We start from the raw sequence: 115,343 nt of genomic DNA, 5'->3' as shown, positions 1-115,343 counted from the left end.
GGGAGCACCTGGAAGATTTGTTTGCGGACACCTGGGAGCAGGAAAGCCTGTATCTTCAGGACGATTTGCGGAAAAGAAAGCTTTTCGAACGAATCAATCGGGCACTAAATAGTCCCGTTCCCGAGCCGAAAAAAACGCAAAAAATCAGAGTGCCCGCATTCCTTCGGGCAGCAGCTACCTGGATGCTACTGATCGGACTGCTCTACCTGGCCTTGCGGGTCATTTGGGAAAACCAACAGCGCACTACACCTCAAACCAGCTCCATTCAATGGATAGAAAAGAACGTCCTTCCCGGACAGAAGTTGTTTTTGGAACTCCCAGACCACACGAAAGTGTGGGTAAACGCGAATTCAGCGATTCGTTTTCCGTCCGCCTTCTCTTCGGATTTTAGAGACGTCTACCTGGACGGAGAAGCCTTTTTCGAGGTTCAGAAAGAGTCCGCTCGTCCTTTTCGCGTCTTTGCCGGGGGGATTACTACCGAAGTATTGGGGACGCGCTTTAACATTAACGTGCAGGAGGAAAAAACAGAATTGGCATTGCTAGAGGGGCGAGTTCGGGTCAATATCAGTCAGGACCAGGAAAACAAGCGTGTGTTGGTACCCGGTCAGCAGGCCATCTTTTACCCGCACACGGCCGATTCCCTTCGCGTCAGCGGCATTACGCGGGAAAACGCTTTCTTATGGAAGGAACGGGTCATTTATTTCGATAACCAACGGTTTGCGTCCATTCTACCCATGTTGGAAGATTGGTACGGAGTATCCTTTCGCTATGCTCCCCCCTTGAAAATCGGAGAACGACGGGTATCGGGTACCTTCAGCAACGATAACCTGGAAAATCTGTTGATCGGACTTGGGTTTACCTTGGATTTTACCTTTGAATTTCAGAACGATTTGGTCACACTTTATCCCGAATAGCCTATGAAACAACCAATGCAGGGCGAACCATTTCATCGCCAAATTTCCTGGTTCACCCTGCCTGCTTTTATCAAAAAACAATAAAAACATTCGAAAATTATGAAAAGAAAAATACTTTACCTAATCGCAATGGTATCACGTCAACTGCTGTATGGATTGGTGCTTCAGGTGCTGTTTCTGACCACTCTTCTGGCCAACGAAACGGAAGCACAAATCAAGCCCATCGACGAAACTTACATTCGTCTGAACCAATCTGAATGGCCGGTAGCGGCCCTACTTGGGGAGTTGGAGGCAAAAACCGACTACCATGTCATCTTTGCAGATGATTTGTTTGATGCCTCGCAGTCCGTTAACATCGCCGGTGGCGATCAGTCCGTTTATGCGGTACTCACCGAGATAGCGAAAATTACCCGGTTGAAGTTCAAACAAGTGAATAAAACCATTTTTGTCGGAGCCCTTTCGGATATCGAAAATGCTAGCGAATTACCGGAAAATGCGTTTGATCCGGTGAGGGGTACCGTGGTCGATGAAAACGGCCAACCCATACCCGGGGCAACCGTAGTGATTGAAGGAATGTCCACCGGTACGGTCACCGATATTGACGGAACATTTCAATTGGACGTGCCGGAGGGAGCGACCCTTTTGATTTCTTTTATCGGGTACCAATCCCAACGGATTGTTCCAGGTAACCGGACACAGCTGAATATCACGCTGCGGGAAGACCAGCAGTCCCTGGAGGAAGTCGTGGTAGTAGGGTATGGGGTACAGGAAAAATTATCCATTACCAATTCACTAGCCGAAGTCTCTGGGGAAGTATTGGAGAAACGACCCGTTGCCGATTTCCAGCAGTCGTTGCAAGGCTTTGCCCCCGGGGTGACCGTCGTCGACCAGGGTGGGCGCCCCGGAAACAACAACATCAACATTCGCATCCGAGGTATTACCACCTTGGGTAATAACAACCCCCTGATCATCGTAGATGGAATCGAACAGCGGATCAACGATATAAATCCCAACGATATAGAATCGGTGACGGTGCTTAAGGATGCCTCTTCGGCTGCCATTTACGGTTCCAGGGCTGCCAACGGAGTAATCCTCGTTACGACACGCCGGGGGAAAGAAGGAAAAATCACGGTGGGTTACGACGGGTACTATGCCTTGCAAGACGTAACCAATCGTCCCGAGCACATGGACGTGGAAAGCTATCTTCGCCTGGAAAATGTAGCCCATGCCAATGCGGGTCGTTCCTTGCCCTATACCGAAGAAGCCATTCAAGAGTACGTGGCGAACAGCCCCAGTCCTGAATTCCCGCTTCCCTACCCTTATTGGAGAAGGGACGAACTGGGTATGCTGAAAGTAGCCCCTCAACAAAATCATACATTTTCGGTGAGTGGAGGAGGAGAATCCTTCAGCGGTCGTTTTAGTGTGCGTCACCAGAGCATAGACGGGGTAGCTCCCAATTTTAGCGATCAGCTCAACGAGTTCCGCATGAATCTGGATCTGAAAGCTTCAGAGAAAATCCGGTTTTCGGGTGATTTGAACTACCGGACCAAAGAGTCCTTGCAACCGGCCGGTTTATCTGCTTCGGGTGATGGAGAAAGCCGCGTGTTCCAATACATGTTGCATGCCAGTAAGTTTTCCTGGCCAAGGTACGAAACAGGAGAATACGGGTTAGGGCCTCAAGTCAATAATCCGCTTATTTTTGCCGAACTGATGGGGGATAGCCGTACCATCAACGACTACATTACCGGCAGCGTTAAGTTTGATTACGATATTCTGCCAGGGCTCACTTTTTCAACCCAATATGCCATGCGCAACGACCACACCCAGATAAAAACGTTCTCTAATAGGTATTTTAACAGGGACCCCATCAATGGAAGGGTGGCGCAGCGGCAGGTCAATCGGCTCACCGAATTCAGAAGGTACCTGACAGAATATACCCTGAATAGTCTCCTTACCTACACCAAAGAAATCGGATCCCATGGGTTTACCGGATTGTTGGGATATTCTACCATTGATAACAGAAGCAACCAGGTCAGTGGATTCAGGCAGGAGTTTTACAACAACGACGTGCAATCGCTTAGTGAGGGATCGAATGAAAACCGGGATGCCAATGGTTTTGATGCGGAGTGGGGTCTTCGTTCCTACTTTGCCCGGTTTAACTACAATTACGCCAATAAGTACTTTCTGGAATTGAACGGACGGTACGACGGTTCATCCCGATTTAGTGAGGATAACCGGTATAGTTTTTTTCCTTCGTTTTCCGCCGGTTGGAGGTTGTCCGAGGAAGGTTTTTGGCTAGGGATGAAAGAAACGATCAATGAGTTTAAACTACGTGGTTCCCGGGGTGCTACGGGAAATCAGGCAGTGGGCCTGTATACGTATTTTGAAACCTTAAGCGCGATCAATTACTCCTTTAACGAATCGCCCGTTCAGGGTTTTGCCCAGTCCAATCTGGCCAATCAAAACCTGACCTGGGAGACGACTTATCAAACCAACCTTGGTTTTGATATGGGACTATTGGAAGACCGGATAACGCTTACATTTGATTACTATAACAAACTCACCGACGGTATTTTGTTGCAACTTCCCATACCGGCTTTGATCGGATTAGGTGCTCCGGTGCAAAATGCGGGCAAGGTTAAAAACGAAGGCTACGAAATCGGTGTAAATTATCGCGGGGGACAGAAATTGACCTACGATTTGGGAGTCAATTTTAGCGACAATACCAACGAGGTGATCGATTTGGTCAATTCGGGTCCCTACATTTCCGGAAGCACAACGGGTCCCCGGTTTATTATTGAAGAGGGATTACCTATCAATTCCCACTGGGGCTACCTCACGGATGGGGTCTTCCAAACGCAGGAAGAAGCGGATAATTATCCCAATTTACGGCCCAATACGGCACCAGGTGATGTCAAATACCTGGACATGAACGAGGACGGTATCATCAACGAAAGTGACCATCAATACCTGGGCTTGTCTTTTCCAAGATTTGATTTTGGAATGAACGGCACGTTTACGTATGGCAATTTTGATCTCTTTCTCCAGTTTCAGGGCGCAGCGGGGCACAAAACGAGATTGGATGGAGCCTTTCAGCAAATTGCGACCTACGAGACGTTTACTCACGCCATCTATACGGACAATTACTGGACACCGGAAAATCCGAATGCGGAATTTCCACGCCCGATCAAAGGAGATCCGAGAAATTTTCAAACCTCGGATACGCAACTCATCGATGCCTCCTATTTGCGGCTGAAAAATATTGTCCTCGGATACAATTTACCCGCCAAAATCATCGAAAAGCTTTCGGTGGAGCGGGTACGGCTGTTTTTGGGTGCTACCAACGTGTTGACCTTCTCGGAATTGAACCGATGGGATCTTGATCCGGAAATACCTTCCGGCCGAGGGCAGTATTACCCTCAGGTTAGTATGTATTCTTTAGGTGCAAATGTACGATTCTAAAAAACGGACAGACATGAAAAATTTACGCTATACATTACTCGGTATTTGCATTTCGGCAATGGGCTGGATGGGATGCCAACCCGATCTCCTGGAAACGATTCCAAACGACCGGATATCCAAGGAAATATTCTGGCAAACCATTGAAGACGCAACGTTTGCAGCCAATGCGGTGTATCCCTCCCTGGACGGAACCAGCCTGTTTTCCTACGACGGCCTTAGCGACCACGTGCTGACCAATCATCCCTTCAATGCCAATGTGGAGTTGCAGCGCGGTTTTGGAACCATTGCGTCCGGAAGGTACTTCAGCGAGTGGCAGAATGCCTATCGTGCCATACGAAGAGCCAACGATTTTATGGACAATATCGACCAGGTGGAGGAATCGGACCAGGCAGCCATTAACCGGCTAAAAGGTGAGGTGATGACCCTGCGTGCGTATCAGTATATTAAATTGGCCATGCTTTTCGGAGATGTACCCCTGATCACTAGCGGTATTGACATTGATACCGGAAGATCAATTACGCGGGATCCGGTGAGTCAGATATGGGATTTTGTAGCCGACGATTTGAGCCAGGCCGCGGAATGGCTGCCCTACCAAAACGGCGGCCGCGTGGGTAAAGGAGCCGCACTCGGATTGAAGGCCAGAGCCATGCTCTACGCGGGAAGATACGAAGAGGCCGCCAGCGCCGCCAAGACCATTATCGATAGCCAGGAATTTGCGCTATACCCGGATTATTTTGAGCTATTTCAGTACGAGGGGGAAAACAGTCAGGAAGCGCTCCTGACAAGGGAATTTGCTGCGGATGTGAACGCCCACAATATTTACGCAACTGCCGCTCCCTGGAGTCAGATTCCCGGAAGTACAGGTAGCTTGTATGTTCCAACGCAGGCGTTGATCGACCTGTTTCCGATGGCCAATGGATTGCCGATTTCAGATCCTGGAAGCGGTTATGACCCGCGAAATCCGTTTGATAACCGTGATCCAAGGTTATACCAGTCTGTGTTTCTTTCCGAACGTACACCGCTTCCGGATGGGGGAATTTATGGATCTACTCCCGGGACGGACGGATCGGACGCAGTACAGATCACCGTTTATTCTACCGCTACCGGCTACAACATCCGCAAATACGTGGACGCCGAGGATTATACCAACCCGTCAAATTCAGGATTAAATATCATGTTGATGCGGTATGCGGAAGTTTTGCTGACCTATGCGGAGGCGAAAGTAGAGTTGGGTCAGATCGACCCGTCCGTATTCGATGCGCTCAATGAGGTTCGACAGCGCGAAAGTGTTGGCTTGCCACCGGTTACACCCGAACAAGCCGGAACGGTAGACGAATTGCGGGAGATCGTCCGCACAGAGCGTTCCATAGAACTGGCATTTGAAGGTTTTCGTCTCTTTGATATCCGTCGCTGGCAAATAGCCGAACAGGTGATGCCGGGTGTTCCGATGGGAAGGTATTACGAAGACAACGGCGAGTGGTTGCAAATCCGACTCGATGGCTTTGACCGTTCCTTCGATCCGAATCGGGACTACTTATGGCCCATTCCACTGCGGGAGCAGGAGTTGAATACGAATCTGACACAAAATCCAGGATATTAGTAAACCCTTCCCTCCGGTGAAAGCCGGAGGGAATTTCTTTTTTACCGTTTATCCGTATCTTTAAAACAAAAACAAATGATGATCAAGCAGGCCTCTCTGGGATTATTTCTTCTATTCCTTTCATGCGCGGTTTCGGGCTATGCGCAATCCGGCAAAAAACCAAACGTTCTCTTCATTATTGCCGATGACCTGACTACCACTGCTGTATCTTCCTATGAAAACAGTGCCGGCTATACCCCCAATATCGACCGCCTGGCCAGGGAAGGAACCCGGTTTACCCGCGCGTACTGCCAGTACCCGGTTTGTGGCCCCTCCCGCGCTTCTCTGATGTCCGGCTACTACCCGCACGCTACCGGTACATTTGGTTACGTCAGTGGCCGCGACAATATCGGGCCGGATAAAAAAATGTGGCCCCAGCTTTTCAAGGAAAACGGTTGGCACACCGCCCGGGTCAGCAAAATTTTTCATATGGGCGTACCCATCGATATTGAAAAAGGGTCCAACGGTACCGATGACGAAGCTTCCTGGAACGAGCGCTACAACAGCCAAGGACCTGAGTGGACTGCCGAAGGGGAGGCCGAATTGGTACAAAACAACCCCTATGGATTGTTGCCCAGAAAGGGGGGCAATGTCATGACCATCGTCAAAGCCGAAGGCGACGATTTGGTTCATTCGGACGGCAAGACCGCGCAGAAAGCCTCCGAGTTAATCCGGAAGCTGAAGGACAACCCCTTCTTTTTGGCCGTGGGCCTGGTGCGCCCACACGTTCCTTTCGTCGCGCCAAAACGGTATTTTGACCGGTACCCGCACGAACAAACCGTGCTGCCACCAAAAGTTCTGGGTGATTGGGACGATATCCCGGAGCGGGGCATCAATTACGTGACCACCTTGAACGCGAAAATGACGGAAGAGCAACAGAAAAAGGCCATCGCAGCGTACTATGCCTCCGTTACTTTCATGGACGCACAAGTGGGCAAAATACTCCAAACCTTAAAAGAGGAAGGGCTGGAAGAAAACACCATCGTGATCTTCACCTCCGATCACGGCTTTCATCTGGGAGAACACGATTTTTGGATGAAAGTCAGTTTGAAAGAAGAATCTTCCCGCGTACCCCTAATCGTAAAAGTTCCGGGGAAAGCGCCTCAGGTTTGCCATTCCTTTGTCGAGTTGATCGATTTGTATCCCACGCTAACGGAGCTTGCAGGATTACAGGCAGTAGATCAGATTCAGGGAAAAAGTTTTGCTTCGGCATTGGACGATCCCGATTACCAGGCCCGTGAGTTTGCCTTCTCGGTCAATACCTGGAGGGGTACGCATACGTTTCTGATCCGAAACAAAAAGTGGGCTTTTATCCAATATGGAGAGGCAGGGGAAGAAGGGATGGAGCTGTTTGATATGGAGCAGGATCCCAAGCAATACACCAACCTGGCTCAGCTGCCCGCCTACCAAAAGACAGTGGAGCATATGCAGAACATCCTCCGGGAGAAATTGCAAGAAATCCGGGACAATGACCTGCCTGAAAAAGGATAAAAAAGGCACGAAGTAATAGGAATTAACCACCAGAAATCCAATAGATTATGTTGCATCGATTCAATGGTTTTTTGCTGCTTTCGTCGCTCCTCGTTGCGAGCATCCTTTGGGCAGACGAGCGCTTTTGGCCCCAGGGGACCAATGCATCGATGTATTTGAACCTCCAAACCCAAATCGGATGAACACCCCTGTGCAAATAACCTTATCGCTAGCCTTGCTACTATCCACCACCTGCATCGCCTCCAACCGATCGGTGGCCGCTGGGAATCCACAAGATCCACCGCCAAACATCCTGATCATCACGGTAGACAATGTGGGCTACGGGGACCTTCGCCCGTTTAATCAGGCTTCTCCCATCCACACACCCAACCTGAACTTACTTGCGAGGCAGGGAGCCGTGCTGACGGATTTTTATACAGCATCTCCCACCTGTACTGCCTCTCGCGCGGCCTTGCTTACCGGTCGGATCCCTCAGCGCAACAAGTTGTCCGAACAGTTGGTAGGGCTGGCGGGGAATTACGGGGTCGGCCTTCCCCAGTCAGAGATAATCCTGCCGCAGGTGGTAAAGAACAGTCCACACGGATACGCCACTGCGGCATTCGGAAAGTGGAACATTGGCTTCGCTCCGGGATCGCGCCCCACCGAGCGGGGCTTTGATGAATTTTTGGGCATCGCTTCTGGAAATGCGGATCATTTTACCCATGTGTATGCGGGTCGAAAAGACTTGTATCAAAACACCACCGCCATCAACCGGCATGGAGAATACAGTACGGATTTGTTTGCCAATGCAGCCATTTCTTTTATCGAGGAGAAAACCGGTACCGGGCAACCCTGGATGGTGTACCTGCCTTTTGATGCACCCCACCATCCGGGCGACCGAAACGTCGCCCCCGGGGAACCGAATATCTGGAAAGCGCCGGATTATGCCTTTGAGCCTTACGGTGTATCGCCGGAGGTAACCGACCCCAAGCGACGGTTCAATGCCGTGGTGACGGCCATTGACCTCGCCATAGGTAGGGTGATGAAGCGCCTTGACGCATTGGGAATTGCTGACAATACCTTCGTTTTCTTTTATTCGGACAACGGGGCTTTTTATCCGTACCTGGACATTCAGTCGAATGCACCGTTTTCGGGTGCAGGCGTCACGCTTTGGGAAGGGGGCATCCGTGTTCCGGCCATCGTACGCTGGCCGGGAAGGGTAGCTGCCAATTCCAGGATCGGAACCCGGTTGTGGTCGCCCGATCTTTTTGTAGCAGCGGCCTCCCTGGCAGCGGCTCCTCTGCCGCAGGACCGCTTTATCGATGGACGGGATCCCCTGCCGGTACTTACCGGGGAAACAATTCATTCCCCGCACGCGTCGCTGTATTTTCGCTACCAAAATTTCGCGGCGCTCATTTGGGGAGACTACAAGATATTGCGGGAGAAGCCCTCAGAGCCCTGGAAACTATTTCACTTACGCGAGGATCCCTCGGAGTCCAGGGATTTGGCAGAAATGCGTCCCGATTTGGTTAAAAAGCTCGAAGAACCCTACCGGCTGACCGAGGCGGAAATAGAAAGCTATTTGGAAAGGGAAAAAAATGCCTTACCTTAAATGTACCAAACCAATTCAGCACTTCATGAAAAATGTTACCTACTCCAAATACCTGGCGACGACCGCCCTGCTGCTCCTTTTGACCGTATCCTGCAAACAAAAAACGGATCAGACCGTAGCGGCGGCACCTGAGTTGCCCAACGTGGTCTTATTATTGGGAGACGATCACGGGTGGGACGAGACCGGGTACAATGGACATCCCTACCTACATACGCCGGTGTTGGACGAAATCGCCGCAACCGGTCTGCGAATGGATCGTTTTTATTCGGCCTCCCCGGTTTGCTCGCCTACCCGTGGGAGCATCATTACCGGAAGGCATCCCAATCGTTACGGTACATTTACCCCCGGCTACTCCATACGCCCGGAAGAGATCAGCGTTGCCGACCTGATGAAGGAAGCCGGCTACGCCACGGCCCATTACGGGAAATGGCACCTGGGCCCGGTGAAGGCATCTTCTCCAACCAATCCGGCGGCCATGGGCTTTGATGAATACCTTTCCCACGATAATTTTTTTGAAATGGATCCCCCGCTTTCGGACAACGGAGCGGAGCCGGTGATTTTTCCCGGAGAAAGTTCCGAAATTCTGGTCCGTGAAGCCCAACAATTCATGGATCAGGCATTGGAAGAGGGCAAGCCTTTTTTTGTGGTCATTTGGTACGGATCTCCTCACGAACCCTACAGCGGCCTGGCCGAGGACCTGGCCTTGTACGAGAATTTACCGGAGGATTTCGGAGACCGAATGGTGCGCTTGACCTCCAACGAAACCGGTGCGCCGGTGGAGCGCTTGCAGCGGGAGGTGTTGCAAGAGCGTTTTGCGGAAATTACTGCCATGGATCGGTCCATTGGACAATTGCGCAACTACCTCTCGGAAAAAGGGCAGCGTGAGAATACACTACTTTGGTATTTTGGTGACAATGGCACTCCTCAGGAGGCCAATGCTACCGTACCATTCCGGGAACAAAAAGGAAGTGTATACGAGGGAGGTATCCGCGTCCCGGCCGTGTTGGAGTGGCCAGCAAAGCTGTCTCAGCCCCTGGTATCCGACGCTTCCCTGGTGTCAAGCGATGTACTGCCTACCTTGTGTAGCCTGCTGGGCATTCCCCTTCCGGAACGGCCGATGGATGGACTGGATATCAGTCCCGTATTTGAAGGAAAAATGGACCAACGGCCAACACCCATTGGTTTCTGGAACGGGCGTCCTCGTAACGGAGGCGAGGGGCTGGAACCGTACATCGCTGCTGAGTTGCAAAAGGGCACCACACCCCTGGTGAAGCTAATGAACGGAATCGCAACGCGTAATTTCAGAAACTATCGTCACCCGGACATACAGGAAGCAGACTTTTCAGGGGACAGGGCCTGGCTCGATTACCCCTACAAACTGGTCATCCATGGAAAGACCGGGGAGGACACCACACGGGAACTCTTTGATTTGTCGACCGACCCGTCAGAGGAGCGTAACCTGTATGCCGCTCAGCCAGAGCGCGTCGGAACAATGGAGCAGGAATTGCGAAATTGGCAGCAATCCGTTTTGGAAAGTCTGACCGGGGCGGATTATTGAGTCAAATCGATCCGTAGTACGCCGACCTCCTTGCGCAGGTCCACTTCCTGACTTTTTCCATCGACCGTAATTCGGTACCGGCCGAAGAAAGCAGGTAGTTCCCAGGTTTCCCGGGCATCAAAGCGACGATTTGCTTGTGTCCACCATTGGCCAAATACCAGGTCTTGGTACGCATTGGCAGCCGGTCGGGCTTGCCAGTCCCGGGTGTACAGGGAAGAGGCGGGAATCCAATTAACGCCTTCCCAGAATCCCCACATCAGGATGCCTTCTACGGCCGGGTGGGCAAAGCATATGCGGTAATAGGCTACAAGTTCCTGTGCATTGCGGGCTTCCTCTTCGGCGGTCATGGGTAATTGGGTGTTTTTATGAAATTTGGAGCGCTGTCCGGGCATGTTGAATTCCGTGATTCGGATGGGTAGTCCAAACTGCGCGAGGGAGTCCAGGCTGGCTTGTAGCGCCATCCGGTCAAAGGTGCTGCCGTGCAGGTGTCCCTGTACCCCGATGCCAGCTATGGGCAATCCCTGTGCCAGCAGTTCCCGGATTTGCTTCAGGTAATCGTCCAGTCGATTGCCGGTCAGGATATCGTAATCATTGAGGTAGAGTTTTGCATCCGGGTCGCCTTCCAGAACCCATCCTACCATCTTGGCGGTGATACCGGGCCCCAGGCGCTCCTCGTAGTAATTTCCATGGATCATTTCATTGTTTAGGTCGTATTCCGCAAATCTACCTTTGTAGCGGCGGGCAATGGAAATGGCCCGTTCCCGGATGGTGCGTTCCAGTTCGGCATCGCTGAGTTCTTTTACCCAGGGCTGTACAAATTTCTCGATGCCCCAAAAGAGGTTGTGTCCGCGCAGGGGCAGGCCCTGGGACTCGGTCCAGTCCAGAATACCCTCCACGGTTTGGTGGTTGACTTTTCCTTTTTCGGGCTCCATATTGGCCCATTTGAGCGCATTTTCCGTGACGGCACTGTTGAAATTTTCTAGAAAACGAGCAGTGTACCGACGCCGGTCTTCCGGGTTCATGCTGCCCGACCCAAGCCCATTGGCGATGGCGGCACCGAACCAAAACTCGTGAGCCAGCTGAGTAACCTGCACGTTTGCGCCCGCAGGGGCGGTAATCTGGAGTTGACCTTTGCGGTGCCGGGCGATGGCCTGGTCCAGGTAGTCGTCCGTTTGGGCCTGGGCCTGTTGTCCCAAAACACACACAAGAAAGAAATATAAGCCGAAGCGTAGCATCGTAAACGGGGTTTAGGAGTGGTTATTTGGGCTGAAATGTACGGATTTTTACAAGGAAAGGAAAGCAGGGAAGTCGTGCCGGTACCTTTCCCCGGGAATTTACCGAGTAACTACCGCTCGGGTTAGTAGTCGGGGTGAGCCAATCAGGAAGAGGGCTACCGGATTGATCGGTATCAGGTTGTATCGCGCGCCGCAGTAGCTGGAAATACCGCTATCGATCAAAAACCAGTAGCCCGCACGGACGAGACCTGTCAGGTTTCAAAAACCTGACAGGTCTGGCTTTTCCGACGATCCCTGCTGGAAATGGAGGCGATGGAAGGCCCGCGAACAACCGGACGGGCCATTGAAATGGAGCCCAGACTATTTCTAAACTTTTTGGAAACTGGAGGCATGTCGGAAACATCGAAGGAAAAAGGAACGGCCGATGCATCGGGACTTGGGATGAGATTTGTCAGGCCTTTTTGTTTACCGGGAGAGGTGTTTTAAAAACACCTGAATTTTTGAAACCTAACAAAAAAAGGTATTTTTAAAAAGCTTTTGCCAATAGGTAATGTTCCGAAATTTTGAGAATTTCCTGGAAGCTACAATTCGATTAATTTAGAATCATTTAAATTGGAACCCGGTCAGTCCTACCATATTTTCAACCACGCCAACGGTGCGGAAAACCTTTTCAGAGAAGTCGAGAATTATCGATTTTTTCTAAAACAATACGCAAAATACCTGGAAAAGGTCATAGATACCTACGCCTATTGCTTGATGCCCTTTCATCTTTTGATTGGGGTACGTGAAGACCTGTCAGGTTTCAAAAACCTGACAGGTCTGACCGGGCATCCATCCAAGAACCCGGCAGTAAAGGGTTTTTCGGATTTTTTCAATTCCTATACCAAGGCGATGAATAATCGATTCCATCGGAAGGGAAACCTGTTTAATCGGGCATTTAAAAAGACGCCCATACTCTCCGAACAACAATGGCAGGAGACTTTTCTTTACATTCATTTGAACCCCGTCAAACACGGTTTTGTTGAAAACCATTCCAATTGGAAATGGACGAGTTGGGGGGCCTACGAATATCTGGACCGGCCATCCAAAATAAACAGAGAATATTACCTAAACTTTTTTGATGACTGGGTGCACGTCGAAAACATGATCGAAGGGAAAAAGGAATGGCTGATGCGTCGGGACTTGGAATGAGACCTGTCAGGTTTCACAAACCTGACACGTCTGGCCTTTCCGACGATCCCTGCTGGAAATGGAGGCGATGGAAGGCCCTTGAACAAGCGGACCGGCCATTGAAATGGAGCCCAGACTATTTTCTAAACCTTTTTGATGACTTGGGGCATGTAGGAAACATCGAAGGGAAAAAGGAATGGCCGATGCATCGGGACTTGGAATGAGACCTGTCAGGTTTCACAAACCTGACAGGTCTGGCCTTTCCCACCGCCCGAATTTTCCGTTTTCGGGACAATCGGTTGATTTGACAAAAGGAATCCCGTATATTTCCTCTAAATCGACGGAACCGTCCGTCTCAACCCAACCGAATCGCCCATGATGCCGAAGCTCTCTTTTCTTCTTTTTTTCGTAGGGATCGCTACGATGCTGCCTGTTTCCGGACAGCAATCCGTTCCACCCAATATCGTTTACATTCTTGCCGACGACATGGGGATCGGAGATGCCTCCTGTTACAACGCCCAGGCGGCCTTTTCTACCCCTAACATCGACCGATTGGCCAGCAAGGGGATGCGATTTACCGACGCGCATACCAGTGCTGCCGTGTGTACCCCTACGCGGTACGGCATTCTCACCGGAAGGTACAACTGGCGTTCGGAATTAAAAAGCGGGGTATTGGGTGGCTACTCGGCTCCGTTGATTTCTCCGGATCGGCTTACCGTAGGGGCATTTCTGCAGCAGGCCGGGTACCACACGGCGTTTGTGGGAAAATGGCACCTGGGATGGGACTGGGCCTTTGAAGAGAAGTACGAGCAGATTGATAATCTGAACCGGGTTCTGGAGGTAGACTACAGCCAACCCATCCGTAATGGTCCCAGGGAAAGAGGATTTAATTATTCCTATGGATTTAGCAGTTCCCTCGATATACCTCCCTATGTTTATGTGGAAAACGACCGGGTGACTGCACTTCCCGATCGCCTGACCCGTAATGCTGACGAAAAGGGTTATTGGAGGGAAGGACCTACCGGGTCGGATTTTGACCACGCGCAGACCTTGCCACATGTTACCGATAAGGCCATTGCCTATATCGATAGGCAGGCCAATAGCAGCAATCCCTTTTTCTTGTATTTTGCCTTGCCGGCTCCGCATACGCCCATACTACCCTTATCCGGATTTATGGGAAAAAGCAATGCCAATATGTATGGAGATTTCATGTTGCAGGTAGACGACCTGGTGGGACGGGTGATGCAGGCCTTGGAAAAAAACGGACAGCTGGACAATACCCTGATCATTTTCACCTCGGATAACGGATGTTCCCCCCGGGCCGACTATCCGGAACTTGCGCAGGTGGGTCACGATCCCAGCAACGGCTGGCGGGGGCACAAAGCGGATATTTACGAGGGAGGACACCGCGTACCTTTCCTGGTGCACTGGCCTGCGAAGGTTGCTGCAGGAACCGTTTCCGACCAGTTGGTATGCACCACGGACCTAATGGCCACGGTTGCGGAAATACTGGACAAATCCCTACCCGAAGATGCCGCGGAGGACAGCTTCAGTTTTCTACCGACCCTGATGCGGCGGCCATCGGAATCCAAACGGGCTTCCATCGTTCATCATTCCATCGAAGGGCGCTTCGCCATTCGTAGGGGAGATTGGAAATTGATATGTTGGCCGGGGTCGGGAGGCTGGACCGCACCACTTAGCAGTGGGGGATTGGAGGGATTACCCGATTTTCAGTTGTACAACCTTGCAGCGGACCCTGCAGAGCAAAACAATCTGGTAGCACGGTACCCCGAGCGGGTGGCGACATTGAAGGACGAATTGATCGGATTGATCAAAGCGGGAAGAAGCACGCCCGGACCGGTTCAAAAAAACGACGGAGCCCCCATTTGGGAGCAGGTGCGTTGGGCATATGGGGAGTAGAACCACTGAATAAATAGTTCTGTAAACTCGAAATCTTCGCAAAGCTCGAGGTATATTAAATATTCCGAAGCTATTTGTGGATAAGAAGGGTGGTTGGTTATATTTGGACTGGTATTTTATTTGAAAATGTTTTTTTTATAAATTTAATGCATTAATTTAACCTCTGTAATATCATGAGAGTTGATTCTCCGTAGAATTAAAAGCGGGACTTCTTTGGCTAGTTTTATTTGAACATTGTTGCCTTGTCTGATAATTCAGATCAGTTTATAGTCTCAAAATTAGTAAAACCAGATGAGTTTTGAAACATCTAACTGCTTGCACCGATGCTGAGTTATTGTTGATTTTACAGGAAAAATCTCATTCACGGGCATTTGAAGTTATTTACAAACGCTATTTTCCTGCCGTTTTTCGATATGTTTTTAAGATAGCCCAAGACAAACAAACAGCTGAGGATTTGGTTCAAAATATTTTCGTTGGCCTATGGAGAAATCCGAGAAAATCGTCGATTGAAAACCTTCAGGCATATTTATTCGGGGCTGCCAGAAACCAGTTGGCCAAGCATTTCCGAGCACTGAAATTTAGCCCTTTGCAATTGAAGTTTATTGAAAAATGGGAGGCGACAAATGCTACCGAAGAATATTTGGAGGAACTTGATACCCGACGGATGCTAGAAGAAGCGATAAATCAGTTGCCCAATAAGTGTAAGTCTGTTTTTATGTTAAGTCGCTATGGATTTTTGTCCAACAAGGAAATTGCGGCTAAACTAGGTATTTCGGTTTTTACTGTTGAAAATCATATTAAAAAGGCATTGTGCTTTTTGAGGCAATCTCTCCAAATGGCCGTGATGATTGGAATGTTGCAGTAAAAAAGTTTTTTTTTCCACGACTAGCTGACTGGTAGCTTAAGGAGTACTTTACTAGTATAGACCTATAAGTATTCATGAAAAACCAGACTGTTTTTGAATTGGCAAAACGCTTTCTATCGTCAAATTCTGCTGAGAAAGGGCGGAAAAGGTTCGAATTGTTGCTAGGCGAACTTGAAAAGAGGGGAGGAGAGCCCGATTCTGACTACATGAAGGAAGCAGAATCGAAAATTTTAAGGGAGATTTTTTCACGTAATCGAAGGAGAGCAAAAATCCGGAGGTTTGTCATCTCTTCTTTAGGCTATGCGGCATCCCTTTTTTTAATCGGGTTAATTTTTTCAGTTCTTTACGTTGGATTAAAGGATTCTCCACCTCAACCTGATTGGATAGTCAAAACAACCGAAACGGGAAATAGGGCAAAAATTATTCTCAGTGACGGTAGTATGATTCGTTTAAATGAGAATAGCCGCTTAGAATTTCCTGAGTTTTTTGGGCCGGATGAGCGAGTGGTCAAACTACATGGAGAAGCTTATTTTGAGGTGAAAACAAATCCGAATATGCCGTTTAAGGTAGTTTCTAGTGAAGCCGAGGTGAGGGTTCTTGGTACAATTTTTAATGTGAACACGTTTAAAACACCAGAAGTAACTGTAGCTGAGGGTAGAGTAAGCGTTAGGGGCTCAGATACCACTAATAATGTTCTACTGTCTAAAGGGCAGCAGGTTGTAATCGAGGAAAACCTAATGATAGTAAAAGAGGTTAACCCCGATTTTTTTATCGGTTGGCATACACGCAGTCTTCAGTTTAACTCGCTGCCTGCCGAGGAAGTTTTTAAAGTTTTGGAAAGAGCTTACGGTGTCACGATCAAATTTACTGATGATTCGAATAAGGTAAACTGTTTGATTACTGGAAGGTACGAGGGTGAAAGAATTGAAACTATTATAAAGGGTTTGAAAAACATATTAGATTTTTCCTACGAAACAGATATCTCAACGAGAACCATTACACTAACGATTAAAAAATGCATAAACGGTTAGGCCTATGATAAAACAAAGATCAAGATAAAAAGATCCAGAAACTGCGGCAACAGCTCTGGATCAATGCTCAAACCTTATTAATTGAATCAGTTCACAAACAAGATTAAAGCACTTAAAATTATGAAAATTAATTTACTAAAACTATTGATCATGGCATCAAAAAGGCTTCTTTTTGCCTTCTTTGTACAAATAGTGGCTATGCAATTCATTTTGGCTACTCCTTCAAATAGCCAAAGTTTAGAACATGTTAAGATCTCAATCCACGTGGAATCGAAATCTCTTACAGAAGTTCTAGATGAAATTCAGGATAAGACATCGTTTAGATTTGCTTATAATCAAACCCTCGTTGACAGCAATAGAACGTTTAGTTTTATGTTTCCTAATAGCAATTTAAGAGCAGTATTGGAATACTTGGCACAAACCTCAGACTTCGAGTTTAAACGTGTGAATAGCACGATTTATGTTATTCCCAATCCTCCTGCTTTAGAAGAAAGATCGATTTCACTTTCCGTCAAGGATAGAATCACGGAACGTTCACTACCTCAAATAAAGGGACAAATAATTGATTCATCGGGTGAGCCAATCCCGGGGGCTTCGATCTTGGTCAAAGGTACGACGAACGGTACGGTTACAGACCTATTCGGTGGCTTTGTGTTGGATGTTACGGAAGGAGCGGTTTTAGTAGTTTCTTTTATTGGGTATGCCACCAAGGAAGTAGCAGTAGGTGGCCAAACTTCCCTTACAATCATTCTTGAGGATGAATCTCAGGCTTTAGGCGAAGTGGTAGTAACCGCTTTTGGATTGGAGAGAAAAAAGGAATCGCTGGTTTATTCAGTAACGGAAGTCAAAGGCGAGGAGTTTACTCAGGCAAGAGAGACCAATATTGCTAATTCCCTTACGGGCAAAATTGCCGGAGTAAATGCAACAAGTATGGCAAGTGGTCCGGGAAGTTCAAGTAGAGTGGTCATTCGCGGCAATGGCTCCCTGAACGGGAATAACCAGCCTTTATATGTAGTTAATGGTATGCCAATATCGAATAACCCAACTACGATATTAGACCAGGCAAATGGTGCGACTACGGATATGGGCGACGGGATACAAAGTATAAATCCCGATGACATTGAGTCAATTTCAGTGTTAAAAGGGGGGGCTGCGGCTGCTTTATACGGAAGCCAGGCAGCCAACGGGGTTATTTTGATAACTACCAAGCAAGGTTCCAGGGGAAAAAAGGGAATGGGAGTTGAAATTAATTCCAATGTCACAGTTGGTACAATAAATATCTTTCCTGATTATCAATATGAATACGGTCAGGGTAGCTTAGGAATTCGTCCTAGAAACCAGGGGGAGGCAAAAAGTACCGGAAGGCTATCATTTGGTGAAAAAATGGATGGGGAGCCATACATCCAGTTTGATGGTGTGATGAGACCCTATTCGCCTGTTTACGTAAAAGACAATATTAAAAACTTTTACCGCTCGAGTACGAATATTGTGAATACCATTGCCGTTTCCGGTGGAAATGACGCAGTGATATATCGATTTTCCATGTCTGATTTGCGTTCTCAAGCAATTGTACATGGTTCAAATTTTAGCAGGCAAACTGCAAATCTAAATTTAAAAACCTTTCTTAGTGATAAGCTAAGCTTTGATACGCAGATCCAGTACAACTACGAGTCAGGTACCAATAGACCTGGAGTGGGATATGTGGGTACAAATTCAGCCTGGGGAGTCTACTTGTTGGCAAATACTGTAGATATACGGAGTCTGGCTCCTGGCTACGATCCCGAAACGGGCCAGGAAATTGAATGGCAACACGTAAACCAAGCAACGAACCCGTATTTCGCCCGAGATAGAATGCGGAATTCGGATTATCGCAATCGGGTAATTTCCCAAGCTAGCCTTACTTACGACATTTTACCAAACCTATTTGTTAAAGCAGACTTCATGCGAGATTTTAGTAGTTGGAATGGTGAGGATTACTATCCGAAAGGTACTGCCTTCCGTCCCCTTGGAACGTACCGTGCTGTCAGCGACGAACAGTCCCGTACAAACGCCCGGGTAATAGCAAACTATAGTACTAACTTTTTGGAGCATTTTAATTTTGCTGCTATGGGGGGAGCAAACCTGGAAAGGGACAATAATTTTTCAACCTCTTTGATAGGGTCTGAATTCATCATTCCAGATTGGATAAGCCACACGAATCTAGCCATTTTAGTCCCAAATAAAGCGTTGGTACGATCAGGAACAAATTCCGTTTTTGCTTCGACGGATTTTAATTATCAGGAGACTATCTATTTAAGTTTAACTGCCCGGCAAGACTGGTTTTCAACGTTACGCACCGGGAATAACAAGATTTTTTATCCATCGATTGGTGGAAACGTTATTTTATCCAGGTTATTAAATCTCCCAAAGAGTATCGAGTTTGCGAAATTTAGGAGCTCATGGGCGGAGGTAGGAAGTGCTACTGTCTCTCCTTATGCCATCAATCAACTTTTCGGGTTTAGACCAGGAGGACATATGGGAGTACCCGTACAAACTTCGTCTACAGCGATTTCAAATCCTGACCTGAGACCGTTGACGTCTACTACTTTTGAGGTTGGGCTAGACGCAAGTTTTCTTCAGGGTAGGTTTGGGATTGATTTAACCTATTACAGGAGAATGAACACAGACGATATCGTACCAACGGGAATTGCGCCATCCTCTGGAGCTACGTCGATTCTTCTGAACGTGGGAAAAATAAGAAATCGAGGTATTGAACTCCTATTGACGGGTGTTCCGTTAAAGAAAGGCGATTTAACTTGGAATACCAGCTATAATTTGGGCTACAACGAAAACCGAGTCATTACCCTGGCTGAAGGACAGGCCACCGGGGCAAATAGTTTGTTGGGTAGGGATCTTAGTACCCGTTTTGGGAGGAGTTACCTGTACAATGAAGAAGGTGTTAGAGTTTACGATAGTCGAAGCCGCTATGCGATGCAAGGTCCGGTGCAACCCCTCGGTATTGGTGTTCCTCCTTTTACAATGGGGTTTGAAAACACCTTTTCGTACAAAAGATTTTCGTTGAATGTCCTTTTGGATGGTAAATTTGGCAACCACTTTTTTTCCCAAAATAAGCAGTATATGTGGCGATTTGGACTACTGAAAGAGACATTGCCCGGGAGAGAAGATGGATTAACCTACTCTGGAGTCGATGAAAATGGAGATGAATTCACCCAGACTTGGCCAGGCAGTTTTATGTCAACGTATTATAATAATGATGGGCGATATGCTGAAAATTTCATGATTGACGGAAGTTTCGTCAAACTCAGAAACCTTATAATAAACTATAGTTTTCCTGTCAACGCTATCGAAGATTTGGGAATAAATTCAGCACAATTGTCATTGGTGGCCAGAAACTTGGCGATTCTCTATAGAAATTCTGACCATTTTGACCCGGAACAAGGATTTGATCCTAATAGCAACAATCAAAACTTTGCCGGAGTAATGCTGCCGCGAACAAGGGAAGTAGGTCTAAACCTTAAAATCACTTTTTAACTGGGTGCCTACATAAAAAATAAATTATCTACGAAAAATCGAATTGAATCATGAGAGTTATATATATAAATGTACCAGTCATTCTGTTTTTAACAACCTTTTGCTTCTTTGCATGTAGTGATTTGACAGATCTAGCTGAACTAAATAAAAACCCAGACGCCTTCGAGGAAGTGGTACCGGAATATTTATTTACCAATTCTCAATTGGTTGGCGCAGCATATAATTTCACCAACGGTGCTGATGGACAACATTTCATATTAGCACAAGCGATGCAGCATTTTGCGACGCACAGTGAGGTTCGGGGAACCGGGGACAAATACTTTAATGAAAGTATGGCGAGAAGTCATTGGGCAATTTATAATACCGCGCTAATGGACAATGAACGAGTGATAGAGGCAGTAATAGACGACCCGCAGAAAGTAAACTTACTTTCGGCTGCAAGAATATGGAAAACCTATATGTTTCATATTGTAACAGATGTTCACGGGGATGTACCATATTTTCAAGCATTGAAGGTTGTTAATGGCCAAATTCGTCCACAATATGATCGTCAGGAAGCTATTTACTTACATATGCTTGAGGAATTGGAACGTAATGCAAATGCATTTGATAATACATTACCGACTTTTGGGAACTCAGATCTGTTTTATGCAGGAGATATTGAGAAATGGAAAAAGTTTGCATATTCACTTATGCTGCGATTAGCAATGCGACTTACTGAGGTAAAACCAGATATTGCAGAATTATGGGTTAAGAAAGCAATAGCGGGAGGGGTTATTATCGCTGATGAAGATATAGCCATGGTTTCGTTTGAAGATGGACCAATCCCCCATAGTCGAAACCCCAAAGCGGCTGTTTTGCTTCAACAAGATTATCAGGACCCACAAGTTGGAATTAGTAATACCCAAGGAGGCAAATATTCGGAAACTCTTATCGATCACCTAAAATCAACTGGGGACCCCAGATTGAATGTTATTTCAGTTGTTTGGGTAGATGCTCCTGATGGAAATGGTTACATATATGATACGACGACTGTATTACAGCGTGGGATGAAAAATGGAGCATTTTTCGGTGAACCCGATGACTTTCAAACTTATTCCGAACCACATCCCAATACTATTTTGAATTTTGCTAGTCCCGTTCTCACGATGACCAATGCGGAAACACTGTTGCTGCTCGCGGAGGCTTCACTAAGGGGTTGGTACCCCGAGGATGCGAAAATCGCCTATGAGGATGCTGTCCGGGCTGCTATGCGTCATTGGTCATTGTTTGGCGATGAGGGATTCATTTCTGATGAGAAAATTGAATCTTATATAGAAAGAAATCCATATTTATTTAATGGTACATTTGATGAAAGACTCGAACAAATTAGTACGCAAAAGTGGGTTTCGCTAATTTTAGATAACTACGAAATTTTCGCAAATTGGCGCCGAACCAACTATCCAACACTGATTCCGACCAATTATCCTGGAAATATAACCGGCGGTACAATACCCCGTCGGTTGATAATACCAGATTCCGAAATTACACTAAACCCGGAGTCGTTTATGGATGCGTATAATCGTCAGAATGTTGGGAACTCATTTACTAGCACTGTCTGGTGGGACCCTTACTATCAACGCTAATTCCATTTACTAAACATATAATTTGCCAGTTAACCAATAACCACATGCAAGCATTCCATACATTCCGCTTTTTCGGCAAAGGGTTTTATCCGAAACATCTTTTGCTCCTTGCCGCTTTCTTCTATTCTTCCCTGTACCTTTCCGCATTTGCTCCGATGGCGGCGAATGATCCCGACCCGGTAAAAAACGAAATTCGGATCGTCCGGCAGGTTCCCGTACCCATGCGGGACGGAACCATTCTGTATGCCGATATCTACCGCCCGGTCAAACCGGGAAAATATCCGGTGATAGTCACCCGTACCCCTTATGGATTGCAACGGGAAGGTGTGCACCACGAGCGCATGATAAAATTTGCACAGCGGGGCTACATCGGCATTGTTCAGGATGTACGAGGTCGCTACGAAAGCGAAGGGCAGTGGGATCCCTTCCGGGACGAGGCAAACGATGGCCACGATACCATTGAATGGATTGCCGAGCAGGATTTTTCGAACGGAAAGATTGCCATGCAAGGCGGCTCGTACCTGGGGCACAACCAATGGGCAGCTGCCAGCCAAAGTCCTCCCAGCCTGGATGCCATTTTTCCATCGGTAGCTTCGACCAACTTGTATGCAAACTGGATCACCATGGGGGGTGCGTTTCGGCTCAGTTTCAATTACGGTTGGGGCGTGGTACGCATGCCCAATCGCATCATGTTGCCCCAACACTGGCACACGGCATCCTACACCCCAGAGGAATTGAAATACGAAAATATTTTGATGCACCTTCCGCTGAAGGACGGGGACCTTCAGAGTGCCGGATATGCAGTGCCCCACTACCGGGATTGGCTGACACACGAAAGCTATGACGACTATTGGAAATCCATCAGTGATGAAGAACGTTTTGACCAGGTGATGGTTCCGGCCTATAATACCGGCGGCTGGTTTGATATCTTCCTGATGGGGACCTTGAACGGGTATACCGGTATGAAAAAAAATGGTGGAACAGCTGCCGCTCGGGCCGGTACCAAATTGCTTGTCGGGCCCTGGGGACACGGTCCGGGTACCGGATTCGGTGATCTGGAATTTGGGGAACACGCGTATGTGGACCTTTTTGAGGAGGAATTGCGCTACTACGACTTTCACCTAAAGGGGATCGACAACGGTCTGGATAAGGAAAAGCCGGTAAAGTTATTTTACATGGGAGAAAATACCTGGAGGGAGGAAGCGGATTGGCCCATTCCGGGTACGCAATACAAGGAACTTTACCTCACAGGGGAGGGGCCGGCCAATTCCCTTCGTGGATCCGGAAGGCTTACCTTCGATAAGCCCGCTTCGGCAGGAACCGATACCTATCGCTACGATCCCAACCTTCCCGTCATGACCTATGGGGGAAATAATTGCTGTGGCAGCCCAACCATTGCCGGGCCCAAGGATCAGCGCATCATTGAGCGCAGAAACGATGTATTGGTCTATACTTCGGATTACCTTACGGAGCCGGTAACGGTGGCTGGTCCCGTCACCATGAAACTACATGCCGCTACCGACGGTCCCGATACCGACTGGATGATCAAGCTTGTGGACGTGTACCCCGATGGCAGTGCCTATCCGGTATCGGAAGGCATCCTTCGTGCCCGCTTCAAAGATGGTCTGGATCGGATCAATCTGCTCACCCCGAATCAAGTGTACGAGTTCGAAATTGAGATGATGGGGACGGCAAATGTGTTTCAGCCAGGTCATCGCATACGGGTCGATATCACCTCCAGTAATTTTCCGCAGTTTGACCGAAACCCCAATACGGGCAAGCCGCTGGGAGCGGATGCAGAGGTGCGCGTCGCAGCGCAAACGATCCACCACGGGGGAAACCGCCCCAGTCACATCGTACTGCCCATTGTTAATGGATTTTAAACCAGAGCTTATGATTACACGAAGAAAATTACTCAAGCGAATCACCGCCCTTCCTTTTTTTGGAGGGCTACTGGGAACGGGTATCGCTTTGCCAGCGGCCGCAACCACTGCTGCGGCACCAGTGAAACGGAATTTAATTCAGGAATTGGGCCTGCGGACCTTCATCAATGCCGCTGGTAATTATACCTCCATGACGGCCTCCCTGATGCCCGAAGAGGTCATGGAAACGATCAATGAATCGTCCAGGCACTACGTGATGCTTGACGACGTGCAGGATGCCGTCGGGAAGAAAATCGCCGAGTTGTGTCACTCCGAAGCAGCCATGGTAACAGCCGGCTGCTGGTCGGCCCTGGTATTGGGGACGGCGGGTGTACTCACGGGCAAAGACCCGAAGATAGTGGCCATGTTGCCCTTCCTGGAAGGAAGCGGTATGAAAACCGAAATCATCCTCCAAAAGACCCATGCAAATGGCTACCACCATGCGTTGACAAATACCGGTGCCCGATTGGTGCTCGTGGAGACGCTGGAAGAATTGGAAGCCGCAATTTCCGAAAAAACTGCCATGATGTGGTTTTTAAACCGGGAGGAACCACAGGGGCAAATCAAACACCGAACCTGGATAGAAGTTGCGAAAAAGCATGGCATCCCCACCATGAACGACATCGCAGCCGACGTGCCGCCGGTGGAGAATCTTTGGAAATACAACGACATGGGGTATGACCTGGTGGCCATTTCGGGAGGAAAAGCCATGTGTGGACCGCAGAGCGCGGGTATCCTGATGGGAAGGAAGGATTTGATTGAAGCTGCCCGGCTGCATTCGCCTCCTCGTGGCGGAAATATCGGACGTGGAAACAAAGTAAATAAGGAAGAAATTCTCGGCATGTACATTGCTTTAGAAACCTTCATCAACCGGGACCACGACAAAATCTGGAAAACCTGGGAAAACCGGGTTGCCTACATTGCCGAAGCGCTGGCCGATATCCCGGGCATTCGGACGGAGACCGTTATTCCGGAAATTGCCAATGAAAACCCCACGCTGAAGGTATCCTGGGACAAGGACCGGGTGAGTCTTACAGGGAAGCTGCTTGGAGAAAAAATGAGAAACGGTTCGCCTTCCATCGAAACCATTTCCTGGGAAAGTGAGGATTACATACGGGTAGCGGTGTTTATGCTGGAAAAGGGACAGGAAAAGATCGTTGCCAAACGGCTTCGGGAATCGCTTTTGGAAGCAGTAGGATAACCGAGACCGAGGCCTTTTTCCCGGGGTCTACGAAGGAATTCAGGCCGGGACAGGGCTTAGACCAGGGCTCGCCGGTTAAAAACCGTATTTTATCTGCTGCTAGTCAAAGGGAAGTAGCTTGATTTTTTTTACCTTGGTTCCGTAAACTTGAAACAAAGCCCGAATGAACCGAAGAAAATTCATCAAGCACAATGGCCACTTGATGCTATTGGCACCTTTTGCGCCGAATTTACTGGTGCCAGAAGCCAAAAGCCCTGCTGCACACTCCAGGGAAAGGTCCGAAAAGCCCGATTGGCTGGTCCGGATGATACGGAAAAACGATGCCAATCTGGGGAACCTTCTGCCCCGCCTGGTGGAAGATCGGGACGATCCGGATGTGGGAGGGGTGCTGGACGCAAACGGCATGCCTTCTCCCCATGCTGCCACCGCCTTTCTCAAAACCGGGGGTTGTGCACTGGTCTGTCCCGAATCGGTGCATTATGCGGATGAGGCACTGGTTGAAAAAATGGGCCATGCCGCTCGTTTCCTCCTGAGCTTGCAGCACAGCGATGGCACGATCGACCTGTTATCAACGAACTTTCATTCCACTCCGGACACAGGTTTTATCGTCAAATGGCTTTCGCCGGTGTGGCGGTTGCTGGGAGGCAGCGCTGTGCCAGGCAAAGATCGGATCACCCAGCCACTCAAGCAGTTTTTACTGCAAGCGGGAGAAGCATTAAAAGTAGGAGGGATTCATACCCCCAACCACCGCTGGGTGGTTTGTTCGGCCCTGGCCGAGTTATACAAAATAAAGCAGGATCCGGCTTACCTGGCCCGTGCCGAACGCTGGCTTTCCGAAGGGATTGATATGGACGCAGACGGCCAATACGAGGAAAAAAGCAGCTACATCTATTCTTCCCTGAGTAATCGGGTGCTGATCAGCACGGCGCGGGGATTCGACAAACCGCAACTCTATGAGTATGTCCGCAGGAATCTGAATATGAATTTTTATTACCTGCATCCCAACGGGGAGATTGTCACGGAAGCTTCCGGACGGCAGGACAATTCCATCATCGGTACGCTGGAAAATTACTATTACCCCTATCGATACATGGCGTTAAAAGATGGGAACGGACAGTATGCGGCTGCTTGCCGCCTGATTGAGGAAACGGCCTTCGAAAAGACGGCAGGTTTTCTGTACTATTTTCTGGAAGACAAAAGCTTATGGGAAGAATTACCTGCTGCTCAGGCCCTTCCCAGCTCCTATTCCAAGGTTTTTCCAAATTCGAACCTTGCCCGGGTGAGGCGTGGAAGTTACGATGCCTCCATATTGGCTAAAAGCCCCGTATTTTTCACCTTCCACAAAGCCGGTTTGGCGCTACAGGGAGTTCGCTTTGCCAGTGCTTTTTTTGGTAAAGGCCAATTCGTCTCCGAAAGCCTGACCGAGGGCGAGCAGGGCTTTATCCTTAGCAGTTACCTGAAAGGACCCTATTACCAACCGTTTCCGCAAGAGAAGATTCCCGGAGATGGAGATTGGGCCAAAATGCCCCGGTCGGAGCGCCCTCAGTCCGAGGTGCAGGAGCTCTATAGCAAAGTGACCGTGCGGGAGGAGGCGCAAGGCTTTTCGGTGGAAATCAGTATTGATGGCACCGATCGCGTACCGGTAGCCTTGGAACTTATTTTCAGGCCCGGAGGTACTTTTGTGGGTACCGTTCCGCACGAAACGCTGGAAGACACCTATTACTTGAAATCAGGAACCGGAACCTATTCCCATGCCGGTTCGGCGATTCGGTTTGGCCCGGGATTACACCGGCATCGATGGGTGCAGATTCGTGGCGCCCTGCCCAAACAGGATGCGCCAACGGTATTTCTAACGGGTTTCACGCCGTTTCACCATGTTCTTTCCCTTACGTAAATTTTCTTGTATACCGATGAGACAGTTTTTGACACGTACCTTTTTCATGACTTGGATAGCCTGCCTCGGGATATTTATTCCCGGTTTGGCGGCGGCGGGAGCGACTCGTCCGGAGAAAAAGGATAGACCTCCAAACCTGGTGTTTTTAATTTCGGAAGATAATTCCAAGCATTTTATGAAGTTGTTTGATCCGAATGGGGTATCTACACCAGCCCTTGAAAAGATGGCAACCGAGGGTCTTACATATACCCATGCCTTTTCCAATGCTCCCGTATGCTCGGTGGCTCGAAGTACCCTGATCAGTGGTACCCTGGCCACCCGTACCGGCATGCACCTGCACCGTAAGGTACAACCGGTTCCCATGCCAGAGGGATTGGACATGTTCCCGGCGTATTTGCGAAAGGCCGGGTATTACACCACCAATAATTCAAAAAAAGATTACAATGCAATCGAAGGAGAAGGGGTATGGGACGTTTCGTCGAATCAGGCTTCCTGGCAGAATCGGCCGGAACCCGATCAACCTTTTTTTCATCAGGAAACCTTTACCGAATCGCATGAGAGCCGGTTGCATTTCGACAAAGCGCGGATGGAAGCGTATCGGCCTGCGGACGATCCTGCGCTGGTGAAGCTATTTCCCCAGTATCCGGATACGCCGCTGTTTCGCTACACCACGGCTTATCACCGGGACAAAATCCGGGAAATCGACGATTGGGTGGCCAGGAAAATTGCGGAATTGGAAGAGGCTGGGCTGCTGGAGGACACCTTTGTGTTCTACTTTGGAGATCACGGCGGCGTACTGCCCGGGAGCAAAGGGTATTTGTTTGAAACCGGCCTGAACGTACCACTGGTGGTTCGTATACCCGAGAATTACCGGGAGCTGGTTCCCTATGAACCTGGAGCTTCTCCGGAGGCTTTTGTTAGTTTTGTCGACTTTGCACCTACGCTTCTTCGCCTTGCGGGCATCGAAATCCCGGAGGCCATGGACGGGCAGCCGTTTTTAGGAAAGGGTCTTTCCCGAAAGAAGTTGGAATCCCGGGATGAAGCATACGGCTATGCCGATCGCTTTGATGAGAAATACGAAATGGTCCGCTCCTTGCGGAAGGGTAAGTGGAAATACATTCGAAGTTACCAGCCCTGGTATCCGGATGCCTTGCACAACAATTACCGCTACAAGATGCTTGCATATGCCCAATGGAGAAGCCTGCACGGACAAGGAGGGTTAGATCCCATGGAGAGCGCCTTCTTTGCAGCCAAGCCTGTAGAGCGGCTTTATGACGTAGAGAATGATCCCTTCGAAACCAAAAATCTGGCTGAGGAACCGGGTATGGCCAGCCGGCTACACAGCATGCGAAAGGCGTTGAGCAGTTGGTTGACAGCAAACAACGACCTGGGCTTTTTACCGGAAAACTGGTTTCTGGAAGAAGCGGTGGCGAATCCAGTGGCGTATGGCCGAAGCCGGCATGCCGATTTGGCGCGGGCAATAGCGGTATCCGACTGGGCTACCCGACCTTGGCCTGCGATTCGGGACGAGCTGATCAGGACCGTTCGTAAAGGAACGCCATTGGAAAGGTATTGGGCCTATACCGTGGCCGCATCTTTTGGAAAAGGCATCGGCAGCGACTATGCCGAGTTTCCGGATTGGCAGGAGGAATCCGAAGCCATGGTGCAGCTACGTGCCATTGAATTAGCCGGTATTTTAGAGGTCAGGAACCCGTTTCCTGCCCTTTTTTCCTGGATTGAGCGTGTCCCTGATCCGGTTGCCGCCTTGATTGGGTTGAATACGCTGGTGTATTTTCTTGATCACAGCGGGTATCAGCCGGAGACGGATCCGGCCAGTCTGCAAGTAAGCGCCTTGAATCCCGAAGTGGAACGCCGATTGGCCTACCTGAGGGGCAATTGGTAGGCGTTCGGATCATGGAAAGAAGGGTACGTTTATCAAAAATTAATACGATCCATAGGGCTTTTTAGCGAACTTCATTAAATTGAACCCGATAAATAAAAAAGAACGAACATGAACATGCGTTACAGGCATTGGCCTTTTGTTATAGTATTGCTATCCGGGCAGTTTTCCTGCTCCTCGTCCTCCGATTCGGCTAAAACCGAAGCGGCTGGAGAAGAAATTACGGATTGCCATGGGACCATTCCGGATAGATTTGCTTCTGGAAGCGCTGCGTCCGCGCCTACTCTTCCCGAACGGGATGCGCCGGTTTCGCACGAAGGAATGATCTGGATAGAAGGAGGTACCTACACCCGGGGGGCAACGGACGACCGGGGTCGGCAGGACGAGCTTCCTGCGCATACGGTACAGGTGGACGGTTTCTGGATGGATGAAACGGAGGTCACCAACAGGCAATTCGCGGAATTTGTAGAAGCGACCGGCTACGTGACCGTCGCAGAGAAAAAGCCCGATTGGGAAGAAATAAAAAAACAATTGCCGCCAGGCACACCAAAACCGCCCGACGAAGTGCTGGTCGCGGCTTCTCTTACCTTTCATTCACCCGACCGGTCGGTGCCTTTAAACAACGCCGCCCAATGGTGGCAATGGACACCGGAAGCCAGTTGGAGACAACCCCAGGGACCGGGCAGCAGCATTGAGGGGAAAGAGGATTACCCCGTCGTCCACGTGGCCTGGGAAGATGCGGTTGCCTATGCCAAATGGGCTGGAAAGCGCCTTCCTACCGAAGCCGAGTGGGAATATGCCGCCCGGGGGGGGTTGGAAGAAAAATCCTTTCCCTGGGGCGATGACCCCGTTGAAAAAAGTGGATTCATGGCGAATATTTGGCAGGGAGAGTTTCCGGTGACCGATAAAGGAGAGGATGGATATCAAGGCCTGGCGCCTGTCAAGTCCTTCGATGCCAACCCCTATGGCTTGTACGACATGGCGGGAAACGTTTGGGAGTGGACAAATGACTGGTACCGGGAGGATTACTATTCTCGCCTGGCAAATGAAGTACAGGTAAACCCCCAAGGTCCATCAGACAGCTACGACCCTCAGGAACCGACGGTTCCAAAAAAGATTGTAAAAGGGGGATCTTTTCTTTGCAACGTATCTTACTGTGAAGGATATCGGGTGAGTGCAAAAATGAAATCATCGCCTGACACTGGCCTCGAGCATACGGGTTTCCGTTGTGTTTCTTCAAACTAGTCCGACCCATGATACTCCGCAATAACCTATTGATATGTGGCTGTTTTGGCCTGTTGCTTTTATCTTCCTGCGGAAGGGAAGAGCCATCGGAGCCTGGCAGGCCAAATATCCTTTTTGCCATTGCGGACGATTGGTCCTACCCACATGCGGGGAGCTATGGTACGGATTGGTTGAAAACTCCCGCATTTGATCGGGTGGGCAGAGAGGGCCTTCTATTTACCAGGGCCTACACGCCAAACGCCAAGTGCTCGCCTTCCCGGTCAATCATTCTTACGGGAAGGAATTCCTGGCAATTGGAGGAGGCGGCCAACCACGTCCCTTTTTTTCCGGAGAAATTTGCTTCCCATGTTGAAGTATTGGGCGCTAATGGTTATTTCACCGGATTTACTGGCAAGGGATGGGCTCCGGGCAATCCGGGCGAAGCGGACGGGAAACCACGCTTACTCACGGGTACCCGGTACAGCGAGGCAAAATTGGATCCGCCCACCGGGCAGATCAGTCCCGTCGATTATGCGGCTAATTTTAGTAGGTTTCTGGACGAAAAACCTGCCGACGCCCCGTTTTATTTCTGGTACGGCTCTACCGAACCCCATCGCGCCTATGCCTATGGTTCCGGGGTTGCTCTGGGCGGCAAATCCCTGGATGACATCCATCAGGTGCCTGCTTTTTGGCCAGATAATGACTCGGTTCGAAACGACCTGCTGGACTATGCGTTCGAGGTGGAGTATTTTGACCGGCATTTGATGCTAATGCTTCAGGAGTTGGAACGGAGGGGAGAACTGGAAAATACGGTAGTCGTAGTTACCGCGGATAATGGTATGCCCTTTCCCCGGGTCAAGGGGCAGGTATACGAATATTCCAATCACTTACCACTGGCGATCATGTGGGGAAATGGCATCCAAAACCCCGGTAGAGTCATTGAGGATTTTGTGAATTTCACCGATTTTTCTCCTACATTTTTAGAGCTTGCAAAGTTGGACGTTGCGGGTACGGCAATGGCACCCATGGCAGGCGAAAGCCTGGTCCCCATCTTTCTGAGTGAAGCATCCGGAAAAATCGACCCCAAACGAAATGCGGTATTGTTAGGAAAAGAGCGCCACGATATTGGCCGGCCTGACGATCAGGGGTACCCCATACGGGCCCTGGTAACCGAGGCCTACACCTATATTCACAATTTTGAAACGGACCGCTGGCCGGCCGGAAATCCGGAAACAGGGTACCTGAATACCGACGGCAGCCCTACCAAAACTGTGATTCTTAATCAGCGAAGGGTAGAAGGAAAAAGCTACTTTTGGAACTTGAATTTTGGAAAAAGGCCGCAGGAAGAATTGTACGACCGTACGAAAGATCCCGAAGGACTCAATAACCTGGCGTTGCATCCGGAATACCAAGCTATCAAGGAAAACCTGAGGGATGAGCTGTTCCGGCAATTAAAAGCCCAGGAGGATCCGCGGATGTTCGGAAAGGGCCACATTTTCGATGAATACGAGTACGCCCAGGAAAATCAGCGGGATTTCTATCGCCGGTTCATGCAAGGAGAGCCATTCAACACGGGTTGGGTTAACGATACGGATTTTGAAAAGGATTTTAGGGAATGAAAAAGATACCGATGGCTTGTTTCTTTCTGGCGATTCTCACGTTCGCTACGTCTACCCCTCTTGCTGCGCAGGACACACGGCCCAATATCGTGATGATCATTGCCGATGATATTGGCTACGAAGACACCAGTCCTTACGGACAGATGCAGGTTCAGACGCCGGTCCTCGAGCGGCTGGCTGCCGAGGGGCTTCGGTTTACCAATTTCTTTCTCACGGCCAGCTCCTGCAGCCCCAGTAGGTGCAGTCTGATAGCTGGGCGCTACCCGCACAACACAGGAGCTGCTGAGCTGCATACGCCGCTTCCCGAGTCCGTCGCCATTTTCCCGGAGCTTTTAAAGGATGCCGGGTATTTTACCGGCCAGGCTGGAAAATGGCACCTGGGCCCGGCCGCCCGAAGGGGTTTTGACCGGATCTACGACAAAGGTCCGGAGATAGGGGATGGGGGAGAGGAGATGTGGGTACCTCTGCTTCAGCAAAGGCCTCGGGACAAGCCGTTTTTCCTTTGGTTGGCCTCACTGGATGCACATCGTCCCTGGGGCAACAATCCGTTTTCTGGCACGCACAGCCCGGATGCGGTGGACGTACCTCCCTACCTTGCGAATGCTCCGGCGACAAAGGCCGACCTAGCCCGGTATTTCGATGAAATTTCCCGATTTGATGCTTTTATCGGAAAAGTGGAAACAGAACTCAAAAGGCAAGGGGTTCTGGAAAACACAATACTTGTGGTACTCTCCGATAACGGCCGGCCCTTTCCCCGAAGCAAAACGCGGCTGATCGATTCCGGTATCAAGTCTCCGTTGTTTATTAAATGGCCGCAGGGCATCGGCCAGGAAGGTAGGGTATCGGAGAGTCTGCTTAGCAGCATCGACCTGGCCCCTACTTTTTTGGAACTTGCGGGAGTCCCGATTCCGGATGGTTTCCAGGGGAAGAGTTTTAGTGCCGTATTGAAAAACCCCGGTTTGCCCTTTCGGCAAGTTGTTTTTGCAGAGCACAATTGGCACGACTACGAAGCGCACTCCCGCATGGTGCGTACCAAAGACTACCTGTACATCAAGAATAACCGGCCCGGGTTCAGCAATCCCGGCCCGGCAGATTCAAATAGCAGCGATGCTTTCGCTGATTTAAAGCGGTTGCGCGAAGCGGGGAGTCTTAACCCCGCGCAGGTGGACGTTTTCATGGCACCCAGACCGGCAGAGGAGCTGTACCGTGTGACCGGGGAGGATACTTATCAATTGCTCAATCGGGCCATTCCCGGAGAAGAAGGAGGGGTGCTGGAGTATATGCGCGGAATGTTGGAAAAGTGGAGCACCGAGACAGACGATACGGTACCCAGGCAGTTGACACAAGACTGGTACGATAAAGAAACCGGGCACTCATTGGATCAGGAGCGAATCCGTGGTGACATGCCCGGAGGTCCGGAAGCCCTCACGACAACCAATAAAGGACCGTTCTAATGAGACAAAAGACTATACCAACGAATCCACCTATTGGCTTGCTGCGGAGGCTCTTTTGCTGGACTGCAGGGCTTTTGTTGCTTGCGGGTAATTCGGGTTGCGGAGATACCCAGGAGGAATCTCTGGTACGACCGATGGATCCATGGGCCTTCCGGTCGGTACTTGACAGGCGACCCAGGATGTTGACGCTGGCACTTGATTCCGCCTGTTTTGCTGCATACGATTTAGGAAAAGGGCAGTTATACAAGGTTTGGAAGGGGGGTGTCCTTCGCGAGGGGACGGTTTTCACCAATAAAAAAAACGTTCAACCCAGTTCCTGGGGAACCTCCTATTATCCGGATGAATCGCTACCGAATCAATGGACGGTTCGGCGTAATGGAAAGGAAGTACCGGTTACTACCGAATACAAGGGATATTTGCTTCAAGGAAACGAAATAACCCTTGATTTTGAACTGGTACTCGAAGACGGCACCCGGATCAAACTTCGTGAACGCCCGGAATTTGTACGCAATGGGCAAGGAAAACCGGGATTTCACCGTTCTTTTGCGGGCTCTGATATCCCGGAGGGCTTGGAAGTGATGCTGCATTCTTCCGACAAATCCCGTGAGGTAGCGGTATCGAAGACACTGGTCCTTACAGATTTTTTTGAAGAACTCCCCGAGCAATCCCCTCCCGCCATTGGGGACAGTTACGATCATCTGGGGATTTTGTGGATGGAAAACAGTGATTGCTATACCTGCCACGAAGAGAAGCATGCAATGGTAGGCCCCTCCTTCGCTCAGATTGCTGCGCGCTATCCAAAAAACGAAGACAGTTATGCGTTGCTGGCGTCAAAGATCAAAGCTGGTGGCACCGGTGTCTGGGGGGAGACGCACATGAATCCACACCCGGATTTGAGCGCCCGCGAGATCAAAACCATGTTGGATTACATCTTTACGCACAAACGGAAGAAAGAGAAGGAGATTACCGGTACCCGCGCTGTCGCCTCAAAAAAGACGATGTCTACTTCGGAAAGTCCGACGGTCCGTCCGGGGCATGGTGTACCTCTACAAGGCGTTCATCCCAGCTATACCTTGGAGACATTGCACAGCGATGCGTTCAAACCACGGGTAGGAGGAATGGATTTTTTGCCGGATGGCCGCTTATTGGTCAGTACCTGGGATTCCATTGGTGGATTGTACCTGCTGGATGGTATTTTGGATGGAGATTCCGCACCCGTCCGTGTCAAGCGAATCGCTTCCGGACTCGCAGAGCCCCTGGGAGTAAAGGTGGTAGACGGAGAAGTCTTTGTTTTACAAAAGCACGAATTGACCCAGCTGATCGATCACGATGGAGACGATCTGATGGACGAGTACCGGGTCGTTTGCGACGGCTGGGGCGTACGTGACGATTTTCACGAGTTTGCCTTTGGACTTGTATACAAAGAGGATCACTTCTATATCACCCTGTCCATGGCCATGCGGTTGATGGAAAACGAGCGGCAGTTGGCTGATCGAGGCAGGACGTTGAAAATTGACCGTCAGGGTAACTACGAGTGGATGGATTACGGGTTGCGAACGCCTAATGGTATTGGTCTGGGTATGGAGGATGAAATATTTGTGACCGATAACCAGGGACAATGGCTGCCAGCCAATAAACTCATACACGTCAGAAAAGGAGTATACAATGGGATGGCCTGGGGCTTGTCAGAAGAAGAGGCCCGAAATCCTCCAGAGATGGTACCGCCGGCAATCTGGTTGCCGGACAAAGAGATTGGTAACTCTCCCTCCGAACCGATCCTTATGAAAGACGGACCATACAAAGGTCAGTTGTTGCACGGAGACGTTAGCAATGGAGGTATTAAACGGGATTTTCTCGAAAGCGTAAAGGGTGAATACCAGGGTGCCGTTTTTCGTTTTTCTCAGGGATTTACCGCGGGAGTCAACCGCCTGGTATGGGGCCCCGATGGCGCCTTGTACGTAGGGGAAGTAGGCATGGTTGGGGGTTGGAGCTGGAAGGAAAACCAATACGGGCTGGAAAAGATCCGGTACAATGGGCAATCCACGTTTGAAATGTTGGCAATTCGGGCAAAGCCGGATGGATTTGAAATCGAACTGACAGAGCCAATTTCAACGAAAGACCTGGATCCATCCCTTCTGGAGTTGCAGCAGTGGAGGTACGAACCGACGCCGGCTTATGGGGGACCAAAATTAGATTTGACGCAGCTTTCCGTAGAAGAAATGGTCCTCGCGGAAAATGGCAAAAAAATTCAGGTAAAAGTACCCGGGTTGAAAGAAGAACACGTGGTCTATTTCAAATTACGAGAGGACCTCCGCAGCCAACAGGGGAATTCACTCTGGTCTTCCGAGGCCTGGTATACCCTCAACCACATTCCTAATTGATCGTGAATCATGAAAAACGAACGCCCACTTGCCTTGAGTCGCCGGGATTTTCTTCAAAAAACCGGTAGTGCGGTTGCCCTCGGCAGCCTTGGTAGCTTTCCTCATATGGGATTTGCTGAAAGTAACCCCCGAAAGAAAATGAATACGAAGATTAAAATCAGTCATACCGATTCCAATTTTGAACGAGAACCTTTGTTCCCCTATCGATTTAAGGGAAGTGCCATTACGGAAGCCTGGCAGACGGTAGCCTTGATGCAGGCGGAAAGTGGGAGGCATGCGGTGGGTATAGGTACTCAGGGCACGCTATGGTCCGATAAGGCTGTTTTCCAGGCGCATTCCACGACGGGAGGAAACGCCCTGATGTATGCCATGACCGAAAGGGCCTTGCAATTGATCCAGGGAACCCACTTTTTAGATCCCGTTTCACTCCTGGAGGATATATTACCGGAGGTGTACGCATACGGGATAAAAATCACCCGCAACCCAGCACTAAAAAAGACATTTGCGCTAAATGCGCTGGTGCCGGTTGACAATGCGGCCTGGTTACTCTTTGGGGAAGAGAATGGGTATAAAACATTTGATGAGATGATTCCCGATGCCTACCGCCCGGGACTGTCTCATCAACACGATAAAGTAGCCAGCATCCCTTCGTTTAGCGTGGGGGCTTCCATTGCCGACATAAACGATGCCGCGGATAGAGGACATTTTATTATGAAATTGAAAACGGGTGCGCCCGGCACACAGAAAGAAATGTTGCAAAAAGACATAGAATTTTTGACAGCCGTTCATAAGACACTGGGGCCACGCGAGACCCGCTACACGCAAAACGGAAAAATTCCTTATTATTTTGATGCAAACGGCCGATACGAAGAGAAAGAGACACTGGAGCGTTTTCTGGACCATGCAAAAAAAATTGGCGCATTTGATCGGATTGCGGTGATTGAGGAGCCGTTTGCGGAAGAAAATGAAACCTACGTGGGAGATTTGGGAGTGCGGGTGGCAGCAGATGAAAGTGCCCATACCGTAGAGGATGCCTTGGTACGCATCGAACAAGGCTACGCAGCCATCGCGGTCAAAGCGATAGCAAAAACAATGAGCATGACCATGAAAATTGTCCAGGCCGCCCACGAACGAAGCATTCCCTGCTTTTGCGCCGACCTGACAGTAAACCCCATCCTGGTAGACTGGAATAAAAATGTAGCGGCACGTTTGGCTCCCTTTCCAGATATGAATCTCGGATTGCAGGAAACCAATGGACATCAGTACTACAAAAATTGGGAACAAATGCTGGCTTATCATCCCATGTCCGATGCTCCCTGGGTACAAACCCGCGATGGCGTGTATCCTACCGGCCAGGAGTTTTACGAGAAGAGCGGTGGAATACTGGCCAAGAGTCCGCACTACGAAGCCATGTTTTCTACCTAACCCTGGCTACCGATTGCTTAAGCCAAATTCACCTCCAACGAAAAAGAACCATTAGTTATATAATTAATGGTTTTTTTATAATATTTTTTAGGCATCGGCCTTAAATCATCTGCGAACCAAAATTTTTACGAAAAAAAGCAGCATTTATCTTTTTAATTTCTTGTTCTTGTTTTACATTTGGAAAAATGTATTTTAAATATATAAAAATGCATGTAAAAATTATTGTTTGAAAGGTCTCAGTGTCGCAGCCCCATTTGGACCCCAACCACTCTTTTTATTGGTAAAAAATGACAACGTTAATAGGTAACAGGTGAAGATATTATTGGTAGACGACGACCCTATCGTCATTTTATTGCAGAAGAAGTTGATGGAAAAAGCAGGGATAAGCCATCCGGTCGCATCCTTTAACAATGGAGAGTCGGCCTTGGATTTTTTGGCGGAAAATGAGGGACTGAGCGAAGAATTACTGATGTTTCTGGATATCAACATGCCAGGTCTTTCGGGCTGGGATGTTCTGGATCGCTTGGAGTCAACTCAGTTTTCTGAGCTGTTAAAGGTAATCATCATTACCTCTTCCATTGAGTCTTCGGACAAACGACGAGCGGAACGTTACCCGCGAATCGTGGATTTCTGGGTTAAACCCTTTAGCATACAGGACTTTGTGATGCTTAAAGAAAGTTATCAGTTGTAGAGTTTCTGTGTAAAGCTTCTTGGGTTGCTAACATTTTTTAGCAGGAATATTTCCTTATTTTTGTTGTTTCATCGTTCTTTGGTCTATGAAACAGCTACATTCCTACCTCCTTTCCAGCTTATTCGTTATTTTTCTTTCTTTTGGGCAGCAGTCGCTTGCCCAAAAGAATTTTCCAGTGGGCAACGGTTACCAGGGAATTTGGTTTACTCTGGGCCAGTTTTCTGATTTTGGCGATAAATATTCCGGCGGTCTGGGTACCTACACGGCCAAGCACCGTCCGCTTGCCATTTATTCACCCGAGGTCAATCAAACCTTTTTTGTCTATGGGGGCACCCGATCTCCGCAGGAAAAGCACCTGCTATGCATGATCGGTGTATTTGACCACCGCACCGGCATGGTGTCAAGGCCGGTAATTGTGCACGACAAAGAAGGAGTGGACGATCCCCATGACAACCCCAGCCTGGCCATGGATGAAAAAGGATATCTGTGGGTATTTGTTAGCGGAAGAGGAAGACGGAGGATGGGGTTCAAATACCGGAGCAAGGAACCATACAGTGCGGCTGCCTTTGATCGGATCACCGAAGAGGAAATGACGTATCCGCAGCCAAAATACCTCGCTGGACAGGGATTTCTGAATTTGTTCACCAAATATACCGGGGTGCGCGAACTGTACATGGAAACCAGCCCGGATGGCGTGGATTGGTCTGAGGATCAGAAGTTAGTTTCTATCAAACGAAATGGAGATAAGAACGCGGGGCATTACCAGATTTCCGGGCAACACGGCAATAAAATTGGCTTTTTTTGCAATTGGCACCCCAATGGAAATGTGGACCTGCGAACGAATTTGTACTATTTCCAAACCACCGATTTTGGCAAGACCTGGACGGATAGTGAAGGAACGGTACTGAGTATTCCAGTAGTCAACCTGACGTCTTCGGGCTTGGTGAGGGAGTATTTTAGCCAGAAGCGAAACGTGTACTTAAAAGATGTCGGCTTTGATACGGAGGGGAATCCCATGGCCTTGTATGTGGAAGGAATCGGGCATGAGCCCGGTCCCGAAAACGGATTACGTAACTGGCACCTGGTGCACTGGGACGGCAGCAACTGGCAGGACCACCTGATCACCCAGTCGGACCAGAATTACGATATGGGAAGCTTGTGGATAAATGAAAACGAGTGGATGGTCATTGGGCCCACAGAAAACCGTCCGCAAGCCTGGGGAGCCGGGGGAGAGGTGCAGGTATGGAAAAGCTTCGACCAGGGGAAGAGTTGGGAAATGAGTCGTCAGCTGACCCGTGGTAGCAAGCGAAATCATAATTACATTCGAAGGGTCCAGCAGGGCTCCGATCCCTTTTATTACTTTTGGGCCGATGGCAACCCCAATGAGTTTAGCGAAAGCCATTTGTATTTTGGGGACAGCAAGGGCCGGGTATGGATGCTTCCCTATGAAATGGAACAGGATTGGGCTCGGCCCAAAAGGTGGCGTAACCACCTGTTTCATCGTTGGTTTTCCCGATAAATGCAACCCTTATCTCCTTTGAAAACATGATTCGTACGAATCAGTTGGTGACTCATGGCCCTGGCTGGTTCCAATGGGTTCGTAATCGATGGTGTTTGGACCAATGCGCAGCGGGTAGTTCCCGGTCAATTGTTTGATGGGGATGCCAGAATTGCCACCACAAAGAAACAAATGATTGGGAAGTAGTTTTAGCAATTGTGTATATTGGCAGGGATGAACCAATTCCAGCGCCTGTGAATGCGTACCGGCAACCGACTTTTCTGTATTCCCTGCTGGCGAGCCTGCTGTTTCTCCTGTTTGCCTTTTTATTTCCATCCGGATTCACCGAATGGTTGGAGGAGGTAGCCGGGGATACCCTTTTTTATTTTGGGGATTTTTACCTGCTCCTTGGTTTGTTTATGGTCCTGGTATTGCTAGTCATTGCCCTGTCTCCCTGGGGAAAAATCACGCTCGGAGAGGGTCCACTCGCCTATGGCTGGTTTTCCTGGATGGCCATGCTTTACAGTACGGGCATGGGGGCAGGATTGATGTTGCGCGCGGTGCAGGAGCCCGTATTTTATTTCACCCAGCCGCCACGGGCATCCGCTTGGAATCCAGAGGTATTTGCACTGGAATATACCTTTTTTCATTGGGGACTTACGCCATGGGCTTTTTATGGTATGTTTGGGCTGATCATCGGTTATCTGGTATACGGAAAGTCGCGGCGCATGCTCAGCTCTTCCATTTTAAATGAACGGTACCAGCAATCCTGGTTGACGGTTCCCATCGATGTGGTTACTATTCTTAGTACCTTATTCGGTGTGGTCGGTGCGGTTGGTCTGGGGAGCAGGCAGCTACTTGCCGGTTTTAGCGAAATTCTGGTACCGGTGGAGCTAAGTTATGTAAACAATGCGTACCTCGTTCTTTTTCTGGGATCCCTGGCGACCCTTTCGGCCTTTTCGGGGCTAAGTCGGGGCATACGCAACATTTCCCGATTTAACATTGGAATGGCCTTGTTTCTGTTGACCTTCACGTTGCTTGTCGGAGACACCTGGCACATGGCCGAAAACTTTGCCGCGGCACTTGGCGCCTATCTCTACGATTTTTTTCCGATGAGTATCAATGCCGGAGAAATGCGGGTATCCGAAGCTTTTTTGATGGACTGGACCTATTTTTACTGGGCATTTTGGCTTTCCTGGGCACCATTTACCGGGGTATTTATTGCCAGGATTTCTAAAGGCAGGACTTTTCGGGAGTTTATTTTTGGCGTGCTCCTGGTTCCTTCTTTCGGAACCTTCATTTGGTTCGCGGTATTCGGAAGCGAAGCCTTCCTGAACATCGGATTACCGGAAGCCTATCGGGGCCAGTTTGATTCCCTGTACCATTCTATTTTCGTGTTTTTCGAGGGACTGCCGCTGACAAAACTTCTGCAGCCTTTATCCCTTTTGCTGGTTTTTACTTTTCTTATTACCTCCATCGACTCGGCCATATTTGTATTGGGCATGTTTGCCGATAACGGGAATAACGAGCCTGGTAGAAGGAATCTACTCGTATGGGGATCAATCCTCGTTTTGTTTACAGTCGCCACACTCTTTATCGGCAAAGACCAGCTTTTGGCCGCTATTAGCCAATTGTTGATTGTCATGGCACTGCCGTTCAGCTGGATATACCTACTGATGATGGGCGCATTTCTCCGAATCCTCTTTAAAAAAAGTGTATCATGAGCCGGAACACGACCAATAGCTATCTCCCGCATCTGTGGTGCCTGTTGCTGCCCCTATTGGCATGCACCGCTAATAAGCGCAATGAAACCCTGCCTTCGTTGGATGGAGAAAAGCACCGTGGGGTTTGTTGGGTAGGGAGTCCCCATCCCCTGCAAGGTGGAGAATTGGCGGTCTTGTCCGAAACGGGCGCCAGCCACATCTCTCAGACTCCGTTTGGATGGCAAGCCGATATTTCGGCTCCGGAACTGCTATGGGAGACCCACCGGGACAAGATGTGGTGGGGAGAGTCCACCGCCGGATTGCAAGCAACCGTAGATTCGGCGGAGCGGTTGGGATTGAGGAGCATGCTGAAGCCACATTTGTGGGTACGCGGTTCCTGGCCGGGTGAAATTGCCATGAAAAGCGAAACGGATTGGCAACGCTGGTTTCAGAATTACCAAGAGTTTATTTTGTATTATGCGCGGTTTGCGGAGGAGAATGCTTTGCCTTTCCTTTGCGTCGGCACCGAATTGGAAAAAACCAGCCATCGAGAAAAGGAATGGAGGAATATTATCAAGGCAGTAAGGCAAGTTTATTCCGGTAAGCTGACGTATGCAGCCAATTTTACCGAGTACGAGAAGGTACGCTTTTGGGATGCGCTTGACTTTATCGGTGTGCAGGCCTACTTTCCGTTGGCCATGGGAACGGATCGCCCTTGAATCAGCTGCAGCGAGGTTGGGAACGAGTTCTGCCAACATTGGATAAAGTCAGCCGGAGCTTTCGTAAGCCCATATTGTTTACCGAACTTGGCTATTGCGATACCCGAGATGCCGCTCAGGAACCCTGGCTCTGGCCTAGTCAGCGTAAACATGCGAGCGTCTCCCAGGAAATTCAGGCACGCTGCTACCAGGCATTTTTTGAAGCCGTCTGGGACAAGCCCTGGTTTCAGGGGGTGTATTTCTGGAAATGGTACCCTCGCTCCAGGGAGTTGGTACCGGACTTCAGCCCGCAAAACAAACTGGCCCAGGGAGTGATGAAATCTTATTTCAAAGAAACGGACCGCTCAGATAACCGAAGCCGTTGATGCAAATTTCCTGCGAGAATTACTTCCATTCCCCTTTTTTCATTTTCAGTAAAGGAGAAGTTTTTCGGTGGACAAATCCGTGGATGCCGGCGATCAGCAGCAGAATTACCGCCACGGCGGCGGCCAATATCCCGATTGTAGGTGCTTGCTCCCATTTGCTCAGGGCGATAGCTGCTGTACCCCAGGCGCCAACCAGAGCCGCCTCCCGCATGTTTCGTTTCAGGGTCAGAAAAATATAAATCGCTGCCGCTACTACCAAAAGCAGAGCAGCCCAGAGGGTATCGGCTTCCGGCGCTCCGGAGAAACCTTCACTTTTAAGGACCACAGAGGCATTGAGTACGGTGGCCAATATCACCCATCCCGTGTAAATGCTAACGGGCCACCAAACCCAAAAGAGAATTCGCAGGGGTGCGTCGTCCAATTCGGCCCGAAAATTGATCACCAGTCGAATCAAGGCCAGCAGCAAACAAGTGATAAGAAGCAAGGAGAGCCAGAGGTGTCCGGAGGTCCAGGCCCAAACCCATAGCGCATTGCTCATATTCGCCAATGAAAACCAGATTCCGGCAGGTAGAAGGACCGAACCGGCGCTTCCAGTGAGATAGCTTTGCCACTGAAATCCAAGAAATGCCAGCCAGCCCAAGTAGATTACTCCCCAGATGGAAAAGGCATATCCCGCGGGGGTAAGTAAGGTTTGGTACCCGGCACTGACTTCGCCGACCGTGCTACCGAAATAGTCACCGGAGCTCCCCAGGTAGTTGAAAAGCAGCACGAGTAGAAAGGTGATACTATTGACAACTAATAACGGCAATGGTTTCATGATGGATTGATTTAACGGTTCGTAGTTGGGATTAATTTCTCTCCCAGATTAGCTCAGATTTTTTTATGGCACGGTACGTTCTTTTGCGCAGGAGTGGCAAACTTTTGGCATAATAGATCGCCAGTAATAATACGCCAATGCTTCCGAAAAACACGGTCAGTGGTGCGCCCACCCAGTCGCTGACCAAGCCAATTAAAAAGCTTCCCAGCGACAGAGAACCCATGAAGAGCATGATGTAAAAGCTCAATACACGACCTCTTTTCTCGTCCGGAGAAATTGTTTGAAGCAGCGTGTTGGATCCGGTAAATACGATAACCCTTCCCAACCCGGTCGTTACCAAGGCGAGCAAGGATATCCACAATATCGTACTAAAGGAGAAAATTGCAAGACCGAAGGCAAATAAAACCGTACCCAGAAGAATCAACTTGTCCAAGCCCAATGCATTCCGTTTGGTTCCCACAAAAACGGCACCAATAAGCGAACCGATGCCAACCGCACTGGTCATGTAGCCGAAAATGACCGCCCCTCCATCAAAAACATCTGCGGCGAATACTGGTAATACGACCATGTACGAGACGCCGACAAGGGTAAGCCCGGCCACAAAAAGGATAATGAAGCGAATGTGCCTGGTGGAAATGGCATAGGAGGCACCTTCGGCAAATTCTTTACTAAATCGCTTGGCCGGCGTTTTTTTCGAAATCGGGGCGGTAATCAATACCCGCAAAGAAAGCAACCACAGAAAAACTTGCCAATGCATAGATTAAAAAACAATAGCCTTCCCCGATGAGCGGAATCAATACTCCTGCCAGCGCAGGGCCCAATATACGGGCCGTATTGAATAGGGAAGAGTTCAGCGCGATGGCGTTGGTCAGGTAGTTTTTGTCCTCGACCAGATCGTTGACGAATGCATGCCTGGAGGGCATTTCCAGTCCGCTTACCAGTCCGAAAAGTATTTCCAACACGAGCAATGCCTGAAAACTAATCCAATCGAAAAGGGTCAGCAATGCCAAAATGGCCGCATTCACTGCGACGATTGATTGACATGCCATCAGTAAGCGGTGCTTGTTGTACCGGTCGGCCAACACACCCGCCACCGTGGAAAACAGAAAAGCCGATATCTCCCGCGAAAAGGATACCAGACCGAGCAGCAGAGCGGAGCCGGTAATACGGTACACCAGCCATCCCACTGCTACCTGCTTCATCATGTTGCCCAAGTTGGAAAAAGCCTGGCCTGCAAAGAAAAACCGGTAGTTTTTTGACGACAGTGACTTAAAAATCAGCATAGCTTTTGCAGGTTGTTCCTTTCCTTACGATTGCCGCATTCCAGGATCATCTGCTTAAATATAACGTTATTTTAAACAAAAAGCCTGTCGGAAACGGTTTCAGTGTTGCTGCAGGTACCCTTCCTGCTGTAAAAAGGATTCCCAATCCAAAAACATCGCTTCCTTCATTACCCGGGGGAATTTTGTCTGCCCTCCTTTTTTCTTTTGTTTTTCATTGTAGGCGATAAAGGCCTCTGCGGGGATGACAACCACCTCTACCGATTCCAGAGCCTTTTTTCGGGCAACCTCATAATTCTTATTGGCCTCTTTAAGGAATCGATCCAGAAACTCTGTGAGCTCCCGATGCATCGCCTTTCCGGATTCTTTTCCGAGGTACCAGCGATGCAAGTAAGTACTGTTTTCCTGCACCGCACTCACGGTGTATTCCGGAACAGCCAGCCCGAATTTCTCCTGAAGCGCTTCCATGGCCTGATCCATTTGATGAACACTTAGCTGGCTTCCTACTACATTCAGGAAAAACTTCGTGCGACCAGTTATTTTGATTTCCGCTTGCTCTTTGTTGGTAAAGGCCACCGTATCACCGATCAAGTAACGCCAGGCTCCGGCAACGGTAGAGATGATCAGGATATACTCGGTACCTTCTTCCACCTCCCCGATGGTGAGGGCTTTCGCATCGGGCCGAACGCTTCCGTTCTCATCGAGGTTTTCCGGAGTGAAAGGAACAAATTCAAAAAAAATGCCGTTGTCCAACACCAAGGCCATTGCATCCGTAGTAGGCCTTCGCTGAAAGGCAAGAAACCCTTCTGAAGCCAGGTAGGTGTCGATGTAAACCAGAGGATGCCTGAGGTTTTGTTCGAAACTTTTTCGATGAGGTTCAAATGCCACTCCTCCCGGCGTGTATACCGTTAGGTTGGGCCACAGGTCGTGGATGGTCGCTACCTGATGGTAGGCAATTACCCGCTTCATCATCAATTCAATCCAGGAGGGAATGCCAGAAATACTGCCGATGTCCCACTCTGTTGCTTGCTCGGCTATTTTTTCGATGCGCTCGTCCCAATCCTCTATGGCTGCAATTTCCGGGCCTGGCTTGTAGAAATTGCTAAACCAAAATGGAATCTGACTGGCACTGATACCGCTTATTTCCCCTTCCAGAAAATCCCCATTTTCGTTGAGGTCCGTGGAACTTCCCAGCATCATGATCTGCCGTTCGAAAAAGTCAGCGGGTAGGTCGTAGTTCGACAAGCTGATGATTTGCTGAATTCCGGTTTTACGAATGGCATCCAGCATGTCTTCCGTAACGGGAATGTATTTGCTCTTGCTGGTAGTGCCGGAACTCACGGCAAAAAAGCGATTGATCCCTGGCCAGGTGATGTCCCGGTGCCCTTCCCGAATTTTGCACCACCATTGTGCATAAAGGGTATCGTAATCGAAATAGGGTACTTTGGCTTGAAACTGGCGGATGGGGTTTTTGGCTTCGAGTAGAAGACCGAATCCGTGGTATTTCCCAAAAGAGGTATCCTTTGCTTTTTCCAGGAGTTCCTTCAATACTTTTTCCTGTTTTTCAATGGGGCTGGCTTCCGAATGTAGCTTTCCACCAAGCGCTATTGCTTTCTTTACAAGTTCTCCAATTACGGGCATAATAGTTTTACTAAAAGATATGAATCGATGGTTCCGGGGATAGCGGAACAATTATCAGACCAGAAATCTTTCCATGGCAAAGCACTGGAATGGACCGAATCTTCTGGCAAAGATTGTGCACGTGGAATTTTTTAATTACATTAAACCCAGCAAATTATCCAGATACTCATGATACATTCTATAAGTGAATATTACAAAAGCAGCCCCACGATTTTCGTGTTTATGACAGTGATGGCTGCTGTGTTGTTCCCCTTACTTGTGCACGCGGCCCCACCCATACAAGGTACTCCCCTGGGCGCGATTCTTTTGCCGCTGTTTTATGTGCCATTGATCGCGTTGGTTTTGACAGACAAGGTACCGGCCGTGCTGGCTGCCTTGGTTTCGCCTGCACTAAATTTTCTGATCACAGGAAACGAGCAATGGTCACTGCTGTTGATCCTGACGGTTGAGCTGACCGTTTTCACCCTGCTCCTTCAGTTTCTGCTTGCTCGGGGAAAATCGTATTGGGCAGTAATCACTGCGATTGTTCTCGCCAAATCGGTGGGAGCAGGGCTTGTTTTAATCTTTGGTCTGCTACCCGTAGCTCCCTTTGCCTATTTCAGCCAATCCTTATCTACCGGATTGCCAGGCATTTTGATACTTCTTTTGCTGGGTTATTTGTTGGTGGGCAGGAAAAAAAAACCAAGCGGTACCTGAAAACCAGCGCTTACCTGGCCTTAATATGAACGCATGTCGGAAAAACTGGATATTTCTTTTGATGCCATCAGTGAAGCGCTACACGGATTTCCTTTTCCGGAAGTAGACCTGGTGCTGGGAATCGCCCGGGGCGGAATAGCGCCTGCTTGTATGATTGCACATCAGTTGGGAGCTGCGTTGAAAATCGTTCGTATCAGCCACCGAAACGATGCCAACGAGCCGCTTTACCAGGAGCCCGTGGTCGTGAGTGATTTTGACTGGGATTTATTTAGTCACCACCGGATTTTGATTGTGGACGACGTGTCGGTCACCGGTAAAACGCTCGCTGTAGTGAAAACGCGACTCTCCGGTCACGAAGTGCATACCTTTGTTTTGAAAGGTACTGCAGACTTTGTCTTGTTTCCGAAAGTAAAATCCTGCGTAGCCTGGCCCTGGAAAAACGCCATCGATGCATGAGAAACGTGCCGTTTTACGCCCTGTTATTGCTCTGTATAGGTTGGTCTGCCCTTGCTAATGCGCAGGAACCTGATTCGCTTGGCATGTCGCTGGATCAGGTTGTGGTTACCGGCACCCGTTCGGCGCGTGCTGCTTCTCAGGTTTCGGCCAGTATTTCCATCATTGATCGGGACCAGTTGGAGCAATCCTCTCATATCAACGTCTTGCCTTCCATCGTCCCCCACGTTCCGGGACTCATGCTCAATGACCGGGCTACGGTGGGCTACGGGGTAGGGCCCGGATCGGGTGGAAACCTGTCGATTCGGGGTATCAGCGGCACCCCCAATAACCGGATTTTGGTGCTTATTGACGGGCAACCTCAATTCATGGGAATATTCAGTCATCCCATTGCCGATGCCTATCATGCGACAGACATCGAACGAGTAGAAGTGATTCGCGGAGCCGCTTCCGTGCTCTATGGCAGCAACGCAATGGGAGGAGCAATTAATCTAATCACTGCCAATACCCGATCCCCCGGCTGGTCGGGTCAGGTTGCAGGCACCGCGGGATCTTTTGGTACCCGAACCCTGTCTGGAAAGCTTGCTTTTCAGTCCGAAAGATGGGAATCGCTCGTTTCATTGAACCACGGCGCGACCGATGGTTTCAGGGATGATGCCGCAGACGGTTTTTCCAATACCTCCTTGTTTTATAAACTGACCCATCACCTGCAGGAAGGACTGACCCTGACAGGAGATCTGCAATTGTCGGACGCCAGCTACCAGCATCCGGGTACACTGGAAGCACCGCTTTCTGACGATCAAAGGGATTACCGGAGGGGCAGGGTAGCGTTGGGAGTAAGAAATGACGGCGAAAAAGCATCCGGAGCGGTGTTAGTGTACCACAATTTTGGAGAACATCGCTTTGCGACCGGGTTTCAATCCGTAGATTTTAATCAGGGCTTGTCCCTGTATCAAAATTTAAAATTGGTACCGGGTCAAACCCTTACCTTTGGTGTAGAGCATAGCCGCTTTGGGGGAGAAGCCAGCAACGACCAACTTCCGCCAGCCGCAGCGGTCGGACTGGATGATCCGCACCGGGTGAGGCAGACGGAGGTGTATGCCCAGGTTCAGCAGACATTTTGGAAGGATCTGCACCTTAATGCCGGTGTTCGCGAGGTATACAATTCTCAGTTTGGAAACACGACGGTACCCGGATTTGGTCTTTCGTACGAAGCAAATGCTCGAAACGTGTTCAAGGCATCCTCTTCCAAAGCATTTAGAAGCCCCTCGGTGGTGGATCTTTTTCTGTTTCCTCCGTCCAACACGGAACTTCGCCCCGAGTCCCTGTGGAATCATGAATTAGGGTTCCTTCGCAGCTTTTCAGGAGGCAAATGGGAGCTGGAGTTCGTGGTATACTATACCAAGGGAGATAACCTCATACAATTGGACATAGCGGGCGGTGTGCCAGGAAACAGGAATACAGGGACATTTCGAAACAAGGGCCTGGAAAGTCAGATCCATTACCGCCCAAGGGGAGAGTTGGCGTTTATTTTTAGCTATAATTTTGCAGATGTGTCTGAAAATGTATTGTTTGCACCCAGGCATTATTTGAAATTACAAACGATCGGACAGGTCGGGAAATTTCGCTTTGTGCCCTTTGTGCAGCAGGTCTTTGGTCTTCGCAATTCGTTGGACAGAGAAGCCGAATCCGAAACCTACAGCTTGCTGAATCTTCAGGTCAATTACCAGATTAGCGACAGGCTACGCGCCCACATTCTGGGAAATAATTTGTTTGACAGTCAGTACCAGTTGGAAAACGGGTATCCCATGCCGGGAATAAACATGGCTGCAGGAATAAACTATCAATTTAAATCCAAAAACAGATGAAACGGGAAAATGAGAAAGACAGACGCTCCTTTATAAAAACCCTGGCAGGCTTGACCGCGGGGATCATGTTGCCAATGCAGGTACCTGGCTTAAAGGCAGGGGCGTTGGAAGGCAAAGAAACGAAGGCCCGGGTGACGGATCGGTGGGGAGAATTACTTCCGCAACGAAAGTTTGGAAATACAGGCGAGGCGGTGACCATGCTTGGTCTGGGAGGAGCACATATTGCGCGCATGCCGGAAACCGAAGCGGAACGGACGATTGAACGCGCCATTGAAGGGGGTATCCGTTTCTTCGACAATGCAGAATCTTATGGGAATGGTCGAGGTGAGGAGCGTTATGGAAAGTACCTCAGTCCTAAATATCGGGATGTAGCCTTTATTCAGAGTAAATCCACGGCAAGGGATGGCAAGACCGCGCAGGCGCATTTGGAAGGTACCCTGCGGCGCCTTAAAACCGACTACCTGGATTTATGGTTGATCCACGCCGTCACCAGTCCCTCGGATGTAGACGGCCGTATTTCAAACGGAGTATTGGATGTGGTGCAACAGGCGAAAGAAAGCGGTAAAGTCCGATACATCGGGTTTTCGGGACATTCTGATTTCAACGCTCACTTGCGCATGTTGGAGCGGACCGATGTGCTTCAGGCTTGTCAGATGCCAATCAATGCGTTTGATCCAAATTACAAAAGCTTTATAACCAACGTCATGCCTCGGTTGGTCGAGAAAAAAATGGCTCCCATGGCCATGAAAACGCTGGCCAACGGCGGATTCTTTGGTGGGACCTCCCATTTTAATCATGGGGACAAACCGAAGATTATTCCCCATGCGCTGAGTGTGGAGGAAGCCGTGCATTTTTCCTGGTCCCTTCCCATCAGCGTGTTGATCACCGGCGCAGATAACGCGGATATGCTTACAGAAAAAATAAATTTTGCGAAAAGCTTTACTGCCTTCGATGCCGCCAAAAGGGACCAATTGGTAGAGAAAGTAGCAGGTTTTGATGGTCGGTTGGTAGAGTACTACAAGGTTTAACGAACGGAGCGGCCCCTACAAATCCGATGCGGCGGTCGGTTGGGTTTTTTCTTAGGCTCCGGGGCTGGAAACAGCCGTTTTGTACTTCCATGCCGTAGCTACCAGTAGTCCCGACAGGATGTGCCAGATTCCCCACCAGCCGGCAATGATCGACATGCCTCCAAGGCCCTCAAAATAGGTAAATATCAAAACCAGCGCCAGGCCTGAATTTTGAATACCGGTTTCTAGGGTAAGTGTTTTGGTTTCCGCCAGGGGCAGACCGCCAACTTTTGCCAGCGAAAAACCTGAGGCCAGTGCCAGCAGGTTGTGCAGTAGCACGATTCCGAAAATAAGGTCAATTACCCGTGTAAACAGTTCAAAATTACTGTAAAAGGCCACAATGACAATCGCAATGAATACGAGGACACTCAAAGGTTTCAGTGCGGACGCCATTTTCCTTGCCGGTAGCGGCCATTTTTTATTGACGTAGATACCCAGAGCAAGGGGAACGCCCAGAATTAGCCCCACCGTCTGCAATACCTCGGTATAATCCAGTTGGATTCGGGTAAGGAGTTCGGCAGAAGGGCCGTACAAGCCCGACCATAGTGCAAAATTTAGCGGGGTCAGCAGGACGGATGAAAGGGTGGCAAAGGCGGTTAGACTAACCGATAGGGCTGTATTTCCCTTCGCCAGGTGCGTAAGAAAATTGGAAATATTCCCTCCCGGACAGGCGGCAACCAAAAACATACCCAGTGCCACACTTGGAATCGGTTGTATCACATGTACCAGCAGGCAGGTGAGCACAGGCAGCAGAAGAAACTGGGCGGTGATTCCCAGAAAGAAGGGTTTGGGGTACCGCCAAATTCGTTGAAAGTCTCCAAGCCGAATATCCAGGGCAACGCCAAACATGATGACGGCCAGGGAAAGGTTCATCAGAAAGAGGGAATCTCCTTCGAAGTGTATCTGCAATTGGTCCAATTCCTCCATGTCCAAATGAGTAATGAAATCCAAAATTAATCGAAATTTGCGAAGTGCTTGGTCAAATTCTGTTGTGATAAGTTTTTCCAACTAATCAAAAGCAAAATTTCAATGATAAATTAAATTTTTATAAATTTGACCATTGAAAATTTCGACATGATTGTTGAAATACCTTGTTTTACTAATTATGATTTGGTCGCCTTGCGGGCAAGTTTTAGCGACGAAACAAGGAACTGCAGTTGCTAATACTCTTTAAACCTTAGATTAGAAAAGTTACATTATGGAAAAAATCAAAGTAGGGATCAATGGATTCGGTAGAATAGGGAGACTTGTATTTCGCGCCGCTCAGGAAAGAGAGGATGTGCAAATCGTAGGTATCAATGACCTGATTGATGTAGACTACATGGCCTACATGCTAAAATACGATTCCACGCACGGACAATTCAAAGGCGAGGTGGAAGTTAAGGACGGGAAATTGGTGGTCAATGGAAATGCGATTCGCGTTACCTCCGAAAGAAACCCTGCGGACCTGAAGTGGGCGGACGTCGGTGCTGAAATCATCGTTGAATCTACCGGTTTGTTTCTTACCAAGGAGACTGCAAAGGGACATATCGAAGCAGGTGCCAAGAAGGTGGTGATGTCTGCGCCCTCCAAGGACGATACGCCCATGTTTGTAATGGGCGTCAACGAGTCCTCCTATACGTCTGACATGGTATACGTGTCCAATGCCTCCTGTACCACCAACTGCCTCGCGCCGCTTGCCAAGGTAGTCAACGATAATTGGGGCATCGAAGAAGGGCTGATGACCACGGTTCATGCCACCACGGCTACCCAGAAAACGGTAGATGGGCCCTCTGCAAAAGACTGGAGAGGCGGCAGAGGAGCGGGACAAAATATCATTCCATCCTCTACCGGTGCGGCCAAAGCTGTAGGAAAAGTAATTCCCGAATTAAATGGTAAATTGACAGGGATGGCTTTCCGCGTCCCGACTCCGGATGTTTCGGTAGTCGATCTTACGGTCCGATTGGCCAAAGGAGCCAGCTACGAAGAAATTTGTGCCAAGATGAAAGAAGCTTCCGAAGGTGACCTGAAAGGGATCCTGGGCTATACCGAAGATGCGGTGGTATCCAATGACTTCATCGGAGATGCACGCACTTCTATTTTCGATGCCGGAGCCGGCATACAATTGAGTGACAAGTTTGTAAAACTGGTTGCCTGGTACGATAACGAATGGGGCTATTCCAACAAGGTAGTAGACCTGGTACAGTACATTTCCAAAAAATAAGCGGTTATCAAAAACCGCAGCAATTTGGGGGGGTTGAATGCAGCTGCATTCAACCCTTTTTTTATGTGCCTTGGGGCGGGTTCCTTCCAGAACTCCGGCCATTATTTGCCATGGGGCCTATTTGATTTGCTCCGGCCGATCGTGGATTAGCGTAGTTCCTGGAGAAGTTTCAGGGTCTCCCGGTGTAGTATGGGAGCCGTTTCCGGTCCCAGCGAGTTTACCTCTCCGTAGGGGGCATCGCTCCTGCCGTATGTGAACGGAGGCTTTTCGTCCCATTGGCTTTTTGGCACAATGTAGCCGATCATGTCGTTTGCCATGCCGCTAAAAAAGCGGTAGCTGCCTTGCATCTGGCTACGGATGGAGGGAACTTCTACCGGATCGATGGCAAAATCAGCGCCCACCGGTGATTCCACACCTCCGTTGGCGATTTCTGGGTACAGTTCGCCCGGAATGTGCACAAAGGATGCCGGGCCCAGGGTCCAGGCGTTGACCTCGGACCTAACCTTGCCCCATTCGATAAAACCCCGGTCAAAAACGCCCACAAATGCGGCCAGTCGAAATAAGTTGTTTGTCATCGGTAGGGTTACGGTTTTTGCCCGTAGGGAGAGACTCCCTTCACCGATGCTCTTCATTCCGGAATTCATGGTTTTAAAGCTGATGGCGGCCAGGGCCAGACCCTGGGCGTCGATTTTTTCAACGCCTGGCTCGCTAAGCACCTTTCCGGTGTACGGATGAACGACGCCGTCCCTCGGACGCGTGGTCATCAAGCCACCCAGGGCACCGTTCATAAAAATGGCCACTCCCCCCAAACCCTCGTGCAGGACGGTATCTCCGCGGACAATTCCTTCTTCCATGTATTTTCTCCAATAATGGGGAAAATCGGAGCTAATCAGCGTATTTTGCGCCCAAAGTGTTTCCGGATGGTTGCCCCAATTCATGAGAAGGCCGATGGTCTTATCCGTGTCTCGTTCGCATACCTGCATCAGGCGGATCGCCGGGTCAAGGACGGTTGGTTCCCGGCTATCGCCTACCAATGGGATGGCGTCGCTTTCGTTGACTGCAAACTTCAGTCGGGCGGGCCGGAGGTTTTCCACGGCCGCCAGCACCGACGCCTCAATTCCGTCAAATACTTGCTGCTGGTATGCCTCATTCACCCCTCGGGTAAAGGGACCCGGTCCCCACATCCCCATCAGGTCAGGAGAGGAATGAACGTGGGTACTGGCAATGATCAGGTGGTCCAGCTTCGTTTTTTCCAAAATACGTTTCCTGAGAGTCAGTACTTCGTCGTTGCCAAACCCGATCATGTCGATGACGCAAAGTCCGAGTGTATGGTTACCGTCTCCCAGGACCATGCTCCTTGCCCAGAGCGGATCATTTATTCCCGAAGCCGGTTTGTTCTGATGAAAGCCTGCTACCCAGATGGGGTCGAATTTTCCGTTTTGATTCAGGTCATGGTAGGTATCTCCATCTTGCTCCCGGTAGCGGGCATCTCCGTTGGCATCTGACCAGGTATCAAATCCGGTAGGGCTGATGTCCACTTTCGCAAATCCCGCCTCAATGGTTCCGGGCTGTTTCTTTTCTAAAAAGAGGTCAATTGAATACCCCGAATGGCGGTCTCTGAATTGGTAGGCGCCGTAGCTAAAAATTAGTAGCGTCACCACCACCAATGAAAGCAACAATACTTTGATCCAACGTTTCATTCCTGGTTGTTTTTGAATTTTTCTTCCGCGTCAAGGCCCCACACTTTCCGGGACTTTTCAGTCCAAATTTACCCCGAAAAGCGCGGTTACAAAAAGCTATTTTTAAGCGGAGTGTTTTTGATTTTCTATAGGTTTGAGTAATATAGACAAAAAATATGTTTCTTTTGAAAGAACGACCATGAAACAGTTCCTTTATTGCAGCGCGGTAGTGCTTTTGCTTCATTTTTTTTCCTGCGAATCGTCAACACCTTCTAGGCCAGCCCGACCCAATATTTTGTTTATTTTCAGTGATGACCACGCGACCCATGCTATCGGTGCCTATGGGCCAAAAACAGGCAATCCCGAGCTTCACCAGTATGTACAAACTCCAAACCTGGATCGGCTGGCCGAACAGGGAGTATTGTTTACCAATGCCTTTTGCACCAATTCCATATGCGGCCCTAGCCGGGCGGTCATCTTAACAGGCAAACACAGTCACTACAATGGCATGTTGAACAACGATACCACCTTCAACGCTGCGCAACAGACCTTTCCGAAAATTCTGCAGCATTCCGGCTACCGAACCGCCTGGATTGGAAAATGGCACTTGCTGTCCGATCCCACCGGCTTCGATTACTGGTCGGTCTTGACCAGGGGCAACGGGCAGGGGTCCTATTACAATCCGATCTTCACGGAAGCGGGTGGACAGCAGGAGGAAACCGGGTACACGGCTACTCTCATCACCGATCGGGCCATCGGGTTCCTGGAAGGACAGAAGGATACGGATAAACCTTTTTTTCTGGCTTACTCCCACAAAACACCCCACCGGGAATGGGTTCCCGCGCCGGAGGAATACGGTCTTTACAAGGACCTGGATTTACCCTTACCGGCCAATTTTTACGACGATTACGAACACCGCACGAGCGCCGCCCTGGAACAGGAAATGGAGATCGCTTCTGATATGAACGAACGGGATCTTAAGTTGGTTTATCCGAACTACATGAACGAGGCCCAATTGGCCGAATTTGACGCCGCGTACGGGCCTGAAAATGCAGCCTTCCAGGAAGCTAACCTTTCCGGCAAGGCACTCACCGAATGGAAATACCAACGATACCTGAAAGATTACCTGCGCTCGGTCGCCAGCATGGATAAGGAGATCGGTCGGGTACTGGATTACCTGGAAGAAAGCGGTTTGGCCGCGACTACCATTGTACTATACAGCTCCGATCAGGGCTTTTACCTGGGGGATCACGGCTGGTACGACAAACGCTGGATGTACGAGGAATCCTTACGCATGCCGCTGCTGGTGAAATGGCCTGGAGTGACCTCGCCGGGCAGCCAGGTCGACCAATTGGTCCAAAATCTGGATTTTGCACAAACGTTTTTGGATATGGCGCAAGCACCCATTCCCGAAGACATGCAAGGCAGAAGCCTGGTACCACTGCTGCAAAATCCCGTAGAAGTAAAATCCTGGCGGGAGTACATCTATTACCACTACTATGCCTATCCCGATTGGCACATGGTGCGGCAGCATTACGGCATCCGAACAGACCGTTATAAACTGGTCCACTACTACACCATCGATGAATGGGAGTTTTTTGATTTAGAAAACGACCCGAACGAAATGCACAGCCGTTATGCGGATCCGGGATACCGGGAACAGGTAGCCCGGATGAAGGAGCAATTACAAGAAGCCAGGAGGCACTACGGAGATACCGTCGTTTTGAAACCTACCTCCAAATACCACCGCTAATGATGGATCGAAGGACATTTTTACGCTCTTATTCTCTGATGGTCGCAGCACTGAGCAGCGGACCCACCTGGCTAAGCACTGCCGCTACCAGGCAAGCAGTACGGATCACCGAAGGCCCTGGGGGGCATTGGTTTGGCTATTACGACAAATGGCAGGTGGACCCGTCCGGGCGCTATGCGCTGGGCTGCAAGGTGACCTTTGAGGACCGATCTCCGAGGGATTCCGATAGGCTGGAAATCGGTTTGATCGATTTGCAGGAGGGCAATCGCTGGGAAAAGATTGGTGAGAGTCGGGCTTGGGGTTGGCAGCAGTCCTGCATGCTGCAATGGATACCCGGTTCGGCCGGGGAGGTAATTTGGAATGACAGAGAGGACGAAACCTACGTCAGCCGGATTTACCAGCTTCGTAGCGGGCAAACCCGAACCTTACCCCAGCCCGTTTATGCCTTGTCGCCAGACGGTTCCTTTGCCGTGGGAACGGCCTTTAACCGAATACAAAACCTCCGTCCGGGCTACGGGTACGCAGGTATTCCCGACCCCTACAGGGAACAAAAAGCACCGGGAGAAATCGGTCTCTACACCATGGATTTGCGTACCGGGCGTACAAACCAGTTACTGAATCTGGCCGATTTGGCCCGGATTCCCCATTCAGGTACGGATGTCAGCGACAATTGGCATTGGTTGAATCACATGCTGGTAAGCCCGGACAGCCGGCGATTGCTTTTTCTTCACCGTTGGCGGCCGGAGATTTTGGAAAATCAGCTAATGGCACGAACAGGGTTTGTCACTCGAATGATCACCGTAGATACTACTGGAAAGGATCTGTATGTAGCGGATCCTTCCGGTAATTCCTCTCATTTCGTATGGAGAGATTCGCAGCATATTTTTGTGTGGACCCGCCCGGAAGGTAGGGAAGCCGGGTTTTGGTTGATCGAGGACAAAACCGGTGAAATGGAACGGATCGGCGCGGAGGCCATGGATCGAAATGGCCACAATACCTACGTGCCGCATACCAATCAGGAATGGGTATTAAACGATACCTATCCGGACAAAGAACGATTGATCACACTATACCTGTACCACATTCCCAGCAAACGAAAAATTATTTTGGGCAAATTTTACTCTCCAACGCGTTTTTTTGGGGAGTGGCGCTGTGACTTGCATCCACGGTGCGATCAGCAGGGGAGACGGGTGTTCTTTGATTCCACGCACGAGGGATCGCGACAAATGTATTTCCTGGATATTTCGGATATCGTTGGCACCTGAGCGATTACCGGGAGCCTTTTCCCACCCCTTCCATCAATCCCCGAATATAACCAATGGCATACAGGGTACCAATGGTACTGTAGCCGGGTTTATCGTTGCGGTCACCCGCCATGGTAGGTACATGGTCGGGGCGAATCGGACCGGTAAATCCGATGGCATGTAATGCGCGCATGGCAGCAAACATGTCGGTCTTGCCCTCGTCGTGGAAGGTCTCTACAAAATTGTATTTATCGCCCTTCACATCCCGAAAATGTACAAAGTGGATCGCTTTTTTTTGGCCGAAATACCGAATTGCTGCAGGAATATCCACCCCATTTTCACCCTCGCCCATGGAGGCAAAACTCCCCTGACAAAACGTAATTCCGTTGTAGTAGCTCGGCACGATGGAAAGCAGGCGCTCGAAGGCTTCCACTGAGGTCATGATTCGTGGGATTCCCTGAATTTGATCCACCGGTGGATCGTCGGGATGCAGGGCCAACTTTACCCGGTATTTTTCTGCTTCGGGTACCACCGCGTCTAAAAAATACTGCAAGTTATCCCACATGCCTGCATGGGTCAAGTCTCCGTATTCCCGAATAGGTGGTTTCTCCCGAACCTCTTCGATATCAAATCCGCTGACCAGAGCACCACCTCTTCCCGGCCGATCCAGCACCGTTCTGGCCCAACTGATCACCGGCATCCAGTTGTAACAAACGGTGTCTATTCCTTCCAGTGACAGGTTTCTCAGCAGTGTAATAAAGTTGGCGATTTCTTCGTCCCTACCCGGCAATCCCAGTTTGGTTTTGGTTCCCAGAGATGGAGGTCCTTCGATGACGCGCAGGCTGAGTCCTTCTTTCCTCCAAGCTTCTTTTACGCCGCGGATCACCTCTCGGGACCAGGGTTTCTGATTGGCAAATCCGGCGAGGGTAGGGTTGATCCCTCCCACGGCACCCAGTACATCCATTTGCCTGGCAAGCGCCGTTTTACGCGGCTCGACGCCCCAAAAATACGCCAGACACAGTTGCATACCCAGGTCTCTCGTATAGTCGCCTGCGGCCAACTCCCTATCCGGCAAAAGATCAACGGATCCGGTCAGGCTCATTCCCGCCAGTCCTGCGGTATGCCGTAGGAACGTTCTTCTCCCGTTACTCATGCTATTTCCCGAATAGTTGATCTGCAAAATCCATGAATCGCTCCCAATCGTACGGAGTGAGGTTGTGTTTTCCGTCCCGGATATGATGCCCGGCGTAGGGCAAGTGCAGGGGCGATTCCGGGGCGGGCAGGCTGGCAGGAAAGCTGCCGTCCATCTTGTATATTTCACGATGTACACGGGTTCCGAGCCGCAGGGAAAGGAATTCTCCTTTTGGATCGGCCCATTGATCCTCCGAGGCACTGGCAACATATACCGCACGGGGCGCGATTGCTGCCACCAAAAGGTGTTGATCTACCGGAAGTAGATCTTCCTGGTCGTTGTACCGATTGAAATTATCCGTAAACCAATAGGGAAAGCTGGTGTTGATTCGTTTGACCGTTTCACCAAACCGTCTCCGGGAAAGGGCTGCTCCGCCGCATCCCGATTCATTGGAGACGGTGATGGCCCATCGGGTGTCCTGTGCACCGGTCCAGAGCGCGGCCTTGCCACCCCGGGAATGTCCCACTACCGCAGCCTTTCGCACATCAATCTGCCCATCGGTGATCAGATAGTCCATGGCCCTCATGGCTCCCCAGGCCCACGCACCCAGTCCCCGCATGCCGTTTTCCATTTCCAATTGCTCGGGATAGAGGGTATTCAGAATATCTGCCTTAAAAGTATCGTTGTTGTCGTCCGAAACATCCTTCACGTGAAAGGTCGCGGCCGCATACCCTCTTTCTATGATTGCCTCTGCGGGCCAAAAACCCGTCCTCACCTGACGGGAAGGGTCAATGTTTTCCGGGTCCCGGTGATTGATCAATAAAAAAACAGGAGCCGGCCCGGTCACTGCGGTGGGAACAAACAAGATCAGCCGCAATCGGATGGTTCGCCCTTTCCGCTCCACCAGAATGTCGATCTCTTTCAAATGGGCAGTTCCATTCATTGCTAGCTTGTCCTCTGAAGCCAATTCGAAGCGTATTGCATCCATATCTCCGGGAACCTGTCCGTAAACCTCGTTTTCGAACAAAGAAACAATTTCCCCCCTTCGCAAATATTCCCAGTCTCGAATGGTTTCGATGGCTTCACCCCTCAGGGAGACAAATGGATCCGGCAGCGAAATGGGGTGTACCTTGGATTCCTCGTAATTATACGCATCATTCTGCGCTATTCCTGGGAGACAAGCGACTGCAACAAAAACAAAACTCAGGGTGGTTTTTACTAGCATGGGTACTGGCGGTTCGTTTACGAATGCTGCAATATAAAGAAAACCTGCCGATGTATGGAAGCAGATCTTCTATAAGCAAGCAGGTAATCACGGTAGCCGGTTGTTGGTTGTCTATTTTTTGGTGATGATCAGGATTGCGCCATGTTTCGCCTTTGACCCAAATAAACCGGTTTGATCTCCCTTCATCACCTGTATGGACTCGATACGTTGGGAGTTCATCTTGGTCAAACTGCGCTTATCCTGCTGTATCACCCCATCGATTATGTATAATGGGTCTTGCGTAGAATCGAATGGCTCGGACTGAAACTGATCCGCATAGTCAATTTTTCGGAGACCATTGCTCCGCAGTGCTTCCTGAACGCGTTGGATTGTTTCCATTTTTACACCTTCGGCAGCATAAAAAACCACTTCGGTGGTTTCCGGGTTCCATTCCTGAAGCCGTACAATACTCCCGATACTTTTCGATAGGTCAGCCGACATGGGAAGGGTAAACCCATCAATTATCAGGTAGTCCCGGTTGAGGATTTGTAGAGGAACTTTTTTGTGCAGGGCGGGCAGTGCAGGTTTCCTTTCTTTTCCTGCGTTCGATTTCCCGTAGCCATTGACCGTGATTTCTTCCCCATACATTTCCTTCTGGGACGGAGGCAAGGGAATATCCCGATCCCGGAGCTGAAAGGTAACCGGCAGCAGAACCAGGTAGGTATCTTTTGGGTGTACCGGTTCGAGCGGAGGTAGGTCAGTCAGTACGGAAAGCAACATTTCCTTAATTTCCAGAGACAGCGGCTCTACAATTTCGTACGAAAGCACCTTTCCTTCTCCGTCTGTCCGGATCTTGAGCAAGGCTGTTCCAACGATGCCTTCCTCTCTATCGGTAGTAGGGTATTTCAGCTTTTTCAGGAAATGCCTTTTTGCGGCATCTCCCAACCGAATGGTACCTGATTTTAAATCATTGACCGTCTTTTCGAGAGTAAATTTACCTTCAGAACTGGCCTTGGTTTGGGTCTTGCCTGTGTTTGGAGAATTTCCTGCCGGCAGTTGCGGTTGGCTGTTGATGCGCTGAGACATTTCAAGATCGCGAGGGTAGTCGGTGAGGAACAGGCTGGCCTGTACGACAACCGGCACCCTGCTGCCTGCATGCGCTCCCGGAATCCACCTGGGGCCATCCGGATGGCTGACCGCATCCAACAGCTGCTGGTCCACTGTACCGCCGAAACTCTTCTTGATGACTGGATGCCTGATTCTGCCTTCCTGATCAACGATAAACTCCAGGGCTACCGAGCCCGAAACAGGACGGAGCCCTTCCCGGCTGGCTTGGAGGTTTTGCTGCAGGTAATCGTACCAACTGGCCCATCCCGCGGCGGGGAGCGGTTGCTGGTCCACCGATTCAAAATCCAGAGCGTTTTCGTAGCGTTTGACCATGGTGGAATTGGAGCGGAGCGATTCAATCAACTGCAGTACCTGCACGTACTCGCTTTCGCTATGAATACCCGAAAATTCATAGGATAATTCACCGAGTTGGGCAACTAATTGCTCGTTTTCCAGTGCGCCGATACGTTCGTAGTGCACCGGGTTTTTCATATTCTTTATCTTGATCCCCACTTGAAGGGAGTCCTGAGCGGCCAGAATCTGGTTTTTCAGCAGGTGTACCGGGCGTGTACTTATTTGGTTGAAAAGGGTGATTCCTTCTTTGGTCTTCATGGACACCAGGCCAAAGAGCATCAGCATCAACGGAACCAGCATCAGCAGTTTAAACCAATTGGTTTTCTGGGGGCGTTTTATCATCAGGATTCGGTTCAGGGTAGTGGAACGGACAAAGTAACTTCCCAATGGTAGGTCCAACCCCTTAAAGGCCATCTTGGCGATCAGCTGTGTGTAGGAAAGTTTGTTTGCAATTCGTTTCAACACCTGTGCATCTGCCTGGTATTCGTGCAGGTCCACCAGGGCCATGCGCATCAGGTGCACCATGGGGTTAAACCAGAACAGGATACTGAGCACCTGGTAATACAGGACATCATAGGAGTGGCGTTGTCGGACATGTTCCAATTCGTGTTCCAGAATTTGCGCTTTTTCCCCTGCCTGCAGGTGCGGATGCTCCTCCCAGAAGACCTTGTCAAAAAACGAAAAAACCGGGGCAAGTCCGTAAGTAGGGACTTTAAAATAATTGCCCTTTAATACATAGACGGTTTGGTACCACCCCTTTTCTAAAAGTTGCCTCAATTGAAAATATTGCCATAGCACATGGATGGAAAGCAATGCTACAACGAGCAGGTAAACCAACAGGAGATAATCCGTAACTTCCCAGGGTACTGGTAATTTGCTGCCCGTTACCGTTACTTCGGGTAAGCCGAAGGTCCCGGCAATTTCTTCCGTATCGGTCCCGTCAAAAGCTCGTAAGAAAGCGGTATTCTCCAGGGATATGCTGGGTTTGTTAAACGCGACAGGTATCTCCACCAAGGGAAATATAAGTGCCAGTACTGGGGCTAGCAATAAATAAACCCGATTTACCAAAAAGGTTTTTTCGTTCTTGAGAAAAACCCAATAAAGGCCGTAGAAAAAGGCCAGGCAGAAAGTACTTTGCCAGATGTAATTGATAATCGAAGCCATAGTTTATTATTTTTCCTGGTGTGTGAATTGGATAGATAGGTTTATATAGTATTGAAAGGCATCTGAATTTGGGTAGCTTGGCGGGGCACTACAAAAAAACGTCCGTTTTTTTTCCAGAGTTTTTTTAATCGGGTTTGCTTGAGACAAATGCCCGGTTAGGAACGCGGGAGCGAGTAACGTGGGTTTGCAAGCTTTCGATATCCCTGTCCTGATACCCCATTGGCCTCCTTTTGATTGCGACGACCGTGGAAAGATAAAATCAGTTTGGTTCATTGGATCTATTTTACCTGACAGGACAACGTGCCATTGCATTAAACTTAACCATTTAGTTTTTAACTTCCAAATTAATGGTCTTTTTTTTTATGGATCGAATAACGCTGTGTAACAACAGGTCCATTATATTCGAAAGAACCCCAGACCTATCAGTTCCATTGTAGCAGCAACGCGGGCAGAAGGCTTAGGGGCGAACGCATACAGGCAAGACAATGAATGCATCGGTACGCGTTGCCTGGCCGGATAGAAATACTTCCAGGAAAGCAGTTTTTTATATATACTTCTTTGGTATCGTATTTGTATATAAAAATAATCGTACCTTTACATTTATTATATTTATAAAATAACGTTTAATTTAAATCACCAGACAGAATGACGATTCAAGAGTTTTTAAACAAGTATGCAGATCTTTCGAAAACAGATGCTATCGTTTATATGGAAGATGCAGAGGGAAAGGTTTTTCACTCGATTGACGATGCCCATAAAAAAGGAAAGCATCCTTTTGTAACCAAAAACATTAAAGATACTGCAATTGAAGACTTGGGCGAGTTGGGTATACTTTCTAAATCCGAGGCATCAAAATTTATCGATTTATTACAATTCATTTACGGTGCGGAGGGAAAAAGCGATAAAAGCATTTCCAGAGGTCGACGAACCTACTCAAGTCAGGAAAAGGCTGCGATCTTGAAAGCCTGGAAAAAAGCGGAATCGGAGGGAAAGACCAAGGCTGACTTCAGCAAGGAGACGGGTGTTACGTATCAGACCTTGTTTAAGTGGATCAAAGAATCCTAATGGATAGCTCCTGCTTGCTTGGTGCCGGGTGATTCATCCTGATACAGGTCCGATCACTTGAAAACGTAAGTAGTTTCTGAGCAAGGCGAGGAATCTGACAAAAAACAAAAAGCCCCCTTAGAAATAAGGGGGCTTTTTTGTACACCCGGAAGGATTCGAACCCTCAACCCTCGGAGCCGAAATCCGATATTCTATCCAGTTGAACTACGGGTGCCTGTTTGCGATTGTGGCGCAAAACTAACAAAATTTATTTAAGGTTGCAGTACATTTTGTACTTTTTCTGCAGCTTCTTTCAAAGTAATTGCTGAGGTAACTTTCAGTCCCGATTCGTCGATGATTTTTGCACCTTCTTCTGCATTGGTTCCCTGAAGACGGACGATGATCGGTATCTGTATGTCACCGATGGACTTATAGGCTTCCACCACTCCGGTAGCGATTCGGTCACATCGTACGATGCCACCAAAAACGTTGATCAGTATGGCCTTTACTTTGGGATCTTTCAGAATAATTCGAAACCCTGCTTCGACAGTCTGTGCGTTGGCTCCTCCTCCCACATCAAGAAAGTTTGCTGGCTCTCCGCCGGAGAGCTTGATCATGTCCATGGTGGCCATGGCCAGCCCTGCACCATTCACCATGCAGCCCACGTTTCCGTCCAGTTTTACGTAATTCAATCCGGACTTACCGGCTTCTACTTCCAGCGGGTCTTCCTCGTCCAAATCCCGCATTTCAGCAAGTTTTTTGTTTCTGAATAGCGCGTTGTCGTCCAAATTCACCTTTGCGTCCACCGCCAAAATCTGATCATCAGAAGTTTTCAATACCGGATTGATTTCGACCTGCGATGCATCGGTGCCTTCATAGGCCGCATACAGGGCAATGATGAATTTCACCATTTCTTTAAAGGCATTGCCTTCCAATCCGAGTTGAAAGGCAACCTTTCTTGCCTGATAGGCCTGAATTCCTAGGGAAGGGTCTACCCATACTTTGATTATTTTTTCCGGGCTGTGTTCGGCCACCTCCTCGATATCCATACCACCTTCGGTGGATGCCATGATGACGTTACATCCAGCGGCCCTATCGAGCAAAATGGATAAGTAGTACTCTTTGAATTCCGATTTCCCCGGATAGTATACGTCCTGCGCCACAAGGATTTTCTTCACCAGTTTTCCATCTTCACCCGTCTGTAGGGTAACGAGTGTACCATTCAATATCTTACCGGCTTTTTCAGGAACTTCCTCCAGCGACTTTGCCAAGACCACACCACGGGATCCTGTTTCTTTGATTTCCCCTTTTCCTCTACCGCCGGCGTGGATTTGGGCTTTCAGAACATACCAAGACGTATCGGTGGTTTCGGTCAGCTTTTTTGCTGCTTCCAGCGCCGATTCCGGGCTATCGGCCACAATTCCCTCTTGAATTTTTACTCCGTATGAATTTAATACTTCCTTTGCTTGATATTCGTGTATATTCATTCTCTTCGAATTTTTGCCCGAAGTTAATGTCAAATGTCCGATTATTCAAGGGTTATGTCTCGCTTTTTGGGTCCTTAGGAAAAGAATGTTTGTTTTTCCGAACCTTCCAATCAGCTATTTAATTATAAATCAGCCGTATACTGAAACAAACAGGGATAAACCGGAGCAATTTCCTGCTTTTTTGAAAATTTGATTAATTTTACCTTTGTTCTTTTCTAAACTCGTTTACTGACCAGGTATGTCTATGCTTATTGCCCAATCGCTTCAAAAATACTACGGTGACCTTCACGTACTGAAAGGAGTAAACGTCTCCATAGAAAAAGGAGAAATAGTCTCCATAGTGGGCGCTTCGGGCGCTGGGAAAAGTACCTTGCTGCATATATTGGGCACGTTGGATAAAGCGGATTCCGGAAGCCTTGAAGTAGGGGGATTGGATATCTTGAAACTGGCCGGAGACAAACTGGCCACCTTTAGAAATGACCGCGTTGGATTTATTTTCCAGTTTCATAACCTCTTGCCGGAATTTACTGCAGAGGAGAATATCTGGATTCCCGGACTGATGGGCAAAAAGCCCGAGCAAGCGCTTAAGAAACGCACCCTGGAGCTTGCTCAATTGCTGGGCATACAAAATCGCCTGTCTCATAAGCCTGCCGCGCTTTCCGGTGGAGAGCAGCAGCGCGTGGCAGTGGCCAGGGCCTTGGTGAATAACCCCGACATGATTTTTGCAGACGAGCCCAGCGGTAATCTGGATACCCAAAACGCCCAATCCTTGCACGAATTGTTTTTTAAGTTACGGGATGAATTTGGACAATCCTTCATTATTGTCACCCATAACCAGGGCCTTGCCGGCATGTCCGACCGGATGTTGACGATGGAGGATGGAAAGATATTGTCTTGAATACGCCGACCCGCTTTATCTTTGGTCCGGCTTGACCACGTATTCAAAAATTAATTTTTATCTTTGAGCGTTCAAAACTGCACACTATGGTATTAGAATTTGAAAAACCGATCGCTGATCTGGAGCATAAACTCCACGAGATGATACAGTTGGCAAAGGGGAAAAACATCGATTTATCCGCGGATATACACTCTCTGGAAGATAAACTTCAAACATTGAAAAAAGAGACTTTTCAAAACCTAACCCGATGGCAGCGGGTGCAACTCTCTCGCCACGGGGACCGGCCCTATGCCCTGGATTACATCTATGAAATGACCAATGATTTCATTGAGTTACACGGAGACCGAACGGTGAGGGACGACAAGGCCATGATCGGAGGGTTGGGAGATATCGATGGAAGGACCGTAATGTTTATTGGACAGCAGAAGGGAAGAAATACCAAACAACGCCAGGAGCGGAATTTCGGAATGGCCAATCCGGAAGGCTACCGGAAGGCGCTTCGGTTAATGAAGATGGCGGAGAAATTTAATAAACCCATCATCACCTTGATTGACACACCCGGCGCATTTCCCGGGATTGAGGCAGAAGAACGTGGGCAGGGAGAAGCCATCGCAAAAAACCTGCGTGAAATGTTTAAACTCAGGGTGCCCGTGATTTGTATCATTATCGGAGAAGGTGCTTCCGGAGGCGCACTGGGCATCGCCATTGGTGACCGGGTGCTGATGTTGGAAAATACCTGGTACTCGGTGATATCGCCCGAGTCGTGTTCCTCCATTCTTTGGCGAAGCTGGGACTACAAGGAACAAGCCGCTGAAGCGTTAAAACTCACCGGTCCGGATATGAAAAACCACGGATTGATTGACGGTATCATCGAGGAGCCCTTGGGAGGCGCTCACCGTAACATGCTGGACATGGCCTCCCGAATGAAACAAACCATTATCAAATCGCTGAAAGAACTGGATAAAATGAGCCCCGAGAAACGAATAACCAGTCGGATCGAAAAATTTTGTTCCATGGGGGTTGTCAATGAATAGCCCGGTTCTATCCCAGCTCCCCAAATCCAGTACCGTATTTTGAAAAATAATCGTTCGATAGGAATCGTTCTTTCCGGTGGTGGGGTACGAGGAATCGCCCACCTGGGAGTGCTCCAGGCGCTGAACGAGAAGGGTATTTATCCGGACTATCTGTCAGGTAGCAGCGCCGGTGCCATAGCTGCGGTAATGTATGGCTATGGCTACAAGCCCCTGGAAATTCTGGATATCATCGTCCAAACAAACTATTTTAAGTTCTTTAAACCTGCCATCAGTTTTAAAGCGCTGCTGAAAATGGACCGTTTCGAGGATTTATTTAGAAAATACCTACCGAAGGATGATTTTGCTGCATTGAAAATCCCTACCTACCTGGCCGCTACCAATATTCTTACCGGGCAGACGGAGTATTTTTCCGAGGGACCAATCATTCGTTCGAATCATGGCATCCTCCTGTATTCCGGGCATGTTTGAACCCATTTCAATCGATGGAGCATTCTACATAGACGGAGGAGTGCTGAACAACCTGCCCGTGGAACCACTCATGGAACACTGCCAGACCATTATTGGTGTTAATTGCAACCATTTGCCCGAGTTGCGGACCCTTAGTCACGTGAAAGGACTGATCGAACGAACGGTAATTTTATCGATGAATTATAACGTATATAGCCGCAAGCGCTATTGCGATTTCTTTATTGAACCCCCGGGATTGGCCAGGTTTGGGGTATTGGATATCAAAAAAGCCAAAGAGATTTACGCGGCGGGCTATGCTTCCTGCCTCGAGTTTTTGCAGCAACGCCCCGAATTGGAAGCGCTTGGAAACAGTAAATTGGATTCGATCAAACCATGAAATTACTCGCCCGTTTTGTATTTTGGATTTCTGGTTGGAAGGTTTCCGGCCAATGGCCGGATGGGTTAAAAAAGGCCGTACTGATTGCCATTCCCCATACGAGCAACTGGGACCTACTGTATGCCCGCTCTGCTTTTTACCTGATGGGTGTTCCGGTAAGGTTCACCATAAAGAAGGAAGTCATGGTAGGTCCGCTGGGCTGGCTGATTAAGGCACTTGGAGGGATTTCCATCGATCGCAGCCGCATGCCTGGAAAACGAAAGCAGACGTACACGCAAGCCATGATTCAAATGCTTCGCGATCGGGAAGATTTGGTCATTATGGTTGCGCCGGAGGGTACCCGCAGTTATGCGCCCCGCTGGAAAACAGGATTTTATCACATCGCACAAGGCGCAGGCGTTCCCGTAGTGATTGGATTTTTGGATTACAAAAGAAAGCTCGCGGGAATCGGACCGATTATCGTTCCCGATGGTAACATGGATGCGCAAATTGAAGAAATGAAAGCTTTTGGGCGAACGATTACCGGGAAGTATCCCGAACAGGGAATTCGCTAAGCGCAGCTCCTGCAACCTGGCCTGAATTCAGGAATGGTTTTTGATCAGAGTAAGGTAGCCAATTGAACCACTGCCCATGATCAAACGAAAACTAAAAAAACTAAAAAAATATACTTTTTTTGAGATACTAGCGGATAGCGTGAAGGACTTTGGTAAAAGCGATTCCCTTACCTTTGCTGCTTCTACCGCCTTTTACACCATTTTTTCCCTGCCGGCCTTATTGATTATCGTTTTACACATCGCTTCAATCCTGTACAGCGAGACAGCTGTTCGTGATGAGTTGCTTGCCCAGGTATCGGGACTCGTTGGCGAAGAAAGTGCGGACACCCTGGATGCGGTCATGAAAAATGTATCCATCAGTGGGCAGCGGATTTATACCCGAATCGTGGGAATCGGTGTGTTGGTTTTTTCCGCGACCACGGTATTCGTCAGCCTTCAAAATAGTATTAACCATATCTGGCATATCAAACCCAAACCGGAAAAGGGGCTGCTGAAGTTTCTGATCAACCGATTGCTTAGCTTTTCTATGGTGGCCTCCATCGGTTTTTTACTCCTGGTATCATTGATCGCCGATGCGCTTATTGTGCTTTTTCTGAATTACTTTTCAACAATTTTCGATAGCGATACCCTGAAAATAGCTTCCGTTATCAATTTTTTCGTGACCGAGGGAATTTTGATGCTGGTCTTTGGCCTCATGTACAAAATTCTTCCGGATGCTGTTGTCCGATGGAAAGATGTTTGGTTGGGAGCCTTTGTCACCATGTTGTTGTTCGGACTGGGCAAGTACCTAATCGGCCTTTACATGGGAAATGCAGACGTAGGAAGCTACTATGGCACCGCAGGTTCCCTGGTGGTGGTGTTGATTTGGGTGTATTACTCTGCTGTGATTTTTCTATTCGGAGCCCAACTGACCTATTTTATTGCCGAAAACGTCGGCGGACAGGTAACACCGATCAAGCAGGCTGTCAAAATAGAAACCGTGGAAATCGAAGAGCAGGATAGCGGCGATCGAAAGTCCGATACTACTTAGCCAGCGATTTCAGGCATTGAATCCGCCGTCCACCGTGAAGACGGCTCCGGTGGTATAACTGGATGCAGGAGAGGCCAAAAACAAGGCCATCGCGCCAATCTCCTCTTCGTCGCCAATCCGCTTCAGGGGTAGTTCGGACAGAAACTTTTCCTTGATTCGCTCATTGGACCAAAGCGCTTCGCTAAACTTGGTTTTGATCAAACCGGGACAAATGGCATTCACCCGAATGTTATAGGTGCCCCATTCTTTGGCAAAAGCCTTGGTGAGTGCCACCAATGCCGATTTGCTAACACTGTACAAAGCCAGTCCTTTTTCCGGTGACAGAGCAGAGGTGGAACTGATGTTGATGATGGATGCGGAAGCCGATTGCCGCAGGTACGGCAAGCTAAGTTTGGAAAGTTCGAAGGGTGCCTTGAGGTTGACGTCAAGGATTTTGTCAAATACGGCGAGTTCATTTTCTTCTATGGGCCCGAAGACAGGATTTGTGGCCGCATTGTTCACCAAAATATCGATTTGTCCATACTTTTCGATGGTCTGATTGATGAGGTTTTGACGTTCTTCCGGATGTCCGATATTGTTGGCAATCCCTATGGCTTCGTAGCCTTTTTCCCGCAGCTTTTGCGTGACCTCATCCAGGCGCTCCTGGCTTCGGCTGTTGATTACCACCTTTGCACCAGCTGCAGCAAAAAAGTGGGCGATGGAAAAACCAATACCTCTGCTACCACCGGTAATGATGGCAACTTTATTGTGAAGCGAAAATAGCGAGCTTAAATCCATGGTAATTTTGTGAGAAAATTCAAATTTTAATGTTCCATGAACAATTTAGCGTATTCCTGTCAAATTTTCCCATCCGTTTACCATTTAATTTTTTTTCTGCATCCGGACTGGAATTCTATAATACTCGTGAGGGGATCGGTCAGGAATTTCAGGACGATTGGTCGGATTTTCCCTTTTTTTCGCTATCGCCCTCAAAATTTGACACTTCCTTTCCGATTACCTCTTTCGAAGAAAGCTCCTGGGTCCGATCCACGCGACCCTTTTTACGGTTAAAGATTCGTTTGAAGATCAAATAGAGCGCAAGAGCGATGGCGAGCACAAACAAAAATCCGATTAGTAAATCCATAATTTCTTGGTTTTTTAGTACATGTTTTATGCTAATAGAACAAGAAAGATGCCTAATCGTTTTCCAAGGGAAGATAATTTAGTCAGGCAGGCGTGGCGGAAACCCGCGAAAAATCTAAAATAGCTTTCCTTGAATCGGTTGGCTTTTAAAAGGGGTATGGCTGCCTTTGAGTATCTCAAAGAAAAGTTTCAGAAAGCCGTTTTTCCAGCTTTCGGCGTTAATTTTGATGTCGGTAGGCTCGAGGGATATCGAACCGGTCACCTTACTGTAGCCAATCATCATGCTCCATAGCGTATAAAAGGTGCTCTCCGCATGCAAATCCGGACGGATACTTCCGTCCTTTATTCCCATGGAAATCGCTTTGATTCCCAGTTTGGCAAGGTCGTGGTGACTTTGAATAAGTTTGGTAAAATAAGGGCTTTCCAAAATCAGAGGACTGACCCGGTCCTTTTCCTGCTGGTACAATGGAAGCAGGGAAAAAAAATCGAGCAGGGCTTCGTGAAATACAGGTTTCTCCTGCACAAACGAAAGGTAACCCTCTACCAACGTGCTCATTACTTCTAAGCCTGTTTTTTCCTTGGTTTTACCGAATGATTTGTTAAAAAGGTCCTTCAATTCGTCTATGCCTTTCTTTGTAAGGGCCAGGTAAAGGTCTTCTTTACTTTTATAGTAAAAATAAACCAGTCCCTTACTGATCCGCGCTTTTCTGGCCACATCTGAGACGGTGGTAGCGTGTACTCCTCCCTCGCCAAAAAGCTGAATTGCCGCTTCCAGGATTTTCTTCTCTCGCTGTTGTCTTTCGTAAACGCCCATTTTTGAGGTTGGCCGGTAGTCGTTGTCCCACACATGCCGGATCGTTCGCTACCCTTCAATTTTGATAATAAAATAATTTTTTTTCCCTTTTTGAATCAGCAGATAGGTCCCTTGCAGCAAGGGGATCTCCGGTTTGGCGCGAGGATCGGAAATTTTAACCTTGTTGATGAGAAGTCCCCCTCCTTGTATCAATTTTCGGGCCTCTCCTTTTGAGCTGAAAATGGTTTGATCCGTACAGAGCAAGTCTACCACATTATCCGCCTCCAGGTAAGCGGCGCGTGCTACCTGCATGAAGGGGACGCCTTCGAATACTTGAAGAAAGGTGCGCTCGTCAAGGGAAGCAAGATCTTCCAGTGAGGATTTGCCAAATAGGATTCCGGAGGCTTTCAGGGCCATTTGGTAATCCGCCTCGCTGTGAATACGAATGGTGACGTCTTTTGCAATTGCTTTTTGGAGCAAGCGTAGGTGTGGGGCTTCCTGGTGGTCCTCCTCCAGATTTTCGATGGTTTTGCGATCAAGCGTAGAGAAGATCCGAATGTACTTGGAGGCATCTGTATCGGATACGTTTAGCCAGAACTGGTAAAAGGCATAGGGAGATGTTTTTTCAGGATCCAGCCAAACGCTGCCCCCTTCTGTCTTTCCAAATTTGCTACCGTCCGCTTTTGTGATCAGGGGAACGGTCAGCGCATAGGCTTCCCCGCCTTCTTTTTTCCGAATTAGTTCGGTTCCCGTCACAATATTTCCCCACTGATCGGAGCCTCCCAATTGAATGCTGCAACCTTGATGCTTCCACAAGTGGTAGAAGTCGTACCCCTGAATTAGCTGATAGGTAAACTCCGTAAAGGAAAGGCCATTTCCTTCTTCCAACCTTCTTTTTACCGAGTCCTTCGCCATCATGTAGTTGACGGTTATGTATTTACCCACGTCCCGGATAAATTCCAGAAAAGAAAAGCCTGCCATCCAATCGTAGTTGTTGACAAGCAGGGCCCTGTTGGGTTTATCTGAACCGAAGTCAAGGAATTTTTCAAGCTGACGCTGAATCCCGGAGATGTTGCGGTCCAGCGTGTCTTTGTCCAATAGGTTTCGTTCCGCTGATTTGAAAGAGGGATCGCCGATCATTCCGGTAGCACCGCCGATCAATGCTACCGGCTGGTGTCCGGCTCGCTGAAAATGGAGCAGGGTCATGACACCGACTAAATGTCCGATATGGAGCGAGTCTGCAGTAGGGTCAAATCCCAGATAGGCAGTCGCTTGCCCCTCGTTTAAATGCGCTTCAATTCCTGCGGTCATGTCTTGCAGCATGCCCCGCCACCGTAATTCCTCTATAAAATCATTCATGCGTGTGCTCCTGTTTTCTTGCGAGCGCAAATATACGGGTTCCGTATCAAAGGAGGAAGACTTGTTCCTGATTCTATCCAATCGCCTTGTATTCTGCCGCTTTATTGCCCAAGGTTTTCTGCAGTTTTCGATTAATGCGGTATAGTCGGTTTTAAAGTGGAAAAATTTTCCTACCTTCTGCTTCAAAGAACTACCGCCATGAAAAGTGTCTTTATGCTACCGGTACTTTGTACCGTTATTTTTGTTCGCGTCGGTTTGGGGCAGGATTTCGAACCGAATTACGAGGAATCCCGGGTACCGGACTACGCCTTGCCGGATCCCCTGCGGTTCGAGCATGGTGGACAGGTAGGAAATCCGGAAGACTGGAAGGAACGAAGAGCGGAAGTATTCAGGCTATTTGAATCGGAAGTGTACGGAAAATCCCCCGAATGGGATGGGGAATTGCGTGCCGAAACCTTGTTTGAAAACCCTGATTTTCTGGACGGAAAAGCCAGCAGAAAGGGCGTGAGGCTGTACCTGAAACGAAATGCGAAGGAAATATTTTTTGACGTTTTGCTTTTTTACCCAAACACGGGTCAGCCTGTTCCTGCTTTTTTGGGCTTGAACTTTTACGGAAACCACACCCTTGCCAGCGATGCGCAGGTCCCGGTGACCCAGGCCTGGATTCGGAACAACGAAACCATGGGAAGCAGTGAGAATAAGGCTTCTGAAGCGGGCAGGGGAAAGCGCATTCCGAATTGGCCCTACGAAGCGATCCTTTCCAGGGGATACGGTTTGGTCAGCTTGTATTACGGGGAGGTAGATCCGGATTTTGACGATGGCTTTCGTAATGGGGTACATGCCTTGTATCCTGAAGAAGCCAGAAATGAAGCTTCCTGGGGAAGTATTGCCGGCTGGGCCTGGGGCCTTTCCCGGGTGATGGACTTTCTCGAAACCGAAGCCTGGGTCCAACCAGAAAAAGTTGCCGTGCTGGGCCACAGCCGTTTGGGAAAAGCAGCGCTATGGGCAGGAGCCATGGATACCCGTTTTGCGTTGGTGATTTCCAACAATTCCGGCTGCGGGGGAGCCGCGCTTTCCCGGAGAAAGTACGGAGAAACAGTGGGCAGGATCAACCGATCGTTTCCCCATTGGTTTGCTGCCAATTTCAGCCGATACAACGAGAACGAATCCGCATTGCCCATTGATCAGCACCAGTTGCTGGCGCTGATGGCACCCCGTCCCGTATACGTGGCCAGCGGTGTAGAAGACCGTTGGGCGGATCCCCGGGGAGAGTTTTTGTCTTGTGTTGCCGCCAGTCCCGTGTATGCTTTGTTTGGTTTGCAGGGCATGCCCGTTACCACACAGCCTCCCCTGGATCAACCGGAAATGGGTCATATTGGCTATCACGTCCGGTCCGGGGGCCACGGTTTGCTTCCCTACGACTGGCAACAGTACCTGGACTTTGCAGACATGCATTTTTAATACCTCCAGTTGGTGTTGCCCGGAGGGCAGGGGAGGAGGGTTTGAATGAGGCGCTTTTTTCTCAAGTCGGTAAAATAGATCGAAACCTCGTGCGATACATGTGCCGGATTGCTGAAGCGATTCAGCATGTAATCGTAGCTATAGGCCATGGTGATCCCTTCCAGCAGGCTAAATCCCAAGACGGCATTGATGGAGTTTTGGTCGGGCAAGTCATTGAATCGGGTGACATTTCGAAAGCCCAGACCACCGATGAAATTTTCGACCTGCAATTGGGGGATGACTTCGATTTGCTGAAAGGTACCTTGCCTTTTGTAATTGAAGGAAACAGAAAACACGTTGCGAATCCGGTGTGTTTTAAACATGCGGTTGTCCAGGTCTTTGACGTATCCTCCGTGAAATCCCCATTTGATGGGTAAATTGTTCCCAATGCCATCATCCAGAAAGCCCACGTTGGGCTGGGTTAGGTGGGCGCTGCTGACCCCCAACCAAAAGTCCCTTCCCTGAAGCAGTGCCCCAAAGGAAATATCCGGATACCAGTTGCTGTCTTCTCCGGGAAGCCGGTCGATGCTGCTAGGATTGATGCTGCGTGTAAGCAGGTTGATTTGGTCGCCAAAGACCAGTTCCTGCAAGGTCAGACTGCGATTGACGACCCCAAACTGTCCACCAAATCGGAGGTAAGTCGCCTCATCCAGATTGAGCCGATAGGAAATGTAGCCGGCGAGGTCTGCCGAGCGGATCTTTAAAAAAGACTCGGTAAACTGAGAGACGGAAACCCCTACACCCACTCTGGAATCTGTCAGGTAGGTATCGTAGTAAAAGCCGGCCGCGTTAAAATCGTAGCCAAAGCCTGGCCATTGCTTGCGGTAATTGATGCCCACCCGAGTCGTTTCCATGGCTCCGGCAAATGCGGGGCTAAGGTTTAGCGGTGCCGCATAAAACTGCGTAAAGTGAAAATCCTGACCCCGGCTTTCTGCCTGACTCAATAGTACGTAGGCCCCGATCAGGGCGAAGATCCGTAAATACTTCATTCCAAAAGCATCAATGCACCGGTATCAGAAAAGGTCCTGCCATCGGTAGTCGTAAAATCAATTTTGTACACGTAATTACCCGGGATGGCTTCCTGCCCCCGGTAACTTCCATCCCATCCCTGGGAATCCAGGTCTTTGGTGTGGAATAAAACTTCTCCCCATTTGTTCATAATGGTAAAGGATAGCGTTTCGATGTAGAGAAATTTCGGGAAGAAGTAGTCGTTGATGCCGTCACCATTTGGGCTAAACACGTTCGGTACCTGCAGGAAATAGTCCAGAATTTCTATCTGAAAACTGCTGCTGCTTGAACAGCCCCAGTTGTCATAGGCCGTCAGCTCCACGGTGTAGGTCCCCGCTTCCTGGTAGCGGTGCAAAGGAGCGGCTTCCAGGCTGTTGTTGCCATCCCCGAAATCCCAATAGTAGGAACGGATATTGCCACTACTCGAATTGATAAACTGCACCTCGTAGTTGACCAGATTTTCGCCGTAAACCGGGAAGGAGGCGGAGGCAAAATCCCCTTCCACCAATACCTGACTGTTTTCCACGACAAAAGTCCTGGATTGCCTGCACCCGAAGCCATCGGTCACCGTCACCGAATAGGTTCCGGGCTCGTTGCTAACCATTCGGTATCCATCTTCCGAAACATCCCCATGGCTCCATTCGATGGTATAGGGTGCGACACCTCCATCCACGTTGATTTCAAATGTTTCCGAAATCTCTCGTGGTTCGCAGTTTGAATCGGTACTGGAAACCATATCAATAACGATGGGAGAAGGACGGTTTACCTGGAAGGTCTGGCTTACAAAACAGCCCGATTGATCCGTAATTTCTACCGAGTAACTTCCATTCGTAAGCCCCGATATACTGGGGGTAGTGGCCCCGTTGCTCCAATTATAGGCGTAGGGCGGCGTTCCCCCCGAAACCACCAGGTCAATGGATCCGCTCTGACCGTCTTCGCAGGAAAGCGCATCCTGAATTTGTTCTACCACCAGCAAGAGGTCGGGCTCAACCAAATTGAAAGTTCTTTCGATTGTACAGCCCTTCGCATCTTCGAGCACGACACGGTATTCTCCCGGACCCAGGTTGAACAGGGAGGACTGCTCGGGTCCATGGTCCCATGTGGCCCGAACCGGCGCCTCCCCACCTTCCAGGTTGAGGAGAATACTTCCGTCCGCCGCTCCGTGACAAGAGATGGGGACGACCTCAGGATCGATATCAAATACCGGAAGGTCTTCGATGACCGTTTCCCGGACCTGGGTACAGCCATTTGCATCGGTGACCGTGACCTGATAGAAGCCCGGTCCGATCCCGGTAAACCCGCGTTGGGTGGAACCGATGTTCCAGCTTACCAGGTAAGGTTCCACTCCCCCCTGAATGTCCACGTTCAGGTTCGCATCATTGGCATTGAAGCAGGAGATGGGCGTTTGGTTGAGGGTCACGGCGAGGGCTGCCTCCGGCTGTACTATTTCAATTTCCCCGATCCCGGTACTGCAGCCGTTGGCATCCACCACGGACAAAGAATAGGTGCCTGCCGGAATGTCGGTCAAATTTTGGGTACCTGGTTCGAGCAGCGCTCCGTCTCGTCTCCACTCAAAGCGGTAGGAATCCGGAACACCCCCAGATACGGAAATGGCGATGGACCCGGTGGCCTCGCCAAAACACAGTACATCCACCTTTTCCTCCAGGGCGACCTGCACGGGTTCGGGCTGCTGAAGCTCAAATTCTCGCAGGATTTCGCAATTGTTTTCGTCGATGACCCGAACCCGGTAGGTTCCGGGAGAAAGTCCGGAAATACGGGCCGCACTCGAAATAAATCCACTCGGTCCGGTCCAGGTGTAGCGGTAATTGCCCGTTCCGCCCGCTACCGTCAGGCCTATTGCTCCATCGTTTGCCCCGTGGCATTGAATGGCAAAGCCGTTGAAATCGGAAACTTCCGCATCTACCGTGAGGGGATCCGGAGACCGGATTTCCAGAAGCTCGGAGGTTTGCGTACAGCCGTTTTCATCCCTGAGGCTCACCTGATAGGTCCCGGGAGCCAGGTTTTCGATTATCGGTGCCGAGGAGGTAAACCCGTCCGGTCCGCTCCAGTCAAAGGTATAATTACCCGATCCACCGGAAACGCTAACCCGAATGAAGCCATCTCTGGCACCAAAGCAGCTTACGCCGAATCCGGAATAATCCGAGCGTTCAATGGCGTCGATCTGCACGCCCGCCTCCGGCTGGGATATTTCCAGGCCGGGGAGATCCTGTTGGCACCCATTGCCGTCGCTTACTTCGGCCCGGTAAATGCCTGCGGGTAGATTTTCCACCACCCAACGTGTCTCTTCGCTAGCGTCCAACGCACGCACGACCGTTCCCCCGGCATCCAGTAGCCGGTACCGATAAGGTGCCGAAGTAGGTTGGCTGAGTTGTATGCCCAGCCTGCCCGTTTCCTGTCCGAAGCAGGCCACGTCGATTTTTTCTGCTGTCAACTCAATGAGCTCCAGTCCTTCCGGCTCCAGCAGGTTGTAGCTCCGCTGAATCCGACAGGCATTTTGGTCCGAGACAGTGACTTCATAGATGCCCGCTACCAGATTTTCCAAAGTGAGGGTCGAGGCACTGAAGCCATCCGGCCCGGTCCAGGCGACGGAGAGCGGGGCCACTCCTCCGGAAAGGGTTAGTTCGATAAATCCATTGTTTCCCCCGTTGCATTGAATCGCAAACCCGTTGTAACTGGATACGGTATCCGAAAGTAGTAGTGGTTCAGGACTTGTCAGTTCTACGGTTTCCGAAAGGATACAGCCGTTTTCGTCCGTTACGGTCAGGACATAGCTGCCCGGCTCCAGGTCGGTGAGTAGCGGCAGTTCGGAGGTAAAGCCATTTGGCCCCTCCCATGAAAAACCGTAGGCCCCTGAACCTCCACTCACCCTAGCCTCAATAAACCCGTCTCCGGCGCCAAAACAACTGATGCCAAAGCCATTGTAATCGGAAGTCTCAATCGATTCGATTTGTACCCCTTCTTCCGGCTCGCTAATTTCCAGATCTGTCAGTTCCTGGGTGCAGCCGTTTGCATCCCTAACCTGCATGCGGTAAGAACCGGCGGAAAGATTGGTTACAACCCAACTTGTATCCGTGAGGGAGGGCGCTTCCCGCACGAGTGTGCCCTCCGCATCTTCAAGCCGAAAAGCGTAAGGAGCGGTTGATCCACGGATCAAGGTCACGCCAAGGCTTCCGGTTTCCTGACCGAAACAGGCCACGTCTACTCTTTCCTCAGGCAATTCGACCAGTTCCAGGCTTTCGGGTTCCAACAAATTGTAACTGCTGCTGATCTGACAGCCGTTTTGGTCGGTGACGCTGAGCTCGTAAAGGCCTGCGCTCAGATTCTCCAGGGAAAGGGCATCCGAAACAAACCCTTCCGGACCGGTCCAGGCGATGGTAAACGGTGTTGCGCCTCCCGATAGGCTGATGTTGATGAATCCCTGATCGCCTCCGTAGCATTGGACACCAAACCCATTGAAATCAGATACCTCGTCGGATAGCTCCAGGGGCTGAGGTTCGCTTACGTCAAAGCTTTCGGCAAGCGTGCAGCCGGTATCGTCAGTTACCAGTAATTCGTACGTTCCCGGACCCAAATTGCTGATGGTACTACTCGGGGAGGTAAAGCCGTCCGGTCCCGTCCAGGCATAGCTCACATCGCCCAGGCCACCAATGGCTTCCAGGGAGATAAAGCCATCGCCGGCGCCCTGACAGGAAATTCCGAACCCATTGTAGTCAGAGACCATGACATTTGTCAGCTCCAATCCATTTTCCGGCTGAATGATGAGGATGTCTTCGACCACATCCGTACAGCCGTTGCCGTTAGTGACCCGTACCCAGTAAATACCGGCTTCCAGGTTAGTGAATGCGTACCCTTCTTCGGTAAATTCACTAATCGTTCGAAGCGGATCCGTTTCCCCCATCAGGCCCAGATCCAATCGAACGGGAGGCAGCGATAGTGTCAAAGCGACGGTCAAGGCGCCCGTATCCTCACCGAAGCAGGTGATGTTGACCCGCTCCTCCGGTATTTCGTCGATCAGCAGTGGTGTCGGTTGTTCGAGCAAATAACTTGCTGTGGTACTACAGCCGTTTTCATCGGTAACGATTAGTTCATAGTTCCCCGGCTCCAGATTGGCTAGCTCGGGTTGATCGGAGGTGAACCCATCCGGCCCGGTCCAGCTGTACGTGTAGGTACCAGTACCTCCAGCGGGTAGGGAGGTGATCCGTCCGTCGGCAGCGCCGAAGCAACTGATTTGAAAGCCGTTGTATTGTGGAATATCGGCATCGATTGTCACCGGAGGAGGGGCGTTCATTTCTACCGATCCAATGGTGGCCGTACAGCCGTTTTCGTCGGTGACCACAAATTGATATTGACCCGGTGAAAGATCGAAGATATCTTTTTCGGTAGATTCAAAACCATCCGGCCCGGTCCATAGGAAATCCAATGCTCCCTGGCCACCCGTTATGCTCAGTTCGATGCTTCCATCACTGGCGCCTGCACACGACAGTTGGAAGCCGGCATACTCCGAGATTACCGGCTCTTCAATGAGCAGGCCGGTGGGGGGCTGCTCGATTTGGATACCCTCCAGGTCAAAGGTACAGCCAAAGGAATCGGTTACCCGGATGCGGTATTCTCCGGCCGGCAGATTGTTAAAAAAGACCGGTGAGAACCCCAGCGAAACAAGGGGGGCGGCGATGGGGCTCGCTGCGCCGTTCCGGAATGCCTCAAAAAAGTAGGGAGGGGTGGTGGGACCATCTACTTCCAGCACAATGGTTCCTGTCTCCTCGCCAAAACACAGCACATCTTGCCGAAGATCCGTTCGTTCAATGATAGACAGCGGAGGAGGCTCGGCTACAGAGAAATTTTCAGCCAGAAAACATCCGTTTGCATCGGTAAGTACAACCGCATAATCTCCGGCGGGAAGCCCTTGTCTCAGAAAAGGTCCATCTCCGGCCTGTGCCGGTAGCGCTGTCAAACCTGTGGCATCCGGTAGTTCCGGATCAGCAACGTTTCCCTGGTACCAATCTACGGTATAGGGAGTAGTACCTCCGGTAGGGGAGATGCCTAGCTGCCCATCCCCGGCACCGTGGCAGGAAATGTCGGTAGAGGTGGCATTGAGGTTTAGTGGATCCGGACCGTCCAATACGAAAATGGGGGTAGTGATCGTACAGACCAGGGGTTCGGCATCCGGAATCTGAAACCGACGCACACTTTCGGTTATCTCGGCATAATACCCACCGGCAGCCAGGCCCGACAGGCTGCTGTTCATTCCGGTTACGGTGCCACTCTCCATTACCAGTTCATTGACTCCGGTACCCAGTTCGGTCCCTCCGGCGGTAAACCATTCAATCGCATATTCCCGGGCGGACTCAATGGGACTACCGGCGAAAGGCTGTGACCAGCCTCCACTGATTGTTAAATCAATTTGCCCGTCTGAGGCTCCGAAGCAGGAGGGATCGCTGAGTGCCTCCTCTGCCAGTATGGGTTCGGGCAGTACGATCTCAAAAGGCTCTGATCCCAGACAGCCGAAGCGGTCGGTCACCTCAAGGGTATAATTCCCCGCAGCCAGATTATCTGTGCTCACGACGATGTAATCTTCGGTAAGGCTGACGATGTCATACAGTTCGGTCACCAGATTTTCCTCTTCGTCGTAAATCCCAAAAAAACTAAGGGGTACTTCGGCGTTATAGATGATGTATTCGACCACACCTCCGGGATCACCGGCGCACAGGGGACCGGCTACGTTCAGGTCAAAGTCAAGGGAATATGCCTCCCCGATGGGCCCGGCATCTCGTTGAAAGGTTCTGCCCAGGTTGTCCTCCACCCGTATGATGTAGGCATCGTTTCGATTAAGGTCCAGCCCCTCCACGCCAAAGGTAGCGGAAGCACTGCTCTGACCGGGAAAGTTGCTGTTGAAGGTAATGACATCAATGACTTCTTCTTCCTGTGTCAATAAGGTAAAAACAAAGGGAAAGGACTCGGAAGCGACCCCCGGGTCGGGTCGGTAGGCCCTAACGGTGAGGGAAATGGTGCCCAGGCAGGTATTTTCACTGTAGTTCGTTTGGGTCATCGGGGGAACAACCAATACCCGTAGCCCGTAGCTGGCCTCATCGGACCCATCGCTTACCCTGACATTGACTGTGATTTCCTCACCAGCTGCTGCCCAGTTTTCGTCGTATTCGATGGTCCGGGTGATGGAATTGTCCGAAAAGACATAGCCGGTTCCCTCTTCAACCTGAATCAACAGGTCATTGGGATCTCCACCGTAATCGATGGCAAGCATGTCCAGGGTAATCGCCAGGGTTTCGTCGTAAAATACACGTACATCCTCCTGTCCTGTAATGGTAATTGGCGCAAATAATGTCCATCCGGTTCCCGTCGCCTGCAAGGCGGTAATTCCCACTAGTAGCCCGGTCAGCATTCGTATACTTCCCAGTAGTGTTGGCCGAAAAATAAAGCTCCTCAAAAAATTACTCAAGATAAAAAACGATTTTAATTATCAGAAATACAAATTAATGGGTACGAATACCTCAGAACTCAAAAGTAAGGAATTGTGCCATTATTTTCTTTAAACGGTAGACTTTTTATTGGATTATTTCAAAATATAGGCAAATAAGTCCCTGACTTGCTGTTCGTTTAGTGGCTCTAGCAAACGCTCCGGCATGATGGAGAGATCCAGTATACGCATTTCCCGTATTTCTGAGTCCGGTAGGGATTCACCTTTTCCTCCCAGGGGTGGACGGATGTATTTTGTTCCCCCTTCGTCTTTTTCCAATTTTCCCCAGATTTTTCTACCGGTATGGGTTTCGATTTCGACCGTTTCGAATCCTTCCCGGATGCCCGCATGGGGGTCTACCGTGTGCAAGAGCCAGTAGTCCAGATCGCTGCGGTCGTAACCGGTCAAATCCGGTCCGATATTGCCGCCTCCGGTATCCAACCGGTGGCAACTGCCACAGGTTTGCAAAAACAGCTGCCGACCAGCCAGGGCATCTCCCTTACCTGAGCGTACTTGACGTTTGTAGCTCGCAATGGCTTCGGTTTTTTCTTTTGCCGTCAAAAGCTTGCTTTCTGGCCAAATTTCCTCGGCCATTTCCGGGATCGATTCTTCTTCCAACATGTAGAATCGACGGGCAAGGGAATAGGGAACATCTTCCTTGTGAATTACCTTGCTTTCGCGAATTGCTGCAAAAAAAGCCGCAGCCCGGTCCGGTCGGCTAGCAAACAGCCGAATGGCCTCTTCCCGCACGTAGGTATCGGCTCGAATACCTGGATAAATGGCAGCCATTTTTTCACCAATTTCCGGATCGTCAAATTTTTTAACGGCATGAATGGCCTCCTGTTTTAAGGATCCCGGACTTGACCCGGACTGTATCAACGCAAGGAGGGCGGGCAGGGCAGGCTCGGGACGTAGCTCCCCCAGCAAATGCACGAGCCGGAGCCGGACGTTTAGCGGCTGTTCTTCCTCACGCAGCATGTCGATGGCTTCATCGAGGTTAGAAAAATCCCCCGATCTCAGGGCCAGTTCAAAACCCTGGGAATTGGGTTCTTTTTTCCGAAACAAGTTTGATCAGCGAGCGGGGAAGGTGGATGAGGTCCCTTCCAAGAAGTCCCTGGTAAAAGCCGTCTACCAAGACCTGATCGTAACTTTTGTCCGGTGAGCGTTTCAGAAACTCGGTAGCGGCCGGGTAGGCTTCGGCCATTACCAGGCGCTGCATCAGGCGTCCGGCAAGGTGTGCTTTACTCAGGGGATTTTCCCATATGCGGCGATCTTCCCAGAAAGCCAGAACCTCTTTCAGGTTTGCTTCCACCTTGGCTTCCATGGCCCACCAGATCAGCAGGGGTATATCCGGATCAGCCGGGTCCGGGTCGGAGCGCAGCAGGGCTTTCAAAAGGGGCAATGCTTGTGCAGCCGGCAGGCGTCTCGCGGTGGAGGCAATCTGACTGCTTACTTCCGCCACGGATTCCTTTTCGGCCTGCTCTACCATCGCTTCCCATACCCGGTTTTCGACCGAAACCTGATCCCCCACCAGCCGATAGGTCCAGCTACGTATCGCTGGATCGGGGTGTTGCAGTGCGTTTAAAACAAAGGCTTCCTCAAAACCATCGGAAAGATGGATGGCCCAAAGGGCTTCCAGCGCATGTTGGTAATTTTCAGAGGCGAAAAGCCGGTGCAAGCCAGGTAGGGCTGCCGGATCGTTTCGGTCAGCAAATTGCCGGAGGGCTTGCTGTCGAAACCATTTGTTGGGATGTGTCAGCCATTCGGTGAGTGCTGGAAAATCGGCTTTCGCAAGATTAAAAGGTTTGGATGCCGACAGTCCACTTTTGGGTACGATTCGGTAGATCCGCCCGCTGCTTTTGTGCCAGGTATCTCGGGGATCCACGTGCGAAAGGCGGCTATCGTACCAATCGGCCAGGTAAACGGCCCCGTCCGGACCGGTTTTGATATCCACGGGCCGAAACCATTTGTCCGCTGTCTCCACCAATTTTCCGATATCCCGGGTGGCGAAGGAAGAGCCCCTGGGCTCAAGTGCGCTCAATTGGATGAAATTGTGCAGCGGGTTTAGCGCCATGATTTTATCCCGGTAGGCGGCGGGTAAAAGTGCCGCCTCGTAGCGCATGACCGCATGGGTAAACCGCTTGTTTTCACCATCCAGGGGCATGTTGGGCAGGTGGCCAAAGGCATAGGGATTGGTAAGGGCACCGTGTTTGCCCCAACTCTTTACGTAATAGCCGCCCTGCTTGTAATAGGGGCCGCGACCGTAGCCATTGGAGCCGGAAAAAATCCGCCCTTTCCGGTCGAATTCCAGGTAAAAGGGATTGTTGCCGCCTCCCTCGGCAAATAGCTCAAACCGCTTGCTGTCCGGCTGGTATCGCCAGATGGCCTGTCCCTGAAAAGCAACATCGGATCCGTTTTCGAAGCTGATGTTGGCCGTGGTGGTGCTGCCCTGTACTCCGTATAACCAACCGTCCGGACCCCACTGAAGACTGTTGGCAATGGAATGCGTGTCTTCCAAACCAAATCCCTCCAGATGGATTTCCGGCTCCGCATCGGGTTTGCCGTCGCCGTCCGGATCGGGAAAAGCCAGCAGGTAGGGGGGATTTAGCACCCAAATCCGGTCCCGGCCCAGGGCCACCGAACTGGCAATGTTCAGGCCTTCAATGGCATTGAACGCATGCGTATAGTTGCCATCGCTGTTTTTATCTTCAAAAACGGCCACCACATCCGCCCCCTTTGCTCCGGCGGGGGGAGCTTCCGGTACCCGGTCAAATTTTACCCGGGTATGGTTGTCGATGGAAGTGATTTTCAATCCTTCCGGATAAGGGTATTGTTGGTATTGGACCACCCAAAGTCGGCCCTGTGGATCAAAGCTCATGTGAAGGGGCTGCACCACATCCGGTTCGCTCAGCACAAGTTCCATGTGCAAGTCATCCGGCAATTGGAATGCCTTGAGGGATGCCTCGGGATTCATGGGTTGGGAGTTTGGATCCGTCAGATCCCCTCTGCCTTCAAAGTTTTCCATGTACCGGGCCACGTCCTCCGTTGCAGCCAGGGGATGCTCGAAGGTTTTTTCTTTTGGTGTACAGGCAACGAGCAGCAAAACGAGCAGCCTTGGAAGAATTGGAAAGCCGGGATGACGGAACGCAGAGGAGGTGGAGCGGATAATCATTTGAAGTTTAGGTAGATGAACGGACGGTGGGGTACTAGCACCGCTTTAAATTATGGATTTTTACCTTAGATTCGGTGTCGTTATCCATATTTTTTAATATTTTCGCCTTATTCTTATCAGAAAATCGAAACTTTCCCTACCGATACCTTAAAATAACCGATCCAATGAAGTCATTTTTCTCCGCATCTCTTCTGCTCCTTGCCCTGGTTGCATCTACCTTTGCCCAGGAATCCAACTGGCGTCCGGTGGACAACAAAATCCTGAGCCCATGGGCGGCAAACGTCGATCCGGCCAATCCGCACCCCGAATACCCTCGTCCCCAAATGACCCGGGCAGCCTGGACAAACCTGAACGGCCTTTGGAGCTATGCCCTGGCATCCAAAGGGGCTGCTATGCCCGAGGCCTATGCGGGCGAAATCCTGGTACCCTTCGCTATCGAATCGGCCTTATCTGGCGTAGGAAAAACGGTGGGCAAGGACCAGGAGCTTTGGTATTTTCGGGAGATCGAGATCGATCGTGCCCTACGAAAGGGAAAACTTCTGCTACACTTTGGAGCAGTGGATTGGGAAGCCGAAGTCTTTGTAAACGGGCAGTCCGTAGGTACGCATCAGGGCGGATACGATCCCTTTTATTTTGACATCAGCGAGGCCCTGCAATCCGGGAAAACACAATCCCTCGCCATTCGCGTATGGGACCCTACGGATGAAGGGCCTCAGCCACGCGGAAAACAAGTAAAGGAGCCGCGGGGAATCTGGTACACGCCCGTTACGGGGATCTGGCAGACCGTTTGGCTGGAAGCCGTGCCGGAACACTACATCCGTTCGCTAAAAAATACGCCCGATTTGGATAACCGGCAGATTCGGGTGCAGGCGGATGTGGCGGGCGCTACATCGGGACACCGCGTACGCGTACGCCTGCTGGTTGATGGGAGTCCGGTAGGGGAACAGCTCGTCTCCAATCGGGAAGAAGCTGTTTTTACCCTGGATGCCCCGCAACCATGGAGTCCGGAAAACCCCTTCCTGTACGATTTGGAAGTGGCGCTTTTGGATGGAAAAAAAGTAGTGGATCAGGTCAATGGCTATACAGCCCTTCGAAAAATCAGTACGGCAAAGGATGAAAACGGCATCCTCCGCATGATGCTCAACAATGAATTTGTATTTCAATACGGTCCTCTCGATCAGGGATGGTGGCCGGATGGGCTCTATACGGCTCCCAACGAGGAGGCCTTGATATTTGATATTGTGAAAACCCTGGACATGGGGTTTAACATGATACGAAAGCACGTAAAAGTAGAACCTGCCCGCTGGTATCACCACTGCGACCGTCTGGGTGTGTTGGTTTGGCAAGACATGCCCAGCGGAGACATGGGCAATCGCTGGGAATCCCGGCCGGGGGTGATCGGTAAGGGAACGGAAAAAGACCGTACCCCGGAATCCGAGGCGATTTTCCGCACCGAATGGAAAGCCATCATGGATGCCAATTACAACTTTCCGTCCATAGTGGTCTGGGTACCGTTCAATGAGGCCTGGGGGCAATTCGATACCGAAGAAATCGTGGAATGGACCGTGGGCTACGATCCCAGCCGCCTGGTAAATGGCGCCAGTGGCGGAAACTATACGAATAAGGGACAGATCATGGACATGCACAACTACCCCGATCCGGTCATGCCCGATCCGCAAATATGGGGGGACAAACAGGTCATCGTCCTTGGAGAATACGGAGGGCTGGGGCTGCCGGTAGACGGGCATACCTGGCAGGAAAAAGACAACTGGGGCTACCAGAGTTTTAAGAACGAAACCGAGCTGCAGGAGCGCTACAGCCGATTGATAAAGGACTTGAAGCCGCTGATTCCCAAAGGTCTGTCGGCCGCCATCTATACCCAAACGACCGATGTGGAAGTGGAGGTCAACGGACTGATGACCTACGATCGGGAAGTCATCAAATTTGATCCTGCATTCCTGCGAAACAAGCATCAGGAATTGTATACCATTAAAATCCCCATGAAATGAACGCATTACGTTTACCCATCCTGGCCCTTTTTGGACTCGTGATCTCCTGCGGGCCGGCAGCAAAACAAGAAGCAGCAGACACAGCATCAACAAAAATCTTATCGGAAATGGATCCAGCAAAATTTGAAAAAACAATCAACGGCAAAGCGGTAAAACTGTATCGACTGAGCAATGCCAGCGGCATGGAAATGACCGTTACCAATTTCGGTGCCCGGGTTGTAGAACTCTTCGCACCGGATAGGGAAGGAAATTTTGCCGATGTGGTGCTGGGCTACGATAACCTGGACGACTACATCAACCATCCCACCTCGTACTATGGCGCCCCCATCGGCCGCTACGGCAACCGCATCGCCGACGCGCAGTTTACCCTAAATGGGAAAACCTACGAGCTCGAAGCCAATAACGGCCCCAATAACTTGCATGGGTGGCCCGGCGGGTACCACATTGCGGTATGGGAGGTTCTGGAAGCCACCGATCAAAAACTGGCCATGAAGTACGTATCTCCGGACGGAGAAGCTGGATTTCCGGGTGAACTCACCGTTTTTATGAATTATTACCTCACGGACGATAACGAATTTCGAATCACCTACGAGGCACAATCGGATCAACCCACCGTGGTCAACCTGACCCACCATTCTTTTTTTAACCTAAATGGACACGGAGAAGGAGATGTTAAGAACCACATGCTCGAACTGAATGCCGACCGCTTTACGCCGGTAGACGAGGTACTGATTCCATTGGGTGAGCTGCGGCCCGTAGAAGGAACCCCCATGGATTTTACCGAACCACACCGGATCGGGGAGCGCATAGACGATGCCTATGAACAGCTGGAAAAGGGTGGCGGTTACGATCACAACTGGGTCATCAACCGTGAGGAAGGCAGTTCAGAGACCATTTGGGCAGCATCCGTCTGGGTACCTGAAAATGGTCGGAAAATGGAGGTATACACCGATCAGCCAGGCGTGCAGGTATACACCGGCAACTTTATGGACGGCACCTCTGCGTCCAAGGGCGAGAAGACCTATGGCAAAAGGGGAGCGATTTGCCTGGAAACCCAGCATTTCCCCGATTCCCCGAATCAGCCGCAGTTTCCCTCGGTAACCTTAAATCCGGAGGAAACCTATACCCACGAATGTATTTATAAATTTTCTGTAACCGAGTAGTCATGAAACCGGCAAACCAAATCTGGCTGGCGGCGATCGCCCTGGTAATTCTGGGCGCCTGTTCGGGAAATTCAAGCGATCGGACAACGGACAGCGCTGCAAACGATGCCTCGAACGAAGAGGCCACCTTGCCCCTGCAGCTTATCCCTGCGCAGGAGGCGCTTTACCAGGTCATTGATCCGGAAACAAAAGCCACGATTCTTGGAAGCGGGTATGCCTGGACCGAAGGCCCTTTGTGGATTCCCTCGGAAGACATGCTGCTCTTTTCGGAGATTCCGGCAAACCGGGTGCATGCCTGGAAGGCCGGATCCGATACGCCGGAAGTGTACCTGGACCCGGCGGGATTTACCGGAGAAGGCACCCGGGGGGGCGAATTGGGTTCCAACGGCCTGCTTTTGGATCCGGAGGGTAACCTGGTCCTGTGCCAGCACGGAGACCGGCGGTTGGCCCGCATGAGGGCTCCTCTGGCCAATCCGGAACCCGATTACGAGACCATTGTGGGGGAATTTGATCAACAGCGATTCAATAGCCCCAACGATGCCGTGTACGATGCGGTCGGGAACCTGTATTTTACCGACCCTCCCTATGGCCTGGAGTTTCGCATGGAGGATCCGGCAAAGGACATTCCCTTCCAAGGTGTGTACCGGTATTCGAAAGAGGGCGACTTGTCGTTGCTCCTGGATAGTCTTACCCGCCCCAACGGCCTGGCCTTTTTTCCGGGAGGCAATCAGTTGTTGATTGCCAATTCGGATCCGGAAAAGCCCTATTGGTACCGGTATGCCGTTGCTGAAGACGGAAGTCTTTCGCAGGGAGAAATCTATCGCGATGCCAGCGAGGTAGGCGCCGAGGAACCCGGGCTGCCGGATGGGTTAAAGATCAGAAGCGATGGTACGGTATTCGCAACCGGCCCCGGAGGGGTGTGGATTTTTGACCCGGAGGGACAGGAATTGGGAAGAATTGACGTAGGGCAGCGCTGCTCGAACGTGGCGTTGAATGAAAGGGAGGACGTGCTTTTTGTCACGGCGGATAGCTACGTGCTACGAATTGACCTGAAATAGGGGAGAAGGCGTTTATTTTTGGGCCTTGGCGCTGAATTTGGGGAATCTGGCCCGGATGCACGGATGCCTGCTTTTCGCCCAGCGACCTGCTATAGGCAAACAACTTCCCTTTTTCAAAAAGGGGAAAGGAGGAGTAATTCCGTCCATTTCCAATTGCAAATTGGAAATGATATGAGGGGGTAGTTGCAAACTACACCCAGCCGGGGTTAGATTTTTAGGTACGCACGAACCAATGATATAACGGCCTGGTGTTGGGAAATCAAGCGGCAAGTAAAATGCCAGGTACTACCTTCCCAATCGGCCCTACGCAAACAACTCCCCCCCTTTTTTCAAAGGGGGCCAGGGGGATTTCGTTAGGTAAACCTCAGTCAATCGCTCGTTTAAGAAGTAAATTCCCGAAAAGGTCGCCCTCGCCCTCCAGGTCGCCGGAAATTTGTTAGGGTTAGATTTTTAGGTACGCACGAACCAATGATATAACGGCCAGGTGTTGGAAATCAAGCGGCAAGTAAAATGCCAGGTACTACCTTCCCAATCGGCCCTACGCAAACAACTCCCCCTTTTTTCAAAGGGGGCCAGGGGGATTTCGTTAGGTAAACCTCAGTCGATCGCTCGTTTAAGAAGTAAATTTACGAAAAAAACCCCTTCGTCTCGTTCGGGGATCTGTGCCATTGGTATCTTTGGTTGCCTACCTGCTACCAATCCGACCACAGGGGCGGAATGGAGAAAATAAATGCTACGTGAGATATAGGAGGTTTTTTCACCTACCGATTTTTAGCTAAACCGGAGCAGAGGAATTTTATCGGTCAACTTCTGTTTTAAGTTGTCCGGAAAGGGTTTTTTCCCCATAAACATATCTGTCAGGATTTCGCAGCCGCGCTGCCCATATTTTTGGAGTAGCCATTTCCGCACCTGGGGCTGGGCATAAAAAACCCAAGCCATCAGGGACGAGGTTTTAAGCTCGGGAAGCAAGCGCTCTTCCAGCAGTTGCTGATAGCTTTCACCCGCCTGCCGGACGGCATTTCCATGTGTTACCAGGGCCCTGGCAGCCAACTCTCCGGAATACAGGGCATTTGAAATGCCCTCGGCAGTTAGCGGATCCGCAAATCCTGCTGCATCACCGGTCAGAAATACCCGTCCCCTTGAAAAACCGGATTGCCTGGGGGCGATGGGAATCTGGAATCCGTGCGCCGATGCGGACCGTATTTCCCGAATCCCCAATTTTTCCAAATAGGCCTCGTAGTAAGCTTTTAGGTTGATTTTTTGCTTTTTCAGGCAGCCTACGCCGATTGACAAATGGTTCTTTTTGGGAAAGCACCAGGCGTATCCATAGGGTACCGCATCCACGTCAAAACGCGTGCGTTGGGACAAGCGTGCAAAATCCTCCGAATTTACCCGAACTTCGTATTCCAGCGCGGGAATTAACTTTCTGCTTTCTTCCCAACCCGCCAGCTTTGCTGTGGGACTCAGGGCCCCGTCTGCTGCGATCAGGTACCGGGTGCGAAATTGCCCGGTTGAGGTTTGCAGCAGCACTTCATCCTCCTCCTGCTGCAGTCCCAGCAGGCTGCACTGCTGCACTAGCGCCGCGCCTTTTTCCCTTGCCTTGGCTACCAGCAGGGAATCAAAGGAATCGCGCATGACCATGCTTATAATGGGCTCCTCCCGCCGGGTAAGAAAGTACTGATCGGAACCCTCAAAATAGACCTCTATTTCCCGGCATTCCTTTTCCACCGTCCCGTCCAGCGCAAAGGGCAGTCGGCTTCTCCCCCGAAATACCAGTCCCCCTCCGCAGGTTTTGTAGCGGGGAAGTTGCTCTTTTTCGATCAAAAGTACGCTTTTACCTCCAGCTGCTGCCGTATAAGCAGCCATGGCGCCTGCCGGTCCGGTGCCAATAATGGCAATGTCGTATGGTTTCATGTATAGAATTAAAGTTCATCCGGTTCCCTTTCGGGGATATCCGGACCGGTTAGGATGAGTTTTCCGGTCAGACGATCGGCGGTAAAATCCAACCGAATTTTTTCCGGATCGGATTCATGGATGTTCAAACAGGCATTGTAATACACTTTGTGGAAACCCAACCAAAGGCTCCCTTTCAGAAACGGTTCAGCTGCGATTACATCCAACAGGCGAACGTTTTCTGCAATCGCTCCGGTGGAACGCGTGTAATAGCTCAGAAAAATACCTACTTCCGTTTTCTTTTCCGAAAACAGGGTTTCGAAAGCGGATTTCAATCCCTGTTCTTGTGAATTTTCCGGCCAATCAAAAACCCAGGTTTCCCGCATGGTAAACAACAATTGATGAATGCTTCTGCTTCGGGAACTCGACCAAATCAGGAATAGTCCATTTGTGAAAGAATCCTGTAATACATGCGAAAATCCCATCGCGCTTTAAATATAAATAGTTAACTTAGAATCGAACAGTTTATGAACCAACAATTCCCATTTTACATGACACCCACGATCTTTTTTTTGAATTTTCCAAACTTTTCGTACCGCCGTATCCATCGTGTCCACGGCTAACTCCCTGAATCGAAATCGTTCCGTTCAGGATTTTGCAAGCAACCCATTATCGTTTCACAAAACAACCCAAACGAATGAAACCTATAGTTCAAATCAGTTTAGATTTAACAAATATTGACGAAGCGCTGGAAACGGCCGCTCTGGCCATGCGGGCCGGCGTAGACTGGCTGGAAGCCGGCACGCCACTAATTTTAGCCGAAGGCCTGCACGGTGTGCGCAAGCTGCGGGAGGCTTTTCCCAATACGCCCATTGTGGCCGACCTGAAGACCATGGATGGGGGCTACCTCGAGGCAGAAATGATGGCCAAGGCCGGTGCTACCCACGTGGTGGTCATGGCCCGGGCCCACGAAGAAACCATCAAATGCGTGGTGCAAGCAGGTAAGGACCATGGCGTGAAAGTTATGGGTGATAACCTGGGCTGCCCCGATATGGTAGCGGGGGCCAAATTTTTGGAAGACCTGGGTTGTGATTACATTGTGCACCACATCGGATACGACGAACGCCGGGGCATCGCTGCGCAAGGCCGACGCATGCCCAGTCCGCTGGACCAATTGCGGGAAGTGGTGAAAGCGGTGAGCATCCCCGTTCAGGCCGTTGGCGGGCTAAGCCTGGAGCAGGCCATTTCCACACCCACCTACGGAGCTCCGCTGGTGGTCTTGGGCGCTCCACTCACCATCGATGCGGATGCCTTTAAAACAGCCGATGGAGACCTGGAAGCCTCGCTACGCAAAATCTGCGATGCGGTACATGCGCACGGCGATGTGGATATTCCTAACGAAGCAAACAGATGAATAGGAGCTTGCATGAGGCAGGGCGGCAGGAGGAAAACCTCACACAACGGCCTGCCGGGATTAAATCATGCAGCGATCTCCTTTCTGCCAACCGGCAGGCATTTGGCGAATAAAAAAATGATAAACAAATGAAATCAGCAGCAGTAGTCAATTACGCAGAGGCCAAAGGCTCTGTGGAAATACGGGAAATCGAGCAACCCGAAATCGGAGAGGGTGAGGTTTTACTGGAAGTAGCAAATGTAGGGGTTTGTGGCAGTGACCTGCACCAATGGACCTCTGACCATAGCTGGCCGGTAAACTACCCCGTGGTGTTGGGGCACGAATTTGGTGGCAAGATCGTGGAGATCGGACCCCGGGTGGAGGGATGGAAAACCGGGGACCGGGTGGTCAGTGAGACCGCAGCGGTGATCGACCCTTTAAATCCCATGAGCCGGGTAGGCTTGTACAACCTGGACCCTACCCGCAAGGGCTTTGGTTATGGTGTGAACGGGGCCATGACCCGGTTTGTTGCCGTACCGGCCCGTTGCCTGCACCATGTTCCGGAGCAGGTGCCTTTTGAAGAAGCCTGCCTGACGGAGCCTTGTTGCGTGGCTTACAACTCCGTGGTCATGAATTCCAACATTCGCCCGGGGGACCGGGTAGTGGTCATCGGACCCGGTACCATCGGCATGCTTTGCGCCGTTATGGCGCGTCTGAACGGAGCCGAGGTAGGCGTGCTTGGGCTGGAGGCCGACCGGGGCCGCCTGGAAATAGCCAAAGGCTACGGCTGCGAAGGCCTGATTGGCGATGCAAGCGAATGGGCCCGTTCCCGGGATGGCATGGGTGCCGATCTGATCGTAGACGCTGCCGGAGCCAGCGCCACCCTGAAAATCGCCATGGACCTGGTGCGCCCCAATGGGCAAATTACCAAGGTGGGTTGGGGGCCGCAGCCCTGTAATTTTTCCCTGGACCCCATCGTACAAAAGAACGTGCGGCTGCAAGGCAGTTTTAGCCATAACTGGCCCATCTGGGAAAAAGTTATCGGCATGATGGGCTCCGGCATGCTGGATGTCAAACCCATTATCGGGGGCATATGGCCCGTTACCTCCTGGCTGGAAGCCTTCGAGAAAATGCATCATGGAGAAGTAGTAAAAAGCGTACTCAAACCCGTCTGATCATGCGATTGAAAGGAAAAGTAATCATCGTCACGGGCAGTACCACGGGTATAGGCAAGGCCATTGCCCTGCGTTGTGCGGCAGAAGGCGCCAGGCTGGTGATACACGGATTGGAAAAAGACTGGGGAGAGGCGGTACTGCAGCAACTAGGAACGGAGCAAGCCGTGTTGCACATCGAAGACCTGCAGAAAGAGGGTTGTGCAGAGCGCCTGGTAGCCCTGGCCAAAGAACGGTTCGGAAAACTGGATGCGGTGGTCAACAATGCCGCCTGGGTGGTTTCCTCCGATTTCGACAGCGTGGACCGGCCCTTTTTGGAAAAAGTCTTGTCCATCAATTCCATTGCCCCTTTTCTGCTGATCAAAGCCGCACTGCCCGAGTTGGCGGCCAATCGGGGCAACGTTCTGAACATCGGTTCGGTCAACGCCTGGAGTGGGGAACCCAACCTGCTGGCCTATAGCATGTCCAAAGGTGCCTTGATGACGCTTACCCGAAACCTGGGCGATAGCCTGTTTCGCGATAAGGCTGTCCGCGTCAACCAAATCAATCCCGGCTGGGTGCTCACAGAAACCGAAAAACAGCGCAAAAAGGAGCACGGCCTGTCGGATACCTGGTACGAAGACCTTCCCAAGATGTATGCCCCGGCCGGGCGGATCATTGCTCCGGAGGAGATCGCTGCCGCCGCCATCTTTTGGCTCTCCGATGAGTGCGGGCCCGTGAGTGGGCAGGTCATGGAACTCGAACAATATCCGCTGATCGGCCGAAACGCCCCCAAAGATGCAAGTACCATTCATTAATTTTTCAACCCCTACACTATGCCAAAATTAGCCGCATTTCCCAAAGCCTACATGCAGGCCCTGTGCAAGGATGGATCCATGAAACTGGAAGAGTGGATTCAGCTGGCAAGTACCCTGGATATCGCCGGACTAGAATGGTATGCGGGATTCCTGGAAATGGAAGACCGTTCCCGCTGGTCCGAATTCAAAGCCCGGGTGGAAGATACCGGTAAGGAAATTCCGATGATGTGCTGCTCCCCGGATTTTACCCATCCGGAGGCCGCCTTCCGGGAAAAAGAAATCGTCAAACAAAAACACTGGATCGACATGACCCATGCATTGGGGGGGAGCTATTGTCGGGTATTGTCCGGGCAAAAGCGTCCGGAACTCAGCCTGGACGAGGGAGTCAAACTGGCTGCCGATGCCATCATGAGCTGCATTCCCTATGCCGAGGAGCGGGGCATCACGCTGATCCTGGAAAACCACTACAAGGACGATTTTTGGACCTACCCCGAGTTTGCCCAGAAAATGGACGTGTTTTGCCAATTGGTGGACCGCATACAGCATCCCCATTTCGGGGTCAATTACGATCCCAGCAATACCTTTCTGGCAGGGGAGGATCCTCTGGAATTGCTCCACCGGGTATCGGACCGGGTGGTCACCATGCATGCCAGCGACCGCTTCCTGAAATACGGGACCATTGAAGACCTAAAAAAGGAGGAAGGAGGAGCCGTGGGCTATGCCAAACGACTGAGCCATGGGGAAATTGGCAAGGGCCTGAACGATTACGATGCCATCTTTACGGAACTGAAGCGCGTGGGATTCGACGGTTGGGTCAGCATCGAAGATGGGGTGGATGGTATGGATCAGCTCGAACGCAGCGTCGCCTTCCTGAAGAAAAAATTGGCCATGTATTGGCCCGAATAAGTCGATTAGCACAGGTTTGGCCGGACTTTCTGCTGCCGGCCAGGCGAAAAAATAATTTCCATGACGAACGCAAAACTACTGGTCGATTCCCGATGTACCCTGGCGGAAAGCCCCGTTTGGGAGCAAGCCCGGGAAAGTTACCTTTGGGTAGACATCGAAAATGGTATCCTGTACCGGTTGAAAAGGGGAGCAAATACTCCTGAAAAATGGAGCTTTCCCCATCGGCTGACCATGGTCATTCCGGATGAAAACGGAGGCTACCTGCTGGCACTGGATCGAAAACTCGCCAAATTTGATCCCGAATCGGAGCAACTGGACTGGCTTTGCGAAGTGGAGCAGGACAAGCCGGACAATCGCTGGAACGACGGGGCCTGCGATAGCAGGGGGCGGCTATGGGCGGGTACCATGAGCACCCGATTTACCCAAAACTCCGGTTCCCTGTACCGGGTGGATAGGGATGGGATTCCCGAAAAGGTCATCAACCTGGTCAGCATTTCCAACGGCATTTGTTGGTCCCTGGACGAAAAGACGCTGTACTACATTGACAGCCCTACCCGAAAGATACAGGCTTTTGACTTTGATTTGGAAAAGGGCTTTATCAGTTTTAACCGGATTGCCGTGACAATACCGGAGGAGCTGGGTACCCCGGACGGCATGTGCATGGATCGGAACGGGAAGCTCTGGGTGGCGCATTACGGAGGATTTGGTGTCTACTGCTGGGACCCCGAATCCGGCCTGCAGCTGGACAAGATCGATCTGCCCGCACCCCATGTCACCTCCTGTGCCTTTGCCGGTCCGGAAAGCAACGAATTGCTGATTACCACCGCCCGGGAAAACCTTTCCGCGGAACAACTGCAGCAGTATCCCCAAAGTGGGGGCGTCTTTATCGGAACCCTGCCGGCAACCGGAGCGAGCGTCTACGGGCCGGGCTTTTGATAGACGGAGGCAGGAAGGGAGTGGAATAATTTTTCCACTGCAACCGACAGCCCCGCCGTGGCCGGATGGGTGCAAAGCCGAAATGATTTTCCACGGTTTTTTTTCCAGCAGCAGGAAGATTTTGTACCCAGGCCGGATTTTTTGAACGGTCCTTCGGCCCATTTTTAAAAAATTCTACGATATTGTTCGTGAATCAGGAAACCGGTTGGGAAGGGCTGGTGGGTGTTTGGAGCGGGCCGTCTATTTATTGGCTCTCGGCGCTTGTTCGGATGGATTTCGTTCTTTCCGTACGCAGGATTGGTCGAAGAACCAAAGGAGATAAATGCCCATAAACGGGGGAAGGCTTTCCCGAAAAATCCGGAACAAGTTGTCCAACAATGTTTTAACCGCAATCTGAAACCATTACATCACTAGTTATATTTTTTCGCAGATGGCCTTTCAAACAGATTGTGTTGGGCGGAATCAGTTTATCACTCCTTTTCGTGTACAAAGAGGCACTCCTCCGCTACTGGTAGGGATCCCGAAACTCCCTGCGCTGCACAGATTACCTTTACTTCCAACGAAGGTAGGTAGGAATGTCTTTTAAACGCGCCTTTTTCCCGCAGGGATCAGAAAAGCAAATGAACAGTTCTACGCGAACCCTGTCAATAGTAGCTCAAAGTGCTTGATTTTAAACTATTTCACATCACTGGTAGCCCAAAGGTATTTCGGTCCAAGATTCCTGAAAAAACCGGCAGGAGTATCAGCGCTCGCAAATGAATGAAATCCGTTCATTTACATTTTAAAGCATCCAGCAAGTTGGCACACTCTAGATTGTTTAAATTGTGACTATATATAAAAAAAAAGCTAAACTATTAAAGATGTAAAGAGAATCCTATAATTTGTTTTGTACTTCTGTTTCGTACATTGGCAGGTTGTGCAACGATTTTGGGTGTTCCGGTAATGGAACACCAGTGAACGAAACCCGCTCGGAGCGGGGTTCGGGTTGGAGTATTAATTGCCGATATCATTCTGTTCTGGCCGGGAACAATAGCCGACTTTGCCACCGGAGCTATTTACAAACCAGATCAACCAATGTCTACAAATAAGGAGTAATCAGACGATTAGGAGTCTTCAAGATAAGCTGAGTTTTTTTAACTGGTATTTGCTGTTTTGGTCCTTTAATCCACGTGATTAAAGGACTTTTTTTATGTACAATAAACCGCAGTCTTCACGTACAACAAGTCGACTGACTACGGATGCCCTGAACCAAGCAGTCTACTCGTTTAATTCCAGCCTACCGAAAGGTCACACCGGACTGACATCGAATCAGGCGATCTGGTCGGTACGAATAGATAATCGCCCAATCAGTAATTCTGGGTGAGCAAAACGTACCAAGAGTGGCTGTGTCTGAACCAAATCCTCTACCTTACAAATGCTGCGCAGGCAAGGCATGGAGGAATTTTTACCGGAAAAAAAGGAAGATGCCACAGAGCGATTGCTGGGTAGATTTCCTGACCTCCCGGCCTGTGGGTAGCGGTTATCGGTAGGTTTCCGGTGGGTTGCAAAGCCAACTAGTATTCCTTCGGATATTTTCCAACAGCCGGAAATTTTGCTGCTCCTCCGGGTTTTTTGAACAATCTTTCGGCCGATTTTTAAAAAATTCTACGATATTGTTTATGAATCTGGACACCGGGTGGGAACAGCCGGCGGGGGAATCGACTACTTTTTGTTGGAGTGCGGCGCGTAGTTAGGGGTCTTTTAACGATTAGCCCGGATGGTTTTCTTTCTTACCAAACGGTATACCCGGTAGGGAAATAGATGCAGCCAAAAAAGCCACTTAAATATAGGGTACCCGGTTGTAAATAAAAACGGCGAGATGTGTACATAAATTACCTCTATCGACCGCGTAGATGACAAATTATGAAAAAGCAAAAAACTTCAGGTAATCCCAAGAAAATAAGAGCCATTTTGTTTTTAATTCCCTTGGTTATCGTCCATTTACTCCTTGACTTCTTTTATCGCCCAATGGCGTATTCGTATTCATTCAACGACTTCGGTTTCAAGGATTCATTTACTCAGCTAACAGCGGTACCAGGTATTTCTTTTTTGATGATTCTTTTTGAGAAAGACGATACATGGAGTGGAACAACCGGAAAGATATTTCTTGTAATAATTCCAGTAATGGCCATGTTAATGTACGAGGCAATTCAACCATTTATAAGCAAATCAACATTTGATCAGCTGGATATTCTCTACACCCTACTAGGTGGATTAGCTAATTCAATTTTGCAATTTAAAATCATGCGATAGGACGTAACCGTGAACTAAAAAAAGGATTGAAATAAATGCTCGTGATAAATTGATGGATAAAATCTGTTTAGGTTATACCGGACACCTAAATTCCAATCACTTAAAACGCCTTTTCCCGGTATACGCAAGTGAGGATTGATAACGAATTACTTCAAGAACTACCGTAGCCAATGTTACCCATAGGTAGGTATGTATTTCTTCCGTCGTACAACAGGAAAGAGCTGAATTTAAAGTTCCGTTCACCGTAGAAAAGTTTAGAGGCAAAAATCGCTGCCGACGTATCGCTAGGATTCCCTTGTGCGTTAGGCAAAGAAAGCCAAAGCGCAGGCGAGTGCACCTGGATTTTGCAGACAGGTGACCAACGCTGAAAAAACCGGAATAGCCATTTTTTGCCGACAATCGGACAGGAAAACGCGCAGAAAAAACTAACTTAACTGTCTGAAAGGAAAGACACGGTATAAATGAACCTCAACCCACTAAAACCACGAAAAGCCCTTAACAAGGCCTTTCTGAAAGTAAAGCCCAACAGGAAGGACATCGAAGCGTTTAAGGCCAACCTGATCCAGCTGCTCGATCGTACCAACGATACGGAATCGGAGGAGTTTCACAAGAACCTGGTCCGGGATTTTCTCAAAAAGACCTACTACGAGCCCGGCCATTTTATCAATACCAAGGGGAGAAACGACCTGGTCATCCACAACGGCGAGAAGGCTTCCAGTCCGGTGGGGGTGATCATCGAGGCCAAAAAACCCACCAATAAAAGCGAGATGGTCCGCAAGGAGGAGTTGAACGCAAAGGCCTTCCAGGAACTGGTACTCTACTACCTCCGGGAGCGGATCAGCCAGGGCAACCTGGAAGTCCGGCACCTGGTCATTACCAATATCCACGAGTGGTTTATCTTCGATGCCAGCACCTTTGACCGGCTCTTTGCCCAAAACAAAAAGCTGGTCCAGCAATTTACCGACTTTGAAGCCGGCCGCCTGGCGGATACCCGGACGGATTTTTTCTACAAGCAGATCGCCGAGCCCTTTATCGCCAGCATCGATTCCGCAATCGATTTTACCTACTTCCACCTGCAGGAGTACCAGAAGCCCCTGCGGAACACCGACAAGAAAGACGATACGGTACTGATTGCACTTTTCAAGCTCTTGTCTCCGGAGCACCTGCTGAAGCTGCCCTTTACCAACGACAGCAATAGCCTGGACAAGCGCTTTTACAGCGAGCTATTGCATATCATTGGCCTGACCGAAACCAAGCAAGGAGGCAAAAAACTAATCGAACGAAACCCAGCGGGCGAGCGAAACAGCGCCTCCTTGCTGGAGGATGCCATCATTGAACTGGACAGCCTGGACAAACTTAGTCGCCTGGAACGCCCCTCCCAATTCGGCGCTACCCAGGAGGAGCAGCTGTTTAGCGTGGCCCTGGAGCTGTGCATCACCTGGATCAACCGCATCCTCTTTCTCAAGCTACTGGAAGCCCAGCTGATCAGCTACCATAAGGGCGATACTTCGTATGCCTTTCTTAACCTGGACAAAATCAAAAACTACGACGACCTGAACGGCTTGTTCTTTCAGGTACTGGCCCGGAAACACGAGCAGCGCAACGAAGACGTGGTCCAGTTATTTGAGAAAGTGCCTTACCTCAATTCCTCGCTGTTTGAACCCACGGACATGGAGCAGGATACGCTTTTTATCAGCAATCTGCAGGACGATAAGACCCTTCCCATCCTTTCCCGAACGGTACTGAAAGATCCGCAAGGAAAGACGCGTACCGGTCGACTCAATACGCTCGAATACCTCTTTGAGTTTCTGAATGCCTACGACTTTACCAGCGAAGGTTCCGAAGACATACAGGAAGAAAACAAGTCCCTGATCAACGCTTCGGTGCTGGGATTGATCTTCGAAAAGATCAACGGCTACAAGGACGGCTCCTTTTTCACCCCTGGCTTTATCACCATGTACATGTGCCGGGAAACCATCCGTAAAGCCGTGGTGCAGAAATTTAACGAAGCCAAGGGCTGGAACTGTACCGACCTGGAAGGGCTGTACGATAAGATCGAGGACCGGGAAGAAGCCAATGCCATCGTCAATAGCCTGAAGATTTGCGATCCGGCGGTGGGATCCGGCCACTTCCTGGTCTCGGCACTCAACGAGATGATTTCCGTTAAAAACGACCTGCGGATCCTGCAGGACCGGGAAGGCAAGCGCCTGAAGGAATACCAGGTGGAAGTGGTGAATGACGAGCTGATCGTCACCGACGAAGATGGGGAGCTCTTTGACTACAACCCCCGCAACAAAGAGCGGCAGCGAATCCAGGAAGCGCTCTTTCACGAAAAGCAGACCATTATCGAAAACTGCCTTTTCGGCGTGGACATCAACCCCAATTCGGTCAAGATCTGCCGCCTGCGGCTCTGGATCGAGCTGCTCAAAAATGCCTACTACCTGCCTGCCCGCCAGGCAGGCAAGAACCCCACCGAACTCGAGACCCTGCCCAATATCGATATCAATATCAAGTGCGGCAACTCCCTGGTCAGTCGCTTTGCCATCGATGCCGACCTCAGCCAGGCCCTGAAGAAAAGCAAGTGGAGCATCGATAGCTATCGGGTAGCCGTGGACACCTATCGCAATGCCGAAAGCAAGGCGCAGAAGCAAGAGATGAAGCGCCTGATCGCCGATATCAAATCCGATTTCCGCAGCGAGATCGCCAAAAACGATCCCAAGATCAAGCGCAAAGCCCAGCTAGCCGGCGAGCTATACAACCTGACCATGCAGCAGAGCATGTTTGACGAGGACCCCAGGCAGAAAAAACTCCGGCTGGCCAAAGTCGCCAAACTGGAAGAAAACCTGACCAAACTGGAAACCGAGATCGAGGAAATCAAAGCCAACAAAATCTTCGAAAATGCCTTCGAATGGCGCTTTGAATTTCCTGAGGTATTTAATGATGCCGGGGATTATGTGGGTTTTGATGTGGTGATTGGAAATCCTCCGTATATCCGGCAAGAGGAGTTATCCGTAGTAAAACCCTACCTGCAAAATAACTTCAAGACCTATGCCGGAACAGCCGATCTTTACGTCTACTTCGTGGAACTAAGCATGAACCTCTTGAAAAATGACGGCAACTTTGTCTTTATCGTACCCAATAAATGGATGCGGGCGGGTTATGGAAAAGCACTTCGGAACTATGTCAAAACCTTCGACATACAGGAATTATTGGACTTCGGCGATTTGCGGGTTTTCGAAGAGGCCACGACCTACCCGCTGATTATTGGTTTGGCCAAACGTAATCCATCAGAAAAATTTAATGCGGTTAACTTACAGACACTGGACTTTCCGATGGGAATGGATCGCTACCTAAAAGAAAACCGGATTGAGGTATTGGTAGCAGGACTTGAAGCCGAGGGCTGGACTTTAATGGATAGCAAATCGCAGAAACTTCTGATGAAGCTAAAATCGAAAGGCGTTCCGCTATCTGACTATGTAGAAGGAAAAATATACTATGGGATAAAGACAGGCCTGAATGAAGCCTTTGTTATCGATCGGGAAACCAGGGAGCGACTAATCGCCGAAGATCCGAAAAGCGCCGAGCTGATTAAGCCGTTTTTGGCAGGGAGGGATATCAAGCGGTACCAACAGCCAAGGAGTGATAAGTTTTTAATCTTGATTAAAAATGGTCAAACAAAAGAACTCTTTGGCATTTTAGATGAAGCAAATGCCTTTGCTAAAATCTCAGAGATATATCCGGCAGTAATGGATTATTTGACAAACTATCGTACAAAAGCCAAAGCACGATTCGACCAAGGCCAATATTGGTGGGAGTTAAGAGCTTGTGATTATTATGAAGAGTTCGAGAAGGAAAAGATTATCATTCCCGCGATTGTCAAAAGTGCATCGTATGGCTTTGATAGAGAAGGGCATTACAGCAATGATAAAACCACCATCATTCCCACAAACGATTTGGTCCTGTTAGGAGTCATGAGTTCAACGCTTGTGGACTTCTACCTGAAGTCCATAGCATCAACAAAGCAGAACGGATATTTTGAATACAAGCCTATTTACATCGCTCAATTGCCTATTTTGAAACCAACCAACGAAATTCGGGAAAAGTTAGAAAACCTGGTTTCTGAGATCTTAGAATCCAAGAAACAATACCCAAATTCAAATATATCTGAACTAGCGTCAGAGATTGACCAATTGGTTTATCAGCTATATGAGCTGACGGGGGAGGAGATTCAGATCGTAGAAGGAAACTAATCAAATTGGAAGATGAAGGGAACAAGCTTTTTGTAATTGAAACCGAATTTAATAGGTGTCCTGACCCGGTAGAAAATCATCGTAGTCCTAATGGAAACGAACCGATCGATGCAGGAGCAGGATCGGGCGGGTGTTGAATCCTAGCATCATGGTGTTACTGAGTTTCAAATTTTTTATTTGATTTTGGTGGGGAACCCACGCTAACGGGCCTACCGCGCATGGCAAGCCCAGCGCTGATCTTGACGTCAATCTTTGGCGGCATGCAGTTGGTTTACATACCGTGCGGAATAGGTAGGTTTATTGTTGCTATTTTTTAACTTATTGATCTCGTGTATTTTCCAGTGTAGTGAGGCATTCGAGAACGGATACCAGGCTTAGGTATCGGTGTGGGTAAGATCTGGTTCGGTACAGACTGGTTTCAGGTGAAGGGTCCATGGTTCCCCGCTGGGGATCCGGATTTACGAATCGGATTCCGGAGGGCACAGGACACCATAAGGACCATTACATCCGCGCCCGGGGCTAGCCATCTTTTGGCTTGGAACCTATACCAGTTGGTGAGTCTACCTTTCAGCAGAATGCATCTAAGTCTAGAGGAGAGCTCCGGATGGGACAGCAGTAGCATGACCGCCCCTGCTTAAGCGATTCAAATCCACCGAGTGTTTGTTTGACTTGTTCACGTTTGTTAAATAAACTTATAAGTTCTCTATGACTTTAGTAATAAGGCAATGAAAAAAACTGTTAATGTTTTCCTATTAGGGTTACTATTTGTGACAAGTAGCTCTTGTGACGAGAATGAAGATGAAATAATTGGTATTAATGCTAATGCAATAATTTATAGTGGTGTCCACGACCCTGCTCAGTTGGTAGAAGTTAATAATGAGTTGGTTCTTTTTGCAAGTGCTGTAGAATGGTCGACATATAAATTTGGAAGCAATGCTTGGGAATTGAAAGGTGATGATATCTATGCAGGCGGGGGCCCTTCTTGGTATAACGGTACGAATTTGTGGGCACCATCTGTATGGAAGACAAATCCTAACGAACTACGATTGTATCATTCTGCGGTTTCTGACGAAGTCAACCATCGGTCCAGAATCGGCTTTGTAACGGTTAGTACATTAACGTCTGGTTTTATATTTACACCTTCCATGGATTACGTGCTTGAATCCCAAAACACGCAGCAACCGTTTGCCATTGACCCAGCAGTTTTTGAAGATGACTTTAATCGGACGTGGTTAGTTTATGGCTCACATGCAAACGGTATCTGGATGGTAGAACTGGATCAGAAAACTGGATTGCTGAAGCGAAACCCGAAAAATAAAACTTGGGACATTACTGATGATAGGTTTATTGAGGTAGCCAATTATGGAGGTACACTTGATGAAAACAATATTGAGGCAGCCTATATATACAATCATCCAGGCAATTCCTATTATTATTTATTTGTCAACTGGGACGTGTGTTGCAGCGGCATCAATAGTACATACAATATTCGTGTAGGACGGTCTTACCAACCAACAGGTCCGTTTGTTGACAGGAACGGAGTGGACTTAAAGACTGGAGGTGGGACTTTATTTCTGGATGCAAATGGAGAAATCATTGGTAACGATAGATTCCAAGGTCCTGGTCATAGTGGAATTTATCAGCATTCAAACGGTAAGTATTATTTTTCTCACCATTTCTATGATGAAAACAACAATGGTGAACCATCGCTTGCCATATGGAACTTGTCATGGATTGACGATTGGCCTATTTTAAATACCGAGCAGAAAATAAATCTTTAATTCAATGAAATTAATACTAAGAATTTTAGTTCCTGGGATATCATTAATGAAACCAAATCCTTGTTTCAAAGATTGTGAGTTCAATCCCAAACCTCAAAGTAATTCAATAAACAAGTTCCTTTTTTAGGAGCGTAGAGAGTTGAGGATACAAGACCTGACTAGGAAAGTTTCGGTACGAACTTTCGAAAGACTTGTTAGGGAATAATTGCATGTTTGGTTTCATCGGAATACAATCCGATAAATTAATTTATATGCCATTTGATAACAAAAGTTTTGACAACGACCACGAATGAAGTGGTAGTTGGACCTCAGGGCAAATTTTAGATGGATTAAATGGTTTATTTAGTGATACCGGTTCGCCAGGCGTTGTTCTTTTAACTTTAGATCGTGGAGATGTTATGCTTTAGGGATTTTTTTATCAAAAGGCTATTGGGAGTATTAGTTCGATTATTGAAATTGTCTAAACTAACAATGCAGATAATACAATAATCATTTAGCAGATGGCAGCCGGTAGAATAGATGTAATCACATCTGATTTATAGAAATATTTTGACCAAATGTGCTAGGAAGTATTAGATATTGCACCAAACCAACGCATATCTTTTGTACAGGTAATTGCAGTTATCATATATACTGGGTTTAATGATAGTTTATTATTCTAGCATCGGATATTGTTTATATATAATTCCGATGTAGGTGTTGGCTTTAACACGAGTATTTTTCATAAAACTAATAGCTAAACGAAAGGAGAGGGTGCCTTGAAATCGCGTACTATGCACAGCTGAAAATGTTAGATTCAATTGAAATAAATGAAATACGTAAAATTCATTCCGTTTTATTTTATGGCTATCCTGCCATTTCGAACTTTGTACATTATTTCGGATTTCACATTTATCTTGGTATACCATATAATTAAGTATAGAAGAGAAGTTGTGAGCACGAATTTAGAACGAGCGTTTCCTGATAAATCGAAAACCGAGAGAATTCGAATAGAGAAAAGATTTTATAAGCACTTATGTGATGTGTTTTTTGAAACAATTAAAAGTTTGACAATAAGTGGGACACAGATTGATAAACGGTTTATTATTAAAAACTCCAAAATGATCGAGGAGTTATACGCCCAAAATAGAAGTGTTATATTGTATGCGGCACACTATGGAAATTGGGAATGGCTTGGTTTCTTACCATTATTTATCCCATATCAAGCTAGTGCATTTTATCAAAAATTATCAAATAAATATTTTGACGATTTAATGCAGCTTATCAGGAGTAGATTTGGAGTTATATGTTTTGAATCAAAAGATGGATATAAAAAACTTGTTAAATTAGGGAATGAAAAAAAGCCAACATTTAACTATATAATTGGTGATCAAAGCCCAACCAACAATTCTTCAAAGCATTGGGTTAAATTTTTAAATCAAGAAACGGCCTTCCTTGTAGGGGCAGATAGAATTGCAAAGAAATTAAATAATGTAATAATATTTCCAACATTTCTTAAGCACAAAAGAGGAAAATATGAATTAGAATTTTCATTTGTTACATCTACCCCAAACGGAACAGTGAGTTCAGAAGTAATCGAAGCGTATTCCAGAATGTTAGAAGAATCGATATTAAAATCACCTGAGCTATGGTTATGGAGTCATAGGCGATGGAAGTTAACCAGGACTAATATGTAATCGCTCCCTATTATCTGGCACTTGGGCAATTTTTGATCGTATTTTCTTTAAGGATGTTACTCCCAAAATGATTTTGAATTTAGTAACTTTTTTACCTTCTCCTAAATAAACCTTTTATCGGGGATTTTTCTGTAAGTTTTGTCTGCACCATCTACAAGTGATTTGAAACTCAGACCAAAATTGGTTGATATATTCATACATAGGTGGTAGGCGGCCGAAGGTTTAGCTTATTGTACAGGTGCAGTCATAATGTTGTATTTTGATTGTTTATTGCGATTACTTTGATTGATTTTGGATGGGAATGACAGCCATTATCCAATCTAAGTAGTGCTAGCTGCGTTGTGTGATTATTTGTGCTGTTGTTCTGTGGAATACCGATGGTTTACAAACCGTGCAAATTAGGTGAGTGTCTGTTAAAATTAATTAATTTTGATAATCTGCAATTCCTGATTTTGTGTTGTATAGAGCTAATAAATTTTGATATTACTAAATTCATTTACCAAAGATTGTATACTAAATTTAGTTATAGGTTAGGTTTTTATGTTTCCTCCTATTATGAGCTTCGTTTACAGAAAAGGGTTGAAGAAAACATCCTGGATTTAATTGGTAGAATATATCGGTAAGTTTTATTGCTGGGGGAGGAATCCAAATTCAGTTTAATGGGTTGAGCAATAATTCATCAGTAGTCAACACGGTTCGGATGTTTATGCTCAACATTCGTTTATCCCAAAAATACAGGCGTAGTGTTGTTTAATTAATGTATTGGCCAGTAGTTACAGAGAGCAGGAAAACTGCTTAGTTCTTCGTATTATTTCTTTAAACAAAAATTTAATACTATAAATATATTTGAATCACGCCTTTTTATATTCGGGTTAGCTAATATGTCTATATAAAGTGCTTAGCTTTGACCGAATGCAAAAAGAACATGCCAATTCATAAGATAAATTTGAAAATTTCCGATCGAAATGTTCTTCTCGAGCCAATTCGTCGGCATTCAATTGGAAAATAAAAAGAAAGGTGACACGGTGATAGTCATATGAGTGTAAATGTAGTAGAAATATAAAACGTAGTGAAATGAAAATGATCAGAAAAATGAAAGCAACCAGTTTATCCAATCCGACTGAAATTAAGAGAAAGTTAGTCAGTCTATGTATTTTATTTCTTTTGGCGTCTTATCCTATTTTTGGGCAAGGACAAGGACCCATTTCTAAAGGGCAATTACAACTCAATGGAGTGGTAGGGTTCTCCAGCTTTGGAACACCTGTTTCTGTAGGTTTGGACCTTGGTGTTCACTCGAATATAACTATTGGTGGAGAGGCGTCTTACAGACGTTATGCGGAGAGCTTTCTTGGAAGTGATTTTGAATACACAATTATTGGCTTTTACATTAATGGTAATTATCACTTTAATAAATTGCTTAAAATCCCTTCAAACTTCGACTTGTATGCAGGGCTTAATATTGGATTTTATAACTCGGACATTGTTGAATCGGGCTTTGATTCTTTCTCAAGCACAGATTTAGGTATAGGTGCTCAAATTGGTGGTAGGTATTATTTTAGTGATAATTGGGGTATTAATCTAGAGCTTGGTCAATATTATGCGAATGAAGCTAGACTCGGAATCTCGCACAGGTTTTAAAACGAGGGTGAACAAAAACAAGAATGTGTAGACGGCCTCGCCGGATTTATCTGGCGGGGATCGTCCCACACGTTTGGCTTCCGGAGCAACGACCACTGTCCGGAATTGTGCTCTTTGAGGAGCCAGACCGCCGGTAGTCTCAACGGTTGAATCCTGCTCATCGTTAAGACCTTTATTAGGGTCGTTTTTTATGATTTCTTTTTAATGTATGTTAGCTGAAGTATTTGCAAAGTGCGGATTCCTAGCCTGTTGTTCTCAAGTGGGACATCTCCAGGTTCCCTGTTAAGGGAGCCTCAGTCTTTTCTTTGAAGTACCTGGGTTTGCCGTTGATATGGGTTTTGAATCCTAGGATCATGGGGTAATAGTGTCACTTTTTTTGTCAATTTTGCAGCTTGAAGCGAAGTACCCCAGCCCAAATATATCGCTGGGCGTAATGCGGTCCCCTTTGGCCCCTATTTTGACCGTAGAGAATCCCTCGTGGTGTTGGATATCGCTGAGCCGATAGATGCGCTGGCGTGCTTCTCGTCAAATTCGCATTGCTATCGGATCCGATTGGCGGTCTCCCGGTAAACTACAGTTGATTTACATAGCGTGCGGAATAAGTTGGTCCATAATCGTTGTTATTTAACTTGTTGGATTCGTGTACGTTCCGGCGGAGCGAAGCATCCGGGAACGGATACCAGGTTTAGGTATCGGGCCGGGTAAACACCTGGTCCGGTACAGACTGGTGTCAGGGCAATGGCCTATGGTCCCCGGCTGGGGATCCGGATTTACGAATCGGATTCCGAAGGGCACAGGACACCGAAAGGACCATTACATCCGCGCCCGGAGTTAGCCATCCTTTGGCTTGGAACCTACAGCCCAGTTGGAGAGGTCTGGCTATCGGTTGGATCGGCGTACAGAACACATGGCGCTTTTCCGCGATGAATCCGGCAACCAGTGCCAACCCCAGCGAATCAAAACATGCGAAGCGGTTACTTTTGGTTCGCCTTGGGCAAAAGGACCGCGAAGGGTTATATATCCGGCAGGCCTGTGTTGGATAGGTGCGACTTTGGTGAATAGATTTGTACGTTAGGGTGCAAAAGACCAAATGAAAGGGCTAATAATTATATCAATCATTTTACTACGTACTCAGGTTTACGCGAATATGGCAAACCCTGTTATTGAAGGGACACTTGGTGGACGACCTTTTGTGAGTGAATATGTTGATGTAATTCATGAAGATTTATTCATCAAAATAGACGAGAATTTTGAATACGCTTCATTTAATGTCAAATACAATATCCATTCATCTAAAGATGGATTTCAAATACCCTTTTTATTTTATGCTTCTGAATATTTGGATTCATTCTCTGTGAAAATTGATGGAAAGGAAGTTGGTATACATGATATTCCTCTGGATTTCAAAATTCCTGAAAACACAAAATTCCAAAGCTTTTCTTATTTGTTTGAAGGCCCTTCTCACAATAATTACGGCTCAGTCATCTTTGAAGATTCTGCAAACCGAGGGTTTTATGTCAGTTTATATGACATGATTTATTTTGAAACAGATATTCTCAAAGGGAACCATATAATTGAGGTTAGTTACAGAGCTACAAGATGGACAGATAGACAGAACTGGGTAAATGATTATAGTTTCCGTTATGCCCTATCTCCTGCGAAATATTGGAAGTCATTTGGAACGTTAAAGATAAAAGTAGATGCAAGCGATTTTGGTAAAGAATTGAAATCAAATCTTGGCGCAACTAAGAATGGCGATTTAAAATCAATTGCTATATGGGAGTTTAACATAATGCCAACAGAAATACTCCAAATTAGCTTTACTCCAAAAATTTCTAAAACGGCTCAAATGTTAATAAATTTAACTCCAAACGGATTAGCTTACATAACAGGTGTATTCTTAGCTATTTTAGATTTACTTTTAGTTATCTGGTACAGAGCAAAGAATCAATTAAACCGTTTTTCTTTAGTAGTAATCCTTGGTAGCATATTGATTCCCTTGATATTTTTAATAACCTGGATGAACTACTATAATGTTATTGACGCCTATATTGGAGAGCATGCTGCTGGCACTCATGCCTATTCTTTTTTTGTACTATTCCTATATCCAGCCCTTATGCCAATTTATTGGTTGATTTACTGGTTTATTGATAAACGAATAAAAAAGAAATACGAAGTACACCATTACCTATAGGCTATCCCCTTCGTGCCAATATACATAGACAGCTATAACGGGTGGAAATAATTCAAAAAATGATACCGATACTAAATGTTCTACCAATTTTAATCATCGTTTTTTTAGTAGGCGATAGAAACCCTTTAACGATAGAAAACGAAAATATGCCACATACAACTACGAAAGGGGTAGATACTTCGATGGCCGAAGACGGTGGGTGTATACAAAAAATAGAAAATCAACGATCGGTTAATGGAAATCTACTGCAAATACGATTTGAAGAATTTATCATCGGAATTGACCGTAGTACTATAGGGTATCAGGAAGAAACACTCAAACAACCACAAAAAGATACCGCCTCTCTCCATTTGGCGTTTGGAGAAACAATTGAAGGACAGAAGCTAGGCGTCCATATGATCAAGAAAGGAAAAATCAGTATTTACCAACGGTTTGAGAATAGTGTGACCGTGATGGATGAAGGTCCTCATTGTGATTTAACTGAATGGAAACATTACTATTCTCGATGGAAGAAGCTAAAGATTGAGGATGGATTTTTTTTAACGGATAGGTATTCTGTGAAAGACGGGGAAAAATTCGTCAAGGTCGATATGAATGAATTGCGGGAGGCTGTGGGCGATCAATGTGGAGATGATTGGGCGGAGCATATCAACGATGTAAAATCACCGAAGGATTACCCCTTAGGTGTAAGTACTAGCCGAATTTTTCTTAAGGCTGTGTTTACGGAGCAAGACACCGGAGAAGAGAAAACACGAATAATCTCATTTAAAATCCCAATGGGATGTTGAATAGAATCGTGCCAGCAGGGCGTATGAATTTGGTCGGGAAAGTAATAAATTTAAGCTTCGTGATTTTAAGTAAATATGCTATCCAACGTAAGCAAACGGCCAACCCCCTATTAAAATTAGCTGGGATTCCCTTGATGATTTTTCCACCTGTGGGGCAGCAGGTCGGAGAACTTGCCGTCATAGGTGGGGTTGTTGAGTTTTCGCAGCACGTCGAGCAGCCAGTCATGGGGATTTACCTCGTGCTTTTTGCAAGTCGCGAACAGGGAGTAGATCATTGCGGCGTTCTGAGCAGTGGCGTGGGTACCAGCGAACAGGTAGTTTTTCCGTCCCAGGGCAATCGGTCTGATGGCGTTTTCAATAAGGTTGTTGTCAATCTGAAGTTGTCCGTGGAGGGTGTATAGCTTCATGCTGTCCATGAGCGGAAGTGCATAGGCGATTGCCCTTCCTATCGGTGAGGAAGGGAGTACCTTGGGATACTCGGCGAGCATCCAGTCGTGGATTTCCCGCAGTATGGGTTGGGATTCCTCCACCCGTTTTTTGACGATGAGGTTTTCGGGAAGGGGCGGTTCGGCTTCCCTGATCTGTTTTTCTACTGCATACAGTTTGGCAATCGTCCCCACCGCCCAAGAAGCCCTATCTCTGTCATAAACTGCTGCCTCGTCGAACTTGCGGCGGATATGAGCCATACAATAATAGTGCTTTATGCCTTTGTTGCGGGCAAAAAGACTATGGTAAACCTCATAGGCATCTGTCTGGACCACGCCCTTGTAATTGGCCAATATCTCCTCTGGGCCGGATTTGTTCCTGGCGGTCCGGTAGTCAAAGAATACCAACCCGTCCACGGGGGCATGATAGGCCCACACGAAACCCCTATGGGAGGAACCCTTCACGCCTCCGTTTTCGAGTACCTGCATCCGGGTTTCGTCTGCCTGTAGATAGAGATTGGCCAGGGTTTCGCGCTTGAGTGCGTTGTAGATTGGGGTGATTGCTTTACAGGCTGCATTGGTGTTGTCGATGAGCGTGGAGGCGGGGATTTCGAGCCCTATTCGCCTGAACATCTGCTGCTGCCTGTACAGGGGAAGGTGATCCACGAATTTGGAGGTAAGCAGGTGGGCCAGAACCGATTCATCGAAGAGTCCCCTGTTTACGGTCCTGGAAGGGATTGGGGCGATCAGCACTCCCTTTTTGCCGGTTTGCGAAGGGTCAATGAGGGCCCATTTCCTGCGAACGGTCCTGCGCACTTTAAAACTGGCGGGTACCATCACCAACACCTCGCTGGTTTCTTCTCCGATGATTTTGTATCCTTCCAGGTTTTGGTTGGGGTCTATGATATCGATTTCCCGCTCCAGGCTTTCGGGAAACACCATGCGGGGACCTCGGGCTGCGGCTTTCCTACGCTTGCGTGCCTGTATGTCCTGCTCCAGGTTCGCCTTTTCCACCTCGGCGGCAGTAAGCTCCTCGGAGGCTTGAACATCGGCTTCCCCGGCACCCAAGGGGAAGAGGCCCAGCTGCCCGTTGCCCGAACCGCTCACCCGGTTGTCGGATTTTGAGGAGGAGAAGTGCCTGCGCCGCAGTTCGGCTGCGTCCAGTAGGGCTAACTTAAGTTTGAGTTCCGTTTCCAGTAGCATGCGCCTGCTTTCGGCCAACTGTTTTTGGCTTTCCAGGTAGAGCGCTTTATAGTCCGGTACGGCTGTATTCATAGTATAAAAATAAATATAAAAAGTGACTTTAAATCATTTAAAGGCCACTTTTTTACAATATTTTTCACTTTTTTTTAAGTGAAAATATTCCTTTCGTACCGCTTTCTGAGTTGTACGGAAGCAAGCTTCACGCCCTGCAAAACCAGGGTCAGCTCCCTGGCGGAAACCAGTGTTTTGCTGTTTTTAGGACGCTCGAACGTACCCGACTCCAGACGCTTGATGTACATGGCGTAGCCGTCTCCGTCCCACTGGAGCAAACGCATTTGGTTGCCGCGTTTGCCTATAAAAATAAACACGTCACCCGAAAGGGGATCAAGTCCCAGATTGTTTTGGACAAGGCCGGCAAGGGAGTAAATTCCGCAGCGCATGTCGGCAGGCTTGTGGTATAGAAAATAGCGTACCGAAGAGGAAAGGGAAAGCATGCTTACGATATCAGCGCTCTGAGCCAGGCGGTATCCGGAAGGCGCTGAAAGGAAAGCCTGGTCCCGTTGGGAAAGTTCAATACCGCAACAGGCTCAGGTTCGGGATCGCTAACACGCAACTCGGTAAAACCTGTGTCCACATTCTTTTCCTGCCCAAACTTCTTGGACCAGTACCGGAAAGTGGCGTACTTGACTGAGGATTGCTTGCAGAACAGACCGACGGAAATACCACTGGCCTTCCACTCTTCATAAAGGGAATGATAATAATCCCTGGGGGAAATAGTTTGTAAATCTTTCATGCAGGCAAAGGTCTCGAACCCCTGCCAGAAAAAATAGATGGGGGTGGGCGTTCGCTTACTATCCAACGAAATGCGTCTGCTAAAAAGTCTTTTTTTAGCTGGAATCTGGTAGTTTTCAAAAGTCAAAGTATGAATAGTATCCTCCAGAATAGTTTAAGTATCCTGATGTTTTTCAGTAGTTTTGTTGTATACGCGCACCCTGTAAATGAACGGATTGAAACCCTGAGTACTTCCTCAAATAGGGTGAATCAGACACTTTCCAAGAGTCAATGCTTTCGTGAAGTAGTGGTTTCCATGTCTACCAACATAAGGGATAGTCTGAGTAATCAACCAATTAGAATGAGTTTGATCAACCTAGAGCCTAAAACCAGGCCTAAGAAGTTTTTTTCGCGAATTGGCGAGGTTTTGGAGCGGTTCAGAAGGTAGTGATTCGGTACATACATCCGGATCGTGCAATGAGAACGACTGGCTTTTCATTCAAAATAACCTTACATGGAGAGAGAAAGATCATAGTCAAGAAGTGGAATGGTTCAAAAAAAGTGTATTTAGCGGAAATCAAGACATATTTACCTCCGACTGCTACGCGTTTATACTGGACGCTACTGACTATTATTGGGGTTACCCTGGAAGTATAGAAGAAGCTGAATTCCAATCAAAATGGAAGTCAAAATTTGATTTAAACCATGCCTCTTTCGGCCACGCATTTCAAAATGGAAATTGCGGTTGGACTTCATTGAAATTAAAAAACATAGAATATCTTGGGTTTTTTAACGGGGGAGATTGGTATAAGTTAACGATTAAAGGGGGCTGTGGAGAAAATGATTATTCAAATACGCTTGTAAGAATAGTAAAACTTAACGAGCATAACGGTTTTTTTAAGATTTCAAATTTTTTATCCCTGCAAGATGAATAAGGTACATAAAAGTCAACTTATATACGAAAACGCAAGTAGGCCCCTACGTGGCCAATCGGTCCGTTGGGTCCACCAAGTAGGCGTCTTGCAAATCAAGCTGCTGCTTCGCTTTGCTGACCTCGCTGATTTCGGTACTGCGGGCAATCGGTAGTTGGCTATTTTCGTTTAGCAGTCGGTATTTTTAGGTGGGGTACTGGTGCCAGGTGAGGTATCTTGGGAGAAATGGTCCGAATTATATAAGAGGGGGGTAGGCATTTAGCTAGGTGGATGCCCCAAGGAAGTTTTGATATTCAGCGATTAAAAAAAAAGCAAAAATAATTTCCCGGGATTTTTTATCTTTAGGGGTAGTCTTAATAAAACGCTTATGAAAACATTACTTGCCATTTTCGCTTTGCTTGTAGGCGCATTGTACACGGTAGATGCGCAGGCACAAATTCCTAAGGTTCCAGGTATCGATTTACCGACCCAGCTTTTAGGGGCATTGAATAATGTCGAAGGGCTTGGTCTGAACGCTGACCAAACTTCAAAATTGAAAGACAATAACAAAAGCTTCACCGATGATATCTTTAACGTTTTGAACAGCGCGGTAGGGGATGACTCCAAGAAAAGCCAGTTTTTAAACCTAAAAAAAACACGGCAGAAATTCCTTATGGGTTTATTGGGCCAACAGCTTTTAGGGAAGTACAACAAGAAAATCGGTACCCTTATCAAACCGTTTAAAAAACAATTGGGACTGGCAGCGCTGGCCCTTTAGATCAAAAAGCGATGAAATCCCCAATGATTTCGTCGCTTTTTTTTTGCCCTACATGCACCATATTGTTCCTGTATCTGGATACCGATTGGGAATGGCTGTTGGCTGCATTGCTTCATTTTCTTGCAGCCGGAGGCCTGGTTACGGGCCGTTAATCAGGTTGGGGCAGCTGGATTTCCTGGTTTCCCGATACGGTGAAAATCGAAGAAATAAAGGCAATCAAAAAACCCGGTTAATCAGGCATATTCAACAAAAACCTATATTTACAACCTTTCAAAATCCCAGCCATATACCACTTACCTACTGCTTCAGCTGTAGGCAAAAAGGGCATGTCAAAGCATTTGGGCTTTAGCCAAATTATTTATCCACAAGCCTTCCCAATCGAATTTTCATTAATTCATCCATTTTGGCTAAAGCCTGGGTTTTTCTATTGCATTTGCGGGAATGGGCTGAAGCCCCATTCCTAGTTAGGAATGGTCATTTAGAACCCGGGATCAGGACCATCAATAGCCTACAGCTTTAGCTGGAGGCAAAAAAATGTTGCCTGCTGCTCGGGTCTCCCTTTTTATCCTGAAAAAACCGAGGAATCCGCATTTTACTCGGTATAATTCTGTGTTTTGTTATAAATACATAGAATAATTATATCAAAAGGATTTTTTTTCGGTAAAAAGAGACGTAATGCTGAATAAATCCGTATATTGTTTGTATCGTTCGAAAACTGGAACGACCCGGAATAGAGGGTCGATACCAACTACAGCCGTAAGAAATCTTCGTGTTTCTTGCCCGGGTAGGTACCACTGTTCTGCCGATGGATGACAGCAAGGAATCGGCAGCAGCGAATTTTTAAACCAACCAGCAACTAATTGCAAGACCAAGCCTGACTCCGGTGGAGCTGTTCCTCCGGCATCTGGCCCCCGCCTCGCCGAGGCATTGCGTTGCAGGTAAACCAAATCGCCAGTCTTACACAGGGTGACTTCCTATTTTATGCGCGAAACCCGCTTGGGTTTCCTGATAACGAAATATTTTTACATACTAAACCTAAAACAATGAGCAAATTACTAGAGAGTTACGACGACTTCAATACCCCCATTGCGGAGTTATTCAGAAGGTCACGATGCAAGCATCTTAACGGATGCAGCCAAAAATTTATTGGAGGGGGACCTGGTAGCCCTTGCCTGGAAAAACCACACTCCCCGCACGGAGAAATTGGGTGTAAGGGACTTGCAGTCCATCGAGGAGGCATTTTCCAATCACAGCCTTTTTGGAAGCTCCAAGGCTCCGGTC

At 48.9% G+C, this 115,343-nt stretch carries 84 protein-coding genes and 1 tRNA gene (2 of these 85 running past the window's edge); 60 read left to right on the top strand and 25 right to left on the bottom strand.

The genetic code is table 11. From position 1 onward, the window contains the following. The 6 genes from ABWH99_RS14760 to ABWH99_RS14735 form a co-directional block, all read left to right on the top strand. Window positions 1-914 carry the 3' portion of a FecR family protein gene (locus tag ABWH99_RS14760; protein ID WP_375582617.1) on the top strand. It extends 94 nt beyond the left edge of the window, so only the last 914 of its 1,008 coding nucleotides appear in the window; its start codon lies off the left edge, out of view; it ends in the stop codon at window positions 912-914. A 99-nt stretch (window positions 915-1,013) separates the two neighbouring features. Beyond that, entirely contained in the window at window positions 1,014-4,376 is a 3,363-nt protein-coding gene (locus ABWH99_RS14755; RefSeq protein WP_375582616.1) for a TonB-dependent receptor, read from the top strand. A gap of 13 nt (window positions 4,377-4,389) precedes the next feature. Continuing rightward, window positions 4,390-5,976: a RagB/SusD family nutrient uptake outer membrane protein gene (locus ABWH99_RS14750; protein ID WP_375582615.1), complete on the top strand. Its 1,587-nt coding sequence runs from the start codon at window positions 4,390-4,392 to the stop codon at window positions 5,974-5,976. 75 nt (window positions 5,977-6,051) lie between these two features. Then, on the top strand, window positions 6,052-7,506 hold the full coding sequence (locus ABWH99_RS14745) for a sulfatase (RefSeq protein ID WP_375582614.1): 1,455 nt from the start codon (window positions 6,052-6,054) through the stop codon (window positions 7,504-7,506). Window positions 7,507-7,684: 178 nt separating this feature from the next. Continuing rightward, the gene (locus ABWH99_RS14740; RefSeq protein ID WP_375582613.1) at window positions 7,685-9,097 is read left to right on the top strand and encodes a sulfatase-like hydrolase/transferase; all 1,413 of its coding nucleotides are present in this window, start codon (window positions 7,685-7,687) and stop codon (window positions 9,095-9,097) included. Between the two features lie 25 nt (window positions 9,098-9,122). Continuing rightward, complete coding sequence (locus ABWH99_RS14735; protein WP_375582612.1) at window positions 9,123-10,655, top strand: sulfatase; 1,533 nt, start codon at window positions 9,123-9,125, stop codon at window positions 10,653-10,655. Here the strand turns inward: ABWH99_RS14735 and ABWH99_RS14730 are convergent. Continuing rightward, window positions 10,649-11,890 (bottom strand): endo-1,4-beta-xylanase, encoded by a 1,242-nt coding sequence (locus ABWH99_RS14730; protein ID WP_375582611.1) that lies wholly within the window; start codon window positions 11,888-11,890, stop codon window positions 10,649-10,651. The two genes, ABWH99_RS14735 and ABWH99_RS14730, sit on opposite strands and share 7 nt — an antisense overlap. 612 nt (window positions 11,891-12,502) lie before the next feature. Here ABWH99_RS14730 and ABWH99_RS14725 point away from each other — a divergent pair. From ABWH99_RS14725 to ABWH99_RS14625, 21 genes are all read left to right on the top strand, one after another. Continuing rightward, entirely contained in the window at window positions 12,503-13,081 is a 579-nt protein-coding gene (locus tag ABWH99_RS14725; protein ID WP_375582610.1) for a transposase, read from the top strand. 354 nt (window positions 13,082-13,435) lie between these two features. Beyond that, complete coding sequence (locus tag ABWH99_RS14720; RefSeq protein ID WP_375582609.1) at window positions 13,436-14,980, top strand: arylsulfatase; 1,545 nt, start codon at window positions 13,436-13,438, stop codon at window positions 14,978-14,980. A 298-nt stretch (window positions 14,981-15,278) separates the two neighbouring features. Beyond that, window positions 15,279-15,845 carry an RNA polymerase sigma-70 factor gene (locus ABWH99_RS14715; protein WP_375582608.1) on the top strand — a complete coding sequence of 189 codons (567 nt, stop codon included), beginning with the start codon at window positions 15,279-15,281 and terminating at the stop codon, window positions 15,843-15,845. 74 nt (window positions 15,846-15,919) lie between these two features. Further along, window positions 15,920-16,876, top strand: a complete 957-nt coding sequence (locus ABWH99_RS14710; RefSeq protein ID WP_375582607.1) for a FecR family protein — start codon at window positions 15,920-15,922, stop codon at window positions 16,874-16,876. 81 nt (window positions 16,877-16,957) lie between these two features. Next, window positions 16,958-20,407 carry a SusC/RagA family TonB-linked outer membrane protein gene (locus ABWH99_RS14705; protein WP_375582606.1) on the top strand — a complete coding sequence of 1,150 codons (3,450 nt, stop codon included), beginning with the start codon at window positions 16,958-16,960 and terminating at the stop codon, window positions 20,405-20,407. Window positions 20,408-20,457: 50 nt separating this feature from the next. Continuing rightward, on the top strand, window positions 20,458-22,032 hold the full coding sequence (locus ABWH99_RS14700) for a SusD/RagB family nutrient-binding outer membrane lipoprotein (protein ID WP_375582605.1): 1,575 nt from the start codon (window positions 20,458-20,460) through the stop codon (window positions 22,030-22,032). A 44-nt stretch (window positions 22,033-22,076) separates the two neighbouring features. Then, entirely contained in the window at window positions 22,077-23,915 is a 1,839-nt protein-coding gene (locus tag ABWH99_RS14695) for a CocE/NonD family hydrolase (RefSeq protein WP_375582604.1), read from the top strand. A 10-nt stretch (window positions 23,916-23,925) separates the two neighbouring features. Next, a complete protein-coding gene (locus tag ABWH99_RS14690; RefSeq protein ID WP_375582603.1) occupies window positions 23,926-25,155 on the top strand; it encodes an aminotransferase class V-fold PLP-dependent enzyme in 1,230 nt (409 codons plus the stop codon). A 163-nt stretch (window positions 25,156-25,318) separates the two neighbouring features. Beyond that, on the top strand, window positions 25,319-27,049 hold the full coding sequence (locus tag ABWH99_RS14685; RefSeq protein WP_375582602.1) for a hypothetical protein: 1,731 nt from the start codon (window positions 25,319-25,321) through the stop codon (window positions 27,047-27,049). A 16-nt stretch (window positions 27,050-27,065) separates the two neighbouring features. Continuing rightward, complete coding sequence (locus tag ABWH99_RS14680; protein WP_375582601.1) at window positions 27,066-28,952, top strand: sulfatase; 1,887 nt, start codon at window positions 27,066-27,068, stop codon at window positions 28,950-28,952. Window positions 28,953-29,060: 108 nt separating this feature from the next. Further along, window positions 29,061-30,194 carry a formylglycine-generating enzyme family protein gene (locus ABWH99_RS14675; RefSeq protein ID WP_375582600.1) on the top strand — a complete coding sequence of 378 codons (1,134 nt, stop codon included), beginning with the start codon at window positions 29,061-29,063 and terminating at the stop codon, window positions 30,192-30,194. Between the two features lie 8 nt (window positions 30,195-30,202). After that, complete coding sequence (locus ABWH99_RS14670) at window positions 30,203-31,792, top strand: sulfatase (protein WP_375582599.1); 1,590 nt, start codon at window positions 30,203-30,205, stop codon at window positions 31,790-31,792. Beyond that, complete coding sequence (locus ABWH99_RS14665) at window positions 31,789-33,246, top strand: sulfatase (RefSeq protein WP_375582598.1); 1,458 nt, start codon at window positions 31,789-31,791, stop codon at window positions 33,244-33,246. Before ABWH99_RS14670 ends, ABWH99_RS14665 begins: the two co-directional genes overlap by 4 nt. Continuing rightward, window positions 33,246-35,627: a c-type cytochrome gene (locus tag ABWH99_RS14660; protein ID WP_375582597.1), complete on the top strand. Its 2,382-nt coding sequence runs from the start codon at window positions 33,246-33,248 to the stop codon at window positions 35,625-35,627. Before ABWH99_RS14665 ends, ABWH99_RS14660 begins: the two co-directional genes overlap by 1 nt. A 9-nt stretch (window positions 35,628-35,636) precedes the next feature. Beyond that, window positions 35,637-37,052: an enolase C-terminal domain-like protein gene (locus ABWH99_RS14655; protein WP_375582596.1), complete on the top strand. Its 1,416-nt coding sequence runs from the start codon at window positions 35,637-35,639 to the stop codon at window positions 37,050-37,052. Window positions 37,053-37,362: 310 nt separating this feature from the next. Further along, a complete protein-coding gene (locus tag ABWH99_RS14650) occupies window positions 37,363-37,743 on the top strand; it encodes a response regulator (RefSeq protein ID WP_375582595.1) in 381 nt (126 codons plus the stop codon). Between the two features lie 85 nt (window positions 37,744-37,828). Next, window positions 37,829-39,262 carry a BNR-4 repeat-containing protein gene (locus ABWH99_RS14645; RefSeq protein ID WP_375582594.1) on the top strand — a complete coding sequence of 478 codons (1,434 nt, stop codon included), beginning with the start codon at window positions 37,829-37,831 and terminating at the stop codon, window positions 39,260-39,262. 54 nt (window positions 39,263-39,316) lie between these two features. Next, window positions 39,317-39,448, top strand: coding sequence for a hypothetical protein (locus tag ABWH99_RS14640; RefSeq protein ID WP_375582593.1), 132 nt, complete (start codon window positions 39,317-39,319; stop codon window positions 39,446-39,448). Between the two features lie 47 nt (window positions 39,449-39,495). Next, entirely contained in the window at window positions 39,496-40,965 is a 1,470-nt protein-coding gene (locus tag ABWH99_RS14635; RefSeq protein ID WP_375582592.1) for a BCCT family transporter, read from the top strand. After that, window positions 40,962-41,663 (top strand): hypothetical protein, encoded by a 702-nt coding sequence (locus ABWH99_RS14630; RefSeq protein WP_375582591.1) that lies wholly within the window; start codon window positions 40,962-40,964, stop codon window positions 41,661-41,663. The genes ABWH99_RS14635 and ABWH99_RS14630 overlap by 4 nt, the downstream gene beginning before the upstream one ends. Continuing rightward, a complete protein-coding gene (locus ABWH99_RS14625) occupies window positions 41,660-42,028 on the top strand; it encodes a hypothetical protein (protein ID WP_375582590.1) in 369 nt (122 codons plus the stop codon). Before ABWH99_RS14630 ends, ABWH99_RS14625 begins: the two co-directional genes overlap by 4 nt. Window positions 42,029-42,047: 19 nt before the next feature. Here the strand turns inward: ABWH99_RS14625 and ABWH99_RS14620 are convergent, their stop codons facing one another. From ABWH99_RS14620 to ABWH99_RS14605, 4 genes are all read right to left on the bottom strand, one after another. After that, complete coding sequence (locus ABWH99_RS14620) at window positions 42,048-42,845, bottom strand: hypothetical protein (protein ID WP_375582589.1); 798 nt, start codon at window positions 42,843-42,845, stop codon at window positions 42,048-42,050. A 31-nt stretch (window positions 42,846-42,876) separates the two neighbouring features. Further along, on the bottom strand, window positions 42,877-43,602 hold the full coding sequence (locus tag ABWH99_RS14615) for an MFS transporter (protein WP_375582588.1): 726 nt from the start codon (window positions 43,600-43,602) through the stop codon (window positions 42,877-42,879). Next, window positions 43,514-44,128 (bottom strand): MFS transporter, encoded by a 615-nt coding sequence (locus ABWH99_RS14610; protein WP_375582587.1) that lies wholly within the window; start codon window positions 44,126-44,128, stop codon window positions 43,514-43,516. Before ABWH99_RS14610 ends, ABWH99_RS14615 begins: the two co-directional genes overlap by 89 nt. A 99-nt stretch (window positions 44,129-44,227) precedes the next feature. Further along, window positions 44,228-45,766: a GH3 auxin-responsive promoter family protein gene (locus ABWH99_RS14605; RefSeq protein ID WP_375582586.1), complete on the bottom strand. Its 1,539-nt coding sequence runs from the start codon at window positions 45,764-45,766 to the stop codon at window positions 44,228-44,230. Window positions 45,767-45,934: 168 nt separating this feature from the next. Between ABWH99_RS14605 and ABWH99_RS14600 the strand changes: the two genes are divergently transcribed. Genes ABWH99_RS14600 through ABWH99_RS14585 form a run of 4 tightly spaced genes read left to right on the top strand, consistent with a single transcriptional unit; the run spans window position 45,935 to window position 49,811 of the window. Next, window positions 45,935-46,462, top strand: a complete 528-nt coding sequence (locus ABWH99_RS14600) for a hypothetical protein (RefSeq protein WP_375582585.1) — start codon at window positions 45,935-45,937, stop codon at window positions 46,460-46,462. A gap of 33 nt (window positions 46,463-46,495) precedes the next feature. Then, complete coding sequence (locus tag ABWH99_RS14595; protein WP_375582584.1) at window positions 46,496-46,918, top strand: phosphoribosyltransferase; 423 nt, start codon at window positions 46,496-46,498, stop codon at window positions 46,916-46,918. Beyond that, window positions 46,915-48,783 (top strand): TonB-dependent receptor plug domain-containing protein, encoded by a 1,869-nt coding sequence (locus tag ABWH99_RS14590; protein WP_375582583.1) that lies wholly within the window; start codon window positions 46,915-46,917, stop codon window positions 48,781-48,783. The genes ABWH99_RS14595 and ABWH99_RS14590 overlap by 4 nt, the downstream gene beginning before the upstream one ends. Continuing rightward, window positions 48,780-49,811 carry an aldo/keto reductase gene (locus ABWH99_RS14585; RefSeq protein WP_375582582.1) on the top strand — a complete coding sequence of 344 codons (1,032 nt, stop codon included), beginning with the start codon at window positions 48,780-48,782 and terminating at the stop codon, window positions 49,809-49,811. Before ABWH99_RS14590 ends, ABWH99_RS14585 begins: the two co-directional genes overlap by 4 nt. A gap of 51 nt (window positions 49,812-49,862) precedes the next feature. Here ABWH99_RS14585 and ABWH99_RS14580 read toward each other — a convergent pair whose 3' ends face one another. After that, window positions 49,863-50,801, bottom strand: a complete 939-nt coding sequence (locus tag ABWH99_RS14580; protein WP_375582581.1) for a bile acid:sodium symporter family protein — start codon at window positions 50,799-50,801, stop codon at window positions 49,863-49,865. 247 nt (window positions 50,802-51,048) lie between these two features. Between ABWH99_RS14580 and gap the strand changes: the two genes are divergently transcribed. Continuing rightward, complete coding sequence (gap, locus tag ABWH99_RS14575; RefSeq protein ID WP_375582580.1) at window positions 51,049-52,053, top strand: type I glyceraldehyde-3-phosphate dehydrogenase; 1,005 nt, start codon at window positions 51,049-51,051, stop codon at window positions 52,051-52,053. Window positions 52,054-52,199: 146 nt separating this feature from the next. Here gap and ABWH99_RS14570 read toward each other — a convergent pair whose 3' ends face one another. Further along, the gene (locus tag ABWH99_RS14570) at window positions 52,200-53,753 is read right to left on the bottom strand and encodes a hypothetical protein (RefSeq protein ID WP_375582579.1); all 1,554 of its coding nucleotides are present in this window, start codon (window positions 53,751-53,753) and stop codon (window positions 52,200-52,202) included. A 178-nt stretch (window positions 53,754-53,931) separates the two neighbouring features. Here ABWH99_RS14570 and ABWH99_RS14565 point away from each other — a divergent pair, with 178 nt between their 5' ends. After that, window positions 53,932-55,485: a sulfatase gene (locus ABWH99_RS14565; RefSeq protein WP_375582578.1), complete on the top strand. Its 1,554-nt coding sequence runs from the start codon at window positions 53,932-53,934 to the stop codon at window positions 55,483-55,485. Further along, window positions 55,485-56,750, top strand: a complete 1,266-nt coding sequence (locus tag ABWH99_RS14560; protein ID WP_375582577.1) for a hypothetical protein — start codon at window positions 55,485-55,487, stop codon at window positions 56,748-56,750. The genes ABWH99_RS14565 and ABWH99_RS14560 overlap by 1 nt, the downstream gene beginning before the upstream one ends. A 4-nt stretch (window positions 56,751-56,754) precedes the next feature. On the opposite strand, the gene ABWH99_RS14555 is transcribed toward ABWH99_RS14560, so the two are convergent. From ABWH99_RS14555 to ABWH99_RS14545, 3 genes are all read right to left on the bottom strand, one after another. Further along, a complete protein-coding gene (locus tag ABWH99_RS14555; protein WP_375582576.1) occupies window positions 56,755-57,882 on the bottom strand; it encodes a mannonate dehydratase in 1,128 nt (375 codons plus the stop codon). A 1-nt stretch (window position 57,883) separates the two neighbouring features. Further along, window positions 57,884-59,086 carry an alpha/beta hydrolase family protein gene (locus tag ABWH99_RS14550; RefSeq protein ID WP_375582575.1) on the bottom strand — a complete coding sequence of 401 codons (1,203 nt, stop codon included), beginning with the start codon at window positions 59,084-59,086 and terminating at the stop codon, window positions 57,884-57,886. 111 nt (window positions 59,087-59,197) lie between these two features. Beyond that, a complete protein-coding gene (locus ABWH99_RS14545; RefSeq protein ID WP_375582574.1) occupies window positions 59,198-61,690 on the bottom strand; it encodes a M56 family metallopeptidase in 2,493 nt (830 codons plus the stop codon). A gap of 645 nt (window positions 61,691-62,335) precedes the next feature. Here ABWH99_RS14545 and ABWH99_RS14540 point away from each other — a divergent pair. Next, window positions 62,336-62,755 (top strand): transposase, encoded by a 420-nt coding sequence (locus ABWH99_RS14540; protein WP_375582573.1) that lies wholly within the window; start codon window positions 62,336-62,338, stop codon window positions 62,753-62,755. 140 nt (window positions 62,756-62,895) lie between these two features. On the opposite strand, the gene ABWH99_RS14535 is transcribed toward ABWH99_RS14540, so the two are convergent. Together ABWH99_RS14535 and sucC are read right to left on the bottom strand one after the other, a co-directional pair. Next, a tRNA-Arg gene (locus ABWH99_RS14535) sits at window positions 62,896-62,969 on the bottom strand. Between the two features lie 37 nt (window positions 62,970-63,006). Further along, window positions 63,007-64,221: an ADP-forming succinate--CoA ligase subunit beta gene (gene sucC / locus ABWH99_RS14530; RefSeq protein WP_375582572.1), complete on the bottom strand. Its 1,215-nt coding sequence runs from the start codon at window positions 64,219-64,221 to the stop codon at window positions 63,007-63,009. 244 nt (window positions 64,222-64,465) lie between these two features. Here sucC and ABWH99_RS14525 point away from each other — a divergent pair, with 244 nt between their 5' ends. From ABWH99_RS14525 to ABWH99_RS14500, 6 genes are all read left to right on the top strand, one after another. Beyond that, the gene (locus ABWH99_RS14525; protein WP_375586583.1) at window positions 64,466-65,119 is read left to right on the top strand and encodes an ABC transporter ATP-binding protein; all 654 of its coding nucleotides are present in this window, start codon (window positions 64,466-64,468) and stop codon (window positions 65,117-65,119) included. A gap of 86 nt (window positions 65,120-65,205) precedes the next feature. Continuing rightward, complete coding sequence (locus ABWH99_RS14520; protein ID WP_375582571.1) at window positions 65,206-66,153, top strand: acetyl-CoA carboxylase carboxyltransferase subunit alpha; 948 nt, start codon at window positions 65,206-65,208, stop codon at window positions 66,151-66,153. Window positions 66,154-66,192: 39 nt separating this feature from the next. Next, window positions 66,193-66,621 carry a patatin-like phospholipase family protein gene (locus ABWH99_RS14515; protein ID WP_375582570.1) on the top strand — a complete coding sequence of 143 codons (429 nt, stop codon included), beginning with the start codon at window positions 66,193-66,195 and terminating at the stop codon, window positions 66,619-66,621. Further along, entirely contained in the window at window positions 66,590-66,997 is a 408-nt protein-coding gene (locus ABWH99_RS14510; RefSeq protein ID WP_375582569.1) for a patatin-like phospholipase family protein, read from the top strand. The genes ABWH99_RS14515 and ABWH99_RS14510 overlap by 32 nt, the downstream gene beginning before the upstream one ends. After that, window positions 66,994-67,551: a 1-acyl-sn-glycerol-3-phosphate acyltransferase gene (locus tag ABWH99_RS14505; RefSeq protein WP_375582568.1), complete on the top strand. Its 558-nt coding sequence runs from the start codon at window positions 66,994-66,996 to the stop codon at window positions 67,549-67,551. The genes ABWH99_RS14510 and ABWH99_RS14505 overlap by 4 nt, the downstream gene beginning before the upstream one ends. A gap of 76 nt (window positions 67,552-67,627) precedes the next feature. Beyond that, window positions 67,628-68,581, top strand: a complete 954-nt coding sequence (locus ABWH99_RS14500) for a YihY/virulence factor BrkB family protein (RefSeq protein WP_375582567.1) — start codon at window positions 67,628-67,630, stop codon at window positions 68,579-68,581. Between the two features lie 9 nt (window positions 68,582-68,590). On the opposite strand, the gene ABWH99_RS14495 is transcribed toward ABWH99_RS14500, so the two are convergent. From ABWH99_RS14495 to tyrS, 4 genes are all read right to left on the bottom strand, one after another. After that, a complete protein-coding gene (locus ABWH99_RS14495; protein WP_375582566.1) occupies window positions 68,591-69,358 on the bottom strand; it encodes an SDR family NAD(P)-dependent oxidoreductase in 768 nt (255 codons plus the stop codon). 148 nt (window positions 69,359-69,506) lie between these two features. Then, window positions 69,507-69,704, bottom strand: a complete 198-nt coding sequence (locus ABWH99_RS14490) for a hypothetical protein (RefSeq protein ID WP_375582565.1) — start codon at window positions 69,702-69,704, stop codon at window positions 69,507-69,509. Between the two features lie 114 nt (window positions 69,705-69,818). After that, window positions 69,819-70,517, bottom strand: a complete 699-nt coding sequence (locus tag ABWH99_RS14485) for a TetR/AcrR family transcriptional regulator (protein WP_375582564.1) — start codon at window positions 70,515-70,517, stop codon at window positions 69,819-69,821. Window positions 70,518-70,565: 48 nt separating this feature from the next. Beyond that, a complete protein-coding gene (gene tyrS / locus ABWH99_RS14480; RefSeq protein ID WP_375582563.1) occupies window positions 70,566-71,855 on the bottom strand; it encodes a tyrosine--tRNA ligase in 1,290 nt (429 codons plus the stop codon). A 198-nt stretch (window positions 71,856-72,053) separates the two neighbouring features. On the opposite strand from tyrS, the gene ABWH99_RS14475 reads away from it, so the two are divergent. Continuing rightward, on the top strand, window positions 72,054-73,316 hold the full coding sequence (locus ABWH99_RS14475; protein WP_375582562.1) for an acetylxylan esterase: 1,263 nt from the start codon (window positions 72,054-72,056) through the stop codon (window positions 73,314-73,316). On the opposite strand, the gene ABWH99_RS14470 is transcribed toward ABWH99_RS14475, so the two are convergent. The 4 genes from ABWH99_RS14470 to ABWH99_RS14455 form a co-directional block, all read right to left on the bottom strand. Further along, window positions 73,313-74,344, bottom strand: a complete 1,032-nt coding sequence (locus tag ABWH99_RS14470) for a PorP/SprF family type IX secretion system membrane protein (RefSeq protein WP_375582561.1) — start codon at window positions 74,342-74,344, stop codon at window positions 73,313-73,315. The two genes, ABWH99_RS14475 and ABWH99_RS14470, sit on opposite strands and share 4 nt — an antisense overlap. After that, window positions 74,341-80,838: a PKD domain-containing protein gene (locus ABWH99_RS14465; protein WP_375582560.1), complete on the bottom strand. Its 6,498-nt coding sequence runs from the start codon at window positions 80,836-80,838 to the stop codon at window positions 74,341-74,343. Before ABWH99_RS14465 ends, ABWH99_RS14470 begins: the two co-directional genes overlap by 4 nt. Before the next feature lie 114 nt (window positions 80,839-80,952). Then, entirely contained in the window at window positions 80,953-81,921 is a 969-nt protein-coding gene (locus ABWH99_RS14460) for a c-type cytochrome (protein ID WP_375582559.1), read from the bottom strand. Further along, window positions 81,884-84,028 carry a hypothetical protein gene (locus tag ABWH99_RS14455; protein ID WP_375582558.1) on the bottom strand — a complete coding sequence of 715 codons (2,145 nt, stop codon included), beginning with the start codon at window positions 84,026-84,028 and terminating at the stop codon, window positions 81,884-81,886. The genes ABWH99_RS14460 and ABWH99_RS14455 overlap by 38 nt, the downstream gene beginning before the upstream one ends. A 164-nt stretch (window positions 84,029-84,192) precedes the next feature. On the opposite strand from ABWH99_RS14455, the gene ABWH99_RS14450 reads away from it, so the two are divergent. From ABWH99_RS14450 to ABWH99_RS14440, 3 genes are read left to right on the top strand one after another with little or no spacing between them, the layout of a single operon-like run. Continuing rightward, on the top strand, window positions 84,193-86,037 hold the full coding sequence (locus ABWH99_RS14450; protein WP_375582557.1) for a glycoside hydrolase family 2 protein: 1,845 nt from the start codon (window positions 84,193-84,195) through the stop codon (window positions 86,035-86,037). Next, window positions 86,034-87,200 (top strand): aldose epimerase family protein, encoded by a 1,167-nt coding sequence (locus ABWH99_RS14445; protein ID WP_375582556.1) that lies wholly within the window; start codon window positions 86,034-86,036, stop codon window positions 87,198-87,200. The genes ABWH99_RS14450 and ABWH99_RS14445 overlap by 4 nt, the downstream gene beginning before the upstream one ends. A gap of 2 nt (window positions 87,201-87,202) precedes the next feature. Next, window positions 87,203-88,258, top strand: a complete 1,056-nt coding sequence (locus ABWH99_RS14440; protein WP_375582555.1) for an SMP-30/gluconolactonase/LRE family protein — start codon at window positions 87,203-87,205, stop codon at window positions 88,256-88,258. A 771-nt stretch (window positions 88,259-89,029) separates the two neighbouring features. Here ABWH99_RS14440 and ABWH99_RS14435 read toward each other — a convergent pair. Together ABWH99_RS14435 and ABWH99_RS14430 are read right to left on the bottom strand one after the other, a co-directional pair. Then, a complete protein-coding gene (locus ABWH99_RS14435; RefSeq protein ID WP_375582554.1) occupies window positions 89,030-90,172 on the bottom strand; it encodes a geranylgeranyl reductase family protein in 1,143 nt (380 codons plus the stop codon). A gap of 8 nt (window positions 90,173-90,180) precedes the next feature. Then, on the bottom strand, window positions 90,181-90,636 hold the full coding sequence (locus ABWH99_RS14430; protein ID WP_375582553.1) for a hypothetical protein: 456 nt from the start codon (window positions 90,634-90,636) through the stop codon (window positions 90,181-90,183). Between the two features lie 212 nt (window positions 90,637-90,848). Here ABWH99_RS14430 and ABWH99_RS14425 point away from each other — a divergent pair, with 212 nt between their 5' ends. The 12 genes from ABWH99_RS14425 to ABWH99_RS14370 all read left to right on the top strand — a co-directional run bounded on the left by ABWH99_RS14425 (window position 90,849) and on the right by ABWH99_RS14370 (window position 109,974). Beyond that, complete coding sequence (locus ABWH99_RS14425) at window positions 90,849-91,565, top strand: orotidine 5'-phosphate decarboxylase / HUMPS family protein (protein ID WP_375582552.1); 717 nt, start codon at window positions 90,849-90,851, stop codon at window positions 91,563-91,565. 128 nt (window positions 91,566-91,693) lie between these two features. Further along, entirely contained in the window at window positions 91,694-92,719 is a 1,026-nt protein-coding gene (locus ABWH99_RS14420) for a zinc-binding dehydrogenase (protein ID WP_375582551.1), read from the top strand. 2 nt (window positions 92,720-92,721) lie between these two features. Further along, window positions 92,722-93,513, top strand: a complete 792-nt coding sequence (locus tag ABWH99_RS14415; protein ID WP_375582550.1) for an SDR family NAD(P)-dependent oxidoreductase — start codon at window positions 92,722-92,724, stop codon at window positions 93,511-93,513. 18 nt (window positions 93,514-93,531) lie between these two features. After that, entirely contained in the window at window positions 93,532-94,419 is an 888-nt protein-coding gene (locus ABWH99_RS14410; RefSeq protein WP_375582549.1) for a sugar phosphate isomerase/epimerase family protein, read from the top strand. Window positions 94,420-94,479: 60 nt separating this feature from the next. After that, window positions 94,480-95,355 (top strand): SMP-30/gluconolactonase/LRE family protein, encoded by an 876-nt coding sequence (locus ABWH99_RS14405; protein WP_375582548.1) that lies wholly within the window; start codon window positions 94,480-94,482, stop codon window positions 95,353-95,355. Window positions 95,356-97,257: 1,902 nt separating this feature from the next. After that, window positions 97,258-97,647 carry a hypothetical protein gene (locus ABWH99_RS14400; RefSeq protein ID WP_375582547.1) on the top strand — a complete coding sequence of 130 codons (390 nt, stop codon included), beginning with the start codon at window positions 97,258-97,260 and terminating at the stop codon, window positions 97,645-97,647. A gap of 461 nt (window positions 97,648-98,108) precedes the next feature. Then, window positions 98,109-101,897: a class I SAM-dependent DNA methyltransferase gene (locus ABWH99_RS14395; RefSeq protein ID WP_375582546.1), complete on the top strand. Its 3,789-nt coding sequence runs from the start codon at window positions 98,109-98,111 to the stop codon at window positions 101,895-101,897. Window positions 101,898-102,622: 725 nt separating this feature from the next. Next, on the top strand, window positions 102,623-103,678 hold the full coding sequence (locus ABWH99_RS14390) for an arabinan endo-1,5-alpha-L-arabinosidase (protein WP_375582545.1): 1,056 nt from the start codon (window positions 102,623-102,625) through the stop codon (window positions 103,676-103,678). Window positions 103,679-104,487: 809 nt separating this feature from the next. Then, window positions 104,488-105,354: a lysophospholipid acyltransferase family protein gene (locus ABWH99_RS14385; protein ID WP_375582544.1), complete on the top strand. Its 867-nt coding sequence runs from the start codon at window positions 104,488-104,490 to the stop codon at window positions 105,352-105,354. Window positions 105,355-106,428: 1,074 nt separating this feature from the next. After that, window positions 106,429-106,992: an outer membrane beta-barrel protein gene (locus tag ABWH99_RS14380; RefSeq protein WP_375582543.1), complete on the top strand. Its 564-nt coding sequence runs from the start codon at window positions 106,429-106,431 to the stop codon at window positions 106,990-106,992. 1,090 nt (window positions 106,993-108,082) lie between these two features. Next, window positions 108,083-109,186 (top strand): hypothetical protein, encoded by a 1,104-nt coding sequence (locus ABWH99_RS14375; protein ID WP_375582542.1) that lies wholly within the window; start codon window positions 108,083-108,085, stop codon window positions 109,184-109,186. A gap of 59 nt (window positions 109,187-109,245) precedes the next feature. Then, window positions 109,246-109,974, top strand: coding sequence for a hypothetical protein (locus ABWH99_RS14370; protein ID WP_375582541.1), 729 nt, complete (start codon window positions 109,246-109,248; stop codon window positions 109,972-109,974). Window positions 109,975-110,090: 116 nt separating this feature from the next. Here the strand turns inward: ABWH99_RS14370 and ABWH99_RS14365 are convergent, their stop codons facing one another. From ABWH99_RS14365 to ABWH99_RS14355, 3 genes are all read right to left on the bottom strand, one after another. Next, entirely contained in the window at window positions 110,091-111,674 is a 1,584-nt protein-coding gene (locus tag ABWH99_RS14365) for an IS66 family transposase (RefSeq protein WP_375582540.1), read from the bottom strand. 74 nt (window positions 111,675-111,748) lie between these two features. Then, window positions 111,749-112,096 (bottom strand): IS66 family insertion sequence element accessory protein TnpB, encoded by a 348-nt coding sequence (tnpB, locus tag ABWH99_RS14360; RefSeq protein WP_375582539.1) that lies wholly within the window; start codon window positions 112,094-112,096, stop codon window positions 111,749-111,751. Between the two features lie 2 nt (window positions 112,097-112,098). Next, the gene (locus tag ABWH99_RS14355; protein ID WP_375582538.1) at window positions 112,099-112,395 is read right to left on the bottom strand and encodes a hypothetical protein; all 297 of its coding nucleotides are present in this window, start codon (window positions 112,393-112,395) and stop codon (window positions 112,099-112,101) included. Between the two features lie 520 nt (window positions 112,396-112,915). Between ABWH99_RS14355 and ABWH99_RS14350 the strand changes: the two genes are divergently transcribed. The 3 genes from ABWH99_RS14350 to ABWH99_RS14340 form a co-directional block, all read left to right on the top strand. Beyond that, window positions 112,916-113,308 carry a hypothetical protein gene (locus tag ABWH99_RS14350; RefSeq protein ID WP_375582537.1) on the top strand — a complete coding sequence of 131 codons (393 nt, stop codon included), beginning with the start codon at window positions 112,916-112,918 and terminating at the stop codon, window positions 113,306-113,308. A gap of 364 nt (window positions 113,309-113,672) precedes the next feature. Beyond that, complete coding sequence (locus ABWH99_RS14345; protein ID WP_375582536.1) at window positions 113,673-114,062, top strand: hypothetical protein; 390 nt, start codon at window positions 113,673-113,675, stop codon at window positions 114,060-114,062. Between the two features lie 1,086 nt (window positions 114,063-115,148). Beyond that, window positions 115,149-115,343, top strand: partial view of a hypothetical protein gene (locus ABWH99_RS14340; RefSeq protein ID WP_375582535.1) — the 5' portion only. It continues 75 nt past the right edge of the window; the window shows 195 of its 270 coding nt (coding positions 1-195); the start codon lies at window positions 115,149-115,151; the stop codon falls past the right edge of the window.

Origin of the sequence: Cyclobacterium xiamenense (assembly GCF_042140265.1) — a bacterium.
Taxonomy (GTDB): domain Bacteria; phylum Bacteroidota; class Bacteroidia; order Cytophagales; family Cyclobacteriaceae; genus Cyclobacterium; species Cyclobacterium xiamenense_A.
This window is presented reverse-complemented; position numbering and strand designations above follow the sequence as displayed.

Bases quoted from the DNA above. Each gene is read 5' to 3' on its own strand.
- ABWH99_RS14755 (WP_375582616.1), top strand. From the start codon at position 1,014: ATGAAAAGAAAAATACTTTACCTAATCGCAATGGTATCACGTCAACTG.
- ABWH99_RS14750 (WP_375582615.1), top strand. From the start codon at position 4,390: ATGAAAAATTTACGCTATACATTACTCGGTATTTGCATTTCGGCAATG.
- ABWH99_RS14745 (WP_375582614.1), top strand. From the start codon at position 6,052: ATGATGATCAAGCAGGCCTCTCTGGGATTATTTCTTCTATTCCTTTCA.
- ABWH99_RS14740 (WP_375582613.1), top strand. From the start codon at position 7,685: ATGAACACCCCTGTGCAAATAACCTTATCGCTAGCCTTGCTACTATCC.
- ABWH99_RS14735 (WP_375582612.1), top strand. From the start codon at position 9,123: ATGAAAAATGTTACCTACTCCAAATACCTGGCGACGACCGCCCTGCTG.
- ABWH99_RS14730 (WP_375582611.1), bottom strand. From the start codon at position 11,890: ATGCTACGCTTCGGCTTATATTTCTTTCTTGTGTGTGTTTTGGGACAA.
- ABWH99_RS14720 (WP_375582609.1), top strand. From the start codon at position 13,436: ATGATGCCGAAGCTCTCTTTTCTTCTTTTTTTCGTAGGGATCGCTACG.
- ABWH99_RS14710 (WP_375582607.1), top strand. From the start codon at position 15,920: ATGAAAAACCAGACTGTTTTTGAATTGGCAAAACGCTTTCTATCGTCA.
- ABWH99_RS14700 (WP_375582605.1), top strand. From the start codon at position 20,458: ATGAGAGTTATATATATAAATGTACCAGTCATTCTGTTTTTAACAACC.
- ABWH99_RS14695 (WP_375582604.1), top strand. From the start codon at position 22,077: ATGCAAGCATTCCATACATTCCGCTTTTTCGGCAAAGGGTTTTATCCG.
- ABWH99_RS14690 (WP_375582603.1), top strand. From the start codon at position 23,926: ATGATTACACGAAGAAAATTACTCAAGCGAATCACCGCCCTTCCTTTT.
- ABWH99_RS14685 (WP_375582602.1), top strand. From the start codon at position 25,319: ATGAACCGAAGAAAATTCATCAAGCACAATGGCCACTTGATGCTATTG.
- ABWH99_RS14680 (WP_375582601.1), top strand. From the start codon at position 27,066: ATGAGACAGTTTTTGACACGTACCTTTTTCATGACTTGGATAGCCTGC.
- ABWH99_RS14675 (WP_375582600.1), top strand. From the start codon at position 29,061: ATGAACATGCGTTACAGGCATTGGCCTTTTGTTATAGTATTGCTATCC.
- ABWH99_RS14670 (WP_375582599.1), top strand. From the start codon at position 30,203: ATGATACTCCGCAATAACCTATTGATATGTGGCTGTTTTGGCCTGTTG.
- ABWH99_RS14665 (WP_375582598.1), top strand. From the start codon at position 31,789: ATGAAAAAGATACCGATGGCTTGTTTCTTTCTGGCGATTCTCACGTTC.
- ABWH99_RS14660 (WP_375582597.1), top strand. From the start codon at position 33,246: ATGAGACAAAAGACTATACCAACGAATCCACCTATTGGCTTGCTGCGG.
- ABWH99_RS14655 (WP_375582596.1), top strand. From the start codon at position 35,637: ATGAAAAACGAACGCCCACTTGCCTTGAGTCGCCGGGATTTTCTTCAA.
- ABWH99_RS14645 (WP_375582594.1), top strand. From the start codon at position 37,829: ATGAAACAGCTACATTCCTACCTCCTTTCCAGCTTATTCGTTATTTTT.
- ABWH99_RS14640 (WP_375582593.1), top strand. From the start codon at position 39,317: ATGGCCCTGGCTGGTTCCAATGGGTTCGTAATCGATGGTGTTTGGACC.
- ABWH99_RS14630 (WP_375582591.1), top strand. From the start codon at position 40,962: ATGAGCCGGAACACGACCAATAGCTATCTCCCGCATCTGTGGTGCCTG.
- ABWH99_RS14620 (WP_375582589.1), bottom strand. From the start codon at position 42,845: ATGAAACCATTGCCGTTATTAGTTGTCAATAGTATCACCTTTCTACTC.
- ABWH99_RS14615 (WP_375582588.1), bottom strand. From the start codon at position 43,602: ATGCATTGGCAAGTTTTTCTGTGGTTGCTTTCTTTGCGGGTATTGATT.
- ABWH99_RS14610 (WP_375582587.1), bottom strand. From the start codon at position 44,128: ATGCTGATTTTTAAGTCACTGTCGTCAAAAAACTACCGGTTTTTCTTT.
- ABWH99_RS14605 (WP_375582586.1), bottom strand. From the start codon at position 45,766: ATGCCCGTAATTGGAGAACTTGTAAAGAAAGCAATAGCGCTTGGTGGA.
- ABWH99_RS14600 (WP_375582585.1), top strand. From the start codon at position 45,935: ATGATACATTCTATAAGTGAATATTACAAAAGCAGCCCCACGATTTTC.
- ABWH99_RS14595 (WP_375582584.1), top strand. From the start codon at position 46,496: ATGTCGGAAAAACTGGATATTTCTTTTGATGCCATCAGTGAAGCGCTA.
- ABWH99_RS14590 (WP_375582583.1), top strand. From the start codon at position 46,915: ATGAGAAACGTGCCGTTTTACGCCCTGTTATTGCTCTGTATAGGTTGG.
- ABWH99_RS14585 (WP_375582582.1), top strand. From the start codon at position 48,780: ATGAAACGGGAAAATGAGAAAGACAGACGCTCCTTTATAAAAACCCTG.
- gap (WP_375582580.1), top strand. From the start codon at position 51,049: ATGGAAAAAATCAAAGTAGGGATCAATGGATTCGGTAGAATAGGGAGA.
- ABWH99_RS14570 (WP_375582579.1), bottom strand. From the start codon at position 53,753: ATGAAACGTTGGATCAAAGTATTGTTGCTTTCATTGGTGGTGGTGACG.
- ABWH99_RS14565 (WP_375582578.1), top strand. From the start codon at position 53,932: ATGAAACAGTTCCTTTATTGCAGCGCGGTAGTGCTTTTGCTTCATTTT.
- ABWH99_RS14560 (WP_375582577.1), top strand. From the start codon at position 55,485: ATGATGGATCGAAGGACATTTTTACGCTCTTATTCTCTGATGGTCGCA.
- ABWH99_RS14555 (WP_375582576.1), bottom strand. From the start codon at position 57,882: ATGAGTAACGGGAGAAGAACGTTCCTACGGCATACCGCAGGACTGGCG.
- ABWH99_RS14550 (WP_375582575.1), bottom strand. From the start codon at position 59,086: ATGCTAGTAAAAACCACCCTGAGTTTTGTTTTTGTTGCAGTCGCTTGT.
- ABWH99_RS14545 (WP_375582574.1), bottom strand. From the start codon at position 61,690: ATGGCTTCGATTATCAATTACATCTGGCAAAGTACTTTCTGCCTGGCC.
- ABWH99_RS14540 (WP_375582573.1), top strand. From the start codon at position 62,336: ATGACGATTCAAGAGTTTTTAAACAAGTATGCAGATCTTTCGAAAACA.
- sucC (WP_375582572.1), bottom strand. From the start codon at position 64,221: ATGAATATACACGAATATCAAGCAAAGGAAGTATTAAATTCATACGGA.
- ABWH99_RS14525 (WP_375586583.1), top strand. From the start codon at position 64,466: ATGCTTATTGCCCAATCGCTTCAAAAATACTACGGTGACCTTCACGTA.
- ABWH99_RS14520 (WP_375582571.1), top strand. From the start codon at position 65,206: ATGGTATTAGAATTTGAAAAACCGATCGCTGATCTGGAGCATAAACTC.
- ABWH99_RS14510 (WP_375582569.1), top strand. From the start codon at position 66,590: ATGGCATCCTCCTGTATTCCGGGCATGTTTGAACCCATTTCAATCGAT.
- ABWH99_RS14505 (WP_375582568.1), top strand. From the start codon at position 66,994: ATGAAATTACTCGCCCGTTTTGTATTTTGGATTTCTGGTTGGAAGGTT.
- ABWH99_RS14500 (WP_375582567.1), top strand. From the start codon at position 67,628: ATGATCAAACGAAAACTAAAAAAACTAAAAAAATATACTTTTTTTGAG.
- ABWH99_RS14495 (WP_375582566.1), bottom strand. From the start codon at position 69,358: ATGGATTTAAGCTCGCTATTTTCGCTTCACAATAAAGTTGCCATCATT.
- ABWH99_RS14490 (WP_375582565.1), bottom strand. From the start codon at position 69,704: ATGGATTTACTAATCGGATTTTTGTTTGTGCTCGCCATCGCTCTTGCG.
- ABWH99_RS14485 (WP_375582564.1), bottom strand. From the start codon at position 70,517: ATGGGCGTTTACGAAAGACAACAGCGAGAGAAGAAAATCCTGGAAGCG.
- tyrS (WP_375582563.1), bottom strand. From the start codon at position 71,855: ATGAATGATTTTATAGAGGAATTACGGTGGCGGGGCATGCTGCAAGAC.
- ABWH99_RS14475 (WP_375582562.1), top strand. From the start codon at position 72,054: ATGAAAAGTGTCTTTATGCTACCGGTACTTTGTACCGTTATTTTTGTT.
- ABWH99_RS14470 (WP_375582561.1), bottom strand. From the start codon at position 74,344: ATGAAGTATTTACGGATCTTCGCCCTGATCGGGGCCTACGTACTATTG.
- ABWH99_RS14455 (WP_375582558.1), bottom strand. From the start codon at position 84,028: ATGATTATCCGCTCCACCTCCTCTGCGTTCCGTCATCCCGGCTTTCCA.
- ABWH99_RS14450 (WP_375582557.1), top strand. From the start codon at position 84,193: ATGAAGTCATTTTTCTCCGCATCTCTTCTGCTCCTTGCCCTGGTTGCA.
- ABWH99_RS14445 (WP_375582556.1), top strand. From the start codon at position 86,034: ATGAACGCATTACGTTTACCCATCCTGGCCCTTTTTGGACTCGTGATC.
- ABWH99_RS14440 (WP_375582555.1), top strand. From the start codon at position 87,203: ATGAAACCGGCAAACCAAATCTGGCTGGCGGCGATCGCCCTGGTAATT.
- ABWH99_RS14435 (WP_375582554.1), bottom strand. From the start codon at position 90,172: ATGAAACCATACGACATTGCCATTATTGGCACCGGACCGGCAGGCGCC.
- ABWH99_RS14430 (WP_375582553.1), bottom strand. From the start codon at position 90,636: ATGGGATTTTCGCATGTATTACAGGATTCTTTCACAAATGGACTATTC.
- ABWH99_RS14425 (WP_375582552.1), top strand. From the start codon at position 90,849: ATGAAACCTATAGTTCAAATCAGTTTAGATTTAACAAATATTGACGAA.
- ABWH99_RS14420 (WP_375582551.1), top strand. From the start codon at position 91,694: ATGAAATCAGCAGCAGTAGTCAATTACGCAGAGGCCAAAGGCTCTGTG.
- ABWH99_RS14415 (WP_375582550.1), top strand. From the start codon at position 92,722: ATGCGATTGAAAGGAAAAGTAATCATCGTCACGGGCAGTACCACGGGT.
- ABWH99_RS14410 (WP_375582549.1), top strand. From the start codon at position 93,532: ATGCCAAAATTAGCCGCATTTCCCAAAGCCTACATGCAGGCCCTGTGC.
- ABWH99_RS14405 (WP_375582548.1), top strand. From the start codon at position 94,480: ATGACGAACGCAAAACTACTGGTCGATTCCCGATGTACCCTGGCGGAA.
- ABWH99_RS14400 (WP_375582547.1), top strand. From the start codon at position 97,258: ATGAAAAAGCAAAAAACTTCAGGTAATCCCAAGAAAATAAGAGCCATT.
- ABWH99_RS14395 (WP_375582546.1), top strand. From the start codon at position 98,109: ATGAACCTCAACCCACTAAAACCACGAAAAGCCCTTAACAAGGCCTTT.
- ABWH99_RS14390 (WP_375582545.1), top strand. From the start codon at position 102,623: ATGAAAAAAACTGTTAATGTTTTCCTATTAGGGTTACTATTTGTGACA.
- ABWH99_RS14385 (WP_375582544.1), top strand. From the start codon at position 104,488: ATGAAATACGTAAAATTCATTCCGTTTTATTTTATGGCTATCCTGCCA.
- ABWH99_RS14380 (WP_375582543.1), top strand. From the start codon at position 106,429: ATGAAAATGATCAGAAAAATGAAAGCAACCAGTTTATCCAATCCGACT.
- ABWH99_RS14375 (WP_375582542.1), top strand. From the start codon at position 108,083: ATGAAAGGGCTAATAATTATATCAATCATTTTACTACGTACTCAGGTT.
- ABWH99_RS14370 (WP_375582541.1), top strand. From the start codon at position 109,246: ATGATACCGATACTAAATGTTCTACCAATTTTAATCATCGTTTTTTTA.
- ABWH99_RS14365 (WP_375582540.1), bottom strand. From the start codon at position 111,674: ATGAATACAGCCGTACCGGACTATAAAGCGCTCTACCTGGAAAGCCAA.
- tnpB (WP_375582539.1), bottom strand. From the start codon at position 112,096: ATGCTTTCCCTTTCCTCTTCGGTACGCTATTTTCTATACCACAAGCCT.
- ABWH99_RS14355 (WP_375582538.1), bottom strand. From the start codon at position 112,395: ATGAAAGATTTACAAACTATTTCCCCCAGGGATTATTATCATTCCCTT.
- ABWH99_RS14345 (WP_375582536.1), top strand. From the start codon at position 113,673: ATGAAAACATTACTTGCCATTTTCGCTTTGCTTGTAGGCGCATTGTAC.